At 28.0% G+C, this 115,343-nt stretch carries 107 protein-coding genes and 1 rRNA gene (1 of these 108 only partly in view); 16 read left to right on the forward strand and 92 right to left on the reverse strand.

Features of this window, described 5'->3' with window-relative positions; genetic code table 11:
- The 20 genes from JYG23_RS07075 to JYG23_RS07170 form a co-directional block, all read right to left on the reverse strand.
- A 16S ribosomal RNA gene (locus JYG23_RS07075) occupies positions 1–294 on the reverse strand (it extends 1,218 nt beyond the left edge of the window).
- A gap of 779 nt (positions 295–1,073) precedes the next feature.
- Positions 1,074–2,678 (reverse strand): glycosyl hydrolase family 18 protein, encoded by a 1,605-nt coding sequence (locus tag JYG23_RS07080; protein WP_207237742.1) that lies wholly within the window; start codon positions 2,676–2,678, stop codon positions 1,074–1,076.
- A 24-nt stretch (positions 2,679–2,702) separates the two neighbouring features.
- A complete protein-coding gene (locus JYG23_RS07085) occupies positions 2,703–3,830 on the reverse strand; it encodes a tetratricopeptide repeat protein (protein ID WP_207237743.1) in 1,128 nt (375 codons plus the stop codon).
- On the reverse strand, positions 3,830–5,560 hold the full coding sequence (locus JYG23_RS07090; RefSeq protein WP_207237744.1) for a B12-binding domain-containing radical SAM protein: 1,731 nt from the start codon (positions 5,558–5,560) through the stop codon (positions 3,830–3,832). The genes JYG23_RS07085 and JYG23_RS07090 overlap by 1 nt, the downstream gene beginning before the upstream one ends.
- Positions 5,557–6,444: a hypothetical protein gene (locus tag JYG23_RS07095; RefSeq protein WP_207237745.1), complete on the reverse strand. Its 888-nt coding sequence runs from the start codon at positions 6,442–6,444 to the stop codon at positions 5,557–5,559. The genes JYG23_RS07090 and JYG23_RS07095 overlap by 4 nt, the downstream gene beginning before the upstream one ends.
- 53 nt (positions 6,445–6,497) lie before the next feature.
- On the reverse strand, positions 6,498–7,172 hold the full coding sequence (locus JYG23_RS07100) for a lytic transglycosylase domain-containing protein (RefSeq protein WP_207237746.1): 675 nt from the start codon (positions 7,170–7,172) through the stop codon (positions 6,498–6,500).
- 121 nt (positions 7,173–7,293) lie between these two features.
- Positions 7,294–8,991 (reverse strand): arginine--tRNA ligase, encoded by a 1,698-nt coding sequence (gene argS, locus JYG23_RS07105; RefSeq protein ID WP_207237747.1) that lies wholly within the window; start codon positions 8,989–8,991, stop codon positions 7,294–7,296.
- Between the two features lie 31 nt (positions 8,992–9,022).
- The gene (locus JYG23_RS07110) at positions 9,023–11,407 is read right to left on the reverse strand and encodes an endonuclease MutS2 (RefSeq protein WP_207237748.1); all 2,385 of its coding nucleotides are present in this window, start codon (positions 11,405–11,407) and stop codon (positions 9,023–9,025) included.
- Positions 11,408–11,431: 24 nt separating this feature from the next.
- A complete protein-coding gene (locus tag JYG23_RS07115) occupies positions 11,432–13,624 on the reverse strand; it encodes a U32 family peptidase (RefSeq protein WP_207237749.1) in 2,193 nt (730 codons plus the stop codon).
- The gene (gene zapA, locus JYG23_RS07120; RefSeq protein WP_207237750.1) at positions 13,621–14,757 is read right to left on the reverse strand and encodes a cell division protein ZapA; all 1,137 of its coding nucleotides are present in this window, start codon (positions 14,755–14,757) and stop codon (positions 13,621–13,623) included. Before zapA ends, JYG23_RS07115 begins: the two co-directional genes overlap by 4 nt.
- A gap of 20 nt (positions 14,758–14,777) precedes the next feature.
- On the reverse strand, positions 14,778–15,758 hold the full coding sequence (locus JYG23_RS07125; RefSeq protein ID WP_207237751.1) for a 3'-5' exoribonuclease YhaM family protein: 981 nt from the start codon (positions 15,756–15,758) through the stop codon (positions 14,778–14,780).
- Positions 15,759–15,933: 175 nt separating this feature from the next.
- The gene (locus JYG23_RS07130) at positions 15,934–17,154 is read right to left on the reverse strand and encodes a DUF4349 domain-containing protein (RefSeq protein WP_207237974.1); all 1,221 of its coding nucleotides are present in this window, start codon (positions 17,152–17,154) and stop codon (positions 15,934–15,936) included.
- A gap of 11 nt (positions 17,155–17,165) precedes the next feature.
- Positions 17,166–17,747, reverse strand: a complete 582-nt coding sequence (locus JYG23_RS07135; protein ID WP_207237752.1) for an RNA polymerase sigma factor — start codon at positions 17,745–17,747, stop codon at positions 17,166–17,168.
- 247 nt (positions 17,748–17,994) lie between these two features.
- On the reverse strand, positions 17,995–19,524 hold the full coding sequence (hutH, locus tag JYG23_RS07140) for a histidine ammonia-lyase (protein WP_207237753.1): 1,530 nt from the start codon (positions 19,522–19,524) through the stop codon (positions 17,995–17,997).
- Positions 19,525–19,684: 160 nt separating this feature from the next.
- On the reverse strand, positions 19,685–20,464 hold the full coding sequence (locus JYG23_RS07145; protein WP_207237754.1) for a hypothetical protein: 780 nt from the start codon (positions 20,462–20,464) through the stop codon (positions 19,685–19,687).
- A gap of 110 nt (positions 20,465–20,574) precedes the next feature.
- Positions 20,575–20,826, reverse strand: a complete 252-nt coding sequence (locus tag JYG23_RS07150) for a hypothetical protein (protein ID WP_207237755.1) — start codon at positions 20,824–20,826, stop codon at positions 20,575–20,577.
- A gap of 111 nt (positions 20,827–20,937) precedes the next feature.
- On the reverse strand, positions 20,938–21,153 hold the full coding sequence (locus tag JYG23_RS07155) for a DUF3006 domain-containing protein (protein WP_207237756.1): 216 nt from the start codon (positions 21,151–21,153) through the stop codon (positions 20,938–20,940).
- 18 nt (positions 21,154–21,171) lie between these two features.
- Complete coding sequence (locus tag JYG23_RS07160; RefSeq protein ID WP_207237757.1) at positions 21,172–22,098, reverse strand: ComEC/Rec2 family competence protein; 927 nt, start codon at positions 22,096–22,098, stop codon at positions 21,172–21,174.
- Positions 22,099–22,249: 151 nt separating this feature from the next.
- Positions 22,250–24,028, reverse strand: coding sequence for an ABC transporter ATP-binding protein (locus JYG23_RS07165; RefSeq protein ID WP_207237758.1), 1,779 nt, complete (start codon positions 24,026–24,028; stop codon positions 22,250–22,252).
- Positions 24,029–24,037: 9 nt separating this feature from the next.
- Positions 24,038–25,825, reverse strand: a complete 1,788-nt coding sequence (locus JYG23_RS07170; protein ID WP_207237759.1) for an ABC transporter ATP-binding protein — start codon at positions 25,823–25,825, stop codon at positions 24,038–24,040.
- Positions 25,826–26,186: 361 nt separating this feature from the next.
- Between JYG23_RS07170 and JYG23_RS07175 the strand changes: the two genes are divergently transcribed.
- Positions 26,187–26,345 carry a hypothetical protein gene (locus JYG23_RS07175; protein ID WP_207237760.1) on the forward strand — a complete coding sequence of 53 codons (159 nt, stop codon included), beginning with the start codon at positions 26,187–26,189 and terminating at the stop codon, positions 26,343–26,345.
- 129 nt (positions 26,346–26,474) lie between these two features.
- On the opposite strand, the gene JYG23_RS07180 is transcribed toward JYG23_RS07175, so the two are convergent.
- From JYG23_RS07180 to JYG23_RS07195, 4 genes are all read right to left on the reverse strand, one after another.
- A complete protein-coding gene (locus JYG23_RS07180; protein ID WP_207237761.1) occupies positions 26,475–26,687 on the reverse strand; it encodes a hypothetical protein in 213 nt (70 codons plus the stop codon).
- An 8-nt stretch (positions 26,688–26,695) separates the two neighbouring features.
- Positions 26,696–27,451: a hypothetical protein gene (locus JYG23_RS07185; RefSeq protein WP_207237762.1), complete on the reverse strand. Its 756-nt coding sequence runs from the start codon at positions 27,449–27,451 to the stop codon at positions 26,696–26,698.
- 168 nt (positions 27,452–27,619) lie between these two features.
- Complete coding sequence (locus JYG23_RS07190; RefSeq protein WP_207237763.1) at positions 27,620–27,829, reverse strand: type II toxin-antitoxin system HicB family antitoxin; 210 nt, start codon at positions 27,827–27,829, stop codon at positions 27,620–27,622.
- Positions 27,830–28,088: 259 nt separating this feature from the next.
- Entirely contained in the window at positions 28,089–28,619 is a 531-nt protein-coding gene (locus JYG23_RS07195; protein ID WP_207237764.1) for a hypothetical protein, read from the reverse strand.
- A gap of 373 nt (positions 28,620–28,992) precedes the next feature.
- On the opposite strand from JYG23_RS07195, the gene JYG23_RS07200 reads away from it, so the two are divergent.
- Positions 28,993–29,766, forward strand: a complete 774-nt coding sequence (locus tag JYG23_RS07200; protein WP_207237765.1) for a type III pantothenate kinase — start codon at positions 28,993–28,995, stop codon at positions 29,764–29,766.
- 25 nt (positions 29,767–29,791) lie between these two features.
- On the opposite strand, the gene ytxC is transcribed toward JYG23_RS07200, so the two are convergent.
- The 8 genes from ytxC to htpG all read right to left on the reverse strand — a co-directional run bounded on the left by ytxC (position 29,792) and on the right by htpG (position 37,246).
- The gene (gene ytxC, locus JYG23_RS07205) at positions 29,792–30,631 is read right to left on the reverse strand and encodes a sporulation protein YtxC (protein WP_207237766.1); all 840 of its coding nucleotides are present in this window, start codon (positions 30,629–30,631) and stop codon (positions 29,792–29,794) included.
- A gap of 55 nt (positions 30,632–30,686) precedes the next feature.
- Positions 30,687–31,418 (reverse strand): DUF6873 family GME fold protein, encoded by a 732-nt coding sequence (locus JYG23_RS07210; RefSeq protein ID WP_207237767.1) that lies wholly within the window; start codon positions 31,416–31,418, stop codon positions 30,687–30,689.
- A gap of 178 nt (positions 31,419–31,596) precedes the next feature.
- Positions 31,597–32,472 (reverse strand): Hsp33 family molecular chaperone HslO, encoded by an 876-nt coding sequence (hslO, locus tag JYG23_RS07215; RefSeq protein ID WP_207237768.1) that lies wholly within the window; start codon positions 32,470–32,472, stop codon positions 31,597–31,599.
- Between the two features lie 36 nt (positions 32,473–32,508).
- Positions 32,509–34,131: a putative manganese-dependent inorganic diphosphatase gene (locus JYG23_RS07220; protein WP_207237769.1), complete on the reverse strand. Its 1,623-nt coding sequence runs from the start codon at positions 34,129–34,131 to the stop codon at positions 32,509–32,511.
- Between the two features lie 3 nt (positions 34,132–34,134).
- The gene (locus JYG23_RS07225) at positions 34,135–34,863 is read right to left on the reverse strand and encodes a class I SAM-dependent methyltransferase (protein WP_207237770.1); all 729 of its coding nucleotides are present in this window, start codon (positions 34,861–34,863) and stop codon (positions 34,135–34,137) included.
- Entirely contained in the window at positions 34,844–35,044 is a 201-nt protein-coding gene (locus JYG23_RS07230) for a small, acid-soluble spore protein, alpha/beta type (protein ID WP_207237771.1), read from the reverse strand. Before JYG23_RS07230 ends, JYG23_RS07225 begins: the two co-directional genes overlap by 20 nt.
- A gap of 70 nt (positions 35,045–35,114) precedes the next feature.
- Positions 35,115–35,255 (reverse strand): hypothetical protein, encoded by a 141-nt coding sequence (locus JYG23_RS07235; RefSeq protein ID WP_207237772.1) that lies wholly within the window; start codon positions 35,253–35,255, stop codon positions 35,115–35,117.
- Between the two features lie 110 nt (positions 35,256–35,365).
- On the reverse strand, positions 35,366–37,246 hold the full coding sequence (gene htpG / locus JYG23_RS07240; RefSeq protein WP_207237773.1) for a molecular chaperone HtpG: 1,881 nt from the start codon (positions 37,244–37,246) through the stop codon (positions 35,366–35,368).
- 139 nt (positions 37,247–37,385) lie between these two features.
- Between htpG and JYG23_RS07245 the strand changes: the two genes are divergently transcribed.
- The 4 genes from JYG23_RS07245 (at position 37,386) to JYG23_RS07260 (ending at position 40,948) form a co-directional block, all read left to right on the forward strand.
- Positions 37,386–37,577 (forward strand): hypothetical protein, encoded by a 192-nt coding sequence (locus JYG23_RS07245; protein ID WP_207237774.1) that lies wholly within the window; start codon positions 37,386–37,388, stop codon positions 37,575–37,577.
- A gap of 65 nt (positions 37,578–37,642) precedes the next feature.
- Positions 37,643–39,427: an ABC transporter permease gene (locus tag JYG23_RS07250; protein ID WP_207237775.1), complete on the forward strand. Its 1,785-nt coding sequence runs from the start codon at positions 37,643–37,645 to the stop codon at positions 39,425–39,427.
- Entirely contained in the window at positions 39,420–40,313 is an 894-nt protein-coding gene (locus JYG23_RS07255; protein WP_207237776.1) for an ABC transporter ATP-binding protein, read from the forward strand. The genes JYG23_RS07250 and JYG23_RS07255 overlap by 8 nt, the downstream gene beginning before the upstream one ends.
- 317 nt (positions 40,314–40,630) lie before the next feature.
- Positions 40,631–40,948 (forward strand): hypothetical protein, encoded by a 318-nt coding sequence (locus tag JYG23_RS07260; protein WP_207237777.1) that lies wholly within the window; start codon positions 40,631–40,633, stop codon positions 40,946–40,948.
- 162 nt (positions 40,949–41,110) lie between these two features.
- Here JYG23_RS07260 and JYG23_RS07265 read toward each other — a convergent pair whose 3' ends face one another.
- Entirely contained in the window at positions 41,111–41,953 is an 843-nt protein-coding gene (locus tag JYG23_RS07265; protein WP_207237778.1) for an Mrp/NBP35 family ATP-binding protein, read from the reverse strand.
- Positions 41,954–42,102: 149 nt separating this feature from the next.
- Between JYG23_RS07265 and JYG23_RS07270 the strand changes: the two genes are divergently transcribed.
- Entirely contained in the window at positions 42,103–43,179 is a 1,077-nt protein-coding gene (locus JYG23_RS07270; protein ID WP_207237779.1) for an HD-GYP domain-containing protein, read from the forward strand.
- Between the two features lie 13 nt (positions 43,180–43,192).
- Positions 43,193–43,411, forward strand: coding sequence for a hypothetical protein (locus JYG23_RS07275; protein ID WP_207237780.1), 219 nt, complete (start codon positions 43,193–43,195; stop codon positions 43,409–43,411).
- A gap of 6 nt (positions 43,412–43,417) precedes the next feature.
- Here JYG23_RS07275 and JYG23_RS07280 read toward each other — a convergent pair whose 3' ends face one another.
- From JYG23_RS07280 to JYG23_RS07300, 5 genes are all read right to left on the reverse strand, one after another.
- On the reverse strand, positions 43,418–44,551 hold the full coding sequence (locus JYG23_RS07280; protein ID WP_207237781.1) for an AI-2E family transporter: 1,134 nt from the start codon (positions 44,549–44,551) through the stop codon (positions 43,418–43,420).
- 11 nt (positions 44,552–44,562) lie between these two features.
- Positions 44,563–46,320, reverse strand: coding sequence for a pyruvate kinase (pyk, locus tag JYG23_RS07285; protein ID WP_207237782.1), 1,758 nt, complete (start codon positions 46,318–46,320; stop codon positions 44,563–44,565).
- A 16-nt stretch (positions 46,321–46,336) separates the two neighbouring features.
- Complete coding sequence (gene pfkA, locus JYG23_RS07290) at positions 46,337–47,296, reverse strand: 6-phosphofructokinase (protein ID WP_207237975.1); 960 nt, start codon at positions 47,294–47,296, stop codon at positions 46,337–46,339.
- A 14-nt stretch (positions 47,297–47,310) separates the two neighbouring features.
- Positions 47,311–50,790, reverse strand: a complete 3,480-nt coding sequence (locus JYG23_RS07295) for a DNA polymerase III subunit alpha (RefSeq protein WP_207237783.1) — start codon at positions 50,788–50,790, stop codon at positions 47,311–47,313.
- Positions 50,791–50,960: 170 nt separating this feature from the next.
- Positions 50,961–52,202: an HlyC/CorC family transporter gene (locus tag JYG23_RS07300; protein ID WP_207237784.1), complete on the reverse strand. Its 1,242-nt coding sequence runs from the start codon at positions 52,200–52,202 to the stop codon at positions 50,961–50,963.
- A 187-nt stretch (positions 52,203–52,389) separates the two neighbouring features.
- Between JYG23_RS07300 and JYG23_RS07305 the strand changes: the two genes are divergently transcribed.
- Entirely contained in the window at positions 52,390–52,641 is a 252-nt protein-coding gene (locus JYG23_RS07305) for a DUF3243 family protein (RefSeq protein ID WP_207237785.1), read from the forward strand.
- Positions 52,642–52,677: 36 nt separating this feature from the next.
- Here the strand turns inward: JYG23_RS07305 and JYG23_RS07310 are convergent, their stop codons facing one another.
- From JYG23_RS07310 to JYG23_RS07395, 19 genes are all read right to left on the reverse strand, one after another.
- Entirely contained in the window at positions 52,678–53,499 is an 822-nt protein-coding gene (locus JYG23_RS07310; RefSeq protein ID WP_207237786.1) for an ABC transporter permease, read from the reverse strand.
- Positions 53,465–54,217: an ABC transporter ATP-binding protein gene (locus JYG23_RS07315; protein WP_242631651.1), complete on the reverse strand. Its 753-nt coding sequence runs from the start codon at positions 54,215–54,217 to the stop codon at positions 53,465–53,467. The genes JYG23_RS07310 and JYG23_RS07315 overlap by 35 nt, the downstream gene beginning before the upstream one ends.
- 220 nt (positions 54,218–54,437) lie before the next feature.
- Positions 54,438–54,974: a GNAT family N-acetyltransferase gene (locus JYG23_RS07320; protein WP_207237788.1), complete on the reverse strand. Its 537-nt coding sequence runs from the start codon at positions 54,972–54,974 to the stop codon at positions 54,438–54,440.
- Positions 54,971–56,038, reverse strand: a complete 1,068-nt coding sequence (locus JYG23_RS07325; RefSeq protein WP_207237789.1) for an N-acetylneuraminate synthase family protein — start codon at positions 56,036–56,038, stop codon at positions 54,971–54,973. Before JYG23_RS07325 ends, JYG23_RS07320 begins: the two co-directional genes overlap by 4 nt.
- Positions 56,035–56,901 (reverse strand): SDR family oxidoreductase, encoded by an 867-nt coding sequence (locus JYG23_RS07330; protein ID WP_207237790.1) that lies wholly within the window; start codon positions 56,899–56,901, stop codon positions 56,035–56,037. The genes JYG23_RS07325 and JYG23_RS07330 overlap by 4 nt, the downstream gene beginning before the upstream one ends.
- Positions 56,902–56,920: 19 nt before the next feature.
- The gene (locus JYG23_RS07335; protein WP_207237791.1) at positions 56,921–57,793 is read right to left on the reverse strand and encodes an NAD(P)-dependent oxidoreductase; all 873 of its coding nucleotides are present in this window, start codon (positions 57,791–57,793) and stop codon (positions 56,921–56,923) included.
- Positions 57,794–57,801: 8 nt separating this feature from the next.
- Positions 57,802–59,595, reverse strand: a complete 1,794-nt coding sequence (locus tag JYG23_RS07340; RefSeq protein ID WP_207237792.1) for a thiamine pyrophosphate-binding protein — start codon at positions 59,593–59,595, stop codon at positions 57,802–57,804.
- Between the two features lie 30 nt (positions 59,596–59,625).
- Entirely contained in the window at positions 59,626–60,630 is a 1,005-nt protein-coding gene (gene pseB / locus JYG23_RS07345; RefSeq protein ID WP_207237793.1) for a UDP-N-acetylglucosamine 4,6-dehydratase (inverting), read from the reverse strand.
- Between the two features lie 19 nt (positions 60,631–60,649).
- Complete coding sequence (locus tag JYG23_RS07350; RefSeq protein ID WP_207237794.1) at positions 60,650–61,876, reverse strand: polysaccharide pyruvyl transferase family protein; 1,227 nt, start codon at positions 61,874–61,876, stop codon at positions 60,650–60,652.
- Positions 61,877–61,888: 12 nt separating this feature from the next.
- Positions 61,889–63,562, reverse strand: coding sequence for a glycosyltransferase (locus JYG23_RS07355; protein WP_207237795.1), 1,674 nt, complete (start codon positions 63,560–63,562; stop codon positions 61,889–61,891).
- 46 nt (positions 63,563–63,608) lie between these two features.
- A complete protein-coding gene (gene rfbH, locus JYG23_RS07360; protein ID WP_207237796.1) occupies positions 63,609–64,937 on the reverse strand; it encodes a lipopolysaccharide biosynthesis protein RfbH in 1,329 nt (442 codons plus the stop codon).
- Between the two features lies 1 nt (position 64,938).
- Complete coding sequence (rfbG, locus tag JYG23_RS07365; RefSeq protein ID WP_207237797.1) at positions 64,939–66,000, reverse strand: CDP-glucose 4,6-dehydratase; 1,062 nt, start codon at positions 65,998–66,000, stop codon at positions 64,939–64,941.
- A 2-nt stretch (positions 66,001–66,002) separates the two neighbouring features.
- Positions 66,003–66,779, reverse strand: a complete 777-nt coding sequence (gene rfbF / locus JYG23_RS07370; RefSeq protein ID WP_207237798.1) for a glucose-1-phosphate cytidylyltransferase — start codon at positions 66,777–66,779, stop codon at positions 66,003–66,005.
- Between the two features lie 261 nt (positions 66,780–67,040).
- Positions 67,041–67,163 (reverse strand): hypothetical protein, encoded by a 123-nt coding sequence (locus tag JYG23_RS15140; RefSeq protein WP_371818635.1) that lies wholly within the window; start codon positions 67,161–67,163, stop codon positions 67,041–67,043.
- 53 nt (positions 67,164–67,216) lie between these two features.
- On the reverse strand, positions 67,217–67,495 hold the full coding sequence (locus JYG23_RS07375; RefSeq protein WP_207237799.1) for an ATP-binding cassette domain-containing protein: 279 nt from the start codon (positions 67,493–67,495) through the stop codon (positions 67,217–67,219).
- A 288-nt stretch (positions 67,496–67,783) separates the two neighbouring features.
- Positions 67,784–68,764, reverse strand: coding sequence for a dTDP-glucose 4,6-dehydratase (rfbB, locus tag JYG23_RS07380; RefSeq protein WP_207237800.1), 981 nt, complete (start codon positions 68,762–68,764; stop codon positions 67,784–67,786).
- Complete coding sequence (gene rfbA, locus JYG23_RS07385) at positions 68,765–69,637, reverse strand: glucose-1-phosphate thymidylyltransferase RfbA (protein WP_207237801.1); 873 nt, start codon at positions 69,635–69,637, stop codon at positions 68,765–68,767.
- 16 nt (positions 69,638–69,653) lie between these two features.
- Positions 69,654–70,748, reverse strand: coding sequence for a DegT/DnrJ/EryC1/StrS aminotransferase family protein (locus JYG23_RS07390; protein ID WP_207237802.1), 1,095 nt, complete (start codon positions 70,746–70,748; stop codon positions 69,654–69,656).
- A 10-nt stretch (positions 70,749–70,758) separates the two neighbouring features.
- The gene (locus JYG23_RS07395; protein ID WP_207237803.1) at positions 70,759–72,324 is read right to left on the reverse strand and encodes a glycosyltransferase family 2 protein; all 1,566 of its coding nucleotides are present in this window, start codon (positions 72,322–72,324) and stop codon (positions 70,759–70,761) included.
- A 507-nt stretch (positions 72,325–72,831) separates the two neighbouring features.
- Here JYG23_RS07395 and JYG23_RS07400 point away from each other — a divergent pair.
- Both JYG23_RS07400 and JYG23_RS07405 read left to right on the forward strand, forming a co-directional pair.
- The gene (locus JYG23_RS07400; protein ID WP_207237804.1) at positions 72,832–74,934 is read left to right on the forward strand and encodes a glycosyltransferase family 2 protein; all 2,103 of its coding nucleotides are present in this window, start codon (positions 72,832–72,834) and stop codon (positions 74,932–74,934) included.
- Between the two features lie 11 nt (positions 74,935–74,945).
- On the forward strand, positions 74,946–77,045 hold the full coding sequence (locus JYG23_RS07405) for a glycosyltransferase family 2 protein (protein WP_207237805.1): 2,100 nt from the start codon (positions 74,946–74,948) through the stop codon (positions 77,043–77,045).
- 41 nt (positions 77,046–77,086) lie between these two features.
- Here the strand turns inward: JYG23_RS07405 and JYG23_RS07410 are convergent, their stop codons facing one another.
- The 9 genes from JYG23_RS07410 to JYG23_RS07450 all read right to left on the reverse strand — a co-directional run bounded on the left by JYG23_RS07410 (position 77,087) and on the right by JYG23_RS07450 (position 86,862).
- Entirely contained in the window at positions 77,087–77,920 is an 834-nt protein-coding gene (locus JYG23_RS07410) for a flagellin (RefSeq protein WP_207237806.1), read from the reverse strand.
- Between the two features lie 78 nt (positions 77,921–77,998).
- A complete protein-coding gene (locus tag JYG23_RS07415; protein WP_207237807.1) occupies positions 77,999–78,832 on the reverse strand; it encodes a flagellin in 834 nt (277 codons plus the stop codon).
- Between the two features lie 158 nt (positions 78,833–78,990).
- Positions 78,991–79,386 (reverse strand): hypothetical protein, encoded by a 396-nt coding sequence (locus JYG23_RS07420; protein ID WP_207237808.1) that lies wholly within the window; start codon positions 79,384–79,386, stop codon positions 78,991–78,993.
- Between the two features lie 55 nt (positions 79,387–79,441).
- On the reverse strand, positions 79,442–79,816 hold the full coding sequence (gene fliS / locus JYG23_RS07425) for a flagellar export chaperone FliS (RefSeq protein WP_207237809.1): 375 nt from the start codon (positions 79,814–79,816) through the stop codon (positions 79,442–79,444).
- Positions 79,817–79,845: 29 nt separating this feature from the next.
- Complete coding sequence (fliD, locus tag JYG23_RS07430) at positions 79,846–82,422, reverse strand: flagellar filament capping protein FliD (RefSeq protein WP_207237810.1); 2,577 nt, start codon at positions 82,420–82,422, stop codon at positions 79,846–79,848.
- Between the two features lie 59 nt (positions 82,423–82,481).
- Positions 82,482–83,525 (reverse strand): chemotaxis response regulator protein-glutamate methylesterase, encoded by a 1,044-nt coding sequence (locus tag JYG23_RS07435; RefSeq protein WP_207237811.1) that lies wholly within the window; start codon positions 83,523–83,525, stop codon positions 82,482–82,484.
- 2 nt (positions 83,526–83,527) lie between these two features.
- A complete protein-coding gene (locus JYG23_RS07440; protein ID WP_207237812.1) occupies positions 83,528–84,340 on the reverse strand; it encodes a protein-glutamate O-methyltransferase CheR in 813 nt (270 codons plus the stop codon).
- Between the two features lie 22 nt (positions 84,341–84,362).
- Positions 84,363–84,824 carry a chemotaxis protein CheW gene (locus JYG23_RS07445; RefSeq protein ID WP_207237813.1) on the reverse strand — a complete coding sequence of 154 codons (462 nt, stop codon included), beginning with the start codon at positions 84,822–84,824 and terminating at the stop codon, positions 84,363–84,365.
- Between the two features lies 1 nt (position 84,825).
- A complete protein-coding gene (locus JYG23_RS07450) occupies positions 84,826–86,862 on the reverse strand; it encodes a chemotaxis protein CheA (protein WP_207237814.1) in 2,037 nt (678 codons plus the stop codon).
- Between the two features lie 208 nt (positions 86,863–87,070).
- Between JYG23_RS07450 and JYG23_RS07455 the strand changes: the two genes are divergently transcribed.
- The 5 genes from JYG23_RS07455 to JYG23_RS07475 are packed head-to-tail and all read left to right on the forward strand — an operon-like array spanning position 87,071 to position 93,574.
- A complete protein-coding gene (locus JYG23_RS07455; RefSeq protein ID WP_207237815.1) occupies positions 87,071–88,522 on the forward strand; it encodes a hypothetical protein in 1,452 nt (483 codons plus the stop codon).
- On the forward strand, positions 88,509–88,802 hold the full coding sequence (locus JYG23_RS07460; protein WP_207237816.1) for an EscU/YscU/HrcU family type III secretion system export apparatus switch protein: 294 nt from the start codon (positions 88,509–88,511) through the stop codon (positions 88,800–88,802). Before JYG23_RS07455 ends, JYG23_RS07460 begins: the two co-directional genes overlap by 14 nt.
- Positions 88,795–90,840: a cell division protein FtsA gene (locus JYG23_RS07465; protein WP_207237817.1), complete on the forward strand. Its 2,046-nt coding sequence runs from the start codon at positions 88,795–88,797 to the stop codon at positions 90,838–90,840. Before JYG23_RS07460 ends, JYG23_RS07465 begins: the two co-directional genes overlap by 8 nt.
- 20 nt (positions 90,841–90,860) lie before the next feature.
- Positions 90,861–91,478: a PilZ domain-containing protein gene (locus tag JYG23_RS07470; RefSeq protein WP_207237818.1), complete on the forward strand. Its 618-nt coding sequence runs from the start codon at positions 90,861–90,863 to the stop codon at positions 91,476–91,478.
- A gap of 29 nt (positions 91,479–91,507) precedes the next feature.
- On the forward strand, positions 91,508–93,574 hold the full coding sequence (locus JYG23_RS07475) for an S-layer homology domain-containing protein (protein ID WP_207237819.1): 2,067 nt from the start codon (positions 91,508–91,510) through the stop codon (positions 93,572–93,574).
- Between the two features lie 10 nt (positions 93,575–93,584).
- Here JYG23_RS07475 and JYG23_RS07480 read toward each other — a convergent pair whose 3' ends face one another.
- From JYG23_RS07480 to fliI, 26 genes are all read right to left on the reverse strand, one after another.
- Positions 93,585–94,421 (reverse strand): hypothetical protein, encoded by an 837-nt coding sequence (locus JYG23_RS07480; protein ID WP_207237820.1) that lies wholly within the window; start codon positions 94,419–94,421, stop codon positions 93,585–93,587.
- 2 nt (positions 94,422–94,423) lie between these two features.
- Positions 94,424–95,185: a ParA family protein gene (locus tag JYG23_RS07485; protein ID WP_207237821.1), complete on the reverse strand. Its 762-nt coding sequence runs from the start codon at positions 95,183–95,185 to the stop codon at positions 94,424–94,426.
- A gap of 30 nt (positions 95,186–95,215) precedes the next feature.
- Positions 95,216–95,707, reverse strand: coding sequence for a chemotaxis protein CheD (locus JYG23_RS07490; protein ID WP_207237822.1), 492 nt, complete (start codon positions 95,705–95,707; stop codon positions 95,216–95,218).
- Complete coding sequence (locus JYG23_RS07495; protein ID WP_242631652.1) at positions 95,704–96,327, reverse strand: chemotaxis protein CheC; 624 nt, start codon at positions 96,325–96,327, stop codon at positions 95,704–95,706. Before JYG23_RS07495 ends, JYG23_RS07490 begins: the two co-directional genes overlap by 4 nt.
- Before the next feature lie 2 nt (positions 96,328–96,329).
- Entirely contained in the window at positions 96,330–97,847 is a 1,518-nt protein-coding gene (locus JYG23_RS07500; protein WP_207237823.1) for a DUF342 domain-containing protein, read from the reverse strand.
- A 33-nt stretch (positions 97,848–97,880) separates the two neighbouring features.
- Positions 97,881–98,579 carry a flagellar hook-basal body protein gene (locus JYG23_RS07505; protein WP_207237824.1) on the reverse strand — a complete coding sequence of 233 codons (699 nt, stop codon included), beginning with the start codon at positions 98,577–98,579 and terminating at the stop codon, positions 97,881–97,883.
- Positions 98,580–98,597: 18 nt separating this feature from the next.
- The gene (locus JYG23_RS07510) at positions 98,598–99,350 is read right to left on the reverse strand and encodes a flagellar hook-basal body protein (RefSeq protein ID WP_207237825.1); all 753 of its coding nucleotides are present in this window, start codon (positions 99,348–99,350) and stop codon (positions 98,598–98,600) included.
- An 18-nt stretch (positions 99,351–99,368) separates the two neighbouring features.
- Entirely contained in the window at positions 99,369–100,133 is a 765-nt protein-coding gene (locus JYG23_RS07515) for a sigma-70 family RNA polymerase sigma factor (RefSeq protein ID WP_242631653.1), read from the reverse strand.
- A 9-nt stretch (positions 100,134–100,142) separates the two neighbouring features.
- Positions 100,143–102,203 carry a flagellar biosynthesis protein FlhA gene (gene flhA, locus JYG23_RS07520; RefSeq protein ID WP_207237826.1) on the reverse strand — a complete coding sequence of 687 codons (2,061 nt, stop codon included), beginning with the start codon at positions 102,201–102,203 and terminating at the stop codon, positions 100,143–100,145.
- 3 nt (positions 102,204–102,206) lie between these two features.
- Positions 102,207–103,268 carry a flagellar biosynthesis protein FlhB gene (gene flhB / locus JYG23_RS07525; protein ID WP_207237827.1) on the reverse strand — a complete coding sequence of 354 codons (1,062 nt, stop codon included), beginning with the start codon at positions 103,266–103,268 and terminating at the stop codon, positions 102,207–102,209.
- 12 nt (positions 103,269–103,280) lie between these two features.
- Positions 103,281–104,048: a flagellar biosynthetic protein FliR gene (gene fliR, locus JYG23_RS07530; RefSeq protein ID WP_207237828.1), complete on the reverse strand. Its 768-nt coding sequence runs from the start codon at positions 104,046–104,048 to the stop codon at positions 103,281–103,283.
- A gap of 11 nt (positions 104,049–104,059) precedes the next feature.
- Positions 104,060–104,326 (reverse strand): flagellar biosynthesis protein FliQ, encoded by a 267-nt coding sequence (fliQ, locus tag JYG23_RS07535; RefSeq protein WP_207237829.1) that lies wholly within the window; start codon positions 104,324–104,326, stop codon positions 104,060–104,062.
- 14 nt (positions 104,327–104,340) lie between these two features.
- Positions 104,341–105,111, reverse strand: a complete 771-nt coding sequence (fliP, locus tag JYG23_RS07540; RefSeq protein WP_207237830.1) for a flagellar type III secretion system pore protein FliP — start codon at positions 105,109–105,111, stop codon at positions 104,341–104,343.
- Positions 105,068–105,451, reverse strand: a complete 384-nt coding sequence (locus tag JYG23_RS07545; RefSeq protein WP_207237831.1) for a flagellar biosynthetic protein FliO — start codon at positions 105,449–105,451, stop codon at positions 105,068–105,070. Before JYG23_RS07545 ends, fliP begins: the two co-directional genes overlap by 44 nt.
- 36 nt (positions 105,452–105,487) lie before the next feature.
- Complete coding sequence (locus JYG23_RS07550; protein ID WP_207237832.1) at positions 105,488–105,850, reverse strand: response regulator; 363 nt, start codon at positions 105,848–105,850, stop codon at positions 105,488–105,490.
- A gap of 44 nt (positions 105,851–105,894) precedes the next feature.
- Complete coding sequence (fliY, locus tag JYG23_RS07555) at positions 105,895–107,133, reverse strand: flagellar motor switch phosphatase FliY (protein WP_207237833.1); 1,239 nt, start codon at positions 107,131–107,133, stop codon at positions 105,895–105,897.
- 16 nt (positions 107,134–107,149) lie between these two features.
- Positions 107,150–108,145 carry a flagellar motor switch protein FliM gene (fliM, locus tag JYG23_RS07560; protein WP_207237834.1) on the reverse strand — a complete coding sequence of 332 codons (996 nt, stop codon included), beginning with the start codon at positions 108,143–108,145 and terminating at the stop codon, positions 107,150–107,152.
- A 35-nt stretch (positions 108,146–108,180) separates the two neighbouring features.
- The gene (locus tag JYG23_RS07565) at positions 108,181–108,984 is read right to left on the reverse strand and encodes a flagellar motor protein MotB (protein ID WP_207237835.1); all 804 of its coding nucleotides are present in this window, start codon (positions 108,982–108,984) and stop codon (positions 108,181–108,183) included.
- A gap of 47 nt (positions 108,985–109,031) precedes the next feature.
- Positions 109,032–109,826: a motility protein A gene (locus JYG23_RS07570; protein ID WP_207237836.1), complete on the reverse strand. Its 795-nt coding sequence runs from the start codon at positions 109,824–109,826 to the stop codon at positions 109,032–109,034.
- A 2-nt stretch (positions 109,827–109,828) separates the two neighbouring features.
- Positions 109,829–110,035, reverse strand: a complete 207-nt coding sequence (locus JYG23_RS07575; RefSeq protein ID WP_207237837.1) for a flagellar FlbD family protein — start codon at positions 110,033–110,035, stop codon at positions 109,829–109,831.
- A gap of 133 nt (positions 110,036–110,168) precedes the next feature.
- Positions 110,169–111,035, reverse strand: coding sequence for a flagellar hook-basal body complex protein (locus JYG23_RS07580; protein ID WP_207237838.1), 867 nt, complete (start codon positions 111,033–111,035; stop codon positions 110,169–110,171).
- 87 nt (positions 111,036–111,122) lie between these two features.
- A complete protein-coding gene (locus JYG23_RS07585) occupies positions 111,123–111,509 on the reverse strand; it encodes a TIGR02530 family flagellar biosynthesis protein (RefSeq protein WP_207237839.1) in 387 nt (128 codons plus the stop codon).
- Between the two features lie 33 nt (positions 111,510–111,542).
- Positions 111,543–112,043, reverse strand: a complete 501-nt coding sequence (locus JYG23_RS07590; protein WP_207237840.1) for a flagellar hook capping FlgD N-terminal domain-containing protein — start codon at positions 112,041–112,043, stop codon at positions 111,543–111,545.
- A gap of 23 nt (positions 112,044–112,066) precedes the next feature.
- A complete protein-coding gene (locus tag JYG23_RS07595) occupies positions 112,067–113,539 on the reverse strand; it encodes a flagellar hook-length control protein FliK (protein ID WP_207237841.1) in 1,473 nt (490 codons plus the stop codon).
- A gap of 40 nt (positions 113,540–113,579) precedes the next feature.
- Complete coding sequence (locus JYG23_RS07600) at positions 113,580–114,032, reverse strand: hypothetical protein (protein ID WP_207237842.1); 453 nt, start codon at positions 114,030–114,032, stop codon at positions 113,580–113,582.
- Positions 114,033–114,049: 17 nt separating this feature from the next.
- On the reverse strand, positions 114,050–115,306 hold the full coding sequence (gene fliI, locus JYG23_RS07605; RefSeq protein WP_207237978.1) for a flagellar protein export ATPase FliI: 1,257 nt from the start codon (positions 115,304–115,306) through the stop codon (positions 114,050–114,052).
- Between the last annotated feature and the right edge of the window lie 37 nt (positions 115,307–115,343).

Consider the following 115,343-nt stretch of genomic DNA (forward strand, 5'->3'; position numbering starts at 1 on the left):
TCAGGCCGGCTATTGATCGTCGCCTTGGTAAGCCATTACCTTACCAACTAGCTAATCAAACGCGAGCTCATCTCGTACCGATAAATCTTTGACTTATTAATCATGTGATCAATAAGTGTTATATGGTATTAATCCCAGTTTCCCGAGGCTATCCCTTTGTACGAGGCAGATTGCTCACGCGTTACTCACCCGTCCGCCGCTAATACTCGTCCCGAAAGACTTTCTTCGCTCGACTTGCATGTGTTAGGCACGCCGCCAGCGTTCGTCCTGAGCCAGGATCAAACTCTCGTTTAATATCTGTTCTCAAGCTTACGCTTGGCACTAACTCTCGTTAGTTGTTGTTGTTGTTACTGTTTTTTGTTCTATTTCTTATACTCTTGCGAGTACTGAAATCAAAGGTTGTTCTTATGCTGTTTTATTGTCTAAGGTGCGAACAAATTTCGTCAAAAATTTTAAGTCAATTTGCACTTCGCAACGGCGTTAGCCATGTTGCGGGTTCTTATAAATTATCTTTTTTAGCACTTTCTGCGTTACTTTCATTTTCCAGTGCTCGTGTATTCTTTATACACTGTGCGCTTCAAATTTCAGTTGCCTTAAAATTATCTAAAAAATATTAATTTATATTCATTTTTCAATGCTTTGCTGTCTCTCAACAGCTTTATTAGTTTACCATCTCTGTCGAAGTTTGTCAAGAACTTTTTTAAATTATTTATTTTTACATTATAACTTATTTTTCTCTTTTCGACAGCTATAATAGCTTATCATATTTTGTTTTATCTGTCAACACTTATTTTAATTTTTTATTTAACTGAAATTAATTTTTTTTGACAGCTTTAGTAGTATAACAAAAACAGATTATTTTGTCAACACTATTTTTAAATAATGTTAATTTCTCAAATATATATAATAGTTACGACTTACTTAATTTATCATATTTTTATTTGTATGTCAAGGATTTTTAAGTTTTAAAATGAAATAACATGCTTAGATTTTATTTAAAAATCCTAACATTATATAAACAAAACGCATACTATTATGAAGAATTTTTTTCATATAGTATGCGCTTATATATTCTATTCTAAACTTTGCCACATTTCTTCTGTACCAAAATTAAAAGCCCAAACACCTTTTCCTACTAAATTATATTTCTTTACTATTTCCATTCTATTACTAAGAGACGTTTCATCTTCATTCCATACTCTACACCTAACGCCATCAATCATCTTTTCACCATAGTTTTGACCTGTTGTTACATCATATGATAACTCAATACCTAATTCATCTAGCAATTTTTCTGCTGTACTTATTTTAAGAGATGTTGATTTTACAACAAGTGCATCATCTTCCATTGATTCTTCCCATAGTCTCGTATAAAAAGGAACTGCTAATATTACCTTTCCATCATTAACACTTTCAAGTAAATTTTCAACACCATATTCAATCCATGGTATTGAACCAACTGAACCAGATACTCCACTTACATTTTGATCGTATGCCATTAGTACCACATAATCTGAATATTCTCCTATTGCTTTTCTATCTAAAAACATCGACCAAGTTTCAGAACTTGAAAGTACCGCAACATCTACAGATAATGTAATCTTTTCAGTTAAGCACTTGCAATACAGTTCTTTTATAAAAGCACTATATACATCTTTGTCTTTTAGATATACATTTTCGAAATCGATATTTATACCATTATATCCTTTTTCTTTTGTTATCTGTATTACTTTATCAACAATTTTACTTCTTTTATATGCATTGTTTAATAACTTACTTGTAAGTTCTTTATCGAAGTTATTATTAAATGTTGCCCACAGTTTTTTCCCTGTACTTTGTACATAACTTGTATATTCAACATTTGAATAATCTAAAAAGTAGTCTTCATTATCAACTAACTCATACCATGTTGGTGCCAATACATCTATAACTTGTGGAATATCAAATTCCACAAAATTACTTATTTTTTTATTTACCAAATCCCAAGACATAGTAATGCTTTCTTTTCTATGTGGTTTTGTGTATGTTGTTTCTTCAATAGTAATATATGGTACAATGTTTTTCTTTAATACATACCCTATATTTCCATTAGTATTTCTGCATAATAACATATTTGATATTTGCTTATCATATATATAGAATATATCATTTCTTTTAATAGTATATTCTTCTGAATTATCAGAGCTTGTCCAAAATTTCAGCGATGTTTTAATTTTAGCTCTATATTGTTTTTCAATATTACTTATTATAATATTCTTTGAATTGTTATCAACAAACATGCTATTTATTAAGTTGTTTTTCAAGAAAGTAGCATTAAGATATAATGTATCGTTAAAAACCTTCAACACATCCTCAGTTAAATATAAACAATCTATATATGTTGCATTGTCATTATTATAACTAATAGTAATATTATTATAATTTTTAAATATTGATAACTTGTTATAATCCTTGTCCCAATGTAAATCAAGTAAATCATTTGCTTTAATGCAATCCATAGATATATACATTTTGTCATCACTTAATAGTAAATCATCATAATTATATATTCCATTTTCAATATATAGGTTTGCTTGTTGTATAATTTCATTGTCATTTATAGAATTTATTATAAAAACTACTCCTAGAATTATTAGAATACTCAATACTATTAAAATAAATATCTTTGATTTTCTCATAAAACACCTTCTCTCAAATATTTACTATTGTATCATTTTCTTTAATTCTAAAGCTACTTCATCTTTTGAGTTGATTTTAAGTGCATGTTCTATATCTTTTTTTGCTTTATCTTTCTCTCCATTATATATATATGCAGCTGCCCTATTGCATAGGAATTCACCATTTTTTGGTTCTAATGCAAGAGCGGCTGTAAAGGCTTCTTCAGCACCCTTATATTTTTCTAAGCACATTCTACAAAGTCCTAATTCATTAAGTGCGTGTATTTGTCCTTCATTTAGTTGTAAAACATTTTCAAAGTATCGTTGAGCTATTTCATATTCTTCCAAGCTTCTATATGCAAGACCTATAAAAAATAATAAATTCCACCAATTATTATAAACCTTCACTATAGGTAGTAATATATCAAGTCCTCTTTGTGGTTCTCCATCTAAAACATAGTTATAGCCCGTTTCATATTGAACATATACCTCTAGATTCTCTAATTCTTCTCTAACTTCTTCAATTCTATTAGAATCATCATCATACTCTAATTGTTTTTCCCAATATAATTTAGCTTTTAAATAATGTTGATTAGTCTTATAATAAAATCCTAATTTATAATAAGAAAGAGCAAACTTATTATTATAATCTAATGATTTTTCAAAATATTTCAATGATTCACTCATATAATAGTTTGCACCATCTAATTCTTTATTTAATAAATAAACTGATTTACGTTCTAAGCATGAAGCATAGACAAAGCAATTCTTATCATTTTCATTAATATTTATTAAAAATTTTCCATATACAACTACATCATCAACCTTTTTATCATCAAATTGATTTATGCAATATATAACATAAGGTTCTATTTCAAAATTTAATGTTTTCAATATATTTAAATAAACTTCTTTATACTCAAATTCAAAGTTTGTACCTAATAAAAATATTATACCATCAACTATATTGTTAAGCATTACTCCATCATACTCGTCTTGTTTTTGTATATCCTCAATCAACGAGTTTATTCTTATAGGCACAGGTAGTTCCTTATCTGTTGTGTAAGAATTTTTACCAAGGGTAATTTTAGCACCTTTTTTTAATGTTATAAATGATATATCATCTTTTTTTCTATCAAAGAAATCTATAAAATATTTTTCGGATTTTTTCATTAGTTTTCCTCTCTTTTACTCTCTAAAATTTTATTTGCAAATTCGGTTATATCGTACGTTTTACATCTTTCAAATATATTATCTTTGTCTTTATACACGAATAAAATGATATTCTCTGCAATTTTAAGTATTCTAAAGTTATTCAATATCTTAGTTGTATTATCTGTAATATTAAAATACTTTTCTCTGAATTGTTTGTTTTTTGCTATTTCTCTTTTCAGCGGTCTTAAGTCTTCTTCTAATCTATTGTCAAATATATTAATTAATTCTTCTCTATGGTTACTACAAACAAAATCAATTAATAAATTATTAACTAATTTATCTGTTAGCTTATTTTCATGTTTGATAAAATTATATAAAATTTCATATAGCTTTTTTCTATTGTGTGATGCTTTGTATAAATTGTTTTCTTTCCAATAATGTCTAAATTCATCATAAAAGCAAAATGCATCATTATTATAAAAATCTTTAATGATAAACTCTAATGATAAATCAAAATATTTTTCATTATAATATTTATCTAGAAGTTCTTCTATATTTTTTAATCTAAGTATTTCTTCATAACTAAGGTACTTGTTTTTAATTATTTCATAAGGTGCCTTTATGTTATATTTAATATCGTGTTTTTCAATATCAGCATATATCTTTGTACCTCTTAAAACTTTTAAAAATCCTAATTGCAATTTTTCTGCATATAAATTATGAATTCTATTAAATGAAATTGTAAATGAATTATAGTCTTCATAAGGTAATCCAGCAATTAAATCTAAATGCATATGCATATTGTTATTTGTTTTTATTCCATCTACTACATGTATTAACTTATCTATATTAGTTTTTCTATTTATCTCATCTAAAGTATTTTCATTTAAACTTTGTACACCTATTTCTAATTGAAACATGTTTGTTGGCATTGTCCCTAAGAACTCTAAAAATTCATCATTAATTATATCTGCAGTAATTTCAAAATGTATCGATGAATTATTTTTATTGTTATCCTTAATAAATTTCATAATTTCCATTGCTCTTTTATAATCAGCATTGAAAGTTCTATCAACAAATTTAATTTGTCTAGCTTTTGCATTTAATATATATAATAAGTCACTTTTAACCCTATCCATAGAAAAAACTCTAACAGATTTATCTATAGATGACATACAGAAACTACATCTAAATGGGCATCCTCTTGATGATTCATAATAAACAATTTTATCCTCGTATGTTTCATCGCTATTATATGGTGATATTAAAGCGTCTAAATTTGTTAACATTTCCCTAGGTTTATTAACAATTATTTGATTACTTTTTCTAAATGCTAAACCTTTTACCGTTGAAAAGTCCTTTTTAGCCTCATAAACGTTTAAAAAATCGTGAAAACTAATTTCACCTTCTCCGTATATTACGAAGTCAATAAGATTATTTTCCTTCATTTGCTTTTCAACCTCAAAAGATATTTCAGGTCCACCTAATAAAATTTTAAGTTCTGGTTTTGCAGTTTTTAATATATAAACTATTTGATTTACATATTCAATATTCCATATATAACATGAAAAACAAATTAAGCTTGAATGTGTGTTTATAATTTCATCTGTGATATATTCTATTTTTTGATTAATAGTAAACTCTTTTATATCAATATCGAAATCACTTTTACAATAGTTTTTTATATATCTTAATGCAAGATTTGAATGTATAAATTTAGAGTCTATTGACACTAACAATGTTTTCATAACTTCACCTTTATATTTCCTGTCTTTGTTTTCATAATTAATTCATTACCATCTCTATTAATAACGCTACATTTTCCCAGAATCGGATGTTTAAAATGATCATTTTTCAAATATCTATCTAATTTAATAGCTTCATTAACATTAAATTTAAGTTTGGTAGGGTCAAGAATTCCTTTTCTTAACTTCAATAAGTATATACTGAAATTCTTTATCAATAAATCATTTTCTTGGCTAATACTTGATTTTATGACTGTTCCATCTAATATTAGATTAACTAAGTCCAATATTGATTCATCACACATATCATTAATGTTGTTCTTTATTAGATATGAAATTCTTTCTTTTTCAAAATTAATTATATAATTACTTTTTACTACAATGTTAAAATTATCCTTGTAAAAACTTTTTATTGAAAAATCTATTATTCTTTTTTTAGTTATTTCGTAAATACTATCTAAATTTATTGTATTATTGTTCATATAATCAAAGATAATTGAAGATAAGACAAGAGCATTGAGAATAGTATTTTTACTATAAGTGAAATACACAGCACAATTCAATACTTGATTAATCACCGTTTCCCATTGGGTATTAGAAATTATAATTGGAATTATTTTATATTGTATTAATTTGTCCTCTGCAGTACAGGGATTGTTTCCTTTTAGAATATTTTCTACAACTGTATCTTGACCATTTACATAGTATTTGAGTGTCTCTATTTCATGCTTATATCTCATTGTGTTGAATTCACAACCAAGTTTATTTTCATAGGGAATCATACTCCTTAATGACATAACAAATAGTTGATAATTCAGCTTTCCAAAATTACCTTCTAAGCTATTTGCATAACAATTGTACAAAAGATTGTATATCTTTTTTTCCATAATGTTCTCCAAAAATTAATAAAGCTGATATTTCTATCAGCTTCATTATACACTTAATTATCAAAATTTACAAATTGTTCTTTAAACTCTTCACTATACTGCAATGTATCTACCGAATAAGTACTCATACCTAATTCTTCATATGGGGATCTCTTAGCTTCAATATAATTTTCTAAGCCTTTTGTTCCTCTATTATATGCTGTCAGAATTTTGTGCTTATCACCATTATATAATTTTTTAAGATATGATAAATGTTCAATTGCAAGATCAATATTAGTTACTGGATCATATATAATCTTTTGACTATATTCATATCCTAACTGAGTCGAATAATGTCTTGCTGTTTTCTCCATTAATTGTGCTAATCCCATTTCTCCAGAACTTCCTGTCGAACTTGGATTGAATCCACTTTCTTTTTTTAATAAACCAAGTAGTAAAAATATATCAATATCTTTCTCTTTGCATTTATTAATCATAAAATTACACTCATTGTACTTTAGTCCGGTTTCTACATTTACAAAGACTAAAAGTTGGTTTTCAATTACCTTTATTGGTGTTATTAATTCTTTTGTGTTTAATATTTTCTCAACAGCTATATTGCTAAATACTTCTTGTTCTTCTTTTATTTCAGCATCAACTACAGTGCTTAGCTTGAATAAAAACACATAAGAAACAAAACATATAAACACCGATAAACATATAAATTGTTTTATATTTCTGCTTTCCATTTTTTCTCCTATTCTTAATTTAAATTAATTTAAGCACAGGTTGTATTATATTTAACCTTATTTGGAAAGTCAAGGGATAATTTGTTACATATTCATAACAACTTTAATATTTACTACCTTTTTACATTTTTTCAGGTGCTTCTATTCCTAAAAGTCCTAATGCAGTTTTTAATGTAGTATTCACAATTTTAGTTAATAAAAGTCTTGATTTTTTAATGCTATCGTCTTCCACTATTATAGGGCATTCATGATAAAATCTATTGAAATCCTGTGCTAGATTTACTACATACCTTGTTATAAAATAAGGTTCGTTCTTGTCATGTGCACTTAAAACTGCATTTTTAAATCCGTCTAGTCTTTTTATAACATTAAATGATACTTTATCTGTTAATAAACTAAAGTCTACATCTTCTATTATATCCATATTAGCTTTTTTTAATACACTGCATGTTCTTGCATAAGTGTATTGAACATATGGTCCTGTCTCTCCTTCGAAACTCAATGTTTTTTCCCATGAGAACATATAATCCTTAATTCTTGTATTAAACAATTCCTGGAATATTACTGCACCAATTCCAACCTGTTTTGCAACAATTTCTTTATTTGGAAGGTTAGAATTTTTTTCTTCGATTATGTCTTTTGTTTTATCAATAGCTTTTTTAAGAACATCCTCTAAATATACTACCCTTCCATTACGAGTAGATAATGAACCTTCCTCCAAGCTAACAGTTCCGAACATTACATGTATACAATCTTTTGCCCATTCATATCCCATAAGATCAAGAACTTTTCTCCATTGGTCAAAGTGAAGTTTTTGAGGTGCACCAACTACATATATATTTTTATAAAAATCATATGTTTTCTTTCTATATATTGCCGCAGCCATATCACGAGTTGCATATAATGTTGAACCATCACTTTTCATTATAACTGCATCAGTAAGTCCATAATCTCCAAGCTCAACTATTTGTGCTCCCTGTGATTCCTTTAACAGGTTCTTATCTTTTAATTCTTGAACTACTGCTGGCATCTTGTCTGAATAAAAGCTTTCCCCTGCTAATGAATCAAACTTTATACCAAACATATCATAAACTCTGTTAAATTCATTTAAACTTACTTCTCTCATCCAAGTCCAAAGTTGTACTGCTTCATCATTATCATGTTCAAGCTCTTTAAACCAGTATCTTGCTTCTTCTCTTAATTCTTCATTTTCTTCTGACTCTTTATTAAATCTCACATATAGCTTTAATAATTCTGGTATTGGATTTGCTTCTATTTCTTCTTTGTTTCCCCATTTTTTATAAGCTGATATTAACATTCCAAATTGAGTTCCATAATCTCCCAAGTGATTTATTGCTACTGTATCATATCCTAGATATGTATATATTTTATATAATGAATGACCAATAACAGTTGAACGTATATGACCAATATGAAATGGTTTTGCTATATTAGGCGATGAAAATTCAACTATAACCTTTTTATTATTTCCAATATTACTGCTTCCAAATTTATCTTTTTGATTACATGCCTGTTTAAGAATATTTTCTGCATAATGATCTTTATCTACAAAGAAATTTACATATGGACCAATATTTATTATGTTTTCAAAATCATCAGTTTTTTCTATGCTGTTAACTACATCCTGTGCTATCATTTGTGGTGCCTTTTTATATTTTTTTGCGAATTTAAAGCACGGTACTGCATAATCACCTAAATCCTGATTAGATGGTATTTCAATCATTTGCATTGCCTCATTAATTGTCAATTCATTGTCAAAATTATTAAATATTTCTGCAACTTTTTGCTTAAAGTCCATTTTTTACCTCCACTATTGTTAAAAATTTATATTATTTAAACGATACTATTGTTACTCCATCTCCGCCTTCATTAAACTTACCTATTCTGAATTCTTTAACGTGTTTATAAGTTTTTAAATATTTCTTAATTCCTTCTCTTAATATACCTGTTCCTTTTCCGTGTATCAATTGCACTTCATTTAATCCTGACATAAATGCATCATCTAAATATTTATCTATATCCATAAGTGCTTCTTCTAAATTTTTTCCTCTTAAATCTATTGAAGGTTTCACACTTTTTGTCCTAAGCTTTAACATTTTTCCAGTCTTGATTGTTTGTTGTTTTTCTTCATCGGACTTAGTTTTAACTAAATCGATAAGTTTAACCTTCATTTTTAATAATCCTATTTGTACAGTGGCACATTTACTATTGTCTATATTAATAACATATCCCTTTTGATTTAAGGTTCTTACTAATACATAATCCCCATTTTTAATAACTTTATCAACGACTTCATCTTCATCATCATCTATATCTACTATCATATTGTCAAATAATGCGTCGTCAATGCTTTTGAGCTTATTATTTAAATTTTGTCTTAGTTCATATGCTTTTCTACTTCTTTCAGCATCCATATCAAGATTTAATTGTTTTAAATCCTTAATTATTTCTGTAGTTTCTTTTTTTGCTGTATCAAGTATTTTTCTAGCTTCATAGTTAGCTTCATTTATAATTTTATCATTTTTTTCCTTAATTTTTCTTTCCTTTGCAAGAACATCCTTTGTGATTTTTTCTTGCTCAAGCTTCAAATTATCTATTTCAATTCTTTTTAACTCAATATATTTTCTATCGCTATCAATTTTATTTAATACATCTTCAAAAGCTACTGTATCTTTTTTTATCATAGCCTTTGCTTTGTCAATTATATTGTCACCTAATCCTATTTTTTTTGATATAGCAAATGCATTTGATTTACCTGGTATTCCAATCAATACTTTGTATGTTGGACTTAGTGTTTCAATACTAAATTCTACACTACCATTGCATACCCCTTCATTGGTTAATGCATATAATTTTAATTCACTATAGTGTGTTGTTGCTGCTGTTACTATTTTTCTTTCTCTAAGAGTATCCAATATACTCATAGCAAGTGCTGCTCCTTCATCGGGATCGGTACCAGCTCCTAGTTCATCAAACAACACAAATGAACGATTTGTTACTTCATTCATTATTTTTACAATATTGGTCATATGTGATGAAAATGTACTTAAAGATTGCTCTATACTTTGTTCATCACCTATATCTGCATAAACAGCATCAAATGTTGATAAGATTGTACCATAGTCAGCAGGAACATGCAGTCCTGCCATCGCCATCAATGTAAATAATCCTAAGGTTTTTAAAGTTACTGTTTTACCACCAGTATTAGGACCTGTAATGATTAATTGAGTAAATTCATTACCAACCCAAACATTAGTAGGTACTATTGTGTTTTTATCAATAAGAGGGTGTCTACCATTTTTTATTCTTATATTTCCCTTGTCATTTAACTCAGGCATTATGGCATTTATACTTATTGCGTAACCACCTTTTGCAAATATATAATCTAAATCTGTTAGTATTTCCTTATTTAATTTAATCGGACCTTCTATTTCAGCAATCATTGCACTAAGATTGTATAGTATTCTTTCAATCTCTTTCTTTTCTTCTATTTTTAAAGTTGCAAGTACATTATTCATTTCAACTATCGCAATAGGTTCTACAAACAATGTTGCGCCAGTTGAAGACTGGTCATGCACCATACCTTTTACCATTGATTTATATTCTGATCTTACCGGTAATACATATCTATCATTACGAATTGTAACAATATTATCTTGTAAATACTTTTGAGTATCTACTGAATTAACCATAGAATTTATTTTATTTTTAATTTGTGCTTTTTTTGTAACAATTTCTCTTCTTATTCTTTTTAATTGAGGGCTTGCATCATCAGCAACTTCTTCTTCAGATATTATTGCAAAATATATTTCATCCTCTATGTTTCTATCTGTAAATATATTTTCTGCATACTCATCAATAATTTTATATACTCTTTCATCTTTTCTGTTCAACTGAATATAATTTTTAAGTTGCCTTGCAACTCTAAGAGTATCCGCACATCTTAATAGTCCTGCAATTGAAATACAACCACCAAGTGCAGCATGTCTTGCATAACCTGTAATGTCTTTTGCTCCACCAAAAGAGGGATTCCCTTTTTCCATAATCATTGAAAAAGCTTCTTTTGTTTCAAGTTGCATATTTTTAACTTCTTCTAAATCACTTATTGCATCTATTTTTCTTACTTTTTCTTTCCCAAACTCTGTTTGAGCAAAGCTTTCTACTTTATCTATAATTTTACGAAATTCTAAAACATTTTTTGACTTCTGTTTCATTACTCTCATCCTTTACAATTAATATTACAATATGTTTTTAAAATAATGTCCTCTTGTAAAGCTATTTTCCTGCAATATATCATACTCTTTATTTTCTACATATTCTTCATTTAACTCTTTGTCTAATACGTCTATAACTGATTTTATATCTTCTGCCCATTTACTATCTATAAAGTAATAATCAATATCAATATCTAAAAATTCACTTGTTTTACTTATAGTTGTTAGAGGTACACTATTGTACAACTTTGAAAGGCCATTTTCTCTTTCAATGTTAAATGTTATATTTTTTCTATCCTTCAACTTATATCCAGAACTATATTCGCACGATTTACAATTTCCATGGCTTTTACAGCCTTTAACTACTGAAAATGGACAATTTTTCATTGTCATTAACTGTACATATGCATAAGCAACTATTTCAGTTTGTATTGGCGAATACTTATTTATGGATTCTATGTCTTTTATATTTGATTCTACTGAAAGAGTTGCGCTACTTGCACCACTTTCATATAGGTAGTTAGCACTAAATGTATTAATTATATTGAAAAAATATCCACAATGAATTTTAAGCTTACTATATCTTTTAAAGAAATATAAGCTTCCAACATTGTTTACATAAACTCCATCGTAAATATTCTCAAGTTTTTTTATATTTTCCAACAAATATTCATAATCTTTATTATTCATAATATTAGGTATCCATAAAAACTTCTCTGTATTTCTTATATTTTCAATTTTACTTGTATCGTAATCATTGAAATCATAAGGCACATATATACGCGCAATTTTATCACTTATATAATTTAAATCTGCTAACGAATTGATTTTGAAACTGATTTTTGACTTGTCTAATTGCTTTGATTGTGGTATTAGTATTTCGTTTTTTGTAAAGCTATCGATTTTTTGTCTGTTAAAAGAATTCGAATGTAAATCATATAATTTATCTACAGCCTCTCTTCTTAATTCGTTTATTGTACTTTTTCTAGCAAAAGTATTTTCATCAAGTTTTATAAGTAAACTGTTCAAATTAAAAATCGTATTGCCTAGTTTATATAGCTGCTCTTTTAACATTTCTTCATTTACAGGATTTTTTATACTTTGCTCTACTATTTCGCTACTAAAAACTACAACTTCATTGTAATCATCTTTTGCAGTTAATTTTATTTTTTGTCCTAAGCAAACTTCAATACTTAAATCTATATTTCTTCTTCTATGTTTGCTATATGGATTTATTCTATCTTGTATTTCGTCTACTATATTGTCTATATCTTTACCTTTTGAGCCAGAACTTACTCCAGCAAACATATCTTCTTTGCCGTTTAAAAGATAGCCATTGGTAAAGCCTCTGCTAAATACAGATTCTACTTTATTTTCAAGTTCCAATAAATCATAATTTTCACCATTTATATAGTTGTCTATCAAATGTCTATAATACTCAACAACGATAGCTGTATACTCTGGATTTTTCATTCTTCCTTCTATTTTTAGTGTAGTTACTCCTATATCTATTAAATCTGTAACCGATAAGCCAGCTTTAAAATCTTTCAAACTTAATAATGGCTTTTCGTCAAATTCTTCTATGGTTGATTTGTTAGTATTATTAAAGAAACTATAGTTAAGCCTACATGGTTGTGCACACTTTCCTCTATTACCACTTCTTCCTCCAAAGTAACTACTTAAATAGCATTGACCTGAATAGCACATACAAAGAGCACCGTGTATAAAAGTTTCTATTTTCTTATCAGTTGAATTAGCAATTTCTTTGATTTCATTAAGTGATAATTCTCTAGATAATATGAATCTATTTATTTCTATATTATTAAAAAACTCTATGCCATATTTATCATATACAGTTGCTTGTGTACTTACATTGATATTTAAGTTTGGTATATATTTTTTTATAAGATATATCAAACCTAAGTCTTGAACTATAACTGCATCAACATCAATTTCATACAAAAATCTAGTATAGTTTAGTGCATCTATGATTTCTGTATCTTTTAATATTATATTTACTGTAACATAAACTTTTACGTTTTTATTATGCGCATATTTAACTAATTCCACTAGTTCTTCATTTTCAAAATTGTCAGAATATTGTCTAGCATTAAAATTCTTTCCTCCAAGATACACTGCATCAGCACCACTATTTATTGCAGCATAGAAGGCATCCTTATTTCCTGCTGGAGCTAATAATTCTATTTTTTTTATCATACTGTCTCCTCATTCGCTTTTGTAGCATCATCCAACAGCTTTAACAATTCACTGTTTTCATTTTTCAAATTGTTATTTTCTTTCATCAACAAATCTTTGTCATTTACTAATTGCTCAATATGTACTGTATTTTGATAATTTTCTGACTCTTTTCTATTTAGTTTTTCGTTCATTTCGTTAATAGTGAAATTTGAATTTTCTAGCTCATTGTTAGCTTCTAATAATTCTTCAAGACATTTTTCTTTTTCTTCATTTGTTCGTTCATATTTTTTATTTGTTTCACTCTTTAATATTTTCAACTCTTCAATAAATTTATAATTTTGACCTATTATATCATCTTTATGTTGTATCTTTTCTTTAAACTCAACTATCTGTTTATTCAAAGCTGCATTCAAAGCTTGGATTTGATTAAAATCATTTTCAATTGATTTTTTATCTTTACTTAAAAGGTCATTTTTAACTTTTATATCATTTAATTCTTTTATATTATTGCTTCTCTTAATTTCATTATCAGATATAACTTGGTCTTTTTCATTTATATTGTTTAACAGTTTTGTTATTCTTGAGTTTAAATCATTCTTAACTTTGTCATTTTCTTTTATTTCATTTACAAATTTATCTCTATCAATGCCCATATCATTGCATTTTTTGTTTAAACCTCTAACTTGATTTCGTAAATTTTCAACTTCTATTTCTTTTTGAACCATTTTTTGTTCTTTTTCTTTAAAATTATTTTCAAGGACACGAACTTTATTTGATAAATTTTCTTTTTCTTTTTGAACACCATTAATTTGCGTTATGAGAGATTGACTTTTACTACTTAGCTCCTCAACTTTGTTTCTTAACTCCTCATTTTCATTGTATAATGAAATTATTTTTTCTTTTGATTCTTGTGTTTTTGCATCACATTCATTTTCTATGTCTGATATATTTTGTTGAAGTTTAACATATTTATCGCAAATCATAAATGAAGTAAATATATATTTTTCTATTTCATTAAATTTTTTATTATTTACTGCAAACACGTCTAATTGTTCATTTATAATTCCTTCAACTTTTTTTACATGTTCATTATTTTCATCTGTTTTAACAGTGAATTCTTTATTTCCTATATTAAGCTCTATGACGTTCACTATGCAGTACCTCCCTTTAATTATTTAATATTGTTATCTATTGGTTTGTAAACACTTCTATTGTCTAAAACCCAAACCCTATCTGAAAATCGTCCTTCTTCTACTCCTTTAAGTACATTTTCAAAATCAAACATTCTTGCGTCTATAATATCTAGATAATGGAGTACCTCTGATTCTATTGTCATAGGCTTTTTAGGACTTCCGTATTCTGGTTCATAATGGTGTGATAAAATCATATGTTGCAAAACAATGCTTTTTTCCCTGTCTAGACCTATTTTTTCTCCCTCAATTTCTATCTCCTTTACACCTTGTATTATATGTCCTAACAGTTTTCCTTCCATAGTATAGTCTGAAACTACACCAAAATCATCCGAATCCATCTCTAACACTTTACAAATATCATGTAAAATAACACCTGCAAATATATAGTCTGTATTTAATGAGCCATATATCATACTAATCATTTCACCTGTTTTTAGCATTCTAAGTACATGGTATAATAGTCCACCTCTATATGAATGATGATTTTTTTTGGCAGCTGGATAAAATAACAGCTTATTATTATATTTTTCTAATATATTATTTACTAGAGTTCTAATTTGTATATCTTTTATTTTATCAGCAAAATCTTTTACTTCTTTTAACATTTCATTTGGTTCTATAGGCGCAGATGGTACAAGTTGTGAAATTTGTATGTTTTCGTTTTCAAGTAAAGCTCTAATTTTGTTTACTTTTAGTTGTAATGCTCCACCCCATTCTAGGATTTCACCTCTAACTTTAACTATGCTATTTTCAACTAATATTTCTTCACTTGCCTTAGGGTTTTCCCAAATTTTAGCATTGATTTCTCCAGTTCTATCTACCAGATTTAAATCAACATACAATTTACCAGCAGTCGTTTTTTTTACATCATAACTTTTAACTAAAACAAATGCATCAATTTTATCTCCAGCTTTTAGCTCTTGTATGCTCTTTTGATTATCATATATATTATTTCCCATTTTTTTAATATCTCCAAATTCATATTTATAAAATAGCTTAATTTCTGTCTAAATTTTATTATAGATATTTTATAATTATTTTACTTTAAGTTATTCTATTATTAACATTGTACCTAATTTTTATTAATATGTAAACAAAAAGAGCGCATTAAAACGCTCTTTTTTAAATTTATTTTTATTTTTTCGTTTTTCTTTTAGTTATTAGTGTTAAAACAATAACTAAAATCGCGATAACTATTATATATGGCAAATACGTTATCAAATAAATAACAAAATTTTGCAATAATTTCACTATGTTGTTTATGGTTTTTATTATACCTTCTTTAGATTTTTGCCAAACACTTTTTGATGAAGATATATCAATGCTTTTTCCTTCAACCTCAATAATATTCAACTCTATAGTTGACATTGAAACTCTATCATCTATATCACTAAGTGTTATAGAATAACTATCAATCTCTGTTCTTATTCTTCTAATTTCATTTTCTAACTGAAGTATTTCTGTTACATTAGTTGCTTTGCTATATAATTCTCTTAACCTATCTTCTTGAATTTTTAAATTCTTTACTATATTATCTATATCATAGTAATGTTTTGTTACATCATTTTCATTGACTACTTCGTTTGTTACATCACTTTCAGATTTAATAAAATTTATAACATTGTAAAAATGCTCCTCTGGAACTCTTACCTTTACATTTCCACCTTTATACTCTTTGTCATCAATTATTTGTATTGTATAAGTTCTATTGTACTCAATATATCCATCACTTTTCCTAGTTAAATCTAACAAAGAATTTAAAAAACTCTTGTATTCTAATGTTGTAGTTTCTATATTGCATGATTTTATTATCTTTAATGTACGGTTTTCTTGATTTTGTATGCTATTAGTCATAGATAACTGTTTATCTTCATCATTTGAATAATTTGCATCTATATCTTGTGGACTTTCAGCCACCATCTGTTCAGTCTCTTTATTAGCATTATCATACATTTCACCATAGTTTGAATCATCTGCTCTATTACCCATATCTAAACTTTTATCATAGTCACCATTCATATTTCCATTCATGCCATTGCTAGCAAAATATACTCCTGTAACAACCAAAATACATGTTGCTGCTATTGATATATATTTTATAAAACGATTCCTAACTATTCTATGCTTATCGTCAACTGCCTTTTCTAAGCCTTTGTGCAACTTCTTACAATATCCAATAGGTAGTTCTTCCATAGGTAGTTTTTGTATTTCTTCTATTAATTTTTTATATGCTTCTAATTCTAACTTACAATCATCACATTGAGATAAGTGTTGTTCAAATTGTTCTTTTTCAAATAAACTCAATTCTCCATCTAAAAAACTAAATATTAAATCTCTAAACTCACTACAATTCATTGTATCACCACCTATATTTCATTTCTCAATATATTATCTGTAACTATATCTTTTAATTTTTTTCTTGCTCTATTTAACCGTGATTTAACAGTTCCTTCGTTGCACGACAAAACATCTGCTATTTCCTTATACGATAAATCTTGTAAATCTCTCAACACTATAATATTCTTAAAGTCATCTTCTAATTTATCAATACTATCATATAACATTTGTTGCTCCAATTTATTTTGAATTATTATGTCAGGGTTATTTGTATTATCTGGTATCTCTTTGGAAAACTCATTTTCATCATCTTCTATAAGCTTATCTATTGAGTATTTAACTAATTGCTTTTTTCTTTTAAAATCCAGACATGTGTTCATTACTATCCTATATAGCCACACTTTAAAAGTTGATTGCATATTAAAAGAATTAATATTTTTAAATACTTTCACTAAAGATTCTTGAGAAATATCTTCAGCATCTTCTTTGTTATGTAATACTCTTAACGCAATATTATATGCTACTTTTTTGTATTCTTTTATAAGCTTTTCGAATGCGTCAATATCGCCTTTCTGACTTTGTTTAATCAGAAACAGCTCATTATCATTCATTTTTCCACCCCGCTTACTTATTAAGACGAATATAAAACTATTTTGTTCCATTTCATCTTTAAATAATTTATATTCCTTATTATATCTTAGTAATATAGTTTTGTCTATTAAACTGATAATTTATAAAATAACTATTATTTACATATATCGTATTTTGTAAAATAATGTGCCTTGTAAAATAAAAATCTATAAATTATATTTAAATAATTTATAGATTCTATATTTAACATTGATTTTTGAAGGCTAATTAAAATTGAATTTTTCCTGCTACTTCTTCAACAGTTTTGATTATGTTTTGATTTATTATAACACTTTCACATTTATTGATATCCTCATATAATGGTCTATCTTCTTTTAGCATTGGTACTAGGTCTCTTATAGTATCATATGCCATTTTTGTACCAACTCCTAAACCTTTATTTCCTCTAAGATCTATTGCTTGACAAGCACACATGATTTCCATTGCTAAAACTCTTCTAACATTTGTCATAATTTCTCTTGATTTTCTTGCAGCTATAGTTCCCATTGAAACATGGTCTTCTTGATTTGCTGATGATGGAATACTATCTACACTTGCAGGATGTGCTAAAATTTTATTTTCAGAAACAAGTGATGCTGCTGAATATTGAACTATCATAAATCCTGAGTTAATTCCACCTTTTTCAACTAAAAATGCAGGTAAACCACTTAGTGCTGGATTAACTAATCTTTCTAAACGTCTTTCCGAAATATTTGCTAATTCTGCTAATGCTATACCTAAAAAGTCAAAGCTAAGTGCCATTGGTTGACCATGAAAATTTCCACCAGATATTCCTTCTAATGTTTCTGGGAATATAATTGGGTTATCTGTAACAGAGTTCATTTCTATCTCAACTCTTTCTTTTACATAATTGATAGCATCTTTGCTAGCACCATGTACCTGTGGAACGCATCTAAGTGAATAAGCATCTTGTACCCTTATTTCTCCTTGCTTAGATGTCATTTTACTACCGTCTAATAGTTTTAACAATATCTTAGCAGTATCTCTTTGTCCTTTATGTGGTCTAACATCATGAACTTTATGATCAAGAGCATCTAATACTCCGTAATGAGCTTCAAAACTTAATGCTGCTGCAATATCTGCTACCTTAACTAAATCAAGTGCGTCATATAATGCTAATGCTCCTACTGATGTCATAACTTGAGTACCGTTGATTAATGAAAGACCTTCTTTTGAAGTTAACTCTATAGTATTTATGCCTGCTCTTTTCATTGCTTCTGCGCCATCCAATACTTCCCCACCAAATTCTGCCTCACCAAGTCCTATCATTGGTAACACAACATGTGAAAGCGGTGCTAAATCTCCACTTGCTCCTAAAGAACCTTTTTCAGGTACTATAGGATGTACTTTTTTATTTAACATATCTATCATTGTTTGGATAGTTTCAAGCTTTGCTCCTGAATAACCTTTAGCTAAATTATTTATTCTTAATAATATTATTCCTCTTACAATTTCAGTAGCTAGTGGATTTCCAGCACCTACTGCATGTGTTATAATTAGATTTTTTTGTAATAGTTTTGATTCATCTTTCGTTATTGTAACATCGCTAAATTTACCAAATCCAGTTGTAATACCATATACAACTTTACCATTGTCTACAAAATCATCTACTATTTTTCTTGAAGCTAAAACCTTTTCCTTTGCTTCATCAGCAAGTTCTACTGTAGCAAACTCTCTACATACTTGAACTAATTTTTCTAGTGTCAAATCATTTCCAGTTATTATAACTTTACTCATAATTATACTCCTCCATTATTATAAATAAAAAAAGGCCGTTTTTAGGCACATTAAATGTACCAAAACTCGCCTCCTATTATCTAATATCTATAGGCAAAATCGCTTATAAATTAATTATAGTAATAATAATGATATATGTCAATATCCTTTTTACATTTTTTTACTTTATTATCATATTAGTATCTACTTTGGTAGGATTTTGATCGCTAATTGAAATTGGATAAACAGCTATTTTATCTCCAAGCTTTAGGCTTGATAATGAAATATTAACCAAAGTTTCCGGTTTAACAGATATTTCATAATCTTTGTTATCAACATTATTTGCCAATATTAATAACCTTCCATTTATTTCTCTTGTTAGTCTTTTAATAGTTAAATCTAACTTAACACTTTCGTCATAAAAGTTTACTAACTGATTACCCTTATCTGTTACTACATAATCAAATATTGCACTAGTGTCTTTAGACAATACAAAATCACCAGGATTTAGAATTTGAATTTCCTCATCGTCTGTCACAGCTGTTATAAATTCATCTCCAACTTCTTTTATTTTACCTACTATCCTAGTTATTTGGTCCCCGGCTTCAGTTACTCGCTTATTAAAATCATATTGATCATATAAACTCACATCATATCCAGTTTCATTGGCTTTAAGTAAAATATTTTCTCCAATATAAAAGTCTTTAACTTTATCAGCATTTATTTTATAACTTTTTGTTTCACCATTGCTAAAAACTTTAATTTCATCATCATTGATTTCATACAATTTTCCAATAATATCATTTAGTTCTTCACTTGTATTTTCATTGTTTTCTATATTGCTATCGTTTTTATTATCTTCTTTATAATTATCATTAATTTCATCATTAGTTAATGTACATGCACAAAATACTAAAGATAAAGCAATTCCTAATGATAATATTTTTATATATTTTCTCATAAAAAGCCTCCAGTTTTATTGTATATATCTTTTCCAATTAAAAGTATATTATACATAAAATTAGAGGCTTAATAGTGTTAATTAAAATAAAAAATGCTGTTTTAATTTAATTAACAATTATTAATCATATTATTGTATACTACTGTATTTTGCATGTCATTAGGCATTATAATATAGTCTCCCAGTGCATTCCCTGTATTATCTCCGTCATTATCTTCATCTGTATCTGGATCTAGGTCTGGATCTAGATCTAGATCTGGATCTGTATCTATATCGGGATCTGGATCTGTTGTAGTAGTACATCCACAGAATAAAGACATTACCATTGCAATGACTAAAAATAATAATAAACTTCTTTTCATAATAAACCTCCATTTCTTAATATTTATAATATTGTTTTCATAATTTAAAATAATATACATTTTGTAAAAAAACAATTGTCTATAATTTGAAATAATTATAGACAATTGTTTTTATTTTCTTTTAAATTTTTTCATTCTTTCCTCAAGTATACGTCTTCTTTTTATTGTTTCTTCAATATTTATAGTGTAGATATTATTAGTGAATTCTATAATATCTCCTTCTTTTGCCCTAGAAGGTAATTCGCTTGTCAATACAAGCTTATCTTTACCATCTTCAAGTTCAAGTACTGCATAATGTCCTTCAAACCTATCTAATATATACTTCATGTTACCCCCAATTAATTATTATGGATTACATCTGCTACAAGGTTCATATCCTTTTTCAATTGCTTCTTCACGAGTTTTAAAATACACTCTATTACTTTCTTTTGGCAATGAATTACAGCTTTCTAAATGAAATTTTTTAGAATTCTTATTTCCAATATATACCATGTTGTTTTCTTTATCAATAATCTTATCATTGTTATCTGGTTGCATAATTACAGTATCATTATTAATTTTTATATTATTTCCATCACTTATAACAACAACCGTTTCTGAAACATCTGTTCTATAAACTTGTGATTTTATGTTTGTTAATTTATCTAGCAATTCAGCATGAGGATGACCATAATCATTATCCTTACCACAACTAATTATTGAAATTTCAGGATTTACTTCGTTTAAAAATTTTCCTGTACTAGAACCACTACTTCCATGATGTGCTACTTTTAAAACATCCGCTTTTAAACTTATTTTAGTTTCTATAATATCCATTTCTGATTCTTTTTCCATATCACCAGTAAACAAAAATCTCGTGTTTCCATAAGTGATTTTTAAAACTAATGAATTATTATTTAAATCATCATATTCTTTTACAGGACCTATAATTTGTGTGTCACAATCTCCAAATGATATTTTATCTTCTACATCTGGAATAATTGTTTCTATGCTTTTATCATCAATTTTATCCAATAATTTTTCAAAAGTTTTAGTAGTTGCAAGTTTACCAGACATATAAATAGTACCGATATCAAAACTATCTATAACATCTACTGCACTCCCAATATGGTCTTTATGTGGATGAGTTAGCAATAAATAATCTATTTTCTTTATACCACGACTCTTTAAATAAGGAATTATTACTTGACCTGCTCCAACATCACCAGCATCAATAAGCATAACTTGGTCTGAATTAGTTAGTAAAATACAATCTCCTTGACCTACATCCAAATAGTGTACTTCTAAAATACCGTCTACGTTTGAATCTTCATAAGTATTATTAGATACATCAACGCAACCAATTAGTAATATGATGCATAAAACAATAAGTACTAATTTAATATTTTTAATTTTTAAGCCCTCCCTAGGTGCAAATTAATTACTAATGCTCATATTGTAATTTGTATAGTTTATAATACATACCATGGTTTGTCAATAACTCTTGGTGTGTTCCCTGTTCAACTATTCTACCCTTATGCATTACAATTATTTTATCCACATTTTGAATAGTTGAAAGTCTATGAGCTACAACCAAAGTTGTTCTATCTTTCATAATCTTTCCTAAAGCATCTTGTATTAAACTTTCTGTCTCAGTATCTATATTTGCTGTTGCTTCATCCAGTATTAATACCTTAGGTTTGAAAGCAAGAGTTCTTGCAAAGGATAATAACTGCCTTTGTCCAGCTGAAAACGCTGCACCTCTCTCTATAACCTCATCATCGTAACCATTTTTTAATTTATTTACAAAACCATCTGCATTTACATACTTTGATGCCTTATAAATGTCATCATCACTAATCTTATCATTTTTAAGTCTTATATTGCTCTTGATATCACCAGTAAATAAAAATACATCTTGAAGCATTTGACCAATTTGCATTCTTAAATTATCGACCTTGATATTTTTTATATTTATCCCATCAAGAAGAATTTCTCCCTTTTGTATATCATAATATCTACCTATCAAATTTTGTATTGTAGTTTTTCCAGCACCAGTTGCCCCAACGAAAGCAATATTTTGTCCAGGCATAACCTTAAATGATATATCTTTAAGTATCCATTCACCCTCATTGTATGCAAACCAAACATTTTTGAATTCTATTTGTCCTTTAATGTCCTTTAATTCAATTGCATTATTACTGTCAATAATATCTGACTCTTCATCCAGCAAACTAAATATTCTTTCAGCAGATGCTGATGCTGATTGAACTATATTTAACTGTTCAGCTAATTCTTGTATAGGTTGAAAAAATTTACTTATATATCTTTGAAAAACAACTATTGTACCAATGGTTATTTCATTTGCAAAATATAATTTTCCTCCAAACCATAATAACAATATAAGTGAAACTATATTTAATAAATACATACTTGGTCTGTATATAGAATATATAATAATTTGTTTTGTACGTCTTTTTCTTAATTGCTCACTTTTATCTTTGAATTTTCGTAGCATTTTATTTTCCACTGCAAAAATTTGTACAACTTTCATACCTGAAACATGTTCTGCTACAAATGAGTTCAATTCAGATATCCTTCTTCTAATTTGTCTGTAATTTTTCTTAGAAATTTTAGTAAATATAATAGTAAACAAAATTATAAATGGTATAACTGTAAATGTCATAAGTGATAGTTTTTTATTATAGCTTATCATTGTAATGATAACACCACCCAAAACACAAACACTTTTTAAAACATTTACTATAACGCTTGTATACATTTCATTTAGAGTTTCTATATCATTGGTTGCCCTAGTAACAAGTTTTCCATTTGGATTGTTATTATAAAAATTAATTGATAGTTTATGTAAATGCTTAAATACATCCATTCTTATGTTATAGATTACCTTCTGTCCAACATATGAAAGTACTATAGCTTGCAAATAACTTAATACAAATATTACAAATATTATTCCTACATATTTTAAAGCATTATATACTATCTCTCTAGCTGCTGAATCAGTAGGTTCTTTTATATTGTCAACTATAATATCAGTAACCTTACCAATAATGATAGGCTGTGATAATTCTAGATAAACAATACCTACAATGAATACACAAGCAATTATGAACCAACCTATATGTGGCTTTGCATATAATAATAATCTTTTCAAAGTTTTAGGATTATATTTCTTTTTATTATCAACTTTTTTTGCTTTCATTTCTACCTCCTACACTTCTTCATCAATCATTTTTTCAAGCAATTGTTTTTGGTAAAGTGAATTATATAGTCCTTTGTTAGCTACTAATTGCTCATGATTACCTTGTTCAACTATTTTGCCCTCATCTATAACAATAATATGGTTTGCATTTTGAATTGTTGAAATCCTATGCGCAATAATTATATTTGTTTTTTCTTTTCTTTTTACGTTTAAATTTTTAAGTATTTTTTCTTCAGTATCTGTATCAACAGCTGATACCGAATCATCTAATATCAGTATTTCCGGATCTTTTATTAGAGCCCTCGCCATTGAAACACGTTGTTTTTGTCCTCCTGAAAGCGTTACGCCTCTTTCTCCAACTACCGTATCGTATCCTTCATTAAAATCTGCAATATTTTCATGCACACAAGCAAATTCAGTTGCTGCAATTACATCATCTTGAGATAATGTTCCATCACTAAAATCAACATTGTCTTTTATGGTATCAGAAAACAAAAAATTATCCTGTGGAACATAGCCAATATTTTTTCTAAGTGTTTCCAATGGAATATCCAAAATATCACGTTCACCTATGTATATACTGTCCCTATCGACATCATAAAGCCTTAAAAGTAAATTTACAAGAGTTGTCTTACCACTACCTGTTCTACCCACGATGCCCAATGTTTCTCCTTTTTCTAATTTAAAAGAAACATCTTTTAGAACATATTCGTCGCTATCAGGATATTTATAATTTAAATTATGTACCCTAATACTTCCATCATATTTCTCAATTCTCTCTATATTTTCACTGTCTTTAATTTCAACTTTTTCATTTAATACTGACTCTATTCTTTTCAATGCTGCTGAACCCATAGTAATCGCATTAATTGTAATTCCAATAGCCATCATTGGCCATACTAGCATTCCTAAAAACTGAATAAATGCAGCAAAATCCCCAACACTTATAGTGCCATTTAAAGAAATATATCCTCCAAAGCCTATAGCAATTGCTAAAGATAATCCAGAAATTAGATTCATTATTGGATGCATACCAGCTTGAATTTTAGCCAAATTCATATTTTTTGTAAAATAATTTTTGTTTATTTCTTTAAAAGCTTCAATTTCCTTATCCTGTTGTACAAAAGCTTTTATAACCTTAATACCAGATAAGTCTTCTTGTACAAAATCCGAAATACCTGCGAATGCCTCTTGTCTTTCAGTAAACCTTCTAAACAATCTCGGTCCAATAATAGTAGTAGTAAGTGCTATAAGTAAAAGAGGTATTACCGCTGCTATTGTTAACAAAACATTTATTTGAGTGACCATATTATATATTGTAAAAATACACAAAGCTATAACATCAAATAACATCATCATACCCATTCCCATGGCATTTCTTACAGCCTCTAAATCGTTTGTTATATATGCCATAATTTCACCTGTTTTATGATGGTTATAATACCTTTGAGAAAGCAACTGTAAATGTTCAAACAAATCATTTCTAATGTCTCTCTCTATTTTTCTTGATGCTCCAAAAATAAAATATCTCCACATAATTCTACCAATAACGATAAATAAAGCAAGCATCGCTATATTAATTAGTTTGCTATTTATTCCACTAAACTGGATACTTCCATCTTCAAAGCCATCAATTACATTGCCTATAATAATTGGAACCTTTGTTTGTAAAAAGTCTATCATTATTAAGAAAACAATTCCAATAATGTATTCTATTTTATATTTTGCTATAAAGCTTCTTATATAAGGACTTTTTAGCATACTCATCATGCTATCTTTTCCTTTTTTTATGTTCATAATTGTCAACCTCCATTTATAAGTTTATATTTAGCACAAGTATTATTGTATACTAAGAAACAAAATTTTGCAAAAGATTTTTACAAAATTTCCAAAATATTTTTGTTAATAATTATAAACTTTTATGTAAGAGCTAATAACTTGCAGCTTTAAAGAATAAATATTTTTCGCACTAATTTTCATAGAAATACAGCGAAAATCTCTCAATTGCGGTAAAATAAAAGAAAAAACTTTTTCGCATTGGATGATTGTATGAGTAAGTGGTTGAGAAAAGCTGATAAAAGAAAAATAAAAGAGCAAGATGTGGATTTTTAAAATACTTAATTGCTAGTGAAGATATTTAAATTAAGGGGTTTAAAATATGGAAAAAGGAAAAACTATTAAGCAACTTGCTGATGAAATAGGAGTATCAAAAACAGCTATAAGAAATAAGCTAAATGACGAAATAAAAACTATGTTTGCGAAGTTTCCGATTCGGATTCCGATTTTTCAAAATTATCAAGTATTATCAATGTGTTAGAAGATAGCACAAAGTTACTTCAAGAGCAACTGAAAGAAAAAGATAAACAAAAAGAATAGTAATTTAAAATTAAAAGCATCCTAATTTGTTAATAGGATGCTTTTAATATAATCATTTATATTATTATTATTATGGATTACCGGCAAATGTATTTGTATGGTATTTTTTTCCTGTAAGCTTGTCAAATACTATATCTTCACTTTCTCCACTAAAATATTCGTATCTATTATAATTTACGTATATTAAAGTAGAAATAATTATGCTTAATCCTATAACGACACTAAGTAAATATAAATAAAATTTATTTGATTTATTATTTTTATTATCCATTTTATTATCCATGATGATCTTTATTTCTCTTTCTCATAAAGGTCATTTGTCATATATCGTCCTCCATTTGGTTTATAAGCCCACCCTGAAGAATATACTTCATCTCCTTCAAGAATATCGAATGTATATTTAGTTTTATATTCCCATATTTCAAATTCTCTATAATAGCCTTCAGGTATCGAAACGCTTACTTCCCATTCTTTCTCTTCAGCAAATCCAATTTCACCACCAAGTTTTAATTCAACAATACCTTTAACTTTACCACTGGCCTCTCCATATAATTGATAAGTAGATGCAGTTTTGACTGTATGTGTAAACTCCGCTTCTCCCTCTATCGTAAACGGAACTCCTTCAGACGGAGTGTACCATTTATTACCTGCGTACGTCCAATTTCCAACATTGTATGTTGACATTAAAACAAATTCAGTTTTATTAAATTCAGTTTTTAAGTTATTCTCTTGTGGTAAAATATAAGTAATTGTTCTTGATTTAAGTTTTCCTTGGCCTGTTTTATCAATTTTTTTAAGTTCTTCTTCATCTGTAATTTCTACAATATAAACAATCTCATCAGTTTTAGAATAAGTTTTTAAAGTTGCACCTTTTTCTAAATACATTAATATTTCGTCGTAAATATTGACATAAGATTCTTCAATATTTAGATCATTATTTACATCATTTGTTACATCACTTGCCGTCATAGCATTTACTGGTGTTAATCCAATAAATAGTACCCCTATTAGTGTAGCTGTTAAAATACTTTTAATTTTTTTCAACATTTTTGTTTCCCCCTAAAAAATTATTTATTTTATATACCTCTATATTATAACATTTTTATCATAAATTATAATTTAGTTTTATTGACATATAATATCAAAAAATGAAATTTAATGTCATTAGCATATTTATTATTAACAAAATATCGGTTAAATTTAGATATTAATTTATTATTTACACTCAATTAAAAACACTCTATTTCGGTCATCTAACATTTGACTTGGATCTGGTAATGGTATATTTTCATCAATGTAATATCCTACAACTAATTTAAGGGCATCTTTTGCCATTTCTAAAGCATGTTCAATACTATTTCCAAAAGTTATACATTCAGGGAAGTCTGGAAAGGTCACATTAAATTTCCACTTTTCATCTGTCATAATTAGACATGGATAATTTACTTTTTTCTTTATTTTTCAATATCTCCTTTACTTAAATTTGATTATGTAAACGATAATTATAAATAATATTGGGGTAATAAATAGATTTATGTATGTGAGTATGTCAATAAACTTGTTTCTTCGCAGAAACGATTTAAAGCGATTTTTAGCATTACTTTTTATTTCTTCAACTTCTTGTACATATTTTTCAGTTTCGTTGGTTATTTGACTAAATAAATTTCTTATGGAGCTATTTGTATTATCGTTCATGCTCGATACCTTTTGATTTATTGGTTCTAGTGCTTTCTCTATCTCTTGTGAGATTGTCTTTTCTAGTAAGCTGTTGCTCTCGTTTAACTTGTTGACTTTGCTGTTCACCTGTTCTACTAATTGACTTAATTGCTTGTTCAACTCCTGATATTTTATTGTTGATTGATTCAAGCTCTCTTTTAGCAGAGTGTTCTCGTATTCCATTCTTGCTATTGAGCTTAACTCCTTTAATGTCATATTGTTTAAGCCTTGCATATCCTTGACGTTCTCGTTTTTCTGTTGGTAAAAGTCTTTGATACTTTGCTCTTTGTATTGGGTTAATTGGTCTATATCCTCTTGTATTTGTTTCTCTTTGTTTTTCTCTATTTCTTTCAAATTCATGTAATAAGTTCTCCTTTCCGTATTCGGTTCTAAACGTTTTTTCAAGATTAGAGTTTCGTACTTTGTGTCCGTCTTTATCGGTAAAGGTAATATATTTTCTGTTGTCTTGCCAATTTACTTTATAACCTTGTTTTTCCATAAGGTTTATAAACTCATTTTTATTTGTAGCTATTGATTTTGCCTTGTTTACGTCAAGTGCTGTGTCTAGTACATAGCTCTTATATTCAGATTTTGCTCCTTTTTCAATAGCTTTAAATTTGCCTATTTCGTAAGTGCTTATATTCTCGCTATGTTCATGCTTTGGAATGATTGATAAATTATGCTCTTTGCATATCTTGTCTGATTGTGGAGAAAATTTTAAAAAAGATTTTTATTTGGATATAGTTTAGTTTAATGAAATTTATTCTTTGCCGCTGATAACTTGTATAATAACTTGTATAATAACTTGTATTAATAATTATTTATGCTATAATATTTATGAATTTAATAAGTGATTTTACGGAGGTAATAATATGATTTTAGTAGTTGATATTGGAAATACAAATATAATTTTAGGAGTTTATAAAGATGATAATCTTCTTGGAAATTGGAAAATGCTTACTAGAAATGTAAAAACCTCTGATGAATATGGAATGTGCATACTTAATCTTTTACAGTTTAATAATATAAATTATAAAGAAATTAGAAGCGCCATTATTTCTTCTGTTGTACCAAATATTATCCATTCCTTTACAAACTCTATAAAAAGATATTTTAACATTGAACCACTAGTTGTGGGACCAGGTATAAAAACAGGATTGATGATTAAATCAGAAAATCCTAAAGAGGTTGGTGGAGGTAGAATTGTTAATGCAGTAGCAGCAATTGAGCTTTATGGTGGTCCAATAATTGTTATTAATTTCGGTACAGCAACTACATTTGATGTAATAAACAAAAAAAGTGAGTTTTTATATGGAATTACATCACCAGGTATACAAATTAGTGCAGATGCCTTATATTCTAAAACAGCTCAACTTCCTAATATAGAGATTAAAAAACCTAAATCAATACTTGCAAAAAATACTATAACTAGCATGCAAGCAGGACTTGTTTTCGGATATATAGGTCAAACAGAATATATAATAAAGAAAATTAAAGAAGAACTAAAAAATACGAATATAAAAGTTATTGCAACTGGAGGCCTTGGCAAAATCATCAGCAATGAGACTTCTGAAATTGATATATATGATTCTGAGCTTCTGCTAAAAGGATTAAAAATAATTCATGATAAAAACATTCAAATGTAAAAAATAGACCACCATTTTGGTGGTCTTATGTTTTGCAGTATTCACAACTAGTGCAAAATTTTATTCTATCTACAAATAGTTTATTAATTATATCTATAGTATTTTTTGTCGTTTGGTCAACTTCCTCATCTTCATTTGGTAAATGTAAAATTATTTGTTTCGGAGATATAGTTATTATCAAATTAATAATGCTTTCATCGTACACTATTTCTGAAGGCTCTAACTCTTCTGAAAATTCAACATCTGTAACTATACTAATTTTTCTCATATTTTCATCATAAATTTGCAATTTCTTATTTTTGTATATAATATTTATAATGTTTTTATTACTTGATTCATCATCAGAAAAATATTTCAATATGTTTATAAAGTTATAATATTCCTTTTTTATTAAATGATCATCTATACATTTTTCAACTATTTGCTCTACGTAAGCAATTATAAATTTCAATCTAAACTTAATAAACCCATAAATATTTATAGTGTCATACTCTTCTAAATATTCTTTTATTTTATTTTTGAATATTAAATATGTTTTTAAATCATTATTTATATTCTCATATATATTTTTCTTAATATTATCTACTTCTTGTTCTTCAAAATAAAAATAGCTTTCCTCTAAATACTCGTAACACTTTAGTATCATATATTCTTTTATAACATTGTTTATTTTTTTCGTTATAATTTCTAAACTTTCAGCTTTTCGTTCAATATTTTTTATACTATAAACAATTTTATCATATCCATTATTGTGAGTATCTAACATAATTGATATGTTTTCATCTTCTAAATCAGTTAAAATATTAATTAAATTATAATACTTAATATTGTCTTTTCTATCAATTTCTAATGATAAAAGCTCCAATTTGCCACTCCTCTCTAGAATAATTATTTGCCTTTATCATTTGCAACTTTACTATTTAAATAACTATTATTGTTCCTAAATCCACCAAATTATTGTCTGTGCTAACTTCTATTTTAATTTTAGAATCTTTAACAAAATTTTTTAATAGCTCACTATCTTCTAAGTTTTTAAGTTTTCCAGTCAGCATTAAAATTTTATCATTTATAAGACCCATACTGCCACCAATAAAACCGTAATTAAAACCATCTAAAATAATATTTCTAGGATTTATATAAATACATTGTATACCTAAACTCAAAATAGTATTATAAATTGTAATATCAGAAGTAATTGCTTTATAATCACTTATACACGCTGTAGAACATTTTGAATAACCTTGATTAACGTGTACAAAACTAACACCTGATTTCTGCAAATAATATTTCAAAACTTTATCAGTATATTTTAAATTGTGTATTGCATAATTACCTATTCTTGCTACATTATATGCAATATCGTTTGGATAGTTTCTACTTAAAGTTTTACCACCTTTAATTACTTTTATTCCACTATTTTTTAGTACATCATTATAATAATCATAGACATTTGGCGCAACTACAATAGTTTCATAGTCTATTGGATGAATTACCATATCAGGATGACCATTTATTGGCTCTAATAACTCCTCACATTTTATCGTTTTTATTGGTTCTATATCATATTTTTTTATATATTGAAATATTTTTTTATCTGCTCTGTAATCTACAAATGCAAATCTTGTTTTTAATTTTGGTAAAAATGGATTCACTCTTAATTCCTCTATATATTATATTTATTATTTATATATTATCATAATATATCGTTCGTATAAATCACTAATTTATACACAGCCTTTTTAAAAAAGCAAAAAAGTTAACCACAAATCATAGCATATTAATCTTAACTGTGACTAACTTTATTAAATCCCTGTTTATAATGTTATTTAATTATAAAGACTTTAAAATTTTATTTAATTGTTCTTCATTATATTCGTATTTTTTATTACAGAAATTGCAAGTGATTTCTGCACACTTATCTTCTTCAATTATTTTTTTAAGTTCTTCTTTTCCAATAGATATCAAAACTCTCTCTATTCTTTCATCTGAACAGTCACATTCAAATTTCACAGGCATTTTTTCATTTATTTTTACATTAAAATCTTTAAATATATCTTTAACTATTTCTTCTATATCTCTATTATTGTCAAAGAAAGATGAAACCGATTTCATATTTTTAAATAAATCCTCTAATGCTTTTACGCCCTCATCTGAAATATCTGGTAGTGGTTGAACTATAATTCCGCCTGCAGCCCTAATAGAATCGTCTGTATTTACTAAAACTCCTGCAGCAATTGCAGATGATGTTTGCTCTGAAAGGAAATAGTATAATGCTAAATCATCTGCTATTTCACCTGTAACTATATCAGAGGTCCCTACATATGGTTCTTTTAGACCAATGTCTTTTATAACAGTTATTTTACCATCAGTCCCTACTACTGAACCAACGTCCAACTTACCATTAGTCTTTCTAGGCACATCTGCACTAGGATGGTCAACATATCCTTTAATTATACCTTGATTATTTGTTGTAACCAATACTGTTCCTAATGGTCCGCCACCGTTTATTTTAACGGTTAATTTATCATTATCATTTTTCATCATATAACCCATCATCAATCCAATAGTCAATGTTCTACCAAGCGCTGCTGATGCTGTTGCTGCTGTATGATGACTTTGTCTAGCTTTCTCAACAACTCCAGTTGATTTAACAGCAAATATTCTAAAGCTTTTATTATTATCTATTGCTCTTATCATATTATCCATATTACTTCACCCTCAATCGTTTTTTTACCTGTAATTTTACATATATTGTATTACATTCATAATTCCAGGTACTATTTGCTTCTTACGTGATACACAATTTGGTACATAAATTCCTTGATAAACTTCAACCAAATTGAATATATTTTTAACTATATTTTCTTGTAAAGTTGAATAGAATATATATGAACCTTCATTTATTATATCAGTTACAGCCATAATATTTAATAAGAATTCCTTTTCTGATTTTATATTATTGATTAATTTTATATACTCATCTTTTTTAATCATAATTTCATCTATACTCAACGTAAATACTTGAGAAACACCAACTTTAATTTCATCTGACACAAATTCTTTATAGTCTTGATAAAATACTTCTTCAATTGATTTTCCTTTTAAAGATGTACCTGCCTTAAACATTTGCATTGAATATTCGTATACATCAATACCAAGAATTTCAGCCAACTTATCAACAGTTTCTCTATCTTTTTGTGTAGTAGTTGGTGATTTAAACATCAACGTATCTGAAATAATACCGGATATCATAAGTCCAGCAACAGATTTATCAATTTCTATATTATTTTCCTTGAATAGTTGATATATAATTGTATTAGTACTTCCTAGTGTCATATTTCTAAAATTTATAGGTAAAGAAGTTCTAATATCACCTATTTTATGGTGATCTACTATCTCTAAAATATCAGCTTCCATTAATCCATCAACGCTTTGAACTGATTCATTATGATCAACTAAAATTACTTTTTTTCTAGTTGGATTTATTAAATGTCTTCTACTCAATATACCTAAATATTTTTTATATTTTGTTACTACTGGAAATTTTGAATGTTTAGAATTTTCTATTTCTTCTTTACATTCTCCCACATACTCGTTTTCGTTAAACATTATTATATCATTTTTGTTCATTATTTCATTTACACTTTTTGAAAAGCATAAATTCTTTGTTGTTTGGTATGATTTCAAAGGTGAGCTAATAATATTTACACGATTTTTCTTTGCACTGTTTATATATTTTTCAGGTATATCTAAATTTCCTGTTACTATTATCAACTTAACTTTTCTTTCTATAGCATATTCAATAACATCATACCTATCACCAACTATAACTATTGATTTTTCGTTAAATGTTATATTGTGCTTTAATGTTTTTTCATAAAATGCTGCTACAATAATTTCTCCAACAATAGTATCATCTACTCGAACTATTTGCTTAGCATTAAGTGTTTCTATTATATTATTATATAACGCTTCAATTTTACTTTCGTCAGTATTAATTAGACTCATTGCAATATTCTTCATTGTGATTACACCTAACAATTTGTTATGTTCATCAACTATTGGAAGCGTCCTCAGTGTATTTTCATTCATATATTTATAAGCATAGTGTATTGATACATTACTCATCAATGGTTTTGTTTTTTCATAATTTAAATCTTTCACTTGAAGCTTTACATTATCAAGCAATTTTGGAGTTTCTACATTAAAATAATCTAAAACAAATTTAGTTTCTGTATTTACATTTCCAAGAACATATGGTATTGACTTTTCATTAATTTTATTTTTTAAGTATGCTAAAGCTATTGCAGCGCAAACACTATCTGTATCTGGTACTTTATGCCCAAAAATTAAATTGAACTTCACTTTTTACCTCTTTTCACATATAAATGTAGCCCTAATTGAACTATCTTCTAACATGTTTTGAGTATACCCATCAAATTTTTTAATATTAGTAAATCCTATATCTTCTAAAATTTCTGTAATACTATCTACATCATGTAAATAATGCGTCTGTATCTCTGTAATTCTATCGTACTTGTCCATATCTTTTACAAAGAAATTAATTTCCATCTGAATTTTACTATTATCTTCATCAAGAGAGTTTTCCCAAACATAAAATACATTATCTTTATCATAAATATAAGTATCATTCATACTTAAATACTTGTATTTTGTACTTATATCAAAAATAAATTTACCACCATTACGCAAATGTTCATAAACATTTTTAAAAAATGTCGTTGCATCTATAAGGTTTAGATAATTTAATCCATCACAGCAACAAATACAAGCATCAAATTTGCTATTTATTTTAAATTTAGTCATGTCTTGATTTAAAATCCTGACATTTCTGTATCTTCTTACTTTATCATAAGCTTTTATCAACATTTCTTCAGAAATATCGAAAGCTGTTATATTGAAGTTTTCTAAAGCTAGAAGGCTTGTTATATTACCTGTTCCACATGCAGCTTCCAAAATTGTAAAGCTATTGCTCTGCAGTTCATTAGTAATGAAGCTTGTCCACTGCTCATAGTCAACATCATCCATCAATTCATCATAAATGGACGCAAATTCTTTATAAAAGTTTTGCCTCATCATCTATTTTCTTACCCTTCCTTTTTTTAGCAGTCATAATACCGCCTATTCTTCCACTTTCCTTGGCAGTTAATCCACCCCAACCTAATTCATCTATTTTGTCTAATAATCCAATTTCTTTTGCTATTTCAAGTTTAATCAAGTCATTCTCAGTAAGTTCTTTTTTCCTATTATTACCCATTATAACACCTCATATAAAGTATAAATTTTATTAATCATTATATGAGATATTATTAACATAACATTATAAATTATACATCAATGTCTTTTTTAGATTTTATTAACAATCTAATTTCTTTTAATATAACTAATATTTTATTCAATGTAAGCTGTATACTTATAAGTATAAGAAAAAACATTGCAACTAAAATTATAGTAACTTGATTTGGCATACTTATCACCCTTTTTAAAAATAATTCTCAAAACATTATACACAAAAAATTAGGTAAAGTCTATATAAATATAAACCTTACCTAATAATATATATTTATGATTGTATTTATTACAACATTAAATTACATACTGCGTTAGAATATGCTACTGGATCTTCAACAGATAATCCTTCTATTAACAATGCTTGAGTATACAATATTTCTGCGTAAGTTTTAATTTTATCTTTGTCGTTTGCTAATAAGCCGCATAATTTATTGAAAATTTCATGATTTGCATTAATTTCCAATACTTTTTCTGCTTTGATACTTTGATCATTAGGCATTTGATTTAATACTTTTTCCATTTCTAAAGAAATTTGTCCATCTACTGACAAGCACACTGGGTGACTTTTTAATCTTGTAGATAACCTTACTTCTTTTACCTTACCATTAAGTGCTTCTTTCATTATATCAAAAAGTTCTTTATTATCTTCTGATTTCTGAGCCATTTCTTTCTTTTCTTCTTCAGTTTCTAGGCCTAAATCACCTTCTGATATAGATTTAAAATCTTTTTCTTTATAGTTTCTTAAAATTTTGATTGCAAACTCATCAATATCGTCTGTCATATATAATACTTCATAGCCTTTATCTTTTAATAATTCTATTTGTGGTAAATGTTCAATTTTAGCAATACTTTCACCACTTACATAATATACGAATTTTTGCTCTTCTTTCATTCTAGAAATGTACTCTGCTAATGTTACCAATTTATTTTCACTAGATGAATGGAACATAATCAAATCTTGCAATATATCCTTATGCATTCCAAAATCATTGTAAACACCGTATTTTAATTGCAATCCAAAGCTTTTATAAAATTGCTCATATTTTTCTCTTTCATTCGAAAGCATTTTTAACAGCTCAGACTTAATTTTCTTTTCTAAGTTAGTAGAAATTATTTTTAATTGTCTATCATGCTGTAACATTTCCCTAGAAATATTTAAAGATAAATCTTGAGAATCAACTAAACCTTTCACGAAGCTAAAGTGGTCTGGTAATAGATCTGCACATTTGTCCATTATCAATACACCATTTGAATATAGTTGAAGTCCTTTTTCGAATTCTTTAGAATAATAATTATATGGAGCTTTACTAGGTATAAATAACATCATGTTATATGTTGCTGTACCTTCAATGCTACTATGTATAACCTTTAACGGACTTTCATAGTCAAAAAACTTGTCTTTATAGAAATTATTATAATCTTCATCTGTTAGCTCAGAAGATTTTTTTCTCCATATTGGAACCATGCTATTTAAAGTTTCAATTTCTTTATATGTTTCAAATTCACCCTCTTTACCCTCAACTGGTTTTTGCTTTTCTATTTCCATTTTAATAGGGTATCTTATATAATCTGAATATTTTTTTGTTATTGATTTAATCTTATGTTCATCTAGATATTCATCGTAATTTTCATCTTCTGTATTGTCTTTTAAATATAAAATCACTTCAGTACCATTTGTGTCTTTTTCACATGGTGTTATTGTATAGCCATCTGCTCCATTAGACTCCCAACAAAAAGCTTCTTGACTATCAACAGCTTTAGAAAAAACCTTAACTGTCTTGCTAACCATAAATGAAGAATAAAATCCTACACCAAACTGTCCTATAATATCAATATCTTCTTTTTTCTCATTTTCTTTTTTAAAAGCTAAAGATCCACTTTTAGCTATAGTTCCTAAATTTTTTTCTAATTCATCGGTATTCATTCCACAACCATTATCTTTAATTGATAATGTTCGCTTTTCCTTGTCTATTGCTATATCTATACAAAGTGACTCTCTGCTAAGTCCTGTATTACCACTTTTCAATGCATTATAATAAAGTTTATCAGTTGCATCACTTGCATTTGAAATTAATTCTCTCAAAAATATTTCCTTATGCGTATAAATAGAATTAATCATTAAATCTAATAGTCGTTTAGACTCTGCCTTAAACGCTTTCTTTTTCATAATATATTGCACCTCTTTATTTAATCTTTTGTTAGCACTCTAAAACGTTGAGTGCTAATATATTTATATAATAATACTATTTTTAATAAAAATCAATACAAAATGTAAAATAATTTAAAAATTATATCTTAGTCGAATTATGGCGCTTTTTTTGGTTGATTATTACATTTTTTACAATTATAATATAATAAGAGATTGCAATCTTAATATAAAGAAAATAGATGCAAATTATTATGAAAATCTATTTTACATAAAAATTCAAAGAGACTCAGGAAAGCCATCTGCTTGGGCACAATTAAGAACATCAGAAACAAAATCAGAAGTTGAATAATGTTTATAAAATATTTGTGAGCTGCATTATAATTAATTCTATCACTAACCGTAGGAGGATAAACGTTGATTAAACTAATGAGTATTGTTAAAATTGAATTTTTATTACTTAAAAGAAATAAATTTATATACTTTTTGTTTGTTCTGTTCATTTTATACACTGCCTTAGGTTATAAATTCTATTTACAGACCGATTATATTGAAGCCGGTCAAATGTTGCAATCATCAGCTTATATAACTATTGCTCTAATTATTGTTGGATTGTTTTCAGGAATACTTTTATCACAAAAAGAAAAAAAATCAAATTTTAATGAAATATTGATATCTATGCCAGGAGATAATTTAAGACCATTTGCTAAACTATTTTTTTGGTTCGTTTTATCTGCTATATTTTATATAGTATCAACTTTAATAATGCTATTATATTTTTCTATGGCAGGAAGTGAATTTGTTTTATTTACGAAAGAAATATTTACGTATACATTTTTATATTGGTTTTGTGCTCTGTTTTCATCAGGAATTTTGGGCATGTTTTTAGGAACATGCTTCAAATCTATATGGCTTAACATTATCTTTATTTGCTTAATAACAATATTGTTTTCTCCTCTTAACACATATGTTTTCAATTTTTTGCCTAATCAACTCATAAATTTTATAAATATCGGAGAAAATCTTGAATATGCAGGAGCATATAAGGAATTTTCAGGATTAAACCTTGACCATTATATGTTTCTGAAAGTCGGAGCATATTTTCTTTTCTCAGTTTCATTATTCTTAATTGGCTCATATACAAAAAAAATTAAAAAGCTATTAAAGACAGATAAAATATTTTATAGAGTATCTATCCCCATCGCTTTGATATTATTTTTTATGATATCATATTTTTATGGAATTTCATTTAACAATTATCTTAAAATGTCTCCATATAGCTATAATTTTTTTTATGCACACAAAAAAAATTTACCCTATTTATACACTCAAGAGCAGAAAAGCAATGAAAATTTTATTGCAAAATCTTATCAAATAAATATAGATATATATAATTATTCAGTATATTATAAAGCAAATGTAGCTTTGAAGCAGGTTAAGAGTGATATGCTAACTTTCACTCTATACCATAAATTTAAAGTTACAAGTATTAATTCTGAGGGACAAACTTTAAAGTATAATCAAGAAGGTGATTATCTATATGTATATATGCCAAATGATTCTGACAACATCACTTTAAATTTTGAAATAGAGTGCTTTTCTGATAACGCATGTATCATAAAAAAAAGCTCGCTGTTTTTACCTCCAAATATCCCTTGGTATCCAATACCCGGAGCACATACAATAGCCAGGGTAAGTAATTTCTCTGATTACTACCTAGAGTATGAAAATACTGACTTGAAATCACCTTGTGACTTTGAAATAGAAGTCAGCGGAGTAAAAAACACGTTCAGTAATTTAGACATAACAGGTGAAAATAAATTTAAAGGAAATAAAACTCAGGCATGTATTCTGGGCGGAATGTTTATATCAAGATCTGAAAATGATATTAGTTATGTAATGCCACCTGATCGTACAGAATATCTGTCGTCAATAATAAATGATATAAAAGCAGAGTTTGAGAGCACTCATGAAAGTCAGATGAAAATACCGGACAAAATATTTGTTATGCCAACTAATTTATTTTCATGCAGTCAACAGATACTTTTTACTGACGATGTACTGTATATAGCAGATTCTGCCATAGCTTATTACTCTGATTACATAAAAGAAGCAATCACTAAGTCAATTTATGATAATCCTAATGATGAACATAACGATACTATTAACAAAAAGAAGACTGGGGGGAATAAAAATGAATAATTTGATAATTAAAGATATTTCAAAATCTTATAAGAAAACACATGCACTTAATGCAGTAAATCTAAATATAGAAGACGGAATGTTTGGACTTTTAGGAGAAAACGGCGCTGGAAAAACCACTTTGATGAGAATTTTATCGACTATCATCATTCCAGATAAAGGAGAAATAAATTTTGGTGATTTAAACTGGCACAAGTCATCGGATAAAGTAAGAAGTATCATAGGATATCTGCCACAAAAATTCGGAGCATTTAAAAATATAACTGCTAAAGAATGCCTTGAATATATTGCAACTCTAAAGGGACTAAAAAATAAAAGAGATATTATATCTGAAACCGAAAAAGTTATGAGCTATGTAAATCTGTGCGAACACAGGGATAAAAAAATTTCAACCTTTTCTGGTGGAATGCTACAAAGGCTTGGAATTGCTCAAGCTCTACTCAACAATCCCCAAATAATCATAGTTGACGAGCCTACTGCCGGTCTTGATCCCAAAGAACGTATACGATTCAGAAATCTTCTGAGAAATCTTAGTAAAGAACGTATAGTAATTCTTTCTACACACATTGTTGATGATATTGAAGCAACCTGCAAATCTTTGGCTGTAATAAAAAACGGATTTGCAAAGCAATTTAATACGTTAAGTGAACTTTCCTCTCTTGCAAATAATAAAGTATGGATATGGGAATTATCGTACGCAGATTATAATAAGTTAAATCAAGATATGAACATCATATCTGTAAATCATGAAAATAACACGATCAAGTTGAGGATATTAGCAGAGCTGAAACCAAGCAATGACTCGATATCAGTTAAACCAAACATTGAGGAAGGATATATATTATGGAACATATATCAAGACACAGAAAACTGCCAAATAATATAAAAAACAACATAATAGCTTTTTTTATACCGATTATAATAATGATATTGTGCATGCTTTATTGTCTTTTCTCACCTAATTACAGTAATAAATATATAACTGTAATTAGATCTAGCTTTGGTATGATTCCAATCATCACTGTATCAATATGGATTGTTTACATATATAATTACTTGCTGGATTCTGAAGCTAATGAATTTCTTCTGAGCATGCCTTACAATAATTTTAAATTTGGAATATTTAGAGTTTTTAAATTAACAATTGTATATATTTTTATGTTTTTTTGTTTTTTGTTTTTAACGATCGTATTAGGCAAACTAATGAATAAAAATATAGCCATTGAATTTAAAAATATAATTTTACCGATATTATCAATACTATTTTTTTCTAATATATCTTTTTTAGCAATGTTAATCACTAAAAACAGCATAGCATCTCTTTTTGCAATAAGTATTATTTCAGCATTGCTGTTTTCAAACAGAATGGGGCCTTTTTATATTTACCCATTTCAATGGGCAAATCCAAACCCGTATTATACATACTCAGCCGTAGTTAATTCTATATTGCTTATAAATATTATTTTAATACTTCTAAATGATATCTTGTTTAAAAACAGGGAGTTTTTACTTAACAAATGATATAAATCTATGGATTATGGTTCTATAATAAATGTTAGGGTGCATAAAATATAATTGATTTTTTACTGCTATGACTACCTAATTTCTTTGGCTATCTATGCTAAAAAAAACGTGACTAACAAGAGTAACCCTCATTTGTCACGTTTCTATTTTTATTTATTTCTATTTATTAACTTTATTATTTACAATATGCTTTGCAGCGTTCTCAAGATAATTACAAGCCATTCCTTCTATTCTACCTTCATCACAAAGTCTAGATATATCAGCGTCTAATGGCATTTTAGCTAATACAGGAATATTTAATTCTTTTGCAAATTTTTCTATTTCACTTTTTCCATATACATTTATTTCTTTACCGCAGTCTGGGCATTTAACATAACTCATATTTTCTACTATACCAAGTACTGGAATATTCATCTTATCAGCCATATTGAACGCTTTTTTTACTATCAATGATACTAATCCTTGTGGAGATGTTACTACTACTACTCCATCTAATGGTATTGATTGAAATACTGTTAATGTTACATCTCCAGTTCCTGGAGGCATATCTACAAATAAATAATCTAAATCTCCCCAATAAACTTCTGACCAGAATTGTTTAACCACTCCGGAAATAACAGGACCTCTCCAAATTACTGGATCATCCTCATTTTCAAGCATCAAGTTAATAGACATTATCTTCATATTGTTTTTTGATTCTGCTGGTAAAATTCCCAAGCTAGCATCACTTAGCGCTTTCTCTTTTATACCAAATGCTTTTGGTATTGAGGGTCCTGTAATATCTGAATCAAGGATTCCAACTTTATATCCTAATCTTTGCATGTGCACTGCTAACATTGAAGTAACAGATGATTTTCCTACACCACCTTTACCACTCATTACACCTATAACATGTTTTATTGAACTAAACTTATTTAAAGGCTCCATAAATTCTAAGTTCCTTCCTGCTTGTGTAGAACATTTTTCAGAACAAGAACTACAATTGTGATTACAAGTACTCATTTCTCACCTCATACATTTTTTTATTACTAATAATTATAATATATCTATTTATTTTTTTTGTCAATATCTGCATAATATATAATTTGACAATACACTTCTTGTAGTATATATTATTCATAATAAAATGTATATCTTTTTAGGAGGAATTTATGATATTTGTTCCTATTGATAGAGTCTGTAAAAACATGGTACTTGCAAGAGATATAAAAATATATAGTTATGATTTAAAAAATATTGATTTACTGAAAAAAGGACTTAAATTATCTTTAAAAAGCATTGACAGATTAAAGCATATAGGTTATTCTGGTATTTATGTCTATGAAGACAATGAAAAAACAAAAACCCTAGAGAAACCTAAACAAATATTAAATACTGAATTAAGAGAAAAAGCAATAGATAATATTGAAAAATTATTTCAACATATTGATAATAATGACAAGGTTAACGATATTTTACTAGAAAATGTTAACAATGTGTCAAATAAAATAGTTGATAACATTGTGCACAACAAACGCTATTTAGTAAATATTATTGACCTAAAGCTATACGATGACTATACTTATCACCATTCATTAAGTGTATCTGTACTGGCAACATCAATAGGTATTTCTCTTAAATTAAGCAAGAAAAGTTTATATGAGTTAAGCTTATGTGGAATATTACATGACATCGGAAAAATACAAATTCCACATTATATAATAGCTAAACCATCAAAGCTAACTTTTGAAGAATTTGATATTATAAAAGAGCACCCTCCAAAGGGTAGCAACTACCTAATTAAAAATAGATTGGTAACAGAGAATATATATAATGGTGTTATGAGTCACCATGAAAAATATGATGGAACAGGATATCCATATAAACTTAAGGGAGATCAGATACCTTTATTTGGTAGAATTATTGCAATTGCTGATGTCTATGACGCGTTAACTTCAGATAGACCTTATAGAAAATCTGTTTTACCTTCAGAGGCAATTGAATATATCATGGGGAATAACGGAATTATGTTTGACCCTAAGATAGTAAAAGCTTTTTTGATGAAAATTGCCCCCTACCCAGTTAATGAATGTGTAAAATTAAGCGATGGTAATGTAGGTATTGTAACTAAAGTTTATTCAGAAAATCCAATTAGACCAGTAGTTAAATTACTTAACAATACAAATAAAATATATGATTTGTACAATAATCTTAATTTAATGAATGTAACCATCGTTGAAATTATATAAAAGGGATGATAGCATGAAAGATCAAATTACATTGTTTGACTTAGTAAAATTCAATGAAATTCCAGATAAATATATACCTGAAGGTGTGCACTTAAAGAACAAACAATTTTGGTGTCCATATTGTTCTAATATTGTTGTATTTAAAAGAGATAAAAAATCGGGAGTTATGAGATGCCCAATTTGTAATATTTCTAATAAAGATTTCTGGGTTAAAAAAATAAACAAGCTATAATCTTATTTATTTTTTTATATCTATATTTTTAATATTTTCTAATTGAAAATTTTCCATATTTTTTTCTCTTAACCTTGCTTTTATAGTATCTTCTATTATAGTCTTTATAAGAACAACGCTAGGAACGCCCAAAATCATTCCTACTGGTCCAAGCATAGAACCTCCTACAATTACTGCACTTACAACCCAAAAAGGTGAAACTCCAACGTTATTTCCAACAATTTTTGGATCAATAAAATTTCCATCTAGCTGTCCGATAATTATTATTATTATCAATGCTGTCAATGCCTTGCTAGGGCTAATAATAAAACATACAACTACAACTGGAACAGCTCCAATAATAGGTCCAAAATATGGTATTAGATTAAATATTCCTATTATACTACCCATTAAAGGTGCATAAGGAACCTTAAATATTGAAAATACAATGATTGAAATTACTCCTACTATCAATGAATCGATTAGCTTACCAACCAAATAACTCTTGAAAATTCTATTTGCATTTGTAGCTGTTTCAAATACAAACTCAGATTTTCTTTCAGGGAAAAATGCATACACCAACCTTTTAGCTCTTGCAATTAAATCTTCTTTTTCTATCAACATATATAACGCCAATATGAAGCTAGTCACAATTGTTAAAATACTTGAACCAATTGTTGTCACAGAGTTAAGCAAGAAATTAGAAATAAATTTTATTAATTCATTTATTTTAACTTTAATATCTTCACTTAGTTTCAACGCATCATTTGCCATTTCGATTAGATACTCGTTATCAATTTTTCCAATTACTTCTTCTAACATACTATTAAAATCTTCTTTACTGCTATTTATAACAAAGTTCACAACCGCATTAGCGTTATCAATAACTTTAGGTATTAATACTGAAATAATCAAAGAAATAATTCCTATAAGTAAAATACATGACAAAAGAATAGCTTGTATTCTCCTGATTTTAAACTTTTTAATTAGTGCTCTTACTAAGGAATCTAACAAATAAGCAATTGCAAATGATATAATTAATGGTTTACTAACATTAAGCAAAAATACAATAACCTCAGGCCTAAATATAACTAGCAATCCAAATAATGATACCAAAATTATAGGTAATACCGTTTTACATAAATTTTTTGTATTGTTCATACAATCTCCCTTTACAATATTTTGGCTTCACCTCTATAAACAACACCTGTTTTACCTGAAATTGTTAATAACTCTCCATCATGTATCTTATTCATACAATCTGTTGCACCAACGACAACCTCTTTTCCTAACTCCATTGATACTATAAATGCGTGTGAAGTAAGTCCACCCTCTTCAACAATTATACCTGATGCTTTTTCCATATATTCTACTACATCTTTATATGTTGACCTCATAACAAGGATATCCCCCTCGTTAAATCTACCTTCTAATTCTTCTGTACGATAAGCTTTTACTGCCTTAGCAGTTACAGTTTTAGTACCATATCCAACCTTTTTATATAATAATTCACTTACAATATGAATTTTTAGAAGATTTGTACTTCCTGAAACACCTACTGGTACTCCAGCTGTTATGATAACCAAATCCCCGTTTTCTATATATCCTTCCTCTAATGCTCTATTTACTGACAATTCTATAACTTCATCTGTAGTTTTCATTGTTTTTGTTTTAATTGGATAAACTCCATAGTAAATAGAAAGTTGTCTCATCACTCTTTCAGATTCTGTTGTAGCAATTATTGGCGATTTAGGTCTAAATTTAGAAATTGCTTTAGCAGTATATCCTGATGAAGTTGCGCTAATTATTGCAGCTGTTTTTAAATCTAAACAAGTTCTACAAGTTGCTAAACCAATTGAATCCGTGATAGAACAATTGCTACTTGAATATTTTGAATTTAGTATTTCATTATAATTTAAAGAATCCTCAATCATTACAGCTATCTTATGCATTGTTTTAACTGCTTCGACAGGATAACTACCTGCTGCTGTTTCACCAGAAAGCATAATAGCATCTGTTCCTTCAAATATTGAAGTTGCAACATCCGATACCTCAGCCCTAGTCGGTCTTGGATTTCTTATCATAGAATCTAGCATTTGTGTTGCTGTTATAACTGGTTTACCCTCCTTATTACATTTAGTTATTAATTCATTTTGAACTAGTGGAACTTCTTCTAATGGTATTTCAACTCCTAAATCACCTCTAGCAACCATTATACCGTCAGATGCATTTAGTATTTCATTGATATTTTGAACGCCTTCTCTATTTTCAATTTTTGATATTATTTGAATATATTCTGCGTTATTATCTTCTAGTATCTTCCTAATTGATAAAACGTCACTTGCTTTTCTAATAAATGAAGCTGCTATAAAATCAACATCTTGCTCTATACCAAATATTATATCATCTATATCCTTTTGTGTAAGTGCTGGTAGCATAATTTTTGTATCAGGAACATTTACACCCTTTTTATTTTTTATCACTCCACTATTAAGCACTTCACACTTCACATCAGTATCATTAATTTTTTCTTTAACAACAAGTGCTATAAGTCCATCATCTATCAATACTCTTTCATCTACATTTAATTCTTTTGCAAAATTTTCATATGTAACACTACAAATATTTTTATTACCCAATATATCTCTAGTTGTTAAAATGAAATCTTGACCTGTTTCAACTTCAATTGAACCATTTTCAAAATCTCTTGTTCTTATTTCTGGTCCCTTTGTATCTAGCATTATTGCTACGGGCTTATCTAGCTGCTCTCTAACTTTTTTTATTGTATTTATTCTTAACGCATGTTCGTCGTGTGTACCATGTGAAAAATTCAGCCTTGCAACATTTAATCCTGCTAAAACTAATTGTTTAAATACCTCTTCTTTTTCAGAAGCTGGACCTATTGTACATACTATTTTTGTTTTTCTCAATTCAATTACCTCCTAATTAAATAGACAGAATTTTTGTTAATTCGTACGATTCATTATCAAATACTTTTTCTGTTTTCAAAGCTTCAACTATATCCATATCAAAAACACTACCATCTCTTACACCTAGTGCTCTTGAATAATTTTCCTCTAATAATAAGCTAACTGCCTTTGCACCCATCTTACTACCAATTAATCTATCAAACGCTGATGGAGTCCCCCCTCTTTGAGTATATCCAAGTACAGAATATTTAGTATTAGTTTTAGTTATTTCTCCAATTTTCTTGCTAATAGTTTTAGCATCTCCTGCGCCCTCTGCTAATACTACGATACTATGTCTTTTTCCCCTTATTCTACCTTGCATAATTTTATCACATACTTCTTCGATGCTATATGGCATTTCTGGTAAAATTACCATTTCAGCGCCACCTGCAAGTCCAGCATATAATGCAATATCACCGCAATTTCTTCCCATTACCTCTATAACATTTGTATTACCATGAGAAGAAGAAGTATCTCTTATTTTACTTATTGCATCTAAGACTGTTTCAAGTGCTGTGAAAAATCCAAGTGTATATTGTGTATAAGCTAAATCATTATCTATTGTTCCAGGTATTGCTATTGTTGGAATCCCGACATCACTAAGTTTTTTTGAACCTTGAAATGTTCCATCTCCACCAATTGTAACCAATCCTTCAATACCCAAATATTTCATATTCTTAATTGCTTGATTAAATCCCAGCTCTTCTTTAAACTCTATACATCTTGCACTACCTAATATTGTACCACCTCTATGAATTATATCTGCAACAGAAGATAAATTCATATCCATTGTATCATTATCTATTAAACCCTTGTAACCATCTTTTATGCCAATTACTTTCACTCCATTGTATATTCCATATCTTACAACCGCCCTTATTGCATCATTCATTCCTGGTGCATCTCCACCACTTGTTAAAACTCCGATTGTTCTCATCATATTCACCCTCTTTACTTAATTATAACATTTTCCTTTCCAAGCAATTTTATCAAATTATTAATTAAATCATTATTATTATTAATATCTACCCATTCTTCTTGAGGTATAACCATTTTTGATTTTTCAAGTTTACTATAAAGCAATACCTCATTGCTACCTTTCGAAGCATTTAAAATATCATACAATTCAGTTTTGATTTTTCTGAAGTGTTTAATACTTTCAATTTGCAAATATAGCTTATTGCTCTTCTTCACTTCACTTATAGGAACTATTTTATTGCATATTATTTTCAAATTATCATCCTCATGAACACTTAGTATTCCGTAAACCAATATTATACTATCATCAAAAATGTATTTATTATATTTATTAAATATTTTCGGAAACACTATAACTTCAATATCTCCGTATAAATCTTCAACAGTTATAAATGACATTGTATTGTTATTTTTTGTAACCTTATTTTGCTTTTTAATTATTAAACCGCCAATAACTACTTTGTCACCATCTTTTAATTTGTTACCACTTTTATTTAAAGATGTATCTTTTATATCAAGTAGCTCACTGCAATTCGTAGTAGTATTGCTTTCCAATAATTCCTCATATTGCGAAAGTGGATGACCACTTAAATATACACCCATAACATCCTTTTCCATTGACAAAATGTCTTTTTGATTAAATTCTTTAACATTAGGTAGATTATTGTCATTATGATAATTATCGGCATCATCATTTCCTTCAAAAAGAGATAACTGACCTTCAATTATTCTTCTTTTCTGATATAGTATACCATCTATTATATTTTCATATACTACTATTAACTGGGATCTTTTGCATCCTAATGAATCAAAAGCACCACATTTAATCAAAGACTCTATTTGTCTTTTATTCAACACTAAAGTATCAACCTTGTTGCAAAAATCCATAAATGAAGTATATTGGCCTTTTTCTTTCCTAGTTTTAACTATTTCTTGAATTACGTTTGTACCAACGTTTTTTATAGCTTTTAATCCAAAACGTATTTTACCTTTTGATACAATGAATTTGCCTTCACTTTCATTTATATCTGGAGACAATATTTCTACACCTATTTTTTTACACTCTCTAATATAAAGTGCAATAGAATTTGAACTACCCATAACACTAGTCATAAGAGAAGCCATGAATTCAACAGGATAATAACATTTTAAAAATGCTGTTTGATAGGCGATAACTGCATAAGCAACAGAGTGTGCCTTAGGAAAGGCATATTTAGCAAATTCTATCATTAAATCATATATTTCATTTGCTATCTTTTCATTAACTCCATTTCTTATTGCTCCTTTAATTTCAATATTTCCATTTAAATAAAGCTTTCCATGAATAAAATTTTCTCTTTCTTCTTGCATGATTTTCATCTTTTTCTTGCTCATTGCACGTCTTAGCAAATCAGAACGTCCCATAGAAAATCCTGCTATATCTCTTACTATTTGCATTACCTGCTCTTGATATACCATGCATCCATATGTTTCTTTCAAAATATGTTCAAGTAAAGGATGCAAGTATCTTATATTACTTGGATTTTTACTATTTTTTACATATGTAGGTATTTGACCCATGGGTCCAGGTCTATAAAGAGCATTAGCTGCAGCAATATTTTCAAATTTAGTCGGTTTAAATTCTTTTAAAAATGCTCTCATGCCAGTACTTTCAAACTGGAATACGCCTAATGTATCAGCTCGTGTAAACAATTTGTACACATTTTGATCTTCATAATTGCAGTTATCAAAGTCTATTTTTATATTATGATTTTTTTTAATCAAACTTACTGCATCCTGTATAACTGTCAATGTTCTTAAACTTAAGAAATCCATTTTCAATAGGCCTAATTCCTCTAGTTCAGTCATGTTAAATTGAGTGGTTATTATATCTTTGTTTTTAGATAATGGTACATACTCAGTTACATCATCTTTTGATATAAGAACACCAGCAGCATGTGTAGATATATGTCTTGGAAGTCCTTCTACTTTTAATGCTATATCTATAAGTTCTTTTATTCTATTGTCATTTTCATATGTTTCTTTTAAATCTTTATTCAACTCTAAAGCCTTTGTTATAGTCATACCATGAGTCATAGGTATTTTTTTTGCTACAAAATCAACATCAGAATACGGTATACTTAAAACTCTTCCAACATCTCTAATAGCAGCACGTGCCGCCATAGTTCCAAATGTGACTATTTGAGCAACTCTATTTTTACCATACTTTTTTATTACATAATCTATAACTTCTTCACGTCTTTCATAACAAAAATCTACATCTATATCAGGCATACTTACTCTTTCTGGGTTTAAAAATCTTTCAAAAATAAGCTTATGCTTTATTGGATCTATATTAGTGATTTTTAAGCTATATGCTACTATACTACCCGCGCCAGAACCACGTCCTGGACCTACCATAATATTGTTATCCTTTGCGTACTTTATAAAATCCCATACAATTAAGAAATAATCTATATAGCCCATTTTCTCAATAACTGAAATTTCATAATTTAATCTATCTTGTATCTCATTTGTTATTTTTATATATCTTTTTTCTAAGCCTTCTTGGCATAAATGTCTAAAATATTCATTTTTTTTATAATTATTAGGGATTGGGAATTCAGGTAAATGAACTGTATCAAAGTCTAATTTAACATTGCACCTTTGTGCAATTCTATATGAATTTTCCAATGCTTCTATTGGAAATAGCTGTTTCATTTCATTATAGCTTTTTAAATAAAATTCACTTGAAGGAAATTTCATTCTATCTTCATTGATTAGCTTTTGCATTTGTATACACAATAGCACATCATGAAATTTATAGTCTTCTTTATTTATATAGTGTATATCATTTGTTGCAACCAAAGGTATATTCAATTCTTTTGAAATATTGATAAGGCCTCTATTGACTATCTTTTGCTTATTCATACCATGATCTTGCATTTCTAAAAAGAAATTACCCTTGCCAAATATATCTTGATATAATAAAGCTTTTTCTTTAGCCCTTTCATAGTCATTATTAATAATGTTAGCTTGAACTTCTCCAGCTAAACATGCACTTAATGCTATTATTCCTTTACTATATTTTCTTAATGTATCATAATCAACTCTCGGCTTATAGTAAAAGCCTTCAATAAATCCTGCAGAGCAAATTTTTATGATATTTTTAAACCCTTCGTAATTTTCTGCAAGTAAAACCAAATGATACTGACCTTTGTCTTTTTGAGGGTTCTTATCATACATACTTCTTGGCGATATGTAAGCTTCAAATCCAAGTATTGGTTTAATACCTTCTTTTACAGCTTGTTTATAAAATTCTACGACTCCATACATAACACCATGATCAGTTATAGCCAAGCTATCCATACCAAGTTCTTTAGACTTTTTTATAAGCTCAGTTATTCTACATGCTCCATCTAGCAAGCTATACTCTGTATGTACATGCAAATGTGTAAATTTTTTTCCATCCATAAAATTCCCTCCTTAAAAGCAATTTTAACATTAATACATAGCTTTTTCAATAAATTACAAGAAAATTTCTAGCTGTTTTTAGTGTAGAAGAATATAGTTTTTTATATCTCTAAAACTAACTGTTTGCATAAAAAAAGCTCCTTACTATAAAAAGAAGCCTATAATTTATTTTAAAATTTCTGAACACAAATTTCATTAACACGTTTAGATTCTGCCTTTGTAACAGTAATCTTTAAATTATCTATTTCTATTAAATCTCCCTCTTCAGGAATCCTATCAAAGTTCTTGACTACCCAACCATTAACAGTAGAATAATCATCATCGTCATAATCAATTCCTAATTCAAGATATTCAACCATATCTTCTATGTCTGCATTACACGAAACAATATATTTATTATCGTCTAACTTTCTAAAATGTGTTAATATTTCATCATGTTCATCCCAAATATCACCAACAAGTTCTTCTATGATATCCTCTAATGTAACTAATCCTTCAGTTCCTCCATACTCATCAACAACTATAGCCATATGTGTTTTAGATTGTTGCAATTCTCTCAATAAGCTTGATATTTTTTTGTTTGGCATAACATACAATACATTACTAATAATTGATTTTATACCGGATTTTTCTTTACTAAGAGCCTTATAAAAATCTTTTTCATGTATTACACCGACTATATGATCTATGGTTTCTTTATAAACAGGTAATCTTGAAAAACCATTCTCAACAAAAATTTGTTTGACATGTTCTAAAGAATCATTTTCTTCTATAGCTATAACATCAATTCTTGGTGTATAAATATCTTCAGCATTAACATCATCAAATTCTATAGCTGAACGAATAAGCTCACTCTCATGCTTATTTATAACACCCTCACTTTCTACTTCATCAATAATAGTTTTTAATTCTTCCTCAGTTATTGACGGTTCTACCTTTTTCTTAATTAACTTATCTAATACTTTTCTAACTAAAGAAAAAACAAAGTTAAGTGGTGCTAAAATAATACTAAAAAATTTAATAATACCTACTGTTGCTAATACAAATTTTTCCGGATATTCTTTTGCCAATGTCTTTGGAGTAATTTCTCCAAATATTAAAACCAATACTGTCATTACTACCGTAGAAACTGTTACACCTGAATTTGGAAACCACCTAGTAAACAATATTGTTGCTAATGATGCAGAAGTAATATTTACAATATTATTTCCAATAAGTATTGTAGATAGAAGTTTATCATATTTTTCTGATATATCCAAAACACTTTGGGCCTTTTTATCTCCCATATTAGCTAAATTTTTAATTCTGATTTTGTTAAAGCTAGTAAATGCAGTCTCTGTTGCTGAAAAATAAGAAGACAAACAAATTAAAGCAAATAACGCAATGACCAGACTAATCCCGTCACCGTCCATTAATTAATCACACTCCGTTTAAAATGAATTTTGTAGTATAAATATACTACTATATAGTACATAATTATAATATACTATAATATTAATGTCAATGTTTCTTGCATAATTAGATATACTTGTACAAAAATATGAATATTTTTTAATAAATAGTAAAAAATAATATCATACTATTACGAAAGGAATGAGCATGTTGCACAATGTATACATAGACTCCAAAAAGTGGAAAGATAAACTAAATAAGATTATTAAGTATTCACATGATACTAATTTGCCTGAGAGTACAATTGAAAAATGCATTAAACCAATTATTTCTTTTACTATTTTAACAACTTCACCAGATACAGAACCTGAGAAACTTTTCTACGAAATGTGGCATAAAGCAAATAGTAAAGAGAAACATTCATTAACAAAAATGCTTTTAAAAATAATTAGAGAATAACATTATCACAATAAATTAGGGGGGATCCACCTCCCCCTAGTATTTTATTAATTTTTTTTCTAGCAACAGTGCTACATAATACATTACTGCAGCAATTATAGCTAATACAAACACGCCCATCATCACTAAATCGAGTTTAAATACTTGGCTACCATACACTATCAAATAACCTATTCCCGCCTTTGATACAAGAAATTCTCCAACTATTACTCCAACCCATGATAGTCCAATATTAACCTTTATAACACTTAATAGCATTGGAATATTAGCTGGTATAATAAGTTTATGAAGTATTTGAAGTTTATTTGCGCCAAATGATTTTAACAATGTAACTTTATCCTGTTCAACGTTTATAAACCCCGTATAAACACTAAGTGTTGTTACAACTACAGAAATAGATGCTGCAGTTACTACAATACCTGAGAATCCAGCACCTGCCCAAAGTATAATTATAGGTGCAAGGGCTGTTTTGGGAAGGCTATTTAAAACAATAAGATAAGGTTCAAAAATTCTAGCTGATCTTTTAGACATCCACAATAAAATTGCTACTACAATTCCAACTATTGTACCAAGTAGAAATCCTGCAATTGTTTCCATTGTTGATACATATATATGGTTTAGCAAACTTCCATTGCTAATAAAGGTCTTAACCATGCTTACTATTTTAAGTGGACTACTTGTCAAAAATGTATCTATTAATCCAAATGATGCACTAATCTGCCATATACCAAAAAATAAAACAAATATTAGTATCTGACTAATTCGAACAATTTTTGTATCCCTTTTAATATTTAATAAATATTTTTTATGTTCTTTTGAGAAATTACTCACCGAGCTCCAACTCCTTCCATATATCATTGAAATATCCGCCAAATTTATGATTATTACGACAATTCATTGGTGTCCTTTCATCATCTTCTAAGTCAAAGTATATATGAAACTCTTTTTTTATACATGCAGGTCTAGCCGTTAATACTATCACTCTATCTGACATACTTACGGCTTCAGGTATATCATGTGTAACTAAAATTGTTGTTTTTTTCTCTTTTCTAAGTATAGTACCCACATCGTTGCCAACTGATAATCTTGTTTGATAATCTAATGCTGAGAAAGGTTCATCTAACAACAATATATCAGGCTCAATAGCTAATGTTCTAGCTAATGCCGCCCGTTGTCTCATCCCTCCTGAAAGTTGTCTTGGATAATAATTCTCGAATTTTTCTAACCCATACTTTTCAAGCATTAATTTAACTTTATTTATGTTATCTTTTGATTTCTTGTTCTTAATTTCTAAACCTATAAGGCAGTTATTTAGTATTGTTCTCCATTCATATAATTGATCTTTTTGAAACATAAACCCTATATTATTACTCTCTATATAAACCTCACCATATGAAGGCTCCTCAAAGCCTGCAATTATAGAAAGAATTGTTGATTTCCCACATCCTGATGGACCAACAATAGATACTATTTCACCTTTTTTTACCTCTAGTGATATATTATCAATAGCTTTAGTCTCATTTACTATAGTATGATAGTACTTGCCTATATTTTTTAACTTACATACATATTCCACGTTATCCCCTCCACACAGCATAACATTGTATTAATATATTATTCGCTTGCAGCTATTAAGTTAATCTTTTTAGGCAAAAAAATTGGACCAAATGCTACCTTTCATTTGATCCAAATTTAAATAAAATACATAATAAATAGAGGGGGAATTCTTTATATTACTAATATACACTAAATTGTTAAATTTAAACATGATGATTGTTAAGTTTTTGTAACAATTGTTAGTGTGTATTAAATTCACTTGATAATAATGATATAATTCTAGAAGCCCACCATCTACCTTCATAGAAATAATTTTGTCTTAATAATCCGTCTTGATTAAATCCTAACTTGTCATATAAAGCTTTTTTCTTATGATCAAATTCATAAATTTCCGTCCAAATTTTATTAAGATTGAGTTCATTAAAGCCATAATCAAATAATAATTTACATGCTTCCTCTGCATATCCACAATCATCAATATAACATTCATCTATCCCAATATATAGTGAAAGATCCGCATATCTATGAACCCAGTTAATATAACACAAACCACAACATCCTATTAATTTTTTAGTACAATTATCAAATATAGAGAACATAATTGTATTTTTATCATTCACAACAGTATTTTCAAACCATTTATTTTGCATATTTTCATTTATATCTCTATATTCTCTGAAATACTTCCTAAATTCCGGAAGATTTCTCCACTCCATAAGTTGTTCCAAATCTTCTTTCTCAATAGCTTTTATTTTTACCTTATTTCCACTAATCATTCAACATCACCCCAAGTTATAGCTTCATCTGCATAAACATCCTTAACAAGACTTTTCCCAATTAATTTTTCTATATCATATGGTGGTATTTGACCATTTCTTATTGGTCTAAGAGGGAAAATATCTTCCTTAGTTAAAATATGTCCTTTTGAAAAGTTATATTTAAAATATAATGCCCTTCTTTGCACAACAGATGTTTCTTTTTCGTTACTTTCTATTTTTTTTATACCGTCACCTAATGCATTATATAATTTATTTGCTGAAATAACCATTTCGCACCAAGTAGTAGGATTCATTGAAAATTTATGGTCGGGACCAATTCTATTATTATCGTCAGTAAAATGTTTTTCTATAACTCTTGCTCCTAATGCAATTGCTCCTAAAACTGTTTCGTAGCCATATGTGTGATCTGATAAACCTAAAATCGCATTAGGAAACTTTTCTTTATAAGTCCTTAAAACATTTAAATTAATATAATTATAATTATCATCATTTGCTGTGTAGTTAGTATTACATTGCATCAATATTAGATTTTCATTATACATTTCTATTGTGTTTACAGCTCTTTCAACATCTTCAATGCTAGAAGCACCTGTCGCTAATAAAACTGGTTTACCTTTTTTGGCTATATATTCTACAATTTCTTTCCAGGTAATATCTCCAGAACCTATCTTAAAACAATTAGAATACTTATCAGCAATATCTACATTATGGAAATCATAAGGGCTTGTTAGATATTCGATTCCAACTTCTTCACACTTTTTCTTTAGTAATGGTGTCCAATCAACTGAAATACTTGCATCTTCATAAACATCATAAACTGATTTTTTCCAATTCTTTTGATGTGATAATTGTCCATTCATACTATCAAATCCATTACGACTAACGATAGTACTTGCTTTGAAATTTTGAAACTTGGCCGCATCAGCACCAGCTTCTTTAGCTAATTCAATTAATTTAAATGCTCTTTGTAAACTACCGTCGTGATTGGCTGCTATATCTGCAACAAAGTATGGCTTGTTAAGCATACTTATTTCTTTTTCTCCTATTTTAATAATTTTCATACATTTAAACTCCTTAAAAATTTATAATTTCTATATATTTCTTTATTATTAATCATGTATTGTTTCAGTTCTTTAATCATGCAGAAATAACTTTTTTGTATATAATCTATATCTTCCCTATTGGATTTTAAAGAATTATCAGTAAAATTATTTTCTATTTTATTAATTGTAATGTTTTTTAAATTAAATTCTTCTTTAACCATGCTTATAAAATCAGCTTTTGACATAGTTTGATTTGAGCATAAATGATAAACTCCACTTATTGGATTTCTAATAATTACTTCAATAAATTTAGCAAATTCTAAAGTAGTAACAGCATTAAATAGAGTATTTTTATATCCATTCACAACTGCATTTTGGTTAACGAACCAATTAAACAATCCAACACCATCATATAAATCCGGACCAACTATACTTGTTCTAATAGTTAGATTTTTGTCATCTATAAGTTCACCTAATATTTTAGTTTTGCCATAAAATGTATTAGAATCAGTTAAACTATCCTCGTCATAAGGCGCATTTAATCCTGAAAATACCCCATCAGAACTAACTTGTATTATACGAGTTTTAGTATTTTTCAATAACTCTGCAAGCTTATGTGGAAAATAAGAATTTAACATAATAGCATTAGTTTTATTTTCCTCACTTTTTTTCACTAATATAGCAGCACAATTAATTATATAATCAAAATCATAATTTAATATCATATTTAAACTTTTATTATCTAGAACATCAACTAATATAGTTTTTTCATTAACTTTTCTACTCTTTGATATATTAATTACATCATATCCCATATTTATTAAATATAAAGTGACCATATGTCCTAGCATACCACTAGATCCTATAACTAAAATTTTCATTATTATCTCCATTAATAAATCATTTTGTATTTTTTAATATATCGTAATCAATTATTTTTCTATTTAAATCATACCAATTATATAATTTTGCAATTGAATCGTCTATTAGACTAATCTTTACGTCAAATTCATTTTTAAGACGTATATTGCTTGCTGTATATGGTAAATTATGTCCATTCTTTAAAATATTTATCGGAAGTTCCTTGCCTGATATTTTCATAATTTTCTCAACTATATCAGTTAAACGTATTGTATTACCAGAAACTACATTATAATCATGATGTTTAGGTGTTGAAGATATAAACAGGTCTACAATATTAACTAAATCATCTATAAACATATAATCAAATTCACAATCCTGTCTTATACTTAATGGTAATTCAAAAATAGCCTTGCAACAAATATTTGAAATAAAGCAACTTCTCCAATTCTCATATGGACCAAAAACTCCAAATAATCTTAAGTTATATATATTTTTAGAATTTCTTGCTATCAAATTTGCATTATATTTAGATAATCCATAAGCATTATCTGGTATTTTTTGTCCGAACAATTCTTCTGAAACATCCTTTATTGGAAACCTTTTATCATATTCAGCACCTGAACCAAAGTATAATACTTTTTCTACTAAATTTGATATATTCTCTATATTTGCAGTCATTTTTATGTTTTTATATAGCTCTATATCCGGATTTATATCTCTCTTATTATATACAGCTGTATTAATTACAATATCTATTTCGTTTAATTTAATATATGTTATTAAATCATCAAGTTTACAAATATCCAGCTGTTTTGAAATAGGAATGTGAAAATTGTACTTATTTTTAAGCATTTTATAAATATTTGCTCCAATGAATCCGCTTCCACCTATTAATAGTATATTCTTCATATAATCACCTATATTAGCATATTTTCTTTTACTTCCTGCTCTGATAAAAATGGATACAAATTTTCTAATTTTGAAGATGAAAATGTTCCATCCTTATTAACAATAGTCATTGATTTTGGTATTTCATCAAAGTATACGGATGACATTACTTCACATAATACTGGTCTTTCATCATTCATAACTTGTTTTAAGACACCGTCTATTTGCTCATTGTTTTCAATTTTATAATAATCTAGTCCATATGTTTTTGCAACATCATTAACCTTAGGAAAGTTTAATCCTGATACTTCATTACAAGCTGTAAAATTACTTTTGAAGTTATTTTTTTGCATCATATATATGGAAGCATAGCCACTGTTTGATAGCACAAACAGTTTTATTGGTAAATTATAATTTTTTATCAACTGTAGTTCCTGAATATTGTGTTGAAGGCTACCATCACCTTCCAATGCAATTGTTCTATGTCTACCACTTGCTATACAGCTTGCTATAGTAGATGGTACTACAAAACCCATCGAGCCTAATCCCATTGAAGAAATAAACCTTTGTCCCTTTTTAAGCTTTACAGCCATGTGTGAAATACCGCATGTTCTACCGGACGATGAACCTACAAAAACATCATGTTCTGTAAAATATGATGATAATTTTTCTGCAAATCTATAACCATCTGTAAAACCTTCGTTATCATTAGGCTGAATTTCCTTGTTTAAAGGGTATTTAGCTTTTATATCCATACAATATTTTATCCATACATCATAATGTGGCAAAATATATTCACTACTTTTTTCTAACATCATATCAATGAATTCACTTGCATCAGCTTGTATTGATAATTCAAATTTCATTTTAAATTTATTCAACTCGTTTTCATCTATATCAACTATAACCTTTTTTGCATTAGGTCCAAAATTAACTTCATCATATGCAGTCAAAGCAGCATTTAACCTTGTTCCAATTATAATCAATAAATCACTATTTTGTAAAATATAGTTTGAATACCTTTTAGCAGGTATTCCCGGTGAATCAAAATAATATGGATAATCTTCTTCAAAAATATCTTTTGATCTCCATGTGTTTAATACAGGCACTTTGAGTTTTTCTATTAATGCTTTTATAGTGTTCTTAGCACCTGCACCAACAACACCACCACCTACCAAAAATACAGGTCTTTTACTATTCTTTAGCAATTCATAAACCTTTTCTACTGATGTATTAAATCCGTCTTTATCGATTGTATATTCAAGCTTTTCTTTTTCAGGGTAGAACTCATATAAATCTTCTATATTTACTTGTGCTGATTGGATATCTAAAGGAATATCTAGCCATACAGGTCCTTTCCTTCTGTGCGTAGCTAAATAAACCGCCTTTTGAAGGTGGTAACGAATTGAGTTTTTATCTGTTATTTGAACCGCATATTTAGTAGTACTTTTTACCATTGAAATAATATCTACTTCTTGTGCTCCATACTGTCTGACACCTCTAAGCCTAGCACTATCCTGAGTTTTACATTGTCCTGAAATAGCTAATACGGGAGTTGAATCTAAATATGCAGCTGATATTCCTGTTATAGCATTAGTTGAACCTGGACCTGTAGTAAGCATGCATACGCCTAATTTATTTGTAAACTTTCCATAACTATCTGCACAAATAGAAGATGCTTGCTCATTAAAATTGCAAATAACATTAATATTGCTTTTTCCTACTGAATCTAGTAAATGCATCATTCCTCCACCAGATATTAAAAACACATCTTTTACTCCGTAATTCTCTAAATAACTCATTATATAATCTGATAATTTCAATTTATTTCTCCTATATACATAATAATTCAACTATACATTTATTAACAATTTTCTTAATTGTTCTACAGAAAGCCATTGCGTATTTGTACCTGAATTGTACTCAAATCCTTGTTCAATAAGTCTGCCACCTTTTGCATAGTAATTTTCAATATTCCACCAATCAAAATGTGGATAAATAATATAATGTTTATCATATTCATAAGTAGTCGTTGAATCATCTGATGTAATCATTACTTCATGTAGTTTTTCACCTTCTCTTATTCCAACTTCTCTAAGCTCAATATCATCTCCACCTATTGCTTTTGCTAAATCAGTAATTTTAAATGAAGGTATTTTAGAAATATATGTTTCTCCACCCTTCGATTGCTCCAATGCTTTTATAACTAAATCTACTCCCTCATTAAGTGTAATCCAAAATCTAGTCATTCTTTTATCTGTTATAGGAAGACTTCTTTCTCCTGACTCAATTATATTTTTAAAATATGGTATTACTGAACCTCTGCTACCAGCTACATTACCATATCTAACTATAGAAAAAACAGTTTGTTTAGATGCTGTATATGCATTTGCTGATATAAATAACTTATCTGAAACTAATTTAGTTCCTCCATATAGGTTTATAGGATTTACAGCTTTATCTGTAGATAAAGCTACTACCTTTTTAACTTTTTGGTCTATAGCTGCATCAACGACATTTTGTGCTCCGTGAATATTTGTTTTAATTGCCTCAAAAGGGTTATATTCGCAAGTTGGTACTTGTTTCATTGCTGCAGCATGTATTACATAATCAACAGCATAAAATGCCCTTTTAACTCTATCCTTATCTCTAACATCTCCAATAAAAAATCTTATTTTTTTTGTCTTCTCTTCTCCATACTTTTCAATTAATTTATTTTTCATATTAAATTGCTTATATTCATCTCTTGAAAAAACTATAAGTCTCTCAAAATCATAATTTTCTATCAATCTTCTTGTAAAACATTGTCCAAAAGAACCTGTGCCACCTGTAATTATTATTCTTTTACCATTAAACAAAATTATCACGTCCTTTTTATTATTTTATTGGTTCAAAAAAGACGTATGAATCTTTACTTTTATTTAAGGCATCAAACAATTCTAATGCCATCTTTTTCGCACCATTTGTTGTTACAATTATAATTTCATTTGGATTATCTACTATTTTCTCAGGGTTTTGCGAAATTTTACCTGCAAAATAAACTCTTTTATATTTATCATAAACGTGTTTAAGTATAGCATTAGGACATTTTTTTCTGATATAGCTAACTGTTAATTCAGACATTTGTGTTAATCCCCATATAGAATACTCATATGGAAAATCCTTATCAATAAATTTGCTATCTATAAATTGTTTTATTGATTCAAATGCATCAACTATATATTCATTTTTTTGTCTATCTTCGTAAAACCAACTTAAATCGCAAACTTTACTATACTTATTGAAAGTATTTCTTAATCTGTCTATGGTTATATCCATAATAATTTTTTTATGTTCTTCATATTCAATCGTCTGTGGATTCCAATCTATGTCTTTAAAATTATTTATATTATATATTGGCAATAATTTATCCAACCATCCAAATCTATATGATATATACTTTTTAGCCAAAACAACCGGTATTCCAGCTGCCATACACGGTACTGAACAATGTAAAAGTGATGTTATAACTAATCTTGCATCATTTTTATATTTTTCATAATATTCCATTGCCATATATTTTGGATCTTCAATATGTTCAGCATGCATATGTGATAAATATATCGCATCCTTCTTAATATCTTCAGGTATAAATTCTAATAACTCATCGCAAACATCTACTATAAATACTTTTTCGCCATCGTTATTTTCTCGTTTTGGCAATAAAGCAGTTATACAGCCATGCAAATATGAATCTATACCATATGCTCTTACTGTCGACAATGTCCTTTCATCGCGACAACCTATTGGTTCATATTTTTTTAAGTAGCTTACTTCCTGAGGCAACAATGAATCCTTAGCTAATGTCAATCCAATAAAAACTGGTATTATATGGTCAGAAAATCTATTGCATATTCCTCCCTCAACATAATCAATCAGTGGCATAGATACAGGAAGAATTACATATTCCCCATTATAAGTACCTGTTTTATTTTTATCTATATAAATAATATCTTCCTTTGGTATTTTCATATACTCATAGATCTTATCAATAGTTATTATTTGCATGTTATCACCAAGATTGTTTACACCACGCGCATTAAATATATAATTTGCATATTTCATAAATTTCTCCCTTCAATATTGTACTTTCGAATTTTTGCTTAATATAATCCAATTTTCAGTAGTTGTAATTTTTTCATATTCAAATTTCAAATTACTAATAATATTACTATTTTTAGTCTTTATACACAAATAACCATTTTGCTTCAATAATTTATCAAATATATTTTGAAGCATAGATAAAATATTTTTATATTTTTCTATATTTCCATCAAATATTATATAATTATATTTTCCTTCTATTTTTTCAATACTATCATAACAATTGTTAAAATAATCACTTCTATCTGAAATTCCAACTAAATCCTTATAATATTCCATTTCATCTGTTACATTATATAAATATACATCTAAATTTTTAACATCTTCCTTTATCTTTTCACGAACCTTTAATGAATTACTACCCATTCCACAATTAATTCCAAGAACATCAACATGCCCTGTACAATCACATTTCAACTGTTCAAATAAATAATAATCCCAACAAAAACCCGTTCCCCATGCATCTACACCAAATGTTTTTGCAAAACTTTTTCTTCCCTCATTATAGTATTCATGTTCATTGGATTTTTTTATTTCGTCCCTTAATGTTATACTACCAAAATGATAACAGAATGAATCTTTTGCTAAAAGTAATTTATAGCCGTTTCTTCTCAATATCAAACTACACTTGTCGTCCGGAAACAATTGAAGATTAGTACCAATATAATAAGTTGCAGGAATTACGCCACTTGATGAATAAAAAATTTTTGAACTTGATAGTGAAATAGGATCACATAACCTTGTTCTTTGCTCCCATCTAAACATATCTGAAACGTTATTTTCACTTGAAAATTCATACATTTTATCTAAATTTGAAAAGTTGCGTACAATAGACTGAAAATTAGAAACATTGGTTGTTGTTGGTACAACTTTTGCGATTTTATTATCACTCTTTATACATTTCAACATATTGCTTATAGCATTTTCAGTAACTAAGACGTCATTGCTAATAGCTAAAACATATTTTCCTTCAACAATTCTTTTTACTGCTGATAGACCCCATCCATTTTCCAAAATATCTAATTGTTTTGTAGGATGAAGTGATTCAAAGTATTCCTTAGTTCCATCCGTAGAACCATGATTTATAAGGATAATTTCATAATTAATATTTTTAGGCAGATGTTTCAATAAACTGTTTACACATAATTTTGTATAATCCAATTTGTTATATGCAATTATAATTATTGATAAATCATATTTATATTGATCTCTTTTCTCATAATTATCTACATATTCGTTACAAGATAAAGGTATTCTTTCACTCTCATAATAGTTTATTAATTTTTCTTCGTCCGGATATACACAGCACCAATAATAAAAGTCTTGCTTCATATCTTTTACTAATGGAATCAGCTCATATTCTAATTTGTTTTTTAGCTTTATAATATCTTTATCATAGTATTTTATTATTTCTTGCAATGAGTATGTTATATTTTTACACATTCTTGGTATATTAATTATTGTTTCTTCTTTCAAGTCTATTGTAGAGCTATATATTAAATCCAAGCCTTTCGAAATATCATTGCTCCTAGATATAAACATTGTATATGAATTTTCATATGCCTCATCCAATAAATAATTGCATGCTTCTAAAATTATATCAATCGTATCCATGATTTGGACTGGCAGTTCTTTATTAGCTAACATAATCCTCCTATCCAATCAATAAAAATAAAATTATTTTGTTTTAAATTTATTGTTTTATACTTTCTTTTATTTTTGCAACCATATAATCTAATCTATCTTTATCCATACCTGGATAAACTCCTATCCAAAATGAATTATTTAAAACAATATCTGTGTTTTCAAGATCACCAATAACTCTATATCCAGTTTCAGTTTTTCTCATTTCGTCAAAGCATGGATTCTTAATAAGATTACCTGCAAATAACATCCTTGTTTGAATTCCATTATTCTCTAAAAATCGAACAACATTATTTCTATTTACACCATTTTTACAAGTTAACAAAAATCCAAACCAACTTGGTTTTGAATTTTCTTCCCTCTCAGGTAAAATAACTTTATCTTTCAAACACTCTAACTCATTTATTAAATAACTAAAGTTTTCTCTTCTTATCTTTATAAACTCAGGTAGTTTTTTAAGCTGTGCACAGCCTATAGACGCCTGTATATCAGTTGCCTTTAGATTGTAACCAAAATGCGAGTACACATACTTATGGTCATATCCAAGTGGTAACTCACCATACTGCTTATCAAATCTATGACCACACATATTATCTTGACCAGATTTACAACAACAGTCTCTTCCCCAATCTCTAAATGAGTTAACTATTTTATTAAGCAGTGGGTTGTTTGTATAAACAGCTCCGCCTTCACCCATTGTAATATGATGTGGTGGGTAAAAGCTTGAAGTTCCAATATCCCCAACAGTTCCTGTATACACTTCTTTTCCATCTAGATAATATTTTGAACCTAAGGCATCACAATTATCTTCAATTAGCCATAAATTATGCTTATTGCAAAAATCCCTCACATATTTTAAGTTAAAAGGATTTCCTAGTGTGTGAGCTATCATTATGGCTTTTGTCTTTTCTGATAATGCTTTTTCTAGCATTGTACAATCAATATTATATTGTGGAATTGTAATATCTAAAAATACCGGTATTGCACCAAACTGTATCATTGGTGCTACTGTTGTAGGAAATCCTGCTGCAACTGTTATAACTTCATCGCCTTTTTTTATTGCTCTATTTTTTAACAAGGGTGATGTCAATGCCATAAAGGCAAGTAGATTTGCAGATGAACCCGAATTAACCAATGAACAATATTTCACATCTAAAAATTTTGCGAATTCCCTTTCAAATTTATCTGTATATTTTCCTGTTGTTAGCCAGAAATCCAATGAAGCTTCCACAGCATTACAAATTTCTTCTTCATCGTATACCCTACCACCATATGAGATTTTTTCTCCCTCTACAAAATTGTCATTTTTTTTATGATATTGCTCATAATATTTTTTTACTAGCTCTAATATATCACCACGCGATTTTTCTTCTTCCATATTATCCTCTTATAAAATTATTAATTTGATTTTCAGTAAACTTAAATATATTATTATTGGCATAAAAGCATTTATACCATTCTATTGTCTCCTCGATACTCTTATAAACATTCCATTTGGGAGTAACGCCAAGCTTATTTATCGTTTTAGATGAATCCAATTTTAATAACTTAGATTCATTTGGTCCATTCTGTACTTCAAGGCAAACAAATTTTGCATTTTCGCCCCAATATTTACAAGCCATACCAACCACTTTTTCAACACTTATACAATCCTCAATATTAGGCCCGAAATTGAAACTTTCCGCACATAACTTATTACCTTCATACAATTTCTGTGCAAGTACTAAATATCCTGATAATGGCTCTAAAACATGTTGCCATGGTCTTATAGAAAACTTATTTCTTATAATAACAGGTGTATCATTTTTAAATGCTCGAATGCAATCTGGAATTATTCTGTCGCTTGCCCAATCACCACCACCTATAACATTTCCGGCTCTTGCTGTTGCAATTAAGGTATTATACTTTTCTTTATAAAATGATTCTCTATAGGAGTTTGTTATAAGCTCTGAACATGCTTTACTACATGAATATGGATCATTTCCCCCTAATACATCAATTTCACGATATGGCCAATCCCACTCATTATTCTTATATACTTTATCTGTAGTAATATTTACTATTGCCTTGACATTTTCTATATCTCTGATTGATTCAAACAGATTAGCTGTTCCCATTATATTTGTATTAAAAGTATATATGGGATCATTATAAGATTCTCTTACAATAGGCTGAGCTGCCATATGAAACACAATATCAGGTTTTACCATTTTAACAACCTTGTTTAATTCTTTAAGATCATTTATATCACCTATATTAGAATTAACCTTATCGTTGAGCTTTAAGATTTCAAATAGTGATGGCTGTGAATTAGGCTTCAAAGCATATCCGCTAACTTTAGCACCCATCATAATTAGCCAAAATGATAACCATGATCCTTTAAATCCAGTATGCCCTGTTATAAAAACATTTTTATTTTTCCAAAATCCTTGATTTATCATATTTACCATACCACCCATGGAGCATTTTTTTGTACTAACAAGTTTTCTAACTGCATTTTATCTCTTTGAGTATCCATACACTGCCAAAAGCCATCATATTTGTATGCCTGAAGTTGTCCGTCCTTTGCTAAATTTTCCAATGGTTTTCTTTCAAAAATACAGTCTTCGTCTTCTGATAGGTAATCAAAAACATTATGTTCTAATACCATAAAACCAGCATTTATCCATCCACCAGCTTCTTTAGTTTTTTCAGCAAATTTACATACTTGATTACTATCATTTATATCTAAAACACCAAATCTTCCACCAGGCTGTATTGCTGTCATTGTTGCAAGTTTTTCATTCTCTTTATGATATTCAACAAGTTTATTTATGTTAACATCACTTACTCCGTCTCCATATGTGAGCATAAATGTTTCATCACCAATATATTTTTGAATTCTTTTTATCCTACCACCAGTTTGAGTATTTAATCCGGTATCCACTAATGTTACCCTCCATGGTTCAGCTATATTGTTATGTATTATTATTTTATTTTCATCTGTAAAATCGAAAGTTACATCTGAACAATGCAAATAATAATCTGCAAAGTATTCTTTTATCATATAACCCTTGTATCCGCAACAAATCACAAAGTCGTTGTATCCATAATGTGAATATATCTTCATAATATGCCATAGTATTGGTCTGTTACCTATTTCAATCATTGGCTTTGGTTTAAGATGTGATTCTTCACTTATTCTTGTACCTAATCCACCAGCTAGTATTACTATTTTCATAAATTAGACGTCCTCCAACTATTTTTATTATATATTATATTTTTATATTGTACTGAGTATGAATAAATTCAACACATTTAGATATTCAAAAAATTTGATACAGAATGTCGATTATGATATAATTAAAAGAAAATTTTAAATTATGAAAAATATATAATTAATATGTAAAAATTATACGGAGGTTACATATGTTACTGTCAATAGGAATGATAGTTAAAAATAAAGGAAAGTATTTGGATGAATGCCTAAATGCATTGAAACCTATTTTAGATAATATAGATAAGGTTCAGAAATTCTAGCTAATGCCGCCCTTTGTCTCATACCTCCTGAAAGTTGTCTTGGATAATAATTCTCGAATTTTTCTAACCCATACTTTTCAAGCATTAATTTAACTTTATTTGTTTTATCTTTTGATTTTTCGTTCTTAATTTCTGAACCTAAAGACAGTTATTTAGTATTGTTCTCCATTCATATAATTGATCTTTTTGAAACATAAACCCTATATTATTACTCTCTATATAAACCTCACCATATGAAGGCTCCTCAAAGCCTGCAATTATAGAAAGAACTGTTGATTTTCCACATCCTGATGGACCAACAATAGAAACTATTTCACCTTTTTTTACCTCTAGTGATATATTATTAATAGCTTTAGTCTCATTTACTATAGTATGATAGTACTTACCTATATTTTTTAACTTACATACATATTCCACGTTATCCCCTACACACAGCATAACATTGTATTAATATATTGTTCAATTGCGGCTATTAAGTTAATCTTTTTAGGCAAAAAAATTGGACCAAATGATATCTTTCATTTGATCCAAATTAAAATAAAATATATAATAAATAGAGGGAGAAATCTTTATATTACTAATATACACTAAAATGTTAAGTTTAAACATGATGATTGTTAAGATTTTATAATAATTCATTACTATTTATACTTTAAAAACCAAATTATATAATCACATTGGTTCACGCTTAACATTTTTTATAAGCTATTTTTCAATTAAATCCATCCACCATTTTTTGTTATTTAAATACCATTGTATAGTATTACTAATTCCTTCATCAAATTTTATCGTTGGATTCCAACCAAATTCATTACATATTTTTTCTGGATTTATTGCATATCTTCTATCATGACCCGGTCTATCAGAAACATATTCTATCAATGATTCATCACAATTTAGTTTGTTTAGAATTGTTTTTACAACCTCAATATTTGATTTTTCATTATGACCACCTATATTGTATACTTCACCTACTTTATCACTATGAATAATTAAGTCAATAGCTTTACAATGGTCTATTACATAAAGCCAATCTCTAACATTTAACCCATTTCCGTATACGGGAAGTTTTCCCTTGTTTAATGCTTTTATTATCATTAATGGAATTAATTTCTCAGGAAATTGAAATGCACCATAATTATTTGAACATCTTGATATTGTAATAGGAGTTCCGTATGTTCTATAATAAGCTTGTACCAATAAATCAGCTGATGCTTTACTTGCCGAATAAGGACTTGAAGTATGTATTAGTGAATTTTCTGTAAAATATAAGTCTTTTCTCTCTATAGGTAAATCACCATACACCTCATCTGTAGAAATTTGATGAAATCTGAGAACACCATATTTATTGCTTGCATCTAGCAACACTTGCGTCCCTAATACATTTGTCACTAAAAAAATTTCTGGATTTGTAACAGATCTGTCTACATGACTTTCAGCTGCAAAATTTACAACAATATCGAATTTCTCTTTTTCAAACAAATCATAAACTAATTTTCTATCAGCTATGTCTCCCTTAATAAACTTAAATCTACTATTTTTTAGCGCTGTAGCAAGGGTTATTATGTTACCAGCATATGTAAGCTTATCTAAACAGACAATTTCATAATCATCATATTTATTAAGCATATAATAGATAAAATTCGAACCAATAAAACCGGCTCCACCTGTTACTAATATTTTCATCTACATCACCTCATTTGAAATCTGTACTAGATATTTTCCATAATCAGTTTTTACCAGAGGTTGTGCTAATCTAACAAGCTGTTCTTTACTTATATATCCTCTACGATAAGCAATTTCTTCTAAGCAAGCTATGTATAATCCTTGTCTTTTTTGCAAAACTTGAACAAAGTTTGCTGCTTCTAATAGAGATTCATGTGTGCCAGTATCCAACCACGCTAAGCCTCTACCTGTTAATTCAACTTTTAATTCATTATTTTTTAAATACACATCTATAACAGATGTTATTTCTTTTTCTCCACGTTCTGATGGTTTCACTTGCTTAGCAATATCAATTACTTTGTTGTCAAAAATATACAATCCAGGAACTGCTAATGAAGACTTAGGATGTTTAGGTTTTTCTTCAATAGAAATGGCATTATTGTTACTATCTATCTCAACTACGCCATAGGCACTTGGATTATTAACATAACATCCAAAAATAACAGCACCGTTTTTTAATTTTGAAACTTTCATAAGCCTGTTACCAAAATTTGATGCGTAAAATATGTTATCTCCCAAAATTAATGTAACATTATCCTTACCTATAAATTTCTCTCCAATAATAAATGCTTCTGCTAATCCATTAGGATATTCTTGAACAGCATACTCAAATTTAATACCAAGTTCTTCGCCACTTCCTAACAGTGATTTAAATTGTGATAAATCTCTTTTTGTGGAAATAACTAATATTTCTTTTATACCAGCCAACATAAGTACAGAAATAGGATAATATATCATTGGCTTATCGTATATTGGAAGTATCTGCTTTGAAATAGATTTAGTTACAGGATATAATCTAGTTCCACTTCCTCCTGCTAATACAATTCCTTTCATAATTCCTCCAAAATTATTAATTTAAAATAATATCACATATCATATCTACATCTTCAAGTTTTAAATCTGCATACAACGGTAACGACAATACTCTTTCTGACACATATTTTGCAATTGGAGTTTCTTGAACCACAAATTTATCTAGAATAGGTTTTACTTCACTTGTTAATGGAAAGAAATATCTTCTTGCAAAAATATTTCTTTCTAATAATAGCTTTTCAACCTGCTCTCTATTATACTTATAATTTTCAAATACTATAGGGAAATAAGCATAATTTTGTTTATCCACACTGTTGCTATTGGATAATTTTATACCTTGTATATTTGATAATCTTTGTATATATCTTTCAAACACTTTTTTCCTTTTTACAATTTCTTCATTAATATGCCTTAGATTACATATACCCATGGCAGCTTGAAACTCATTCATTTTTGCATTACCACCTATATAATCACAATTACCATCTGTATTTATTCCAAAGTTTTTCAAACTTGTAAGTTTATCATAATATGACTCATCTTTAAAAATTGCAGCTCCACCTTCAATAGTATTGAAAACTTTTGTTGCATGAAAACTAAAAATAGACGCATCCCCATAGTTTGCTATACTTTTCTTATTTTTAAACACTCCAAAAGCATGAGCAGCATCATATACTACTTTTAAATTATACTTTTTTGCTATTTTATCTATTGCCTCACAATTGCAAACACTGCCATATACATGTACAGGTACAATTGCTGTTGTTTTTTTAGTAATAAGACTTTCTATTTTTTTTGCGTCAATCGTATAGTCATCATAGTTTATATCGCAAAACACAGGAGTTAATCCATTTCTTATTATTGCATTGGTTGTAGATATAAATGTAAAAGGCGTAGTTATTACTTCACCTGATAAATCGAAAGAATCAATAATATTTTCTAAAGCCAAATGTCCATTAGTAAACAAAACTAAATTTTTTACATTTAAATATTTTTTTAATTTTTGCTCTAATTGTACATGCTTACAGCCACTATTAGTTAACCAATGACTATCCCATAAGTCCTTTATTTCTTCAATATACTCGTCAAATTCTGGCATAGATGATTTAGTAACTAGTATTTTATCTCTCATCACTACACCTCTAATACTCTAACAAACATTCATCTAATAATAAAACATCCTCGTCATTCGGTAAAAGTTTAAGCAAATCATCTACAATAATATGAGCTTCATTTATTTTTGAATTTAGAATATAATATCTAGCTAATTGTTTATTTGCATAAATATATACTTCAACATCTTCTAAATATGAAGATATATTAATTAATAACTTCAACAATTCCTCTTCAAATTTTATACAAGCATTTGATTGGGATATAGTAATTATTTCATTAATAGCTAAGTTATAGTTTTCTTTAAATACGCTTAGAATAATTGAACTATATTGCTTTAGAAAATTGATATTTTCAAAATTATTTAAAAACATATTTTTACTAATCAATTGTCTTATAGACACTTCAATATTGTTTGCTATTTGTTGTTTTTCTAAAGATAGCAATGCAAATTTTAACATTTCACTCGATTTACAAAGGCAACTTCCACAAATAAATTGCTGCTCTTTAGCAAAATTATATATGTTGTTGATATTTAAGTAATTTACAAAATTATTATTTATAATTATTAAGCACTCATAAACTAACTTAGCTTGTTCAATTTCATTACATGAATTTAGCATAAAGATTAGGCATGTAACTATCTCTTTTATTTTCTCATTAATATCTTTTGCAATTCTTATTTTCAAAAAATAATTAAGAATTTGTTTAGATAAATCTTGATTTATTATTTTATAAAAACATTTTATCTTTTCACTTGTATCAATTTGACTATTTTTTATTACATTCAATTCATCAATTATTGAATAGAAATAAACTAAATTAATAAAGTAATAATTATTAGGGTTAATTTCTCCATACCCTTTTAATAATTGAGTTGATTGCTTATATAAAACATCCTTAGTATACATTCTTAATGGTTGTAACTTATAAGATATAGACTTTTTATGAATTCTATAATTATGTAATACTTTATCATACATACCTATTTTTGTACATTTATCAAGATATGCTAACATAAAAGCTGTATCTGAACCATATCCACCATATTCTAAGTTTTTAATTTGATATTGAATATCAGTAGATAAAACAATGTCTAATATCATTATCTTACCCCAAATAGTTCTAAGAAACTGGTATAAATTAATAAAATTATCAGGCAAACTACTTTTATCAATAATACATTTACTATTTGGTATTCTAAGTATACCGGTTTTTTCTGTATCAACTATTTCATAACGCGTACCACAAACTGCTAAACTTAAATTATTTTCTGAAATAAAATAATACATTTCTTCTAAAAATGTATCATCAATATAATCATCACCATCAACTACAACTAAATATTCACCCGTAGCATATTCATTAAGATACTTAATAAAAGGAACAGATGGGTTTCCATATATGTCTACAAATTTTATACGTTTATCTCTTTTTTCATATTCTCTTATTATATCTTTTGTTTTATCTGTAGAGCCATTATCACGAATTATATACTCAAAATCCGTAAATGTTTGATTTAAAACACTTTCAATGCATTGAACAATATATTTTTCAGCATTATATGAACAACTATAAACAGTTATTTTAGGCATTTTTACCTCCAATTTATAAACATAAGCATTTAGGTTTTAATACAATGCTTTTATTTAATTTTTTACTATATATTTTTTTATCTGTTTCTTCTAACTTATTCTTTAATATAGAACTATCACTTTGTCCCCGATATACAATTAAATCTTTAAGCAAATAATCCTCAGCTAAGTAAACTCGTCCAACTACGCCGAACATCGATGAATCAGGTGGAAAGTCTACTACACCTGATTAGAAATTTCCACTTACATAAGTGGAAGTCTTAACTCTAAAAAGAATTGAGATAAACACTTTCCCATTCCTTTACAAACTAAGCTAAAATATATATCGACAATTTTCGATTAAATTTAATACGACTTATTATAAATATATTTTTCAAATAACTTCATTCATTTATTGTATAGTATCATATTATTTGATACAAATTGTCGATTATGATATAATTATAACACAATTTGAAATTATAGAAAATATATAATTAATATGTAAAAATTATACGGAGGTTACATATGTTACTGTCAATAGGAATGATAGTCAAAAACGAAGAAAAGTATTTGAATGAATGTTTAAATGCATTAAAACCTATTTTGGATAATATAGATAGTGAACTTATAATTGCTGATACAGGTTCGACAGATAATACAATTGAAATAGCAAGGAAATATACAAGCAACGTATATAATTTTAAGTGGAATAATGACTTCGCAGCTGCACGTAATTCTACTTTAGAGCATTCAAATGCCGAATGGTATATGTATTTAGATGCTGATGAAATACTTGAAAATACAGATGAAATCATTAATTTTTTTAAATCAGAAAGCTACAAAAAATTTGATTGTGCAAGATACAAAATCACGAGCTTTACAAATATAGATAAAAAATCCTTTGCTACAGTCTTTTTATTTAGAATGTTTAAAAAAACTAATGCAATTAAATTTGTCGGAGCAATACATGAACATATTGTTTACCAACCAAATTATACAACTTTAGAAAAAACAAATTTTTATCACTATGGTTATATGTTTAAAGATAGCAAACAGGCAAAAGAAAAATCAAATAGAAATATCGAGCTTCTTCTTAAAGAAATTAAATACGGCAATGATTCTCCAATACTTAGAAACCAGTTAGCAGATTCTTATTGCATGTGTCATGAATTTGATGAAGCAATTAACCATTGTATAGAGGGAGTAGAATTATCTAAGCATTCAAAAATAACATCCGCAACATATGCCATATATGCAAACTTAGTGTACTCTTATTTTTGTAAAGATTTATTTACTAAAGCAATAGAGTCATCAAAGTCTTATTTTGATATTAAAAATAAGACTCTAGCTACAGACATTGATATATATTATATTTTAATGTGTTGTTATTATCATCTAAATGATTTTGAAAACTGTATACTTTATTTTAATAAATATTATGAGATATTTATGACTAATAAAGCTAATCCTATAAACACAATAGATACAATTTCAAGAGCTTTACTTTTTGCATATGATAAAAACTTTTTTGAGGCGGCTAAGATTGCTATTAAATCATATAGTAACTTAAAAAAATATGATGAAGCCATTACTCTTTATAAAAAAAATAATTATTTTGTGAATAATGATACTAAAGATAGTCTTCAAGAATTTTTTTACTCGTATATTGAGTTGTGCAACATAAGTGATAAACTAATTAATTTAGAAGCAATATACAAATACATAATTAAAGACAATGATGAAGATATAAATAAGCATTTTGAAACTTCATTGGAAAATTACATATTAAATAACAAGGAACATAAAGAATATATTATCAATATTTTCAATAACTTAAACATCAAAAGTGACTATTGCAAATATATGCAACTACGTTATGCGTATATAAACAATTTATCAAATGTACTGGAATTAATTTCAGAATTTATTAATAATACACAAACATTTAACTCAAATTACTATGATGTTGTTTATTATATATTTAAATTAAATTTTAACTTGAATATAATTTCCTCAAAAGTCAATATTAATGAGTTATCTCTAACTTATAAACTTATACAAAAAAACTATGATGATTATCTTGAAATAGTAGCAAATTATAACCTTAATACAGATAGCTTACTTGATAAATACATATTAACTATGGCGTATGAAAATGTATTAATATATACCGATAAAGAAAACTCTGGAAAATGTTTGGAAGTTTTCAACAAATATATAACATACAGTAGAGAATTTATTGAATATACTTATAATCCTCAAATATTTGAACAGGAAAATTTGTTTTTAGTTCCTCAAAATATACAATTTGCATATTACTGCATTTGTGCAACAGATAAGCTTAAAACAAATACTGATAGTGAATACATAAAGTTACTCAGCAAAGCACTAAAATCTAATGAAAATATGAAAGATATAATTTCATTACTTTTAGAAGAATTTAAAAAAGAACATACCATCAGCAAAGAATTGTCCGAATTTGAATTATTAGCTATCGAAGTAAAGAAAAATATAAATCAGCTAATACAATCTAAAAATTATTCAGAAGCAATACTAATTTTAGAAGAATACAAATCAATCAATCCGACTGATGCTGATATATACGCAATAGAAAAATTGTTAAATTAAAGGGGAAAATTATGTTACTTTCAATAGGAATGATTGTAAAAAATGAAGAAAAGTACTTAGATGAATGCCTTAAGTCCTTAAATCCAATTTTGGAAAGCATTGAAAGCGAATTAATAATTGTAGATACTGGCTCTACTGACAATACAATAGAAATAGCAAAAAAATACACTAATAATTTATACACGTTTGAATGGTGTAATGATTTTTCTGCAGCTAGAAACAAGTCATTAGAGTTAGCAAAAGGCAAATATTATATGTATTTAGATGCTGATGAAATACTTCAAGATTCTTCTGAGATAATAAACTTATTTAAAACTAATGAACATACAAAGTATAATACATACTTTTATAAGGTATACAACTTTATAACCAACAACAATTTAGATGATTATAATATAAGCCACCCTGCAAGAATTTTTAAAATGGATAGTGGAACTAAATTTTTAGGTATAATACATGAGTACATACCATATGCGCACCCAATTAAGATATTAGAAAATACAAAATTTTATCATTATGGATATATAAATGATAGTAAAATATTAAAAGATAAAAAGCTGTACAGAAATCTATCTCTTTTGAATAATGAATTGCAAATTGAAGGAAACAGCCCCAGATTAAGTATTTTATTATATGACAGTTACATATCTCTTGGTGATGTTGATAATGCAATTAAATTTTGTGATTTAGGAATAGAAATTGCAAAAACAAATAATGAATTTGATTACTTATATGTACTAACTGTAAAAAAAACATATGCATACTATTTTGATAATAAATTTAATAAAGTAATAGAAGAAGGATTAAATTATTTTAAACTTATTGGCAATGATGAGATAGCGACTAACATAGATATGTATTATATGATGTCTATTTCTTATTATAATCTTAAGGATTTTTATAACACTATAACCTGTTATAATAAATACAATGAATTACTTAGTTTATATAAATCAAACTTGCTCAACACTTCCGATTTATTGTTATATTCACTTGGTTTTATATCAAATGATCAACAAATTTTTTTGGATTTACATGTTGTAATTGCTTATTTTAAACAAAATAATTTACAAAAAGCAAAATTACTATTTTCAAACACTAACTTGAACAATGCAACGCAAACAAAAGAGATAGTTAGACTTATAACAATATGTAAACTTAGCTTTATGAGAAGCAAAGAAAACTATCTTGAAATTATAAATCTATATAATAGAATAGGCATTGATAACCACAATTATGTTAACCATTCTATAGAAAAATTTTTAAATGAAAATCCATCACAAACCGAAAAATTATTGGAAAGCTTTTATATAAACTATTTTAAGAATTTTAATACTTGTAACCAATACATACAATTAATGATAATTAGATACATTGATATTTATAAAAAGCAACGTGTTAATAACCTTTTAAATATTGTTATAAATATGGAAAATAAGCTTACAGAAGAATTATCTGATATACTATATTATGTATTAAAATGTAATTTCCCAATTAGCAAAATAGCTAATTACATAAATTCAGACAATGTATTTGAGTATCTAGAAATTATTTCTAAACTTCATAATGACTTGTTTGATATTATTTTAAATTATGATTTTATTATAGAAAATACAAAAGATATTATTATAACAAAAGAAATTCTACGCTACGAATTAAAAATTATCAAATCCATTGATAATGATGTCGGTTTGCAAATTTTTGACTTTTATATCGATATAGTCAAAAAATATTTTGATATTGCATACACTAAAGACTATTTAACAATAGATAATATTAATTTTATATCTATACAGGATAGATTTGATGCATATTGTTATTTTGCATCTATTGTTTCCCAAACTAATAAAGTAAACTGTATAAAATTATTAAAATCATGCCTATTAGAATTTCCATCAATGATTAATATAATTTCTATTATATCAGATAATATTGTACAAAATAATGATGTGGATAAATCAGAGTTTAATCAATTAGCAGTAGAGGTTAAAAACAATATAAAACTTTTCATAAATAATAAAGATTTAAAGTCAGCATTAGAACTATTAAAACAATATAAAGAAATAAATCCTAATGATTCTGATATTTTAATATTAGAAAATCAAATATAATAAAAAAAGAGCTATAAGCTCTTTTTTTATTATATTTAAAATTATTGTAATAATTGTAATACACCTTGTGGTTGCATATTGGCTTGTGCAAGCATTGCTTGAGCAGCTTGTGTAAGAATGTTGTTCTTAGTAAAGTCCATCATTTCTTTAGCCATATCAACGTCTCTTATCCTTGATTCAGAAGCTGTTAAGTTTTCTTCTGTTACTGATAAGTTACTTACTGTATGCTCTAATCTGTTTTGAGCAGCACCTAATGCTGATCTTTGTGTAGATACTGCTTCTATAGCAGCGTCTACAGTTGCAATTGCTGCATTAGCATTAGTTTCATCATCTATATCTAAAGCGTTTACTGTTAATGAAGTAGCATCCATTGAATTTATATCAACTGTAATTCTTTGATCTGCTGCATTTTCAGTACCTATTTGGAATGTAAATGCTGCAGATGAATTTGCTGTTCCATCACCATTTGCTAATGTCATACCATTGAATTTAGTAGATTTTGATATTCTGTCTATTTCTGTTGATAAAGCAGTAGCTTCAGCTTGTAATTTTGTTCTATCCTCATCAGTATATGTTCCATTTGATGATTGAACTGATAATTTTCTCATTCTTTGTAAGATTGAGTGTGTTTCATTTAAAGCACCTTCAGCTGTTTGTATTAATGAAATACCATCTTGAGCATTTTGTTGAGCTTGTGATAAGCCATTGATTTGTGCTCTCATTTTTTCTGATATTGCTAATCCTGCAGCATCGTCTCCTGCTCTGTTGATTCTAAATCCTGATGATAATTTTTCTAAATTTTTAGATGATTTTCCAGTGTTTACACCTAAATTTCTGTGTGAATTTAACGCGTTAATATTGTGTTGAATTCTCATAATTTAATTCCTCCATGAATTTTATTTTGGGACTCATTCCCTATATTTTTGTTACTATAAAATAGTTAATTTACTTAGTTATTGTAATAATTGCAATACACCTTGTGGTTGCATATTAGCTTGTGCAAGCATTGCTTGAGCAGCTTGTGTAAGAATGTTGTTCTTAGTAAAGTCCATCATTTCTTTAGCCATATCAACGTCTCTTATTCTTGATTCAGAAGCTGTTAAGTTTTCTTCTGTTACTGATAAGTTACTTACTGTATGCTCTAATCTGTTTTGAGCAGCACCTAATGCTGATCTTTGTGTAGATACTGTTTCTATAGCTGTGTCTACAGTTGCAATTGCTGTATTAGAATCAGCTTCATTTGCAATGCTAATTCCTGAAACTCCTAAAGTATCAGCATCCATTGAAGATATTGAAACTGTAATTCTTTGGTCTGCTGCATTTTCAGTTCCTATTTGGAATGTAAATGATTTAACTGAATCTTTTGCTCCAGTACCATTTGCTAATGTCATACCATTAAATTTAGTTGAAGCAGAAATTCTATCGATTTCAGTTGTCAAAGCAGTAGCTTCTTCTTGTAATTTTGTTCTATCTTCATTAGTATATGTTCCGTTTGATGATTGAACTGATAATTTTCTCATTCTTTGTAAGATTGAGTGTGTTTCATTTAAAGCACCTTCAGCTGTTTGTATTAATGAAATACCATCTTGAGCATTTTGTTGAGCTTGTGATAAGCCATTGATTTGTGCTCTCATTTTTTCTGATATTGCTAATCCTGCAGCATCGTCTCCTGCTCTGTTGATTCTAAATCCTGATGATAATTTTTCTAAATTTTTAGATGATTTTCCAGTGTTTACACCTAAATTTCTGTGTGAATTTAATGCGTTAATATTGTGTTGAATTCTCATAATTTAATTCCTCCATGAATTTTATTTTGGGATTCATTCCCTATATTTTTTTTATGTATACCGGTACCTGTATACATCTTTTAGCATTTTTATTTGCTTATTATATATATCGAATAGTATCTAAAAAACTTTAGCATAATTTGATATTTTTTTTTAATTTATCCTTTATATTTTATAAAAAATCCTTTTTCCTTCACTAATTGATTATTTTTTGTATAATTTTTCATTTCAATATTTTTGTCTATTTCTTGTATTTTCATTTGAACTTCAACTTTTTTTTGTGATAATCTACTGTTAAGCTGATAATCCATATCCATAATTTGTTTTAATACATCTTTAATTTTTTGTTTGATTTGATTGCAATTTTCTTTTTTAATTAAAGTAGAATTTATTTTTTTATCCAATTCATCAATATTATCCATAATTTTTCGTCTTTCCATAACTTGAGTATCAAACTTATTGGCAACATCATCTAACGAAATATTTAACATGTTTTTTGTAACTTCATATAGCTTTTCAACTAATTTTAATTTTTCACTATATAGTTCTATCATATATCCACCTTGTTATTTTAAAAGACCACAAAGAAATTACTTTGTGGTCTTTATTTTATTTATTGATTCTTGCTAATTTTTCTGCTTCTTTCCAAGTATCTCTAAGTTCTATTACAATCGGTATTAAATTATCTATTGCTGTTTTATCCTTTTTACCGGCAGCCTTAACTATTTCTGCATTGATAAAAGAATATAACTGCAATAAATCGGTCGCAAATTCAAACTTTTTATCTAAACAAGCCATAAGATAATTAAATATATCTCTTGTTTTATTTAAATTAATTATTGCTTCTGTAAAATTCCCATCTTCCATCATTAAACTTACAATTGTTAATCTTTGTACAGCCTTATCAAGTAACAAAATAAGCTGTTCCCCTCTTGTCATAGTATTAATAGAGTTATCTTTGTAATTTTTATATGGATCATTCATTATTTATATTCACCTACTAATAATTTTTATTAATATTGTTGAGCTAACCACGAACTTTGACTATTCATTCTAGCTAAAGCTGACTCAAGTGCTGAAAATTGTGCCCAATATCTTTTCTTTTCTGTTTCCATGCTTTCCTTAAGTTTTGTAATAATTTCTTGGTACTCATCTATTCTATCTGTTAAATAATTGTCTTTTTCAGTTTTAGTGCTTTTAGTACCAGCTTGTTCTGCCATATAACCTTTTTCTCCTGAAAATCCAACATTTTCATATAAAACTGCTTTAAGCTGCAATGCAATTCCTTTACCATTTGTTTTGTCTACATCTGAAGTAAACAACTGAGCTACCTCATCAGGATCTTTGCTATATTTTTCTTTGAATTTATCCTCATTAAATACAAGTTTTCCAGTATAATCTCCTATAGGTGTTGTTATTCCTATATCATCAAGCATCGTACTTGTTTCACCTACTATAGATGATGCTGCATCACGAAGTGAAGACAAAACATTCTGTACAGTAGAATTACAATAAAGCATTCCTTCTCTAGCTTTCTCTTCCCAGGCCTTTATTTCTGATTCAGACATTTCCTTTTTCTGAGCATCTGTTAAAGGTGGATACTCTTTGTTTGGTGTTTCCATTAATTTTGAATCTAATTCATCTATTAATTTATTATAATCTTCTACGAATTGTGCTACCTTTTCAGTAACCTCGTCTGTATTGTTTGCTACTGCAAAATCAATAGGTTCTGTGATACCAGCTGCATTTTTATTAAGCTCTAAATTAATTCCATCAATACTAAATGAATCACCACTTCTTGTTATATTTTGTGTTACTCCATTGATTGTTACATTCATGACTGTATCTTGCCCACCAGTAATAGTCATATTAGATGAATCTCCAAATAAACAATTAGCAAGATTGTTACCACTTGCATCATTAATTTCTATTTTTGTATGTGCACCTGTTTCATCAGAAATAGCAGAAAATTTATCAGTTGTTGATGAATATGAAATAGTCACTCCTGCATTTTCATCTTTATTTATCTCACTTATTATTGAACTAATGGAATCATTGTTATTAAAAGTAAAATCAGCACCGTTTACATTCATAGAATATTGTTCTGTCACAAGACCAACAAGTGATGAGTCTTTTAATGCTTTCGTAGTATCTAAACTTTTATTTTCTCTGTTAAATAATGCAAAAGCTATATTTCCACCACCTTCAACATCCTCAGCAACATATGTTTTAGTTTCATCAGTTTTATCTGTTATTGTAAATTTACCTGTATCACTAACATATGTTACATTTACGTTTGCATCAGCTTCAACTTTTGCAATAATACTATCTATAGTATCATCTTTTTTAAAAGATACTTCAGTACCGTTTACTTTTACTATATAATCTTCTTTAATAGTACCTGTTAATCCATTTAATGTACTTGATGAAATAGCAGCGTTACTATTTATTCTATTTGAAGACCCGTAGGATAATCCAAGCAATGCGCTAATATCAGCACTTATTGAGCCTACACTTAGAGTATTATTAGTACCACTAGTTGAAAATGAAAGTTTACCATCGACTGAAGATATATTTATTTTACCATCACCAAAAGCGTTATTTAATTTATTTTGTAATAAATCTTTGATGCCTGTTTGTGTAGTAATATTACTAATATCTGTAAAATCAATACCCGATAACTCATCTTCAGAAAATGTTAATGACTTTTTAACTCCATTATATGAAAATGATATTTCTCCGGCAAGTAATGCATCCTTTAAATCTACCTCGTCTACTATTTTGTCTATATCGATAGCTGTAATTGATTCTGATGAATTTCCATCCGCACTAGCTTTTATTTTTAATATATCTTCAATGTTTTTGCTAACTGCAGCTACTTTTGTATCCTTTACATTAGCATCAATTTTTTGTAATTCTAATTTATCACCATTTACAGCATACAGAACCTTACCTTTAAGTTTACTGTTATCATCATTTATTTGTTTGTTTAATTCAGCTACAACATCATTTAAATTATCTCCCACAAAATCAGAAGAAATCTTTAATGTTTGAGTAGATGTATTTGTAACACCATCAACGTCCTCTTCAATAGAAATTGAAATTGACTGACCTGCTAATTGATTTTTTAATATTTCACTTTCACTTGAGAATATTGCGTCAAAACTTTCATTTGAAACTGTTTTATCTGAAACCAAGCTAGAATTAGTAGCCACACTTGTTATACTATTAATAGTAAAATTTTTAATAGCATCTGAATCACCTGTAACTTTTACATTATCATTTGATGATGTGATTGTACTTGATTTAAAGAAACTACTGCTTAGCATATTTGTTTTTGATGAAAATGAAAAATATTTATCACTAAAGGATACACATTTTGAAATTATATCTCTAAATGCGTCTTGTTGATACACAAGCTTTTGTTGAGCTTGATATTGTTTATTTATTTTAATTTGTGATGCTGCAGCTAATTGCTCAACTATACTTTTTGTATCAAGACCTGAAATAAGACCACCAATACCACCAGTACCAACTACTGAACCATAAATACTTGATGTACTATCTGCCATATATAACATTCCTTTCATAATAAAGGTGGAATAAACTTTCCACTCTATTTCTTTGTTATTATAAATATCGTCATTATTTATTCTTTGTTTAGTTGTTTAATTAAAATATTAGCTATGTTCTCAACAGGACTTTGAATTTGTACTCCACCAATTTCGTATGCTACCTTAGGCATACCATATACTACACAACTAACTTGGTCTTGTCCTATAGTATAGGCACCCTCGTTTTTCATTTTCAACAGTCCGTTAGCACCATCCTTGCCCATACCTGTTAATATTATACCTATTGTATTTTCACTTGCTACATTTGCAACAGACTCAAATAAAACATCTACTGAAGGACAATGTCCACTCACTTTTTCGCCTTCTTGACATTTCACATAATATCCTTTTGAGTCCTTTGCAAGTCTCATTTGTTTGTCTCCGGGTGCTATAAGAGCAAGTCCATCAACAACTCTATCTCCATTTACAGCTTCTCTAACTTCAAATTTACATATTTTATTTAACCTATCTGCATACATTTTAGTAAATCCAGCAGGCATATGCTGGGTTACAAGTATTGCCGGTACTTCCTTTGGCAATTGTTTCAATACTGCTAGAGTAGCTTCTGTTCCACCAGTTGAAGCACCTATTGCAATAACTTTTTTTTGAGGCTGTTTATATAATAATATGTTATTTGAGCTTGTAAGTGTAGGTACAGCCTTATATTCAATATTTGTTTTTAACTTTGCTAACGAAGCTATTTTGATTTTTGATACTAATTCATAAAAGAAATTTTTTAATTCATTTTCAGAACTCATGCTTGGCTTCTTTACAAAATCAACAGCCCCAGCGTCTAATGCATCAAAAACATTAATATTCAATGAACTAACTAAAACGATTTTTTTAGGGTCATCCTTCATTAACTTCTTTAAAAATGTAATTCCATTCATTTTAGGCATCTCAACATCCAAAGTTATAATGTCTGGAGATAACAATTTGATTTTCTCTCTAGCATCTATTGGATCAAATGCAACACCTACAACCTCAATTAAAGGATCTTTTTCTATTTCTTTTTTAAGTATATTTCTAAAAAATAATGAATCATCTGTAATTAATACTTTAATTTTTTTATATGCCATATTTACACCTTCTGATATATTGCAGGACAAATATATTTGAATTTTGATTTTTCTCGCTGTACAGTTTCAGAATGTCCAATAAACAAATATCCTCCAGGTTGAATAGCTTCATAAAATCTATTTATCAAATCATTTTTAGTTTTTTGATCAAAATATATCATTACATTCCTGCAAAATATAACATGATATTTGTTCTTATATATAGAAGGCATTGGATTCATTAAATTAAATACACCAAATTGTACTTGCTTTTTTATATTAACAGCAATCTGATATTTGCCATCCTCAGTTTTATTCAAATATTTAGTTTTCCATGTTGGAGGTAATCCTTTTATACTATCCTCTTGATAAATCGCTTTTTTTGCCTTGTTTAATACATTTTGTGAAATATCTGTTGCTAAAATTTTAGTATTCCACTGAGCTTTTTTTATGCCAAAATAATCATCAAGTGCCATAGCAGTAGTAAATGGTTCTTCACCAGAAGAACAACCAGCACTCCAAATATTTAGTATCTTAGTTCGATTGTTTTTTTCCTGTTCAGGAAGAACAATTTCTTTTAAAAATTTATAATGATTATCTTCTCTATAAAAAAAGGTATGATTAGTAGTTAATTTATTAATCAGTGTTGTAATCTCTTCTACATTATTTCTTTTAATAACTGTTATATATTCTCCGAAACTTTTCATACCTTTTTTTTCTAGTAAATTGCACATTCTGCCTTCAATAAGCTGTCTTTTCTTTTCTAGATTTATCCCATAATTTTTTTTCATAAAAGTCACAAGCTCAATGAATTCACTATCAGTTATTGTAATCATATTCCCTCCTGCTGCTATTTAATTACTCTATTTCAAAAATTTGCATGCAATTTATTATCAATTTTACTTTCCCATTTTGATTTGAAATTCCACTAACAAATCTATTATGTGCAGAACTATTGTTTTTGGGTGGTGCCATTATTTCAGATATTTTTATATCTTCAACTTCTGAAACAGAATCTACAAGTATACCAACAACAACATTTTCATACTCCATGACAATTATACATGTAGTATCTGTGTATTCTATCATTTCACTACCAAATCTTAATCTCATATCGATAATAGGTACTATCTTACCTCTTAAATTGATTATACCTTTTATATAATTTGGAAGTTGTGGCAAGAAAGTTATTGGCAAAACCTTTATTATATCTGTTACATATTTTATATCAACTGCATATTCAGCATCGCTTGAAAAAAACGATAAAAATTTATTAGTTTCTACATCATCTATAACTTTATTTACAGTATTTTCTTGCATATTAATCCTCCATTACATTTTCATAAATATTTACAACATCAAGAATTAAACTTATGCTTCCATCACCTAGAATTGAGCATCCAGCAATTCCTTTGCCTTTTATATCGAATCTATTTAATAACGTTGGTATAGGTTTAACAACTACTTTTTGTTCACCTAGAAGATGATCCGCAAATATTCCATAGCCTTTATCCTCAACTTCTACAAGTACCAATATACCACTTTCCAAATCTTTAACATTTGTATCAATGTTATAAAGTTCATGCAATCTAACTATAGAATAACATTTATTTCTCAGCATAATACTTTCACTATCGTCAGTGTTTTTAATGATTTCATTTTTATTTATATTTAATGATTGTTGGATATTTTTAATAGGTATAATAAACTTAGAGTCTCCTACTCCAATTTGCATACCATCAACTATTGCTAATGTCAATGGAATTTTAAATGTAATTGTAGTTCCTTTATCAACCTTACTATCTAATATTACGCTTCCATTAACGTTTTCAATATTTTTCTTAACTACATCCATTCCAACACCACGTCCTGAAAATTCAGTAACTGATTCATTAGTTGAAAACCCAGGTAACATAATTAAATTTAAAATATCTTTTTGAGAATATTCGCTTTCTGGTTTTGTTAATAAATTTTTGCTCTTGGCCTTTGTTAAAATATAGTCTGGATTTAATCCTTTTCCATTATCTTGAACAGTAATTAATATTTCTCCACCTGTATTTAATGCTGTTAAAATTATTGTTCCTTTAGGATTTTTACCCTTTGCTATTCTTTCTTCCGCTGATTCTATTCCATGATCCATAGAATTTCTAACAACGTGCATTAGTGGATCGGCTATACCATCAACAATATTTTTATCAACCTCTATATCATCACCAACTAGAACAAGTTCTACATCTTTACCAAGACTTTTGTTCATGTCTCTAACAATTCTCTTCATTTTTTGGAAAACACCAGAAACAGGTACCATTCTAAGTGACATAACAATATTTTGTAAATCATCAGTCAATTTTTCTAATTGTCTAGTTGCTTTTGTGAAACTATCTAAATTAAGGTTTTTAATTTCTGGATTAGACATAACCATTGATTCTGTTATTACTATCTCTCCAACTAAATTTGATAACTGGTCTAATTTAGATAAATTAACACTTATCAAGCTTTGCTTATTGTGCTTTATACTTGTTGTTGATTTAACAGCTTTATTTTCTTTTGTTGGAACATTAGTTTTATTTGCACAACTGTTATCCTTAACTTCATTGCTAACTTCAGTGTTTTGTTGCACCTCTTGCTCAATTACTATGTAGTTTTTTACATTTAAAGCATCTTTAACAACATTTATACCTAAATTCAACTCAGCTTCATTTTCAAAAAATATTCTGAAACCATTTTGTAAAATATCTTTTATTGTTTCCTTATTAGTCTCAACATCTGTCGGTTCAAATGTAAAGTTAGTTGTTATATCTTTCAGTTGATTTGTAATCATAAATGCTCTTAAATTTTCCATGCCACAATCATCATCAAAATCAACTCTTATACAAAATTTTTTATCATTATTATTTAATTTTTCATTATTTGTTGAGCATTGAGATGGATTTTTTTTATCATTATCTTGTTTACCTGAAATTACATCTAGTAAATTAGCTATTTCATTTTCATAGCCTACAATATTTTCTGTCAATGGTTGTTCATCTTGTATTTTACTTATTTCACCTTTAATAAAGTCTGTACATTTAAATACCAAGTTAATTAAATCCTCATTGTGATTACTAGATAATGCACCATTTTCTCTAATATAGTAAAATAAATCTTCTATTTTATGTGATATTGTCATTATGCTGTTGTATTGCATCATAGCTGCTGAACCTTTAATTGTATGCATTATTCTAAATATCTCATTTATATAATCTGTACTAAATTCTTGTTGCTCTTCTACTCTTAAAAGTATCTCATCTAATTGTTCCAATAAAGTATTAGCTTCATATAGGAACATCTCTACAACTGAATCAAAATTATTTTCCATTTTTTTACTCCTCTCGTGCTGATTCTTCTAAATATACTTATATATCGTTCTTTTTAACAAAATGTTTAGCTTTTTTAATGTTAATAAAATAATTAATATAATTAATATGTTTTTTGTAAAATAGTATTAATTTTAGCAAATTTATAGTGCAATTATTTGATTTTTTAGATATAATAGTAGATATATATTCTTAGGAGGATAGCCCTATATGTTAGAAAATATAAAAATTACTGCTAATAACATAAATAACACAAATAATAATACAAGCAGGCCTAAAGTACCTGATCAAACAGAAAACTTAATACCTTTTGACATATTAGATCCTACTCGTGTAAATAAGCCTTTAAAACAGGAAGGTTCCGAACTAAACAATCAAGCAAATGTTGCAAAAAACCCATATTCAGTAATTGAAAAGTTTTTGCAATCTTTAGATTCAGCACCTACACTAAGTGAGAATATGCGTAAAATTCTATTTAGCAAACAATTTATAAATTCTAATATTAAAACTGATCCATTACTTAAATCATTCTTTGAAGAATTTGTTAAAGACATTAATATGGATAAAGAAAAAATGTTAGAATTTGTCAAATTTCAATATAATAATAATACAAAATTTTCTGGCAAATTTTTTGATTTTATAAGAGACGCTATAAAGTTAAACCCTAATAGCGATTTCAAAAATGTTGTTTCTAGCTTTATGAAAAGCTATGATTGCTATTTGTCTGTTGATGAAACCACAACTGCAATTGCTAACATTTTAAAAAATATTAATCAAAATATGCCAGACATTTTAAAAGAAACTTTTTCAAATTTTATAGACAAACTAATACTTGACAGCCCTACTAATAGTGCTGATATAAATCTTAATCTATTAAAAAATGAAATCATTCCGTACCTAAGTAAATATATTTCTAAAACAAATGACTTTGGCATAGTAAGAGACTATGTATCTGTATTAATACACAATATTGCTAGACTTGAAACAGGTTTAAAAGATAATTTTTCATATAGTGTTGAAAATATGTTCAACTATTTAAAATTCAGCTTTAATTTAAGTGATAAAGAAATTTCAGAATTAAAATATTCGTTAATTAACAGTTTTAGAGAACATTCAGCTGTAAAAAACAATGCATTAGATTATATGTTTAAAATGATTGAAGCTGGCACAAAGGATAAAAATAACTATGTAAATAAAACCACATTTGATGATATAACAGAAAGCTTATTGATAAGCAATAGCGTGCAAATTCCGTTAGTTCATATTTTTTTACCTGTGAATTTCAATGGTGTTTTTATGTTTTCAGAATTATGGATTAACAAAGAAATAAATAATAATACTGAAAAAGATAAAGAAAATAAAAAAAGTAACGATATTAAGAATGAGGTGTTTAAAATTTTCTTAACATTTGATTTACAAAATGTAGGATATTTTGAAACTACAATTGTATCTCAAGGAAATAAATTATCACTAGAAATATTTGTCCCTAATGCCCTTAAATGTAATGAAATCAATATAAAAAAAGATGTACAAAATATTATCAAAAAAAATGGTATTGAAGTAACAAACATATATATAAATGAAAGTACAAAGCAAAGAAAATTCAATGAAGTATTCGGAACTAAATTTATAAAGGAACGTGGTATAAATGTCATCGCATAAAAATGTTAATAGAGCAGTAGCATTAAAATATAATCAAGAAAAAAATACAGCACCAGTCATTGTAGCATCTGGAAATGGTTATGTTGCATCTAAGGTTGTAGAAATAGCCGAGGAAAATGGTGTTCCAGTTTATAAGGATGATTCATTAGCTGTAATGCTATCACAACTAGAATTAGGAAGCGAAATTCCTGAAAATTTGTTTAAATCAATTGTTGACATTTATGTTTATTTTTTAAATTATAATAAAAATGATACCAAAGGAGAGATAATAAATGAATGATAATATAATATTCTCTCTTGATATTGGAACTAGATCAATAGTTGGAGTAGTTGCTGAAAAATATGAAGAGACCATGAAAGTAATTGCATATAAAAGTGTTTTTCATGAACAAAGGACTATGGTTGATGGTCAAATAGAGGATATAAAAAAAGTAAGTAAGGGTATTGAAATTGTAAAAAGCAGTTTAGAACAAGAGCTTGGAATGAAATTCACTAAAGTTTACATAGCAGCTGCAGGAAGATCTTTAAAAACCGAAAAAGTTATTTATGAAAAAATACTAGATTCTAAAAAACCATTGGATGAGAATATTAAAAAAATACTAGAAATGGATGCACTCCAAAAAGCTCATGATAAATTCTATGATAACTATGATAACAAAGGTTCTTTTTATTGCGTAGGATATAGTGTTTTAGGTTATAAAATTGATAACAACAGTATAGCAAATATAGAGGGTCATAGAGCTGAAAAAGTTTCAGTAGAAATTATAGCAGCATTTTTACCACACATAGTAGTTGAGGGACTATACTCTTGTATGGACTATAACAATCTTGACGTACAAAGCTTGACACTAGAACCTATTGCAGCAATGAATCTTGTCATACCTGCTGATTTAAGATTATTAAATATTGCTTTAGTTGATATAGGTGCAGGTACTTCAGATATAGCAGTATCCAAAGATGGTACAATAATTGGTTATGACATGGCTACAATTGCTGGAGATGAGATTACAGAAAGCATAATGAAAAGTCATCTTGTAGACTTTAAAACTGCTGAAAAAATAAAAATGTCTTTAGACGATGATATGGAGAAAATTGAATTTACTGATATACTAGGCATGCATTATTCATTGACAAAGGAAAATATAATTGACTCTATTTCTAATACATCTCTTCAATTGTGCCAAGAAATTGCAACTAAAATACTTAGCTTAAACAATGAGCCTCCAGTTGCTGTATTTTTGATTGGTGGTGGTAGTAAAACTTCCAATTTGAGAAAGTATTTGTCAGAATTTTTGAATTTGCCTGAGTATAGAATAGCTATAGGTTCAGAAAGCACTGTGAAAAATGTTGATATTTCCATTATAGATAATTTTGGTCCTGAGCTTATCACACCTGTTGGTATTTCCTATTCAAGTATAATTAACAATAACTACGATTTCTTTAGCGTAATAGTTAATGGAATAAAAATAAGATTATATAATATTAGACAAATGAAAGTTATGGATGCACTTTTAATGGCTGGATTTGATTCACGTAAATTAATGGGGTTTTCAGGCAAAACTCTTAGCTTTATATTAAACAATAAGGAGTATTTTTATAAAGGTGAGTATTCTACTCCAGCTCAAATTTTTGTAAATTCTAATGTGTCTAATATTGAGACAAAAATTTGCCCCGGTGATATTATAGAAGTTATTGCTGCAGTAGATGGTGTAACACCTGTAGTAAAAATTTCTGATATTGTAGATAATTCAGAAAGTGGTAAAATTATTTTTAATAATACTGAAGTAACAATAGGTACAAAATATCTAGTCAATAATATCGAAGTTGAAAGTGATTATATAATTGGAAATTCAGATATTATTGAAATAATTAACATAAAAACACTAAACGATTTAGTTGACTTATTAGAAATCAATCCAGAGTTTTATGTTTTCAAAGTTTCTAATAAAGTAATTGATTTAAGTACTATTTTAATTGATAATTCTACGATAGAAGTCATTTCAAAATCCAATTACAATGATGAAGAAGTTTCCAAACGAAATCAAACTTATAGCCAAAATATAAGTGATATACATGAATACAGTATCGTAAAAGACTATATAACTGTTAGTATTAATGGCGAAACTAAGAAGTTAAATTTTAAAGAGGATAAATTGCCATACATTTTTGCTGATATGTTAATTTACACAAATATTGACCCTACTAAACCACAGGGTAAAATAATAATATTACATAATGGTAACGAAGCCTCTTATACTAGTATAATAAATGACGGTGATGATATAGTAATTAAATGGCAAAATAGCAATAATATTTAGAATATATAAGGGAGATTTTTATGATAGACAATTCACTTTTAGTAAAAATATTTGATAGAAATAAGCAGTATCTTGGCAAAGGTAAACTAGATAAAATAGTTGGCAGTAGAATTGTAATTAAGGGAAATAACTTGCCTATAATACATTCTAAAGAAACTATATTTTTAAATGTTTTTAACGAATTGAGGGGTGTTTTAATATACGAATGTATTGTAAACATAGGAGCTAATATGCAATTAACAGCTACTATACTTAAGCAGCATGGCACAATTGAAAGAAGAAGAACATTAAAAATCAGAACAGCTTATACAACTTCTATTCGACTTGTAATACGTGACAATAAAGCATTAAGTATAAAAGATCCAATAGTTATTAAAATGCTTAATTTAAGTATTGGAGGCATGCTATTTACATCTAAAGAAACATTTTGCATAAATGATATAATTACATTTACTTTTGATCACTATCAAAATTGCTCAATTGATTTAGAAGCAAAAATTATTAGAGTTGATAAAACAATTGATGAGTATAATAATGATAATTATGGTTGTATTTTTATAGGTGTTACTCCATATGATGAAAATGTTATCTGTAAATACCTATACGAAAGACAATTACAAATTTACAAGAAAAAATAACAAACTATTTACATTAAGGAGGAACATAATTGAATAAAAAAATATTATCAATAATTCTTCTTTTTACTATGCTTTTTAGCTTTATATTATCAAGCACAGTAATAGCAGATACTACTATTCCAGCACTTAGGTCAATCTCTCTTAATAGCGGTAAAAGCTTATATTTAGAAGTAGGAGATATAAAAACTTTATCAGTATCAACTAGACCTAAAAATGCAGCAAAAACTGAAATTAAATTTACAACTGGTGATGAAAAAATTGTTACTATAAATAAAACAGGTACAGTTAAAGCAATAAAAACTGGTAAAACCACTTTAACTGCTGAAATGAATGGAAAAAAGTCTACTATTTATGTAACGGTTTATATAAATAATAATTTACAGGCAAGTTTTGTAGAAACAGATATTGTAAAAGATAAAATAAAAAATATTACAATTAATGTATCTTCTAAAGATGGGAATACAGATAATTTTTATATATATTTACCTACTGGCTATAGAATTTCAGGAACGACTGCTACTTTTGCGGCAGATAGAAATGGCTCATATCCTTTTACGGTATATGATAATACCGGTACTAAAAAAACATTTTATTATGAGATTACCAATATAAAAGACAAATATTATGAAAAACCACATACAGATTATGATGATAACATATTTGACATAAATATTCTATATAATAATATGAATTTGAAGTATGATTATGAAAAAAAGCAACTATTATTTAATGCTGATTTAGATAAAATACGTACTGTTAAATTACCTAACAACACTGTAACTGAAAGTAATGAAATTAATTATTATATTTCTGCAATAAACAATGGATTATTTTATGAATATAGCTTTGAAGTAGATAATCAACCAATGAATTGTAAAATTATAAGACAAGGTGAATTTTACCTAATGATGATATGGAAACATTATAAAAACGATGATAGAAATATTTTAGTTGATTACAAAGCTTATAACTTTACTATTAATAGCGATGTTATGACCTATCCAACAAGTGATTTCATAACTGATAACGGTAATTATATAATAGAAGCATATACTAAATTAGGACAAAAAGAAATATTTTCATTATCAATTGATAATATTGATTATATGAAACCGTCTGCAAGTATTGCTATAACTTATGATGATTTGTTTGAGTTAAATATTGTTGATAACGCTATGCTTGATTATATTATTACTTTCGATGGCAAATATATAGATATCCCAAACAATTACGTACCTAATACAATTTATACATATAAACACGATATACCATTTAAATATAATGGAGAATACTTATTTATTATTGTTGATGCCAGTGGCAATAGAACAATTGCTAAATCAACTATTACTAGCAAGCATAATGTTTTGTTTACTAAAAAGCTTGGTCCAGATGTTCACAATTCATTAGAAACCATTTCATTATTTAAAGAAACTGGTATCTTATATGATAAGGTAGAAGCAAATAGCGCCTATTATAATAATATTTTTCCATCGTATATGAAGGGTATATCTAACACAAGCTTTAAACCCGATTCTACGATAACACGTGCACAAATGGTTACAATATTATGTCGAGTAACAGATTTACCATATGATATAAACCTACTTGATAAGTCTAGATTAACAGACGTAACCAACCATTGGGCAGTAAATTATATTTGTATGGGAAATGCTAAAAAATATATTAGAGGCTACAGAGATAAAACATATAAACCAGATAATTCCTTGAAAAGAGGTGACTTTTGCAAAATGATTTGCAATATATCATCACTTAAATCAAAGATTTCTGCGATACCTTCTGTTAATAATTATGCTTATAATGATATAAATGGACATTATGCAAAACCTGAAATATTGAAACTAGTTAATAGAGATTTGGTTTTAGGAAATGGTGAAAATTTTAATCCAGATAAACCTATTACAAGAGCAGAGGTTATTTACGCAATCAATAAACTTTATAATCTAAAGCCCTCTGATGATGAAATGAACTATATAGAATCTTTATATAATAAATATTATAATTTCAATGATATCAATAACCACAAGTATTATGAAGATATTTTAATCTCACTTATAGGAATGTACAGAGAAAAATAAAAAGATGATTTTAATCATCTTTATTTTTTTTGTTTATATCCATAATTACTTTTATAATCTCTAATATTATATCAACACTTTTTTTGTTTTTTTCTTTTTCTACTTCTTGATTTACTTTTTCTTCAGTTCCTTCAAAATAATACTCCGGACACTTTTTAAGTACCATATTTACAATATCTTGCTTTTTTATTAAGCTATCGCTAATTTGAAATCTACCCAAAATGTTGTCTATTTTTTCTTGAATCATCAATTCATATATGTTCACTTGTAAAATAGCTTCTTCAACCTCTTGTTTAGATACATTTTCGTCAATATTATCAACAGCATCAAGATTATTGTTTTCTTCAATAATACTTTCATCTTCTATGTCTAAAATTGTCTGATTTTCAAAATTCTCTTCTTCAATTATATTTTTTTTAAGTTCTTCTGTTGTTTCCTCTAATTCTTTATTTTTATTATATATTGTAATTTCCTTCATTTCCTTATTAGGTTCTTCTCTTGATTTCAAACCTATAGAAACATAGCTTATGTCATCTTTTTTGCCAATATAATACCTTATACTACCTTCATCTTCAGCCTGTTCAATACTATTTGAATTATTAACTTCTTCACTTACAATATCATTTTCATTATGACCATTAATTTCTTGAAGTTCACTAAGAATTTTATTGCTAATACTAGATATATTAGATTTGATTTTATTACTTCCATCTGCATGTTTTTTAGATTGTAATTTATTATTATCTTTATCTTCTATCAAATTTTTTTCATTTGCATCATTAAACATTGAAGGCATTATTTTTTTGTACATAGCCTCTTTGCTAAATTCTTTTTTTCTTTTAGCCATTATTATATTCCTCTAGTAATTAGTTCTTTTACAAAATTCATGTAATCTTTTACTGCATTGTTTCGAGAAGCATATTTATACATATCTTCTTGTTGTGTATGTACTTCTTGAATACTAACACTTGCCCTAATATATGTATCAAATATTGTAGTACCTAACTGTTGAGCAATCATTTCAGCTGTCTCCCTAATTTCTGAGCTTAAAATTAATCTTGGGTTATATCTTGTAAGAAGTATTCCTTCAATTTTTATAGCTGGATTACAGTATTTTTTTACTCTAGTTATCGTCTCATATAATTGTGTTATACCTTGCAAACTAAAAATATCCGCTAACATAGGTATAATAATACAATCTGCGACTGCGAAAGCATTAATTGTCAAAATATTTAAAGAAGGTGGTGTATCTATTACGATATAGTCATATTCATTTTGAACACTTGACAATGCTTCTTTTAATAAGAATTCTCTTCCCGTATGTGTAAATTCTAAATCAACACCACTTAGTATAATATTAGACGGTATAATATCTATAATTTCAGTTTTTTGTATAGCATCATGTACACTAACATCGCCCTTCAAAACATCATATATGGTAGCACTCTCATCAACTTCAGCTTTAACACTAAAACTTAAATTGCCCTGTGGATCTAAATCAATTAATAATACTTTATATCCCTTTTTCTTAAATCCAAGTCCAATAGCATTAGAAGTCGTAGTTTTAGCAACCCCGCCTTTCTGATTAGTAACACAAATTGTTTTAGCCATTTTTTCTCCTTTCCAGCTATATTAAGCAATTTAAATAACTTTTATACCTTTTGCAAATGATTTAACAGTTAAATCTCCATTAGTACAATCAAAAAATATTGTTCTACCATAGTTAAGCCCTGTATCCTCTGCTACTAAACGTATTTTCAAATCTTGCAAGGTTTTTTTTACAGCAATTACGTTTCTTTCACCTATATTTCCTATACTACTTTTTCCGTCATCTTTTACTTCAAACATCTTGGCCCCACCAGCAATTTTAGCGGTCATTCTAATTTTGACACAACCTTTTTGTTCTAATAAGTGAACCATTTCTGTGATTCCAGTATCTGCAAATTTATATATTTGATTTATATCATCTAGATTGTTGTTTTTTGGTAACATTATATGAACCATTCCACCAATTTGTTTAATCTTATCTAATATACATATTCCTACACATGAACCTAAAGCATATGTTGCTATTGTATCGGGAGCTGACACAATTTGCATATCAGATATCCCTACGTTTACTGTATTTTTCATATTTCAATTCCTAATCCTTGTAACAATTTATTTAAAGAGTCTACATCAGGAATCATTATTATATGACTGTCAACAGTATCTTCATCTGCGTAAAATTTTTCTTGAATGAATACCACTTTATCAGAAACATTTGCAAATTCTATTGCTGGGACACTTAAAATAGCACCTGCCATATCAATTGTTAATGCTGGAACTGATATGTCAATTGTTAAACCAGTTAATCCTGCTATTGAATTTATATAAGAAGCTATCATTATATTACCTATTTCAGATAAAGCTGATATCTCCATTTCTCCAATTTCCTCAAATTTATCTATGTTAGTACCAAGCAATGAATTAACTACCATACATACAAAATCACGTTTTAATAAAAACATAACCATACCATTAAGGTCAATGGACATTCTTATCAAAATTCCTAAAACTATATTTTCAGGTCCCCCCATCAAATCTACTGCTTCGTTAAATTTAAGTAATTTAACCTCAGGTACTTCCATATCTACCTTTTTCATTAACATTTGCGATAGCGACGTAGCAGCATTACCAGCTCCTATATTACCAATTTCTTTAAGAATGTCAATGTGCATTTCATTTAGCTGTTCAAAATTTTTTATAATCATAATTAACCCTCCGCGCTTAATTCTGATGGTAATAATGGGGTTATTTGTATATCACTTCCGTCATTGTATAACTTAGAATAAGATAAATCTTCCCTTACAACATATTTCAACCATCCAATACTAATACGAGTATTTGCATAAATAATACCACTACACAAAATTTTGTGATCTGAAATCTTTTTATTTTCTTCTTTTTGCTCCAATAATTTTGCTTTTAATAAACCAATATCTTTATTTTGCTCCACTTTTTTTAGAATCGCATATTTATATATTTTTTCATTCTCTGGACTTTTTTTTATATATGGTAAAAGCATTTTTATTTTTTCTTCTAATTGTTTTAGTGAATCCTCTTGTTTTTTTATTTCTTTTTCTATTTTAATACTAGATTGTTTATTTTTCGACTTCAAATTTTCAGCATTAAAATATTTATTTAAATCAATAACAATTTTTGTTTGAATATTGTTCTTAGTCCCTATTGTTTTAGCTTGTATAATCTCTCCAGCTATACACTCTCCACCAATAATAGTCGCCCTAGCACCCTTAAGTATAATACTTTGACGCGCATTTACATTGCAATTAATTATTGCACATGAATAAATATTTTTATCAGCACATACAATACTATTTTCCAAATATTTACTTGTTATATTACCCCCTGCTGATATTTTTCCAACATCCCTGCCATTCATACCATTGCTAATAGTTATATCACCACCTGCTTCCAATGTAGCACCTTCGACCATACCTTTAACAGTGATATTATTTTTAGCTTTTACGGTGAAACCAGCTTTTACATCTTCTTTAATTAGTACACTACCTAAAAAATCTATATTTCCTGTTCTGTGATCTACACATTTTACTGTGTAAACATTATCTACATCTACTGAATTGGCCTTTTTATAAATGCAACCACTAACATTTGCGTATAATTTCAAACCATCTTCAGATACGTAAGTGTTTTTACCAGTTGGTAACCCTACATCTCTTGCTTTATTATGTGGTACCTCTTTACCAAATATATCAAAACCATTTTTACCAAGCTCAATAGGAATTTTAGTACACAATAATCCATCTTTTTCTACAGACTTTATAGCGTTAATATTTTTAAAATCAATACTCCCATCTTTTTTTTCTGTAAATTGTATATTATTATCAATATCAAAATTATATTTTAGATATGCATTTTTTTCATTTATAGGTATTAGTCCTTCTGCTACAATAAGTTCTTTAAAATATTCTTTTTTTTCACAAAATTCTTTTATATCATTTTCATTAATGCCATAAACTATATCTAACTCTTTAAGCTTTTGCAAAATTTCTTCATGATTTATTTCAACACTTTTATCAAGTAGTCGAACTCGCAAATAAGCCTTCAACTTATTTACGGAAACAACAATATCTAAAATATATTTTTGCTCGTCACCTTTTTTTTGAACATTATCAACAGTTTTATTTTCTTTTGTACTTTCTTCTTTTATGTCAATATTGCTTTCATTTAACGTGTACTTGCTACCATTCATAGATCTTACTCCTTAAATAAATTAGATTATTCATTATCCCCGTAGTGAATTTATTGTTTGCTCAATCTCATCTGCTACCTGTATAATTTTAGAGTTAAATTGAAATGCTCTTTGTGTTTGAATCATCTTAACCATTTCTTCTGACAAACTTACACCCGATCCTTCTATATATCCTCTTTTAATATTAGCCCTTTCAGCCATTTCATAGTATGCATCTTCATTTGATAACTTGAACAAACTCTCTCCAACTCTCTCCAAATCACCATTGTTTTCAAATAAATAAACACCAATATTCATATCCGATGTTTCATCATCTATAATTATAGGATCTTCGTTATTGTCCAAGACAAATCCAGAGTCTAGCATCAAATACTTTTCATCATCTATACATCCTATAGTAAAGTTACCTGTTCTTGTGTAATAGATTTCATCATTCTTCATTATTCCAAAAAATCCATCGCCTTCAATTGCAAAATCATTTTGATTTTCTGTTTGCATTATTGGACCTTGTGTAAATAATGTATTTGTTTTTCCTATTTTTGAACCGCTACCAACCATCAAATTAGGTTGTCCAGGAACTTGGTTTAAATTTGAATACAACAATTCTGAAAATTCTGCTTTTACTGTTTTATAGCCATTAGTTTGTAAATTAGCCATATTGTTAGAAATTACATCTAAATATGTTTGGTTACTTTTCGAGCCACTTGCAGCTGTATAAAAAGCTCTTATCATAATTTTAACTCCCTTTTATTAATTTAAACTACCAATTCTAGTAGCAGCTAATTCCATAATTTGATCATACATTTTTATTGCTTGAGAAGCATTTTGTAAAGCTCTTTGTGAAGACATTACCTCTACCATTTCATCTGCCATATTGACATTTGATCTCTCAATCATACCTTTTTTTACAACAGGATATTCCATTAATTGAGCTTGAACAGTTGCTCCATACATTCCCTCTGATATTTTATCAATTACGTCATACGTTTCAAAATCGTATATTGCAATTTTATCAATTAATTCTCCTTCAACATATATACCGCCATCCTCAGTACAATTATATTTATCTGTACCTATGAAAATATCCCCATATTCTCCTTGAACACGTCCTTTATCTCCAAGTACCAAATACCCTTCATTGTCTAAGTCAAAGCTACCATTGCGTGTATATTGAACATTTCCATTATTATTGATACCAAAAAATCCTGAACCTAATATTGCAAAATCGAAAGCTCCATCCGTTTGATCCAATGCACCTTGTGAATGAATTGTATTATTATCTTCAGCGATTCTAATTAATGATACCTGTCCCAATTGTTCTGTTGTTTGTTTTATTCCATTTTGATTAACCTTACTAAGCAATAAAGAACCAAAATTAGTTGTAACTGCCTGTTCTTTCTTATAGCCAGCTGTATTTATATTTGCCAAGTTATTACTTGTTATGTCTATTTTTCTTTGTTGTGTAATCATTCCTGAAGTTAATGTGTACAAACCTCTTGACATATTCTCACCTCATATATTCTAATATTCTAAATATTTTTTTATGTAAATATTTAACTTTTGTAATGCTCGTGAATGTATTTGCGAAGCTCTTGAATTACTTATATTTAATAAATTAGCAATATCTTTGAGTTTAATTTCTTCTTTATAATACAAAGATATTAATAATTTTTCTTTTTCATTAAGCTTATCTATAGCATTTGCTAACACAGATTGCAGTTCTTTTTTTATAAAATTATCTTCTGGTGATGAATCATTTACACCACTTGTTTTCAAAGTAGACAATTGATTAATCATATCCTCAAAGGATAATAAATTTACATTATATGTTTCAGCAATTATTTTATTATAGCTTATAACATCAATATCTAAATATGATGCAATTTCTTTTTCAGTTGGATTTCTTCCTAGTTTGTTACTTAATTCTTTCTCTGCGGATTCAATAAGTTTTTTATTTCTATTAACTCTTCTAGGTGTCCATGCTTGTCTCCTACAATAATCAATTATAGCACCTTTCACTCTAATTGAAGCGTAAGTTTCAAATTTTGTATTTTTTGACAAATCAAACTTGTTAATAGCATCTATTAGAGCTAAAATACCTTCGTTAATTACATCGTCCATATCTCCATATTGTTGATACATTCCTCTAATACGAATAGCAATAATCTTTACAATATAGCTATATTTTTCAATGATTTCATTTCTAGTAGCAATATCTTTTGTTATTGAGTACTTTTTCCATAGTACATCATCATTTTTAATAATTTGTGCTTCTATCATGTTCATCACTCTCTACTATTTAATTTCAACGTTACCTATTGCTTGTATTTGAACTGAATTGTCAATTTCATTAAATGATAATACTGTAGCATTAGGGTAAAACTGATCTATAAGCTTTTTAAAATATATTCTAACAAATGGTGAAGTTAAAATTATTGGTGTACTTATAACTTCCTTCAAGTTTTGAATTTGCTCTAATAAAGATTTAACAATTTTTTGTATTGTATCTGGGTCTATTGTTAAATACGAGCCATGATCATTTTTATTTACAGAAGTAATCATTAATTTTTCTATATCTGTACTTAATGTTATTACTTTAATTTGACCACCATCGGCCCATTTTCTAGTAATAGTTCTCTTAAGTGCCTGTCTCACATACTCGGTCAACATTTCTGTATCTTTTACTGAAACACCATAATCACCAATTGTCTCTAAAATTGTTTCCATATCTCTTATTGGAATACTCTCTTTTAACAGGTTGCCAAGAATTTTTTGTAGATTTCCATAACTCATTAATGATGGTATTACCTCATCAACAATTGTCTCATTAGTCTTTTTAACATTTGTCAATAATTGATTAATATCTTGTCTAGACAATAATTCATTAGCATGCTTCTTAACAATTTCTGATAAATGAGTAACTAATACTGATAATGGATCAATAACTGTATATCCATATATTTCGGCTAAATCTTTCTTATCCTTAGTTATCCATTTGCTTGGGATTCCATATGCAGGCTCTATTGTATCAATACCATCTACAGAACCCGTAACATTTTTAGGTTCTAATGCTAGAAAATAATCTACTAGTATTTCACCTCTAGCTATTTCTTCTCCCTTAATTTTAATCAAATATTCATTAGGATTTAAATATCCATTGTCCTTTAGTACAACTGAAGGAACAACCATACCCATCTCCATAGCAAATTGTCTTCTAAACATTACAATTCTATCTATAAAACTACCACCAGAATTTTCATCAACAAGTGGTATTAAGCTATATCCAACTTCCATCTCAATTGGGTCAACTTGAATAAGCTCATATATATTATCTATATTTCTATAGTAAGTTTCGTCATTAACAATTTCTTCTTTTTCATTTTCATTCTGTAAGGCGGATTCTTCGATCTCTTTATTAGTGTTTTGTGTTCTTAATAATCTAACTCCTAATAATATTAAAATTGTAGCTAAAAATAAAATTTGAGGTTTTGGAAATCCTGGTATAAAACACATTAATACTAACACTATTCCAGAAATAATTAAAACCATAGGTTGAGATAAAAACTGCCTTGAAATTTCTACACTTAAGCTTGATTCTGATGCTGCCCTTGTAACTACCATACCTGTAGCAGTTGATATCAAAAGTGCTGGTAACTGTGATACAAGTCCATCACCAACCGTAGCAATAGTATATGTTGACAAAACATCAGTAAATGAACCAGTTCCTTGTACCATCCCAATTACAACACCGGCAATAAAGTTAATTAATGTTATAACTATAGAAGCAATAGCATCACCTTTTACAAATTTGGTAGCACCATCCATAGCCCCATAAAAATCTGCTTCTTTTTGAATCTTATGTCTTCTTATTCTTGCTTCTTGCTCTGTTATTATACCAGAATTCAAATCAGCATCTATTGCCATCTGCTTACCTGGCATAGCATCTAATGTAAATCTAGCAGAAACCTCTGCAACTCTCTCTGTACCTTTTGTGATAACAAGGAATTGTATAATAACTATAATTAAGAATATAATAAATCCTATAACTGCTTTCCCTTGTAAAACAAAATCACCAAAAGTAGCTATAACAGCTCCCGCCTGTCCACCATTACTCAATATTAATCTTGTAGATGAAATATTTAGAGCTAGCCTAAATATAGTCGTAATCAACAATATTGAAGGAAATATTGAAAACTGTAAAGATTCAGTTATATACATTGTAGTTAATAATATTATAATTGACAAAGTTATATTAATAATAAACATCATATCCAACATAAAAGCTGGCAATGGAATTATTATCATCAAAATTACTAACATTATAAATAAGGTGATTGTATTGTTCATTAATTTCATGTTCTATTTCCTTTTTTCCTTCAGTTTGTATACCCAAGCTAAAATTTCTGCAATCTGCTCATAATATTCAAATGGCACTTCCTGATTAATTTCAACATTATTGTAAAGTGCCCTTGCTAAAGGTCTATTCTCTATCATATATATTTTATTTTCCATAGCTTTTTCAATAATTCTTTTAGCCACATAATCTTGTCCTTTAGCTATGACAATTGGTGCTCTATTTGCTTTTTCATCATACTTAATTGCAATAGCAAAATGAGTGGGGTTTCTAATTATTACGTCTGCCTGTGGTACCTGTTGCATCATTCTAGACATTGACATCTTTCTTTGAGTATCCTTAATCTTGCCCTTAATTTCAGGATTACCTTCAGTATTTTTATACTCATCTTTAACATCTTGCTTAGACATTTTTATATTTTTTTCATATTCCCACCATTGATATAAATAGTCTATAACAGCTAAAGCTAAAAAATAAATAATAACACTATTTACAGCACTCATTATCATTTTAAATACAAAATGAATAGCATTTTTTATATCGTAATTCATCAACTGTGGAATATATTTTAAATTTCTATATATAACTTTGTATAGTATAAAACCTATAATTGATATTTTCAAAATGTTTTTTACTAATTCTACTAAGGACCTTAAAGATACCATTCTTTTTAAACCCTTAAGCGGATTTAATTTAGACATTTTAAACTTAAGTGAATCCTTAGACACTAAAAACTTCGTTTGCGAACCAGTAATTGCTATACATACAATCATTATTGCAATTACAATTATTCCAACTGAGCTTGCAACAATTTTAGCTATGTCTACAAATACATTTACAATAAATTGACTATTAATATCAATAGTCGTATTTATTAAGCCAAAATATTTAATCATAGCTTCACTAGTAAATTTATATATGTATGGCACCCAAAATTTTAATAAATAAAAGGAAATTGCAATAACACCAACTGTAACAATATCTTTACTTTGAAAGACATTACCTTTCTTCCGTTCGTCTTGCCTCTTTTTGGGGGTTGCTTTCTCCGTTTTTTCTTGACTTGACATATTATTTTCCCTTTACATTAATAAACTCAAACTTTTTTGTATTGCCTCAAACATAAGTGTTATTAATTTTTCTAAAAATGAAGAAAATGTCGGTACTAAGATTAGTAATGACATAAATCCTATAAATATCTTTACAGGAATATTTACTACAAATAAATGTATTTGAGGTATCGCTTTCATCATTATTCCCATACCAACTTCGACAATGAATTCCATAGCCATAATTGGCAAGGTCAATTTAACTGCATAAATTAAAATGTATGAAAATAATTCCACTGCATATAAAATTACCTCTTTACTAATATGAACATTACCAATAGGTATGATTTTACATGACGATATAAATATTTTTATTAAAGTTAAATGACCTCCAACACTAAAAAACAATAACATAAAAAATACATTTAACAAACTGCCTGATATACCCATTGAAATATTAATTTTTGGATCGTATATTTTAGCCATTGACAGTCCCATTTGCAAATCCAATACATCTCCGGCAATTACAATAACTGACATAAACAACTTAATAATATGTCCTATTATAAAACCTACAAAAAGTTCCTTTAAAATGAGAAAAACATACTCTAGTAGAAGATTAACTTCCATAAAATTATCCACCGGCAATATACCATATACAGTAATAGATAACATCAAGATTAAGCCAATTTGAAATACGACTGGTACATTTCCTCTACCAAATACTTGATTAAAAATTATACATCCAGATATACGAGCAAGTATAAAAATAAAATATGTAATATCCTGTGTTATCTCCATAATTGCCTCACTTACGTTAATTTAGTCATAAGACTAAAAATGTATGTTATAAATTCTGTCATTATACTAATTATAAACGATCCCATTATAATCAACAAAAATGCTACTGTTACTAATTTGGGAACAAAAGTTAATGTTTGCTCATGTATTTGTGTTGCTGCCTGAAATATTGCTATTATTAATCCTACAATCATACTTATACCAAGCAATGGTAATGATATTTTCAATATAACCAAAAGTGCTTGTTGCATTATGTCCATAACTAATGACGAATTCATATTTACCTCCCAATTTAAATGTTAAAAGACATCACTAGAGTTTTAAACAATAATGACCAACCGTCTACTAACACAAACAATAATATTTTAAATGGTAAGGATATCATAATTGGTGGTAACATCATCATACCCATAGACATTAGCACCGTAGATACTATTATATCAATGATTAAAAATGGTATAAATAATAAAAATCCAATAATAAATGCTCTTCTAAGCTCACTTGTCATAAAAGCAGGTATTACTACTGTCATTGGAAGTGATGCAAAATCACCATCATTAACAAAATTCTCATCTTTTGACAATGTAATAAACATATCAAGTTCTTTTTTTCCTGTTTGTTTTAGCATGAACTCTTTAATAGGTTTTGCTGCTTTTTCGTAAAACTCTTCCTGTGATATTTCTTCACTTTTATACGGCTCATATGCCGTTGTATTTATTTCTTTTATAACAGGCATCATTATAAACAATGTTAAAAATAAAGCTATCCCTACCAATACTTGATTTGGAGGTGTTTGCTGAATACCTAGAGCATTTCTTAAAAATGACATTACTATTATAATTCTTGTAAAAGATGTCATCATTATAATGATTGAAGGTAATAATGCAAGTACCGTCATTAAAATGATAATTTCAAGAGTATCACTTTTTGTACCATTGACATCTACATTTATTACGCCCGCGTAAACATTTACACTAGTTACAACTATTAACATGAGAGCAATCAAAATTATTTTAAAACTACATTTTCTTTTTTGTTCTTTCACCAAATTTATCAATCTCATCGCTAATAATGCCTTTCTTAAATTTAGATGATTTTCTATTTTTTATTGCTTCATTTAATATTTTACAAAATGAAGCATTGTTTACTTTTGAACTATCTGTATTTTTTACTATATTATCATCTAACTCTTTTAGTATGTTAATATTATTGTCAGTAACACTAACTAAATAATTTTTGTCGCATACATCTATTATAATTAAATACTTATTTTGACCTAATGGGACTTTATCAATAATTTTAATGTTTTTAGATGTAGAATACTTTAAAATTCCCTTTGATAATGACTTCGTACAATAATAAGTTAAAAACAATACTAAAATTATACCTATAATGGCTATCAAAAGTTGAACTATATTTTCTAAGATATTAACACCTCATTATCCCAAAACTGCTGTAACAGTTTTTAGTATTCTATCTGCCTTAAACGGTTTAACAATAAAATCTTTAGCTCCAAGTTTTATTGCTTCAACTACCATTGACTCTTGTCCCATTGCTGAACACATTACTATCTTAGCATTGCTATCATATTCTTTAATTTCCTTTAATGCTTGTAAACCGTCCTTATTAGGCATCGTTATATCCATAATTACTAAGTCAGGTGACTCTGTTTTGTATGTATTTACTGCAATTTCTCCATCACCAGCCTCTAAAAGTTCCTCATACCCATTCTTTTTAAGAGTATCTTTAATCATCATTCTCATAAAAGCCGCGTCATCTACTATCATTATTTTGCCACTCATTTGTTCTTAACCTCCATAAAACAAAACTTTTTCATTGTTATTTTTTACATAGTTATTTTAACTATATCATCTTTTTTTACTATTTCTGTTACTCTTACACCAAAGTTATCATTTACTACTACTACATCACCCTTTGCTATAACTTGTCCATTTACAATAACATCAACTTGTGCACCAGCTTGCTTATTTAATTCTACTATTGAACCTTGTTGGAATTCAAGTATTTCTTTTATTTTTTTCTTTGTTCTGCCAATTTCAACACTTATTTGTAGTGGAACAGACATTATTAGCCCTAGATTAGTAAGCTGTTCGTTTGATAATTCTTCCTCTTCATCCTCAAAACTTTCATATTCCATTGGAGAAACATTAACTGGTGTTTTAGACTTTCTTGTTCTTCTATCTGATTTTCTACGTCTAGGTTCATAATCATAATCCTCATCTTCTTCATCAAAGTCGTCTTCATAATACTCATGTTGCTTTTTACGTCTTGATTTTGGACGATTAACTTCTTCCTCCTCTGTATCTTCATTTTCATATTGTACCGAGTGAGGCATAACTTGTTCTTTCTTATTTATTTCTTTTTGTTTTTTTTCACCATTTTCTGTTTTCACTGTGTCATCTGATTTACTAGGCATGCTTTCTGTAGTTTCTACAGTGGTATCTGTATTATCACCCAAACCAGTACCAGACAAGAATAATGTTACCATCTCTTTAGCCAATGGAACAGATATTACATTGATAAATTCACTATTGATAATATCTCCAACCTTAAGTTTAAATTTAACCGATACTATAATATCATTATCTGCATAATATCTTCCCTTAAAGTCTTCCTTATTGACAATTTCGTAAGTAACAGGAGTCGAAATATCCACTCTTTTGCCTATAAAATCAGCAAGTGCAGTAGCAGATGAGCCCATCATTTGATTCATTACTTCACAAACAGCACTCATAGCAATTTCATCTAACTCAAATTCATCATCTGCTATTTCAGTTCCCATTAATGTTTCTAATATAACCTTGATATCGTCTTTTTTTAAAATCATAACATTGTCGCCTTCGATACCGGATATATACTTTATTTCTACCCCAATTGCTGGTTCTAAATCTTCAAAATCAAATTTTTGAGCACTAACAACGTTAACTTCTGGTACAGTTATATCAACTCGTTGATTAAGTAAAGATGACAATGAGGTTGCTGAAGAACCTAGGCTAATATTCATCACCTCTCCAATGACATCTTTTTCCATTTCACTTAAATACATTTCATTTGAATTTTCCATATTATACCTCTTTTCGTTAATATAAGATTTCCTTGATTTTTATTGCATTTCTCTTTCTCTTGACTCCCCACTTACCTTTAAACCACAATTGATCTTCCACATTCATTGTTATATCTTCATTAACTCCTTTATCCAGTACAATTACATCACCAAGTTGAATGTTTAAAACATCGTTCAAGGATAAATCTGCTTTTCCTAATACTCCTGAGATATTTAAATTTGAAGCTTTTACGTATCCAAGTATTGCTTCCTTATCCATTTCAGCTTGCTGCAAATCAGATTTTTTTCTACCTAATCTTAATAGATGTTCAGATTTTTTAAATATTTCATCAAGTGTCAAAGTTGGAATACATACTGTTATTGAGCCATTTAATTGTTTCACTACTGTATTCATAACTATCAATAAAACAGTATCATTGTATCCAATAGATTGTATAAATCTAGCATTGGTTTCAATCTTATTAAATTCAACTATTATTGGAACTGTTCCTTGCCATGCATCTTGCATTTTTGCTATTATTTGTCTCATCAAATTATCCAATATAGATAATTCTATATCTGTAAAATCTCTATCGTAGTTATAATCATCACCATTGCCACCCATTAGTTTGTCTATTATGGAAAAGGCTAATGGTTTAGAAAAATTCATCAGAACTTGACCACAAGAATTTTTACTATCAGGTAACAAAAAATCTACTACACATAACAATACAGAATCACTTAAGGCATTGTTATATTCATAAAAAATACTTTCTTCTATTTGTTCTACTTCTATCTCACAAAAAAGCCTTAACACTGCTGAGAGGTAAGATGATAAAATACGACCATAGCTTTCGTAAACGCCATTAAGTAATTTGATGTTTTCTCTAGTTACTTTTTTCGGACTACTAAAATCATATACTTTTATCTTTCCATCTTCATTTTCAGTATTAATTTGTTCTATATCGACTTCACCACTGGTTAAGTTATTAAGCAGTGCATCAATTTGATTTTGAGACAATATATCTGCCATATTACTTGCCCTCTTCTATCTATTAAACTTTTATACTAATCATTAATATTTTTATTGTTATTATTTTTATTATCTTCTCTATCACCTAAAACATCATATATATAATCTGTGAAACTCCTAGCGTGACCTCTCTTTGTAATGAGTATTTCAACTCTTCTATTTTGTGCTCTACCCTCTGGAGTTTCATTAGTTGCAATAGGTCTATATAACCCATATCCAACTGATAATAGCTTTGCTTTATCAAACATGTCCTTCGACTCTAAATATACTAAAACTTCAGCTGCTCTATCACTTGATAATTTCCTATCGATTGAACTAGAATCGCTTTCTACCATTGCAGTATGTCCAGCAACTATTATTTCTTCAATAGCATAATCTGCTTCATGTATACCCAAAGCAACTATATCCAAAATCTTTTGACCACTAACCTTTAACTTAGAACTATAACCATCAAAAAAAACATTGTTTCTAAAACGAATAAATACACTATCCTCAGTTCTATCAACCACTATATCATCTTGTAAATTATTTTTATTAACGTAATTTAGAATCATTTGATACAGTATATCTAAACCTTCCAAATCTTTGTCTTCTATAACTGGTGTTTCTTCAACTGAGCCTTGATCTAATAAATCCTCTCCTGGCTCCATATCGTCAGGTTTGGATATAACATTATTACCATTAGAAAATGCTTCAACTAACATCATAAACTTTTCTTTATCTAAGTTAGACATTGAAAAAAGCAGTATAAAAAATGTTAATAATAATGTTACCATATCAGCATAAGTATTAAGCCAAGAACCTTTAGAACCAGAATCCAATTTTTTCTTTCTTGCCAAATTTTTCACCTTCAATCTGTATAATTATAAGTTATATACAAATGTTATTATCTGTTAGTCGCTTCTATGTCGTCTGTATTTATTCTATCTTTTGTAATCAAATAAGATTTTAATTTATCTCTTAAATATTTTGGATTTTCTCCAGCTTGTATTGAAAGTACACCTTCCATAATAAGTTCTTTAACAACCATTTCTTCTGCATGCTTAGATTTCAACTTATTACCAAGCGGTGCAAAGAATATATTTGCAAGACACGATCCATAAAAAGTAGTTATAAGTGCAGTAGCCATTCCTTTAGTAACGCTAGTTGCATCATCTGGATTCATTGTAGAAAGCATATTAATAAGTCCTATTAAAGTACCTATCATACCAAATGCAGGTGCAAAGACTTCAGCTCTTTCATAAAGTTTCCAAACCTCCGAATGACGAGATTCAATACAATTTATTTCATTCTCTATTTGTTCCCTAACTTTAGTAGCTTCTAATGCATCTATAATAAGCATAACACAAAATTTCAAGAAATCATCATCAATTTCTATTTGATTTACTTTTTCTTCAAGCGCCAATAATCCTTTTACCCTTGCTTCTTGTGCTAAATCAACTAAAACATCTATATATCCATTTAAGTTAACTTTATTTTTTCTCATCGCAACTCTAAAGTGCGTTGGAATTTTCAAAAAATCTTTTAATGGGACTGACATAAAAGTTGCAGCAAATGTACCACCTACAGTAATACAAACACTTGATAAATTCCAAAATGAATTTAAGTCGCCATTACCTGTAATACCATATAATACAAGACCGATAGCTGCTATAAGTCCTATAATTATCGTAAAGTCCATTTTTATACCTCGCTTACTTTCATTAAATTACTGTAAATCTTTCTATTATACTCTATTATACGATTTACAACTTCATCCTTTGTTTGAGTTACTAAGTAGTACCTACCAGTTGTTAACATTATTTTAGTTTCCGGTATAGTTTCTATTAGCTCAATTAAATTACTATTTAGCACTATTTCCTCTTTATTAAGCTTTTGCAATACTATCATAGACTCCCCTTTTTCTAATAAATTTATAAAACTAAATATAAATCATTAAACATTATAATTAGCTATTTAATAATTTATGTTTTGTTTTATACAACCTAGAATAGAGGGATTTAACCCTCTATTCTAGAAAGAACTATCTTTTAAGATTAACTAATTCTTGTAGCATTTCATCAACTACAGTAATAATTCTTGAATTTGCTTGATATCCTCTTTGAGTAGTTATCATATCTGTAAATTCTTTAGCTAAATCTACATTTGACATTTCCAAAGCACCTGGTACTAATGAACCAACACCATTTTTTCCTGGAACATTGTAAGTTATATCTCCAGTATTATTTATTGATTTAAAATACGAACTACCTTGCATTGTAAGTCCTTCAGCATTTGAGATTTTAGCTATACCTATAGTTGCTAAATCAAGTACGTTACCTTTATCGTCTATTCCGGTAATATGACCATTGCCACCAATAGATATATTTGTGTACTTGTTAAAATCAGGAATTATAATTTCTTCTAATTGTACTTCATCATTGTTTAATTTTGCGCCGTAATCAGTTGTTGGAGGTGTACCAGGAGTTATGGTAGAAATTGCTCCCTTAACTGAATTACCATTAATATCAACTAATCTAAATGTTGTTCCATTAGATGTAGGCATGAAAGATAATGCTCCTATACGTGTAAACATATTCCCACCATTTGGATCTTCAACTGCTATAAAACCTTCTCCATCTATATATATGTCCATTGGTCTATCAGTTGGAGCATATCCTGATTGTACATGCAATGTATCTATTGAACCTACTTGTGCACCGTAACCAAGTTGAGTAGCATTTACACCTTCGCTTGATGATCTAATAGTTTGGTAATACATATCTCTAAAAGTTACTCTTTGAGATTTATATGCGTATGTATTTACGTTCGCAATGTTGTTACCTACAACATCCATTCTTGTTTGGTGTGCTCTTAATCCAGCAACGCCGGAGTACAATGATCTCATCATAATATTTATTTCTCCTTTTAATTAAGGTAACTGTATATATTTGTATTCGTCAATAAGTCGGAATACTTAGCTTCCTAAAAGGACCAGCTATTTTATTACAGCTCCATCTATATTTGTAAATATGTTCTCTTTAAGTTCGTTATTATTTACTGCTGTTATAACTTTATTGCTAAGTGTGTTAACTATAAATGCTGTTGAATCAATCATAACCAATACATTTTTTAGTCCCTTGCCCTTAGCTTGTACTATTGCTTCATTTAACCTTGATGATACACCCTCACCTACATTAATATTTCTTTCTTCTATTCTTTCGGTAGCATGCTTAGAAAATGAAACAGTATTTTTTTGACATTTTTCCTTTAACAGTTTACTAAATGTATTATCTTTGCTGTCAATGTTCTGTTTTTTTATGGAGTTAATGTCTAGATTATTGTTGATATTACTTATATTCCTTATAAAATTAATATCTGTCACAACTCCACCACCTTTATACTTTTTATAATATAGCTACTCTTCAGATGTGATATCATCACTACCTTCAGGCTTTTCTTCATCTGTCTTATCACTATCAGGCTCAGTTTCTTCAATTTCTTGAACTTTTTTTATTTCCATAACATTTGAATATTCATATTCATTACCATTGACATACAGCTTTGGCATTCCACTGGACAATGTTACTTTTTCAACAATTCCTTCTTCTGTCACTAATTTATTGTTACTATCATATTTAGCTACAATTACATTTTTCCCCACTAAATTTGTGGATTGATTCATAGTAGTCATCTTTGCCATTGAATCCATTGCTTGTAGAGATGAAAACTGTGCTAATTGAGCGATAAATTCAGTATCCGAGCTAGGATTCATCATATCTTGATTTGCAAGTTGCGCTGCTAATAGTGTCAAGAAATCATCAATACCTAAACTTGATTTATCGGATTTTTTAGTACTATTCGATTGACTTAGTCCACTCGTATTATATATGGGTGATACATAATCTTTTATTTCCATGTCTTCTCCTTATACTATACTCTTTAATAATTGTAATAAATTTCTCTAAGCTTTGTTAATTCTGAAAGAAAATCTACATTTTCGAAGTCACTCATATTGCTTGTTTCAGTTTCAACATATTCTCTATTATCTTTTCGCTCTTGTTGTTGACTTTGCCGATTATTTTGATTATTTTGATTTTGATACTCATCAGCTAATTCCTTTTGTGTATTAACATTAATAAATGTCTTTTCCTGAGAACTATCTTGTAAAACCGCCTTTAATTCATCTAAATTAGATAATAATAAGCTTTGAGTTTTTGCATTAGATGCTACAATTTCAACTGTTAATATGCCTTTATCAAATATCATTTTAATATCGAGCTTACCTAAATTTTCTGGAGTAAGTTGCATTGAAACTGTATCTATACCCTTATCCTTCATTATGACTATTTGTTCCTTAACCTGATTAATTGTGTTTTCTTTAATCATTGAAGCTTCATCTGTTACTTTAAACATATTGTTTATTTTGGGTAACTCTAAATCGCTAAGGTTAACATCATTTTCTACAGTGTTTGTTTTATCTTCATTTTTATTAATTTGTTGCTCTTCATTTTGCCGATTTATAGGCTTTGTAGTTAATACTAGCTCTTCTATAGATTTATCTTCACTCAGCATGTTTTTAATATTTTGATTAACAATATTAAAATCTAAAGTATTTAAATTTTCAGCAGTATTTGTATTAACTAACGAGTTTTCATTACTAGCACTCACTAATATTTTAGAATCTAATTTTTGACTAATCAAATTGATAATATTTTCTAAAACTACATTCTTGCTATCTCCATCATATTGCGTAATAAGCTTGCTTAAAGATTCAATATTATTTGATGCAATATAAGGATGAATTGCACTGTCTACAATATCTAATAAATTAGTATCTGTAGATAAGTCTGAAAATAAATTAAGTAACGCATCAGCTGGGCTACTTTGCTCGTTATTGACTAATCCTTGTGATAATAGTTGCTCAACTAAAACAGAAGCATTATTACTATTATTATTTGCATAAATAACATTTGAAACAGATGAATTCGGAATTATTAAGTCACAATTCAATTGATTTAATAAAGTATTGTTAGTATTATTATCTACAATATTTAATTGAGTTAATAAGGTATTGTTTGTATTGTCATCTGCAATATTTGAATCCAAACTATTTGTTGCATTTAAATTTACATTTTGTAGTAAAAGCAAAATATATGACATCAAATTATTACTTGTTTTATCTTCTTCATTTATAAATTGCTCATCAATTTCATTTGTTGTAGATTTCACTACCTCTTTTGGCTGCTTATCATTCACAACAGTTCTATTTAATAGCTTAGAAAACGAATCATTGTCAACTATTGAATTGTCAGTTTTTTTACTGGTTTCATTTGGTTTACTAACTTCATTTGGTTTACTACTAACAATTGGTTTTTTTCTAATGTTTATATCATTTAAAATATTTGTACCCATATTCAATTGTTCACCTCCTCTCAATATTGATTAAATTTATTTAAAAGTTTTGAGTACTCATCAAGCTTGAAGCAGTCACAAATTCTTCAATAAATATTTCTTCTGATTTCTGTAATGCCTTATTGTACTCATCTACCTTTTTCTCTTTCAGCTTATCAATTGTTGAAATTTCTCTATTCATCTCAATTATTTCAAGTTTCTTTAACTCAATTTTCTTTAACAAAATTTGTTTTTCTTCACTTTTTTTCTTGATTAAATTTAACAATGAATTCATATAATCTTTGTAATACTGTATTTCATAAGATAATATTAAAGTTCTAGTTTTTTCTATATAAAGATTATCAGATTTTATGTACTTAATTTTTAAATTTTCTATTTCTTCATCTTTTTTTGATAGGAGAAATTGCAAATTACTTAAATCATTTTTCAAATTCTTTAAATTTTGATTTTTGAATTGTAATATTTTCTCCAAGGAAAATTCAAATTTTTTCATATTATCTTTTTTTACCTCTATTTATCTTGTACAACTTCTTCTAACAAGTTTAGTGTCTCTTCAAAAGTGAAACTTTCATTTATTCCTTGCTGTAAGAAACTATTTACATTATTTATTTTTTGTATTGCATCATCAAGAGTTGCATTTGTTCCACTTTTATATGCACCAATTGAAATTAAGTCATAATTTGCATAGTATAAAGATAAAATATCTCTTAACTTTTTTGCTAACGCATTATGTTTATCACCAACAATATCATTCATCAAACGAGAAATACTTGCATTTATATCTATTGCCGGAAAATGGTTTCTATTTGCTAATGCACGAGTTAAAACAATATGTCCATCAACTATACCTCTAACTGTATCGGATATAGGTTCATTAGTATCATCACCCTCTACCAATACAGTATAAATACCGGTTATAGAACCGTTTCCGAAGTTACCGCTTCTTTCTAAAAGCTTAGGTAATTCAGCATATATCGATGGGGTATATCCTCTCGCAACTGGTGGCTCTCCTGTTGCAAGTCCTATCTCTCTTTGAGCCATTGCAAATCTAGTTAAAGAATCCATCATCAACAACACATCTTTACCCTGGTCCTTAAAATATTCTGCAATTGTTGTAGCAACCAAAGCACATTTTATCCTAAGCATAGCAGGTTGATCTGAAGTTGCAACCACTAAAACAGAACGTTTCAAGCCCTCTTCTCCTAAGTCTTTCTCAATAAATTCTCTAACTTCTCTTCCTCTTTCACCAACTAAAGCAATAACATTAATATCAGCTTTAACATTTTTAGCTACCATACCTAACAATGTACTTTTACCTACTCCACTGCCAGCAAAGATACCCATTCTTTGACCTTTGCCGATACTAAGTATACCGTCAATCGCCTTGACTCCAAAGCTTAGTGTGGAATTAATTCTTGGTCTTTCCAATGGATTAATATACTCATTGTCAACATATGATACAGAAGTTACATTTTTAAACTCACCTTTACCATCAATTGGTTCTCCCTTAGAGTTAATTATTCTGCCTTTTAAAAAGTCTCCCACAGGTATTGATAACTTTTTTCCAGTTGATACAACAACATTTCCTAGTCCAACACCCTTTATATCTTGGTATGGCATTAATAGTACTTTACTGTCATTAAAGCCAACAACCTCGGCATCAATTGATTTATTATTATCTGTAACTATCTTACATATCTCTCCGATTTTGTACTTTGTACCTGTTGCTTCAATTTTAAGTCCAGAAATTTGCTTAACTTTTCCCATGTGTGTACATAAATCAGATTTTCTTAATAATTTATTT

The organism is Sedimentibacter sp. zth1 (assembly GCF_017352195.1).
Taxonomy (GTDB): domain Bacteria; phylum Bacillota; class Clostridia; order Tissierellales; family Sedimentibacteraceae; genus UBA1535.

Bases quoted from the DNA above. Each gene is read 5' to 3' on its own strand.
- JYG23_RS07570 (WP_207237836.1), bottom strand. From the start codon at position 109,826: ATGGACTTTACGATAATTATAGGACTTATAGCAGCTATCGGTCTTGTA.
- rfbB (WP_207237800.1), bottom strand. From the start codon at position 68,764: ATGAAAATATTAGTAACAGGTGGAGCCGGTTTTATTGGTTCGAATTTT.
- pfkA (WP_207237975.1), bottom strand. From the start codon at position 47,296: ATGAGAACAATCGGAGTTTTAACAAGTGGTGGAGATGCACCAGGAATG.
- JYG23_RS07490 (WP_207237822.1), bottom strand. From the start codon at position 95,707: ATGAAAAATACAGTAAACGTAGGGATATCTGATATGCAAATTGTGTCA.
- JYG23_RS07225 (WP_207237770.1), bottom strand. From the start codon at position 34,863: ATGAGGCAAAACTTTTATAAAGAATTTGCGTCCATTTATGATGAATTG.
- JYG23_RS07310 (WP_207237786.1), bottom strand. From the start codon at position 53,499: ATGATATATGGAAGGAGTTGGAGCTCGGTGAGTAATTTCTCAAAAGAA.
- JYG23_RS07405 (WP_207237805.1), top strand. From the start codon at position 74,946: ATGTTACTTTCAATAGGAATGATTGTAAAAAATGAAGAAAAGTACTTA.
- JYG23_RS07145 (WP_207237754.1), bottom strand. From the start codon at position 20,464: ATGAGAAAATATATAAAAATATTATCATTAGGAATTGCTTTATCTTTA.
- JYG23_RS07255 (WP_207237776.1), top strand. From the start codon at position 39,420: ATGAATAATTTGATAATTAAAGATATTTCAAAATCTTATAAGAAAACA.
- JYG23_RS07165 (WP_207237758.1), bottom strand. From the start codon at position 24,028: ATGAAAGCAAAAAAAGTTGATAATAAAAAGAAATATAATCCTAAAACT.
- JYG23_RS07320 (WP_207237788.1), bottom strand. From the start codon at position 54,974: ATGATTAGTGGAAATAAGGTAAAAATAAAAGCTATTGAGAAAGAAGAT.
- fliS (WP_207237809.1), bottom strand. From the start codon at position 79,816: ATGAATGATCCATATAAAAATTACAAAGATAACTCTATTAATACTATG.
- JYG23_RS07245 (WP_207237774.1), top strand. From the start codon at position 37,386: ATGGCGCTTTTTTTGGTTGATTATTACATTTTTTACAATTATAATATA.
- fliQ (WP_207237829.1), bottom strand. From the start codon at position 104,326: ATGAATTCGTCATTAGTTATGGACATAATGCAACAAGCACTTTTGGTT.
- JYG23_RS07480 (WP_207237820.1), bottom strand. From the start codon at position 94,421: ATGGCTAAAAGAAAAAAAGAATTTAGCAAAGAGGCTATGTACAAAAAA.
- JYG23_RS07085 (WP_207237743.1), bottom strand. From the start codon at position 3,830: ATGAAAAAATCCGAAAAATATTTTATAGATTTCTTTGATAGAAAAAAA.
- JYG23_RS07195 (WP_207237764.1), bottom strand. From the start codon at position 28,619: ATGGAAAAACAAGGTTATAAAGTAAATTGGCAAGACAACAGAAAATAT.
- JYG23_RS07095 (WP_207237745.1), bottom strand. From the start codon at position 6,444: ATGGAAAAAAAGATATACAATCTTTTGTACAATTGTTATGCAAATAGC.
- JYG23_RS07230 (WP_207237771.1), bottom strand. From the start codon at position 35,044: ATGGGTAATAATAGGAAAAAAGAACTTACTGAGAATGACTTGATTAAA.
- JYG23_RS07155 (WP_207237756.1), bottom strand. From the start codon at position 21,153: ATGAAGTATATATTAGATAGGTTTGAAGGACATTATGCAGTACTTGAA.
- JYG23_RS07410 (WP_207237806.1), bottom strand. From the start codon at position 77,920: ATGAGAATTCAACACAATATTAACGCGTTAAATTCACACAGAAATTTA.
- JYG23_RS07080 (WP_207237742.1), bottom strand. From the start codon at position 2,678: ATGAGAAAATCAAAGATATTTATTTTAATAGTATTGAGTATTCTAATA.
- fliI (WP_207237978.1), bottom strand. From the start codon at position 115,306: ATGGGAAAAGTTAAGCAAATTTCTGGACTTAAAATTGAAGCAACAGGT.
- JYG23_RS07235 (WP_207237772.1), bottom strand. From the start codon at position 35,255: ATGCCAAATCAAGTTACTATAATTTTAGTTGCAATGTTTTTTCTTATA.
- hslO (WP_207237768.1), bottom strand. From the start codon at position 32,472: ATGGATAATATGATAAGAGCAATAGATAATAATAAAAGCTTTAGAATA.
- JYG23_RS07135 (WP_207237752.1), bottom strand. From the start codon at position 17,747: ATGAATGATAATGAGCTGTTTCTGATTAAACAAAGTCAGAAAGGCGAT.
- JYG23_RS07180 (WP_207237761.1), bottom strand. From the start codon at position 26,687: ATGGATAATAAAATGGATAATAAAAATAATAAATCAAATAAATTTTAT.
- fliD (WP_207237810.1), bottom strand. From the start codon at position 82,422: ATGAAAGGAATGTTATATATGGCAGATAGTACATCAAGTATTTATGGT.
- JYG23_RS07515 (WP_242631653.1), bottom strand. From the start codon at position 100,133: ATGAACATGATAGAAGCACAAATTATTAAAAATGATGATGTACTATGG.
- fliM (WP_207237834.1), bottom strand. From the start codon at position 108,145: ATGGCAGATATATTGTCTCAAAATCAAATTGATGCACTGCTTAATAAC.
- JYG23_RS07460 (WP_207237816.1), top strand. From the start codon at position 88,509: ATGTCATCGCATAAAAATGTTAATAGAGCAGTAGCATTAAAATATAAT.
- fliP (WP_207237830.1), bottom strand. From the start codon at position 105,111: ATGAGATTGATAAATTTGGTGAAAGAACAAAAAAGAAAATGTAGTTTT.
- JYG23_RS07125 (WP_207237751.1), bottom strand. From the start codon at position 15,758: ATGGGAAATAATATATATGATAATCAAAAGAGCATACAAGAGCTAAAA.
- JYG23_RS07325 (WP_207237789.1), bottom strand. From the start codon at position 56,038: ATGAAAATTATTAAAATAGGAGAAAAAGAAATAAGTATGCTTAACAAG.
- JYG23_RS07190 (WP_207237763.1), bottom strand. From the start codon at position 27,829: ATGACAGATGAAAAGTGGAAATTTAATGTGACCTTTCCAGACTTCCCT.
- JYG23_RS07200 (WP_207237765.1), top strand. From the start codon at position 28,993: ATGATTTTAGTAGTTGATATTGGAAATACAAATATAATTTTAGGAGTT.
- JYG23_RS07450 (WP_207237814.1), bottom strand. From the start codon at position 86,862: ATGGAAAATAATTTTGATTCAGTTGTAGAGATGTTCCTATATGAAGCT.
- JYG23_RS07485 (WP_207237821.1), bottom strand. From the start codon at position 95,185: ATGGCTAAAACAATTTGTGTTACTAATCAGAAAGGCGGGGTTGCTAAA.
- JYG23_RS07295 (WP_207237783.1), bottom strand. From the start codon at position 50,790: ATGGATGGAAAAAAATTTACACATTTGCATGTACATACAGAGTATAGC.
- JYG23_RS07510 (WP_207237825.1), bottom strand. From the start codon at position 99,350: ATGTCAAGAGGTTTGTACACATTAACTTCAGGAATGATTACACAACAA.
- rfbA (WP_207237801.1), bottom strand. From the start codon at position 69,637: ATGAAAGGAATTGTATTAGCAGGAGGAAGTGGAACTAGATTATATCCT.
- JYG23_RS07580 (WP_207237838.1), bottom strand. From the start codon at position 111,035: ATGATGAGATCATTGTACTCCGGCGTTGCTGGATTAAGAGCACACCAA.
- JYG23_RS07175 (WP_207237760.1), top strand. From the start codon at position 26,187: ATGGAAAAAGGAAAAACTATTAAGCAACTTGCTGATGAAATAGGAGTA.
- JYG23_RS07550 (WP_207237832.1), bottom strand. From the start codon at position 105,850: ATGAGTGGCAAAATAATGATAGTAGATGACGCGGCTTTTATGAGAATG.
- JYG23_RS07130 (WP_207237974.1), bottom strand. From the start codon at position 17,154: ATGAATTGTAGTGAGTTTAGAGATTTAATATTTAGTTTTTTAGATGGA.
- JYG23_RS07415 (WP_207237807.1), bottom strand. From the start codon at position 78,832: ATGAGAATTCAACACAATATTAACGCATTAAATTCACACAGAAATTTA.
- fliR (WP_207237828.1), bottom strand. From the start codon at position 104,048: ATGGAGATAACACAGGATATTACATATTTTATTTTTATACTTGCTCGT.
- JYG23_RS07275 (WP_207237780.1), top strand. From the start codon at position 43,193: ATGAAAGATCAAATTACATTGTTTGACTTAGTAAAATTCAATGAAATT.
- fliY (WP_207237833.1), bottom strand. From the start codon at position 107,133: ATGGAAAATTCAAATGAAATGTATTTAAGTGAAATGGAAAAAGATGTC.
- JYG23_RS07435 (WP_207237811.1), bottom strand. From the start codon at position 83,525: ATGGCATATAAAAAAATTAAAGTATTAATTACAGATGATTCATTATTT.
- JYG23_RS07440 (WP_207237812.1), bottom strand. From the start codon at position 84,340: ATGATTACAATAACTGATAGTGAATTCATTGAGCTTGTGACTTTTATG.
- JYG23_RS07590 (WP_207237840.1), bottom strand. From the start codon at position 112,043: ATGGAAATAAAAGATTATGTATCACCCATATATAATACGAGTGGACTA.
- JYG23_RS07355 (WP_207237795.1), bottom strand. From the start codon at position 63,562: ATGTTAGCTAATAAAGAACTGCCAGTCCAAATCATGGATACGATTGAT.
- JYG23_RS07300 (WP_207237784.1), bottom strand. From the start codon at position 52,202: ATGGACGGTGACGGGATTAGTCTGGTCATTGCGTTATTTGCTTTAATT.
- JYG23_RS07110 (WP_207237748.1), bottom strand. From the start codon at position 11,407: ATGAAACAGAAGTCAAAAAATGTTTTAGAATTTCGTAAAATTATAGAT.
- JYG23_RS07600 (WP_207237842.1), bottom strand. From the start codon at position 114,032: ATGAAAAAATTTGAATTTTCCTTGGAGAAAATATTACAATTCAAAAAT.
- JYG23_RS07455 (WP_207237815.1), top strand. From the start codon at position 87,071: ATGTTAGAAAATATAAAAATTACTGCTAATAACATAAATAACACAAAT.
- JYG23_RS07500 (WP_207237823.1), bottom strand. From the start codon at position 97,847: ATGAATGGTAGCAAGTACACGTTAAATGAAAGCAATATTGACATAAAA.
- JYG23_RS07090 (WP_207237744.1), bottom strand. From the start codon at position 5,560: ATGAAAACATTGTTAGTGTCAATAGACTCTAAATTTATACATTCAAAT.
- JYG23_RS07395 (WP_207237803.1), bottom strand. From the start codon at position 72,324: ATGCCTAAAATAACTGTTTATAGTTGTTCATATAATGCTGAAAAATAT.
- JYG23_RS07505 (WP_207237824.1), bottom strand. From the start codon at position 98,579: ATGATAAGAGCTTTTTATACAGCTGCAAGTGGCTCGAAAAGTAACCAA.
- rfbF (WP_207237798.1), bottom strand. From the start codon at position 66,779: ATGAAAATAGTAATACTAGCTGGTGGATTAGGTACAAGAATAAGTGAA.
- JYG23_RS07115 (WP_207237749.1), bottom strand. From the start codon at position 13,624: ATGATAAAAAAAATAGAATTATTAGCTCCAGCAGGAAATAAGGATGCC.
- JYG23_RS15140 (WP_371818635.1), bottom strand. From the start codon at position 67,163: ATGCTTGAAAAGTATGGGTTAGAAAAATTCGAGAATTATTATCCAAGA.
- flhA (WP_207237826.1), bottom strand. From the start codon at position 102,203: ATGAAATTAATGAACAATACAATCACCTTATTTATAATGTTAGTAATT.
- hutH (WP_207237753.1), bottom strand. From the start codon at position 19,524: ATGAGTAAAGTTATAATAACTGGAAATGATTTGACACTAGAAAAATTA.
- JYG23_RS07280 (WP_207237781.1), bottom strand. From the start codon at position 44,551: ATGAACAATACAAAAAATTTATGTAAAACGGTATTACCTATAATTTTG.
- JYG23_RS07495 (WP_242631652.1), bottom strand. From the start codon at position 96,327: ATGATTATAAAAAATTTTGAACAGCTAAATGAAATGCACATTGACATT.
- JYG23_RS07465 (WP_207237817.1), top strand. From the start codon at position 88,795: ATGAATGATAATATAATATTCTCTCTTGATATTGGAACTAGATCAATA.
- JYG23_RS07575 (WP_207237837.1), bottom strand. From the start codon at position 110,035: ATGATAGTATTGCAAAAGCTTAATAAAGAGGAAATAGTGCTAAATAGT.
- JYG23_RS07335 (WP_207237791.1), bottom strand. From the start codon at position 57,793: ATGAAGAATATACTATTAATAGGTGGAAGCGGATTCATTGGAGCAAAT.
- flhB (WP_207237827.1), bottom strand. From the start codon at position 103,268: ATGTCAAGTCAAGAAAAAACGGAGAAAGCAACCCCCAAAAAGAGGCAA.
- JYG23_RS07350 (WP_207237794.1), bottom strand. From the start codon at position 61,876: ATGAAATATGCAAATTATATATTTAATGCGCGTGGTGTAAACAATCTT.
- JYG23_RS07470 (WP_207237818.1), top strand. From the start codon at position 90,861: ATGATAGACAATTCACTTTTAGTAAAAATATTTGATAGAAATAAGCAG.
- JYG23_RS07400 (WP_207237804.1), top strand. From the start codon at position 72,832: ATGTTACTGTCAATAGGAATGATAGTCAAAAACGAAGAAAAGTATTTG.
- argS (WP_207237747.1), bottom strand. From the start codon at position 8,991: ATGGACTTTAAGCAAAAAGTTGCAGAAATATTTAATAATTTTGACAAT.
- JYG23_RS07390 (WP_207237802.1), bottom strand. From the start codon at position 70,748: ATGAGAGATAAAATACTAGTTACTAAATCATCTATGCCAGAATTTGAC.
- JYG23_RS07170 (WP_207237759.1), bottom strand. From the start codon at position 25,825: ATGAACATAAAAAAAGGAAAAGATAGCATGATGAGTATGCTAAAAAGT.
- JYG23_RS07265 (WP_207237778.1), bottom strand. From the start codon at position 41,953: ATGAGTACTTGTAATCACAATTGTAGTTCTTGTTCTGAAAAATGTTCT.
- JYG23_RS07595 (WP_207237841.1), bottom strand. From the start codon at position 113,539: ATGGGTACAAATATTTTAAATGATATAAACATTAGAAAAAAACCAATT.
- rfbG (WP_207237797.1), bottom strand. From the start codon at position 66,000: ATGATAAATCAAGGATTTTGGAAAAATAAAAATGTTTTTATAACAGGG.
- rfbH (WP_207237796.1), bottom strand. From the start codon at position 64,937: ATGGAAGAAGAAAAATCGCGTGGTGATATATTAGAGCTAGTAAAAAAA.
- JYG23_RS07100 (WP_207237746.1), bottom strand. From the start codon at position 7,172: ATGGAAAGCAGAAATATAAAACAATTTATATGTTTATCGGTGTTTATA.
- htpG (WP_207237773.1), bottom strand. From the start codon at position 37,246: ATGAAAAAGAAAGCGTTTAAGGCAGAGTCTAAACGACTATTAGATTTA.
- JYG23_RS07270 (WP_207237779.1), top strand. From the start codon at position 42,103: ATGATATTTGTTCCTATTGATAGAGTCTGTAAAAACATGGTACTTGCA.
- JYG23_RS07260 (WP_207237777.1), top strand. From the start codon at position 40,631: ATGAATAAAAATATAGCCATTGAATTTAAAAATATAATTTTACCGATA.
- JYG23_RS07185 (WP_207237762.1), bottom strand. From the start codon at position 27,451: ATGTTGAAAAAAATTAAAAGTATTTTAACAGCTACACTAATAGGGGTA.
- JYG23_RS07150 (WP_207237755.1), bottom strand. From the start codon at position 20,826: ATGAAAAGAAGTTTATTATTATTTTTAGTCATTGCAATGGTAATGTCT.
- JYG23_RS07305 (WP_207237785.1), top strand. From the start codon at position 52,390: ATGTTGCACAATGTATACATAGACTCCAAAAAGTGGAAAGATAAACTA.
- JYG23_RS07330 (WP_207237790.1), bottom strand. From the start codon at position 56,901: ATGAAAATTTTAGTTATAGGATCTAGTGGTATGCTAGGACATATGGTC.
- JYG23_RS07420 (WP_207237808.1), bottom strand. From the start codon at position 79,386: ATGATAGAACTATATAGTGAAAAATTAAAATTAGTTGAAAAGCTATAT.
- JYG23_RS07445 (WP_207237813.1), bottom strand. From the start codon at position 84,824: ATGCAAGAAAATACTGTAAATAAAGTTATAGATGATGTAGAAACTAAT.